The following is a 115,343-nucleotide window of genomic DNA, read 5'->3' as shown; positions in this document are numbered from 1 at the left end:
TAGCTATCATCGTATTGTGATTTAATTGTGTGAAATTTCATTCTGAAAAAAGACAAGTTGAGACATTTGTGTCAAAAGTCATTTTAAGACAGATTATGTGTATCAAAACTCCCTCATCAAGAAGGTGAGGGAGCTTTGAATGGTTTAACAAGAAAATTTATTATGAAATAGCTGCTGTTCGTGCCATTTCATGTTTGACTATCATTATTCAACAATTAATTTTTGACTGGCTGAATAATCTGGTCCATCTACTCTAAGTATATAAATGCCTTTTGTTAGGTTAGTGTTGATCTCTCCTTTACCTCCAGCGATGTCTTTTTCCATCACTTTTTGTCCATCACTATTGAATATAGTAACGTTATATTGTCCGGTCTCAGGATAATCAAAAGATAATTTTAAAACACCATCTTTAGAGGGGTTCGGGTACATTACTAACTGATGAGTATCTTCCGGTACTTCAGCTAAGGTGCTTGCTTCTCTGGCATTAGAGCTGCTGATATAATTGAATTTGAATAATTGACAAGAAGTACCATAATAGTCCCATAGCTGCAGAGGGGCAGAACCATCCATAACACAATTGCCCACATCCCAGCTGCGGCTAGAGTTTAGGCTAGATGTAATTTTATAATATCCGTTACCCACGGCTTCAACCTTCCAGGCCTGAGCGCTGTTGGTTAAATTTTCCCACAAACGAATAGAGGTCCCCGTGTTAGTACTTCCATTGGCAAGATCAATTACCCTTCCTGAAGCACTGGCTCTGGAAGCAAACCTCCAATTACCATTCCCTGCGTCTATAGCGATCCACTGTTGTGCTGATTCTCCATTACGATCCCAAGGTCTTAGTACACCTCCATTGGCATCTTGCCCGTTTCTTAAGTCTAATACTTTTCCTGAGTTAGTCTGAAATTCGATTTCATAGATACCGTTATTAACAAGGCCAGGGCTACTGCCTCCACAATTAGTGGCTCCTGAACCTGCTCCATTAGGAGTTTGTCCAGTATTGGTAATGTATAATTTGTCTAATAGAGCACCATCTTCACGGTAACCTATAGTTAGTGTATGATTACCTGATGATAAATTATAGCTTGATACATCATCCCATGTCCAGCTATTAGAGCCTGGGGCTATGCCATTCCAGTTTAACCATGAGCCGCCATCTACCTGTACCCAGAATGAATCGTCATCAGGAGAAGGAGCGGTTACTCTACCCCACAAGGTGTAAGCACCTGATTCTGCAACGTTAAAAGAATACGTGATACGGCCATTAGCATCAGGAGCAGATGAAAGACTGTTGTTTCCTTGAGCTACTGACACATAACCGTTGTTAGATGAAGAGTTACCTGTTTGTTTTTGGATTAATGAACCTACTTCACCACATTCGGCTTCTAACCAAACGTTGGTGCTACCATCACCGCCGTCTCCACCGCCATCATTACCATCAAGAGAATAGTTCTTTACAAAATCCCATATCTCCTGGCTGGTGCTAACGCCTGTGTTTGTATCCATAGACCACCAATGTCCTTTCCCCTCAAGGGTGATAAGCACTATTTTAGTGTTTTCTGAGCAAGTGCCCCAAGTAGTTTTTGAAGCTACAGAATTAGGTTTGTTAGAAGGATATGGATCAATTACCTGACCGTTATTAGGGCAGCCGTTTCTGGTCTTCCATGCATTTAATGTACCTTGTACACCACTATAGGAAACTACGTCATCAGAGGTGCCGTGAGTATGAATAATGGGTACTGGCCTAGAGCTGTTTGCACTGGCACCACCGATAGGATAGCCACTTACAGGGGCAAATGCCGCAATTTTATCAGCTATCCGGTTTGCTGCGTGGTAGGTCATCATTCCGCCCATAGAAAAACCAGATAAATAAACTCGGTTACGGTCTATACCAAAACGGCTAGACATGTTATCGATAATAGCCAATATAAAATCGATGTCTCTTGATCCTGAGATATCCCAGGCTTTGTTGAGTCCATTAGGATATACTACTACAAACTTTTCTGAATTAGCTATTGACTCCCATTTTGCCTGTGCCTGCTGATAGGGTGCATCTTGATTATAGCCGTGCATGTTAATCATCAATGGCCTGTTTTGGCCAAGACCCGAAGGAGCATAAGTAATCATACTTCTGGTAGTACCGCCTACCTGTATGTAATCGTAATTTTGTGCCAGCAGATCTGGGACTAGCAGTAGCCAGCTGGCGATGAGTAATAAAAGAGGTCTAAAATTCTTCATAAGGGTTTGGATTTAGGTTGTTTAAAGATTTAAATTAAAAGTGTAGCCATACTATAGATATTTTTAATGATTAATTTCTTTATTGAAAAATAGAGGTTACAAACTGATGCAAAGACCTTCTCCAAGTGAGCCATTCGTGAGAAGTGCCGGGAGATTCATAGTACTTATGGTCTATTCCTGCGTTTTTCAGTTTTTCATGAAAACTATAAACAGATTGATACATTCTTTCAGGCTCATCCGTGCCTATGCTTAAATACATGAGTTTCACCTTTGTATTAAAGTCTTTGGGGTTGGCAAATACGCCGTGATAGACAGAGTTAATATCTTCACCCTCAGGAATGAAGCCACCTCCACTAAAGCCCCCTATGTAGGCGAATTTGTCCAGGTTATCAGTGGTAATTAAAAATGTTTGAAAGCCTCCCATTGAAAGGCCTGCCATGGCTCTGTGGTCTCTGTCTGATATGGTTCTAAATTTTTTGTCTACCATAGGTATCACTTCTTCTACCAATACTTGAGGAAATTCATTGGCCAGCATACCTGAAAAAGAGGCCTGGCTTTCTGGTTTAGCCTCTGGGTTTATTGCATAGCCGTTTTCCATGACCACCAGCATAGGCTGAGCTTCTCCGCTTGAGATCATATTATCTAGGATAAAATCGACCTTGCCTTGGTTAGGCCATCCTGTTTCATCCTCTCCCCCTCCGTGTTGTAAATATAACACTGGGTAGCTTCTATCAGTCTGTGAGCCATATTCTGGAGGGGTATAAACGAAAGCCCGTCTCCAGCTTTTGGTCTTTTGAGAATAATAGCGCATTTGTACTATTTGCCCGTGGGGAACTTCCTTAGGCTGATAGTAATCCACCTGAACATTTTCAGGTATTTCTATTCCACTCGCCATTCTGCCCATACCATAAAAGGTTTGGCTGGCCGGGTCTACTAAAGGAACGCCATCAATAATGATAGAATAATAATGAAATCCTTCCACTACAGGCTCAGTAACCGCTTCCCAAACACCCTCTTCATTCTTTATCATATCATACTTTTTCATGAGATCTACCTGCACACTTTTGGCTTCAGGGGCCTTGAGTCTAAAGACTACCCTGTTATCCTCCAATATTAGAGGATATTTTCTTCCTGAGATATTGGTGGAAGCAGGTGTTCCTTCATATTCATTGTGTTCGATCTGTGCAATATCATAGCTTCCGAAAAACGCCGGATTTACAGGTTTAAACAACAGCTGAGAAAGCATATATAAGTCATTCTTCCAGACCTTAAAATCATGCCCTCCTGGCTCTTTATAAAATATGTGAGGGATATCGTGTTTTTTCAGGTAATCATGAGTTCTTTGGCTGAAATTGATGAGATTATCAGACTTACCGCAAGATATCCAGAGGAGCTTGAGCTTCTTTTTAGCCATATCAGGCTTAGGAAGTAATGCTTTGGGTTCTTTGGTATTTGGTGCTGACGAAAAGCCACCTACCCAGCTAAACGTGTCTAAATTTCCCAAACCAAAATTCAAGGATTGCCCTCCTCCCATAGAAAGACCGGCTATTGCCCTATGGTCTTTGTCTTTATATACCGGATATTTCTTCTCTATAAAAGGTATTAGGTCTTTTAGTAGATCTTGTTCAAAGGTAGCAAAGGCCTGTACTTTTACACTATCAAAAATATTGCCCGTAGCCCTATCATCTTTCATAGCTCTGCCATTGGGTAAAACTACAATCATAGGCTCTAACTTCTGCTGAGCATAGAGGTTATCTAAAATCACCTCAGGGTGACCGTGTTTCAGCCATTCAAACTGATCTCCACCTATACCATGTAAAAGATACAATACAGGATATTTCTCGCTCTCCTTATAATTCGGCGGCGTATAAATTAAGGTTTCCCTTTCTACTCCTACTGTTTTTGATTTGTAGGTGACAGTATCAATATTTCCATGTGCGATTTCTGGCTGATATTGGTCAAAACCTACAGGAGCTGTCTCATTCAAGGCTTGAGACTTCGCAATGTTGATAGAGAAAAGAAAAGGAATAAAAATTAATAATAGGCTTATTTTAGGTTTCAAGGCTTAGGCTTATTTAAATTTTATTTTATACTTATTAAATTATAAAATTAGACAATATTAAATTGAAATTATGGTTAAATTAAGTATATATGCATAAGTGCTAGAATGTTGGTTAAAATCAATAGAGTTATGTCTGATCAAAGAGCATTTAAAATATAGATGAAATTAAAATGACTAACATATTCATCACTTCAAATTTATAGTTTAACAGATTACCAACTACTCCAGTCTGTAACATATGCTTTTCGCTATGATACATGGAGTGAATCTCTCAAAATAAAGATTCCCTTTATTCATTTTCATTTGAAGTCAAAAATCAATTTCCGATATGTAACCAAAAGGTAAGTATTTGGAACGTTGAAACAATTTCAAATACTCTTTTAGCTATACATTTACAGCCAGCTAGGCTACTGCTATGTTTATTATTTTTATTGAGATGTAGATCCACATTCTCTTTAAAAAAAATTAAGCACAGCAAAGTCTATTTTAAACATATTTAAACAACCAAACCCTTTTTTTATGATGAAAATTCTAAAAAGAATAGTTTTTATCTTATTCTTCGGCCTTCAGGTATTGGCTGCAGAAGCATGGCCTGGTATGCCATTGCCCCCACTCCATGTAGATGGTAGATATTTGGTAGATGACTGTGGAAATAATGTAGTATTACACGGTGTAGCTATCACCCCAAGTCCATGGTTTAATGGATGTCAATATGGGTTCAACTCTCAATATTGTACTTGGGATAATTACAATGTTCAAGGTGCTCTTAATTACAATAAGGCAGTAATGAACAAATTAACTGATACCTCGTCAGGATGGTATCTTAACTACATTAGGTTGCATATCGATCCTTACTGGACCAATAATCCTGGATCACCTATTCCTGAAGATGACATTTCAAGGTTTAACTTTGATAGATTAGTTACTTATACTAATCAGGTTATAGTTCCTCTTATTGAGCATGCTAGAGCTAGAGGAATGTATGTGATCTTAAGACCTCCAGGGGTGTGTCCTCAAAGAATAGCGGTAAATGACAATTACCATAACTATTTAAAAAGAATCTGGAATTACCTTTCTAACCACCCGTCATTAAAAAATGCAGACCATGTAATGTTTGAATTGGCCAATGAGCCTGTACAAATATTAGGAACTAATGGCCAATGGGGAAGCACTGGTTCAGCACATTTTGCTGCACTTAAAAACTTCTTTCAGCCTATAGTTAACAATATCAGAAGCAATGGAGCAAACAACGTTTTATGGATACCTGGAACGGGATGGCAATCACATTATCAAGGATATGTTAACTATCCTATTACAGGTGGAAGCATAGGATATGCGGTTCATCTTTACCCAGGGTATTGGGGAGGAATAAGAAATTATAATGCCTTCCAAAATGCATGGAATATTAATGTAAAACCTATAGCTGATATAGCACCTATAGTGGTTACTGAAACTGACTGGGCACCTGAGGGGTATGGTACATTTGGAGTAGCTACTACAGGAACAGCAGGAGGAAATGGTTTTGGAGCCAATCTTAATCGCATTTTATTTAATTCAGGAAATGCTTCTTGGAATGTTTTAGCTCCAGATAATTTATTAGACCATGGAGATCCTAACGGAGGTATAGCCTATGGTGGCGACTGGCAGGCATGTGCAGCGCCAGTGAAACATTGGTTCTCTGAATATGCTAATAACGACTTGCCTGGTGGCTCATGCTCTGATAATTCAGGTTTAGTTCATAATGGGATATATGAAATAGAGTTTAAAACCACTCCTGTTAAGGTATTAGATCTTCAAAATGGATCTGACGAAGCTGGAGCTGTAATTAGACCTTGGGAAAGAAATGGAGCTACTGCTCAAAGATGGGTAGCTAAGGATGCTGGAAATGGATATTGGCGTTTTGTTTCACTGGCTAGCGCTAATGGAAAATGTATAGATTTAGCTAATGGAGATACAGAGTCAGGTACTGCTATCAGGTTATGGGATAGTAATGGATATGATGCTCAGGCCTGGAGAGTAGTAGATTTAGATGGTGACTATAAGAAGATTGTGTCTAAATTAACTACAAGCAAAGGCTTTGATGTTTTAGACTGTAATATGGACGGATCAGTTGGCCTGCGCCTTTTTGATTACTTTGGTACTGCTTGTCAAAAGTTCAAGTTTAACTACATAGGGTTAAGTTCAAATAGCACTACTCAAAGAACGGCGAATGTTACTGAGAATAGCTTGAACACTTCAGTATCAATATATCCTAATCCTTCTTCTAACGGAGATATTAATGTTACTTACAATGCACAAGATGTAGAGGAATATAGCATTAATATATTTAGTATAGATGGTAAGAAAGTATATGAGAAATCATGTTTAAGTGAAAAAACAGAAAGCATAAGCACTGGACTGGAAAAGGGTACTTATATCTTGAGAATTTACGGAGCTGATTTCACTGAATCAAAGCAAATTATTATTGAGTAAAGACCAATATTCAGGATAATTTAATTCAAGTGAGAGTGGAAGAATGTATAGCTTCTGCTCTCACTTTTTTTTGATTTATTTTTAATAAAATCTACCAGCGGTTGTAATCCACTTTTGTGAAATAACTTAATTAATGATGCTATCGAAAATTTCAGAAAGCAGTTTACCAATATGATGTGGGTTGCAATTACTTAAAATGTAACTACTCTATATTGAAATAGAATAATTTGCAATGTTTTGACAAACGAATATGCAGACCTTTCAAAATTAAAAGGTCTGATTTTTTCGTTTCAATAAATGTGTGAGAAAGGGAAGCGGTAGTATAAAAAAAATCAGCTTTATTTTAGAGCGGTCACTAAAAGTATAGTCGTGTAATGATAACAGCTACATGACATCTCGCTTCTGGCAGAATTGACTAGGAAAACGCTTTATGAAACTTTGAACCTGGCTCCTCTTGAGTCTTCAATATGATAATATTCCAGTCCTTTTCTGGTAATCCAATATTCGTTGGATCGGCCAAGCTGCTTCACTTCTACAAAGCCATGCCTTAGGCAGTGTTCGATGGTGTCATTAGTGCTTTGTGGTAATTGCGAGAGAAGACTTTTGGTTACCAACACATAGGATTTACCCGCTAAATCTTTAGGAGTGCTTACTATAAGTTGCAGAAAATTAAATACATCTATGCCTTCTAATAAATGGGCTTCTAGGTTTAGGGTCATGATTGATAATTATTATTAATATAATCTAAGCCCAAATATAGCCTTTATATTCTATTTTGAGTTGTTAATAATTAATTTTAAACAAATTATTTTATTAGAGATGGTAAATTATAACCTTTTATTTGTTGGTAAATTTTATTGAATTCTTGACATGATGCAATTGTAATTAATTGATTTTGTGGTGTTTATTTCCCCTTTCTATTCAGGTCTGTAATCAGCAATGGGTTCTGTTTTTTTAAGTGGCTAAGTAACTTTTTAGTCTCTGTAGTTTCAGGCTTTTTTGAGAGTAATTCATACTCTTGAGAGGTAATACCTACCATCTGCAAAAATTGCAATTTACCATTTGGCGTGTTTATGCTACCCAATTCGGGGTCTTCTATAAAAGCTATTGCAGTAATATCCGTATTAGTATCTAAGCGTATGGGCCCATTGGCTGTAATAAAGTGAAACTCTTCAAACCAGTTTTTACTATCAAAAACATATTTAGCTAAATTTTGCATAAGGGCGGCCACCCATAAGGGATCTTCTTTATCTCCCTCAAAAGGTGCCAGTCGGAAAGTAAATTCAAAACCCCAGCCACTAAATTCACTTTTAACACTTTCTGGATCATAGTAAAGGTTGGACATACCATAAGAAACTATGTGATAATGATCTTGCTGCTTTTGGGAATCATATATACTCACTCCATCTAATGGGTCTTCACCACCAAGTATATACCTCGTATTGGGTCCGTAGTTTCTTGGCTCTTGGCCTGGATATATTCTTTCTGTTACAGCGTCCATACTGAGCCAGCCTACCGCATCATCTTCATCAAACTTTTTCTTGTACTCTTCTTTAGTCATCACTTAATTCTTAATAATAAATATTGGCCCGTTATCCGGATTGCTGATTTTGGTTTTGCAAAGCTAATATTTTGCAGCTATAATACATTCAAAAATTACAATAGGACTTATGAGAATTAATGTAGCCTCATGTCTCAAGATACATAATGAAAATACAGGTAAAATTATCTTATTCTTTTGCCAGAGAATAGACAGAAATTGCTTGCTTTGTCTCACTTAAATGATTTGGCGGAAGCCAGTGCCAAATTACTCGTGGTATTTTCAGTAGAGTGAGATTGGCTGCAGCCGTTTACTTAAAAGATTATATTATAATGGATTACCAAGATTATAAGAGATTATTTGAGGAGATCTTGAACAGTGATAACCCTGCTCCTCCTTATGACAATCCTAATTATTTAAATTATACCAAACTCAATTTTTCACGATTGAAGCGCTGGTACAAAACATTGCAGCTTGATGAAGAGCTAGTGAGGGAAGTTAAAAACGTTAAGGCTCAGAAATGGATCATTATCACCGAGCCGTGGTGTGGAGATGCAGGAGCTTCATTGGCTTTTCTGGTAAAGCTGGCAGAACAGAACCCTAATATCACTTATGACATTCAACTTAGGGATCAAGAGCCTTTTTTAATTGATTCCTATTTAACCAATGGCGGTAAAAGTATACCAAAATTAGTAGTGAGAGATGCTAACGACAATGACTTATTTACCTGGGGGCCCAGACCTAAAGGAGCTCAAGAGTTAGTAGCAGAATTAAAAGCAGCAGAAGTATCCCATGAAGTTCTCACAGAGCAAGTGCAGAATTGGTACAATAAAGATAAAGGTGTTGAGCTGCAAGCAGAAATTTTACAGTTGCTTAGGGCAGTGCCAAGCTTATAAATATACATGATTAAGCTATGCAGCAGCGTTGAAAGCTGCTGCATAGTATTATCTGTTTTGTGCGTGATGGCGATTTTCAAGCAAAAACGGCTTATTATTTAACTACAGTAGCTTCAAGCTCTACTTTTAAGGTTTCAAATAAGCTACTTACCTCCATTAATGTGGAAGCTTGTTTCATATTATGCTTTTTAACCCAATCTTGAAATACATCAAAATGAGGCCATAATTCTTCGGAAGAAGTAGTGTAAATATTAAGTCTTACTATGTTTTCGCAGCTAAAGCCTGCTTCTGTTATTACCTGTTCCAGGTTTTGTATAGCCTCCATTAACTGTGTTCTCATATCTGCTTGGCTTGCTATACCATCAGTACTTATGGCTGTTTGACCAGATACATACAAAGTACTTTCTACGTGCTTTACTTCTACCGCTTGTACGTAGCTTCTTTCATCTTGCCAATTCCAAGGGTTTACAATTCTCTTTTCCATATTCATAAAAATTTTACCGTGCTTCATAGCACTTGAATGATTAATATGATGCAAAGTTGTAAACCCACAGCCTTTGATACCTGTGACTTATGTCACTATTCCCGTAGAAATGAGCACAAGACTATAAGTAGTTATTTTAAGTCGTTCTGTCTAGGTATGATTTGGAAGAGTATAACCGACTTAGTGTTTCGCGCGATACGCCAAGGTATGAGGCTAGCTGCGTTTTAGGAACACGTTGTAATAATGCAGGGTAACGATCTATCAAATGCTCGTATCTATCCTTGGCACTTAACGTAAGAAATGAGATGATCCTCTGCTGTGATCCTATATGACCTCTTTGTGCTTTTTGCAGAAAGAAACGTAGCATCTTCTGGGACTTGTCGCATAGGTTTTGGTAATCCTCCAAGCTAATTCTGTATAGCACTGAATCTTCAAGACATTGTAATGAAAGATGTGCCTTAGATCCGGAATAAAAGGCCATATAATCACTTTCCCACCAGTCTTCCATAGCGAAAGAAACAATGGATTCTTCTCCTGATTCATTAGTATAAATTAATTTTAGTAGTCCTGAGATCACAAAGTAGACGTATTTAACAGGTTCTCCTTCCTTGATGAGGTATGTACTCCTTTTGGCCGTTTGTGAAGAGAAATGACTGTGAACGAAGTTAAATTCATCATCAGTCAAGGGAACCAATGCCTCAAAATGAGTTCTTAGTTTTGTTTTCATGAAAGTAGTTTAGTGCCAAACTATCAGAAAAAGCATATGGTTAAAAATTTAATGACAAAAAGATAGGATGAATGTTGTGGTTAAAACAATTAAATTAGTTTTTTGTCCTTGATACCAAAGAAAACTATCTGAGTAAAGAGAAATATATTTGTATGCATATTTTTATAACCCGTCCATTACCAAATATCGCTTATCATTTGCTAGATGAGGAGGGCATTACCTATACCATTTGGGATAAGGATGTACCCCAAACCAGAGAAGAGCTGATAGAGCTAAGTCTGAAGGCTGATGGTATAATTAATGCAGATGCCTCTAAGTTTGATCATGATTTACTAGAAAAGCTGGCTCACCTGAAGGTGATTTCTCTGACCTCTGTAGGTTTTAATAACATCGATATTGCTGCGGCTAAAAAATTTGACATCAAAATTGGTCATACTCCTAATGTACTAAGTCAGGCTACTGCTGATATTGCTTTTTTACTACTACTGGCTACAAGTAGAAAGGCCTTTTTTCATCATAAGCGAATAATTAATGGAACCTGGGGTATGTTTCAGCCTACGGGGGGCCTGGGGATTGAATTGTATGGTAAGACGTTAGGAATATTTGGTTTAGGTAAGATAGGTCTGGAAATGGCTCGAAAATGTCATCATGCCTACGGTATGAATATTATCTATCATAACCGAACTTCGAATGAAGATGCTGAAAAGGAGCTGAACGCCAAATATGTGACTATGGATGAGTTGCTAAAAGAGAGTGATGTCATCTCCGCTCACAGTCCACTAACGGAGCAAACGAAAGGCACTTTTAATAAAGATGCTTTTGGAAAAATGAAATCAAAGGCCATTTTTATCAATACAGGTCGCGGGGCACTGCATGTAGAACAAGACCTGATAGATGCGTTAAATAATAAGCAAATCTGGGGTGCCGGATTAGATGTTTTTGAGCAGGAACCTACCTCTACTGTCAACCCTTTGCTTTACATGGAGAATGTATGCACGCTACCGCATATAGGCTCGGCTACAGAAGAGACAAGGGCAAGAATGGCTGAACTGGCGGCTAAGAATCTTATAGCGGCTCTGAAGGGCTACAAGATGCCTGCAGAGGTCAAGAAAGTGATGTAGGAGATTTTTCCAATCAACTATGTAGCAGGTCTTGTAATCGATCCATAAAAAGGCCAACGTGATAACCATCTACCAGGCCATGATGAACATGAACAGACACAGGCATAGATCTTATGCCTGATTTTTCTGTCATTTTACCTACAGATATTTTTGGGCAACTATCAGGAAAGGAGAAACTTCGGGCATGCGATACGCTTGTAAAATTAATCCAAGGTAAGGCAGAAAAGTGAATTACATCTTCGCGAGCTGCGGCTTCCAGGCGATTGGAATTTTTAACCCTTTCTATTTCTTTTGATGCTTTTGCATAAAAAATATCAGTAGCTTCATGATATTCAATGTATCCAAAGCCAAAAGTATTATCATCACGCATAATTGTAGGGGAAGCATGAACCTTATCATATTCAAAGACTTGATCTCCAATTATTCTATATCTAAAATTTTCGGTTTCGTTAACAGCTTTTAAGGTTTGATATAGATAGTAGAGAAAGAAAGATACACCTTGCTTTTTAGCTTTATTATAAGCATAAGTACAATCCATTTGCACATTAATTCCGTAAAATGGCTCTTCAAATTGCGAGAAGAATTGAAAATGCTCTTTACGGTTCCAGTGCTCTAGGTTTACAAGGGTTTTCATCGTTTATACTAAGTTTTAAAGATCTATTCTTTAATTCTGATCAGGATCCAATCTAAATTTAAGCATAATATTACCTTTTTTTCTTTTATTAACCTCTATAAAAAATTCATATTCGCTTAGTTGTATCACTTTAAAAGGGCTTACTCTAGTTACCTTCATATTAGCCACATCTTTAGAGTTGAACACGTTTATACGTTTCATATCGCCTGAAGCATCATCTATGTAATAATCAGTAAGTAGCCCTGCCCCCATATTGCTAACAGGTGAAGGTACTTCATCTTCTGTCAGGTCGGCATTAGCAGGGTTATCCAGATAAATGAAATGATGCTTGTCTCCCTGATAGAAGTACTGATAAGACATGCTGCCTCGCCCTCTCCTACCTGCTTGCCTTTTAGGTACTTTATTAATCCAGGCGATACTTCCATCTGTGCTCACTTTAGCTGCCAAAATAGAATTGTATAGGTAATAAGGGTAAAGCAGTTCACTTCCGTTCATAGCGCTGGCTATGGCTCTCTCCTCGTACTGTTCTGCTACGAGCAATACGCTGCCATCATTCATCACCCTCACTATATCAAAAAACATATCACTCAAAACCTCTTCTTCCTCGGATTTCTTGCGGTTTTTTCGAGCAATACTTGATTTCACATGAGCATTAATTACCTCTGAAGGAATGTCGTAAGCAAAGGTTTCTAAGGTTTCTCCATCCTTTTTTATTTTAAATACAAAAATACCATCTGCATCATGTCTGTCGGTTCCGTTATGATATAGCCCGGCTCCCGTCATGAAGCTATCCGAGGTCTCGAAAATGGCTACACTATTAATGAATCGACTTTCTAAAGCAATAGGCTTAGCGGTAACCTGGCCAGCACCAATCTTCAATATCTCTATATGGTAATTTGGTAATTCTTTATTTGAGTTGCTCCTGTCTGTAGTTTCATCATTATAAACCTTAGCTATTACATATGGGGTTCCATTGCGATCCACCGTATAGTCTAGGTTATCCATCATTTTCTTGGTGTAAGGCATTGCTACTTCGGCATGAAATAATTGATTAAAATATCTATCAAACACCTCAAAACCGATAACATCATGATTATTAGTATCGCCTTTTTGCTTAAGTATTCTTCGGTATTGGATTAATAATCTGGAATGATCTTTAGAATATTGAAAATCGAAATGATTACGAACTAGTAGTCTGGATGATGATAAGGTGAAATTATCGGCTACTTTGCCAATAACGGTAAGTATTTTTCTGCTTTCCCTTTCCAATACTCCTGTGGCAAAATTGATTTCTCTATAAAATAAATCTAATTGCTTTTTAGAGCTGTTCCAAACTGAGTAGAATACATAATATGAACCATTATGTTCTCCTATTCTCTCTATAGAGGCTGTTTTAGGTAAATCCTTATATTCACGCTGTTGTTTAAAATTACCTTGTTTATCAAATTTTTGTATAACAATGGCCTTATCTCCGATTTTAACACTTATTACCTGATCATTGTAATAGAAATATAGATTTTTTAAAGCATTTATCGCCCTGTATGGTTTGCTGGCAGTTACTTCTACATTCTGAGAGAATAGTAGTCTGTAGGCCAAACTAAACAAAAGGATAAATAAAAATCGTGAGATCATAAGTTTAAAAAAATAGACTCTTATTGAATGTAGTTTAAATTTTGTTATTCACGATGGAATAGAGTTCTTTAAGCTTTTACTATTTTGAATTTCTGAATGATGCTTGCGGTAACCGTAGAAGCAGCCATCCATAAGATTATTTATAGTTTTAGGCGCAGTTAGCATCTAATAATACTGCTGCTTGGTATTTGTTGATGCAATAGTAAGTTGTAATAGTAGCTATACTAATGTAAGTGGTTGTAGGACTTATAAAGTTAAGTAGATATTGAGTTTTATTTTGGAGCTATACAATTGGTTGAGATATGAGTACGTTTGATAAAATCAACCCAATAAACATCTTAATTTATTTATTTGACTATCAATTAGTTGAGTTATTTTTTAAAAAATAATCAAGAAATTTTGAGTGCAAGTATTGTATATAAGGAACGATAACCTATATTTGCAACCCTATTAGAAACACGGTCTGGTAGTTCAGCTGGTTAGAATGCCTGCCTGTCACGCAGGAGGTCGCGGGTTCGAGTCCCGTCCAGACCGCAAGACGAGAGTCTAATAACACTAAAGCCGCTTAAATTTTATGATTTAAGCGGCTTTTTGCTTTTTAAGCTACCATCGAAACACATTCCTTTTCATCTGATTCGGTTAACAATTCGGTTAACAGTTTTTTTATTTATTTTTGTTAACCGAATTAGCTATAATTAACTGTTTATCAATTAATTATATCCGTTAAAATATGCGATGTAAATGGACGTATTTGATTGTTCACTACAACATTTTAAACGCGATGAAAAGACCTCAAACATTCTTATTCGGCTAATAAATTAGGACTACAATATTTTATTTGATTACAAGTTCAACTTAATTTGGCTGTTAACTCAATTATCAATTGACTGTCAATTTTGAACAATACCTGCGCAATAACGATAAACTGAGCTCAAACACAGCTCAAACACAGCCATGAAATATATTAGAATGCTTAAGAAAGTGCTCAATGATGCTATACGTAGAGACTGGATTAAGAGCAACCCCCTCTCCTCTTTTAAATGGCATTTTAAATGGCCTAAGAGAGAAGTTCTTTCAATGAAAGAGTTCAGACTCTACATCAACATATATTCACTATAGAGAGTTGAAGTAGTTAAGGACTATTTTCTATTCAGCTGCTATACAGGCTTATCGTACATTGACTTTGTTAACTTATCACAGGATAATGTTCATTACATCAACCATAAGCCTTGGCTAAAAATTAAAAGGCAGAAAACTAAAACTACAGCTGAAATACCGCTATTAGATCAGGCCATGAGCTTAATTCAGAAATATAGAAATCACCCTCTTGCTCAGGAAAATGAAAGGTTGTTTCCTCGCATTTCTAATCAGCGGCTCAACGCCTATCTCAAAGAAATTGCTGATATATGTGGCATAAAAAGGAACCTCACCTTCCATCTGGCCAGATATACTTTTGCTACCACTATCACCCTGTCACAGGGTGTGCCTATAGAATCTATTAGCCAAATGCTGGGACATACTAAGATTACGACCACTCAAATCTACGCCTCCGTGTTAGAAGATAAGCTCGGAAGAGATATGGAGCAGGTACAAGGTAGAATTGGGGCAACTTTTGGGAAAGCTTCCTAAAACCACATAGTTAAAAGAAACATTTATTAATGATACTACAACCCGGGATTCGATGAATCTAAAGGTACGAGAACTATTCGCCAGATACTGTGGCGCACCGTGAGCTTATAGCTCACGGCCATCTGCACGATTAGCAGTAGATTTTATTTGTTTTTCATTTTTTCAGTCAATCCGTTTCCGGTTTTATTGCCGAACAAATTCCAAATTTGAGACCAAGTATAAGTCTTGCCACCTGAAAGATGCCAGTCATGCTGAAAGTAAACAGATAACTTCTGTATTCAATGTTAGAAAAAACACTGATTTTCACTCCGTAACTTTTGACTGGGGGTAACCACTTCTCGGCCCCTCATCGGCAGTTCACTTACGTTCAACTCTCATACAAATACCTATTACCCTCACGGGATAACTTTTCCTCTACGCTCAGCACCAAAGCTCTTTACTTCAGCACCTCTAGATGGTTTGACGCTATCTCCTTCAAAACAACGTCGGTGGGTTGACTCTATTAAAGTCTCCACCATCTCAAATACAGCATGCAGAACTATTAATACCGATGTCCTGATTCTGGGCAAACTACGCCGGGAGGTGTGAGGCGCACGATGAGCTTATTGCTCAGGGCCGTCTACACGAGTGACGGTAGTTTATTCAATCCATAAATTCCCTACAGAATACGTCTTTGCTTTCCCACTAATTATAACTCTATCTTTTTTGTTTTCACATTCCAAAATTCCTACTCTATCAGAAATTTGGAGAGCATTTAATTTTTCTTTTTTTAATCTTGATGACCAAAAAGGGATTAGAGAACAATGTGAAGAACCTGTTACTGGGTCTTCTAAAATTGTAGATTGCGGAGTGAAATACCTTGACACAAAATCACAATTTTGGCCTTTAGCTGTAACAACGACTCCACCAGGGTCAAGGTTGATTTGATCAAAGATTTGTCGGTTAATTTTAATATTCCGTATTTCCTCTTCAGTGTCGTAAACCAGTACATAGTCTCTTGATTTTAAAGTTTCTTTTGGTTGTAAGTTCAATGATTTTTGAATGATTTTCGGCAACTCAGTAAGTACTGGCATTCTAGAAGGGAAGTCTAATGAATATAAGTCATTTTTAACCGAAACAATTAGTTCTCCGCTCAAAGTTTCAAAAATAATCTTGTCATTAGGATATTCTAAAATGGATTTTAACGAATGAGCAGTTGCTAATGTGGCGTGTCCACACAGATCCATTTCAATTTCTGGGGTAAACCATCTTAAATGTATTCGGTCTCCTTTATTAACAAAAAAGGCAGTTTCAGCTACTGCATTTTCTTTTGCAATTTTCAAAAGTACCTCGTCTGGTAGCCAATTTTTCAAAGGCACTACACAGGCTGGATTGCCGCCAAATATTTTATCGGTAAAAGCATCGATTTGATATAAAGGTAGTTTCATTAGATGAAGTTTTTATCAAGTTTTATCAGAATAATATGCAATGGCTTCTTGATCTTCTTGAACGCCTGTATCATTACTTGTTGTACCAATAACATTCAACAATAAGTCCATAGCTTCTTTATGGTTGTCTAAATTATATAAAGCCATAGCTTTAAAACTTTATATTCATTAACGATAGGAAATTCTTTTATTGCCCTATCAAAAAGAGCTATGGATTTTTCGTACTCGCCAATGCATCTATAAGTACAGTCTAAGCCAAGGTAACAGCCGCTAAATTGAAAGGTCGGAACGGGGACAGTCTTTGGGATAATTAAAATATTGTATACGGGGTAGCTTATAGCTCCGCCAAATGGTCTTTCACAATGTCCCTATCTCCAGAATTCTGAAGGGTTAAACGCCATTTAATTAATCGAGCTTTGATCCGACTTTATAAATTGAGTATTTTAACTAAATTCTTATGTTATCACTCTGCCCTTTTTTTTAGGCTAAGAATATGGAATTCTATATGAGTAAATCAAAGAAATGCAATATAATATCGAAATGAAGTAATGAACTAAATTAGCCTCCACATGTTAGCTTGTTTGTAGCCACGTATCAACCCACGTTTTACCCCCGTTTTTCCTTGTGTTTACTGCAAATATTTTAGCAAAAAATCACAAGCCCCTTTTAATCATGAGAATCTATATCAAATATATGGTGAGTCTACGCTGCAAAATGCTGGTGAAAGAGGAGCTGAAAAACCTAGGACTGAATGCTGTAGTAGTAGAATTAGGTATGGTAGAGCTTTTGGGAAATATATCTTCGGACCAGCTACAAAAACTAACCCAAGCTTTAAGCAAAGCTGGGCTGGAAGTAATGGATGATAAAAAAAGTATCATTATTGAAAGTATCAAGAATGTAATAACTGAAATGATCCACTATTCAGATATTCTTCCTAAGGTCAATTATTCGGATTTTATAGCTGAAAAATTAAATTATGATTATACTTATCTATCCAATATATTTTCGGAGGTAAAGGGCATTACTATTCAGCAATATATCATCATGCACAAGATTGAAAAAGTCAAAGAACTATTACTTTATGATGAACTTAATCTAACTGAAATTTCATATCGTCTTCACTATAGCAGTGTGGCACATTTATCTAATCAATTTAAAAAAATTACGGGCCTTACCCCTACATTTTATAAAAGTCTGAAATTAAAGCGAAAAGGCAACCTGGAAGATCTGTGATATATGCAACTCCATTATAAAACATTGTAATTATTTAATATTAATTGCTGGTATCTTCATTTACTTGTTTTGACTCATTTTTAAAATTTAAGTAATGAAGAAAATTATTTTATTGGCCATGTTTATCCCTTTATTAGGAGCCGCTGGCAATGCCCAGGGAAATACAGACTATTCATGGGGGAAATTTAAAGTAGGTTTTAAGGTAGGTGCAAACTATTCAAATGTATATAATGCTCATGGTGAGTTATTTACCTCAAGGGCCAATAGCGGATTGGCACTGGGTATCTTTATAGAGGCACCTTTAAGTGAAACTGTTGGCTTACAGCCGGAAATATTATACTCCAGAAAGGGCTTTGAAGCTGAAGGTATTTTAATGAATGCTGTCTATCTCCTTTCCAGAAACACCAGCTACATTGATTTCCCCATATTTCTTTCTATAAAAGTTACTGATGCCTTAACTCTACTTATAGGTCCTCAATTTTCATATCTTTTAAAACAACAAAATAACTTTAATGATGCCGAAATGACCGATTTACAAATCCAGGCTTTTAATAATGAAAAAATCAAGACAAGTAATTTAGGTTTTTCCACTGGTATTGATTTTAGGTTAAAGCACATTCTTTTGGCTCCCAGAGCCTCCATTGACGTTTCTAATAATAATGGAAATCATACCGAAACACCCACCTACAAGAATTTTTATTTTCAATTAACTGCCGGCTATTTCATAGCAACTAATTAAATATTAAATACATCAAACTAACCATATATGAGCATATCTGTAGAAAAAAGGAAAGAACAAAAACCTCACCTAAGTAGTATTGAAAAAAAACACCAGGATGAAATCCGTGAAATAATGAATGACAACGCAAAGTTCATTTCTATTTTAGCGCATGATTTAAGAGAACCATTTAGCACCACTATCAGCCTATTGTCTATGCTAAAAGAGAATAGGCATGATTATGATAAAGAAGAAATAAAAAAAATCATAACCATGGCGTCTTCTTCGGCTGAAGGTGCCTTAATTCTTCTAGACAATCTTTTACACTGGGTTGTTTCCCAACAAGGTGGAAAAAGATTTAATCCTATTGACATTAACTTGCAGCAGTTAATATCAGTAGAAATTGCTAACCTTGGTTTTCTGATAGGACAAAAAAAAATAACTATTACTCAATCCGTCCCTAAAGACATACCCCTTCTTGCAGACCTGAATATGCTCAAAGCCATCATAAGAAACTTGACTGGCAATGCCATTAAGTTTACTCCTAAAGGGGGGACTATAGATATTAGTGCTTTGATGTGCCGCTCCTATGTTCAGGTAATCATAAAAGATAACGGTGTAGGCATATCATAAAAGGGCAACGAAAACTATTTAAAAAGGAAAGCTTTTATTTTACTGATGGAACTAATAATGAGAAGGGTACTGGGTTAGGCCTTTTGATCTGTAAAGACTATGTGAAATTACATTATGGAGATATCTGGGTAAAAAGCCGCATTGGAAAGGGAGCTGAATTTATATTCACATTGAAGTTAAATCAGGAATGAGGTTTTTCATAATCTGTGAATTATGTAAAACTACCACCTATTCTTGTAACGAACTAGACAGTGCTTGTAGGTATATTTGTCAAACAAGACAATTACTAACAAAGATAATATCACGACTTCATGGAAAAAGCTAACACCGATACCGGCAATTGGATTAACCAAAGTAAACTTTTAAAAGAAAAGCATCCACAGCTAAAAATAAAGAATAGGAAGTTGAACCAGATAAGAAGGAAGTCATCTTTTTAAAAAAATAAATCTAAATAATAAGCAACTAATTAACCTGCCGTAATGAAGAAAGAGATGGATTTTCTGTCTTTTTCTTCTTTTTCTAACGGACAATATTACCATCATTTCTAATACCAACAATAGTCTATGAAAATTGAAAATAAGTTCGATGAAGGAGCAGTGGTTTATCAAAAAATTAACCCGTCTGTAAAATTGATAGTCAGACGTTATTTACACCGGATTTACTATTGCAAATTCCAAGATGATCCAGAAAGGAAAGAGCTGGCGCTTTTTGAAAGAGAATTGACCGATAAGCCTAATTTCAAGTGATTAATCCTTTATGTCAACAACCTAAGCCTGAAACATCACCTCACCAATTTCAACATGGATTTAAGCCAAAACACATGAAAATTGCCTATATAAGCACTTATTTGCCACGGGAATGTGGTATAGGCACTTTCACCCACGATCTCATGCGTTCCATGCTACAACATGCCAATGAAAAAAATGATAATGAAGGTTTTATTGTAGCTTTAAATGATCATAATCAGGAGTACACCTACCCTTCTGAAGTTAAACTGGTTATTCATCAGGAACAGCAGGCAGATTATCTTGAAGCGGCTAATTTCATCAACCTCAGCGGAGCTGACATATGCATATTAGAGCATGAATTTGGAATTTTTGGAGGAGAAAGTGGGGTGCACATATTGCCTCTTATTCATCGCTTAAAAATTCCGCTCATTGTCACCTTGCATACTATCCTGGAAGCACCTTCTTATAATGAAAAGGCAGTATTGAAGGAAGTCTGTAAAATGGCTAATCATATAGTAGTAATGAGTCATAAGGCTATTACTTTTCTTACCAAAATATATCAAGTTCCAAAAGAGAAAATATCATTAATAGAACATGGGGTACCTGATATCCATTATGACAAGGTTCAGGCCAGAAGAGAATTCAAACTGGTAGAAAAGAAGGTTTTATTGACTTTTGGCTTCATCAGCCGCAATAAAGGTATTGAAACCGTTATAAGAGCTTTACCAAAAATAATAGCTCACTACCCTAACACACAATATATTGTTCTGGGTAAGACCCATCCGAATATTATCAGACAATCCGGTGAAGAATATCGAAATTTTCTGCAGCTGTTAGTAAAAAATCTAAATCTTACTAATCACGTAATCTTTTTAAACGAATTTATAGATCAGAAAGAGCTCTTTAAATACCTGGAAGCCTGTGATATTTATATCACCCCCTATCTTAATGAAGCGCAGATCACCAGCGGAACCCTTTCTTATGCTATGGGCGCTGGCTGTGCTGTTATCTCAACTCCTTATTGGCACGCATCTGAATTATTGGACAATGGAAGAGGCAGACTTTTCAATTTTAATAATTCCGACATGCTTGCAGATATCCTCCAGGAATTGATGGATAACCCCGAGCAATTAAAGGAAATTCAAAAAAGATCTTCGGAATATGGCGAAAAGATAACCTGGCCCAAAATTGGTGCTAGGTATATTCAACTTGCGGAAAGGATAATATCAGAACCTCTGGAATTAACCCCTAAAAAGGAAACAATTGTAGATCCTTTGCTGCTTCCGCCATTTTCTCTGTCACATATCAAACGGCTGACTGATGATACAGGAATAATACAGCACGCAAAATTCGGTATTCCTAACCTGAAAGAAGGCTACTGTCTTGACGATAATTCAAGGGCATTACTTATGGTATTAATGGCTTACAAACAAAAAAAGGACTCGCTTGCTCTGGAGTTATCGCCTATATATCTTAGTTATATACATTATATGCAAAACAGTGATGGAACCTTCAGGAACTTCCTAAGCTTTAATCGCAATTTTATGGATGAAGTTGGGTCAGAAGATTCCTTTGGAAGAACCATCTGGGCGTTGGGCTTTTTATTGGGCAATGCCCCCAATGACGCTTATTATCAAACCGGCAGGCTCATTTTTTTTGATGCCGCCCCTAACTTTGAGAAGTTAAAATCAATCAGAAGCATTGCCAATACTATGATCGGCATTTGTTATTATCTAAAAACCAACATGTCCGATGATAGCATGACAGAAAGATTAAGGAAAATGTCCTTTATTTTAATAAATCATTTTGATGATAACAGTACTTCTGATTGGAAATGGTTTGAATCTTTATTGGCCTATGATAACGGTATATTGCCACTTGCCCTGCTTCATGCTGCAGAAATTCTCAATGATGATAAAGTAACTGCTACGGCATTAGCATCCATGAACTTTCTCACAGAGGTGACATTGAAAGATGGTTATTTATCCATTGTGGGAAACAAGAATTGGTATGAAAAAAATGGCCCAAGGTCTACCTATGCTCAACAACCTATTGATGCCCTGGCCATGATTTTAATGTATCACCAAGCCTTTCTATTGACCAGAGATAAAGACTATCTTAACAAAATGTTCACCTGCTATATGTGGTTTCTGGGAGAAAATGATTTACGGATGAGTCTTTATGATTTTGAGACCAAAGGGTGCTGTGATGGTTTTGAAAACTATGGAGTAAATAGAAACCAAGGGGCGGAGAGTTCGCTAGCTTACCTGATATCACACCTTACCATATTACAAGCTTATGAGGAATTTTATAAACTTGATGAATGAGGGTAGCAATTCTTTCACCCATAGCCTGGAGAACACCACCAAAAAACTATGGCCCTTGGGAACAGGTGGCCTCAAATATTGCAGAAGGCTTAAACGCCAGGGGAGTTGATGTAACTTTATTTGCCACCGCAGATGCTATTACCACAGGCAAATTACAATTTGCCTGTGAGAGACCCTATGCCGAAGACCCCCATCTAGACCCAAAGGTAGGGGAATGCCTACACATCAGCCATCTGATGGAAATGGCTGAACAATTCGATATTATTCATAATCATTTTGACTTTCTTCCGCTTACGTATTCCAGCCTCATAAATACTCCGATGGTTACTACCATACATGGTTTTTCTTCCCAGAAGATCATGCCTGTTTATAAGAAATATAATTCCTCTACCTCCTATATTTCCATTTCTAATGCAGACCGGCATCCTGAGCTTAGCTACTTAAGAACCATATATCATGGCCTCAACCCTAAAGATTTTACGTTTAAACAAAAGAAAGAGAATTTTCTACTCTACTTCGGAAGAATACACTCGGATAAGGGCACACATATGGCAATAGAAATAGCCAAACAAGTGGGAATACCTTTAAAAATCGCTGGCCTCATTCAGGATAATGACTACTTTAATCAATATATAAAACCACATATAGATGAACATCGGGTGATGTTTTACGGTAATGCTGATTCTACTCTCAGAAATGAATTATTATCTAACACCCTTGCACTCTTGCACCCTATTCAATTCGATGAACCTTTCGGGCTCAGTGTGGTCGAGGCTATGATGTCCGGTACGCCGGTTATTGCCTTCAACAGGGGAAGCATGCAAGAGCTCATCATTAACGGTGTAACTGGCTTTTTGGTAAACAATGTCTCAGAGGCTGTTAAGGCTGTACATCAACTACATACCATTGCTTCTCAGGATTGCTACAAGCATGCCTGCTCAGTGTTTGGTCTGGAACATATGATTGATGAGTACATGGACGTCTATAAGATGATTGTAAATAAATAGGGCAAGGAGTAATTTTAACTTTTTAATACTGTCAGTAATTCCTCCATGTCCACTACGCCATAAGTAGAAGAATAATCGGATACTGCATAAGGTAAGATAAGGTTGTTATTATGTATCAGTGAGCCACAGGAATATACCACATTAGGGACATATCCCTCCCTTTCATCCTCGTTAGGTGAAAGTAAAGGTTCTTTTAACCTACCTATTTCTTTGGAGGGATCATCCAGGTCAAAGAGTGAGGCTCCAATACAATAGCGCCGCATTGGCCCAACCCCATGAGAAATCACTAACCAGCCCTCCTTCGTATATATCGGAGAACCACAATTACCCATTTGTGTAAACTCCCACGGGAATTTGGGGCTCTGAATAATTATTGGATCATTCCAAACAGTGCTCCTATCGGAGTACATGAGGTAATTATTAACTCCATCTATACGGGCCAGCATAACAAATTTCCCCTTTATTTTTCTTGGAAACATTGCTAGATTTTTATTTTGAGCACCATCACCATGTAACGGCATGACTCGGAAGGTATAAAAATCTTCAGTGGAAAGGAGCTTGGGAAGAATAGTATGTCCATTATACGCGGTATAGGTAGCATAGACCTTTTCAGAATTATCGTCATCCGTGAATTTCACAAAACGCGCATCTTCTATACCTTTACTTTCAGCCATTGATAGTGGAAAAATAACCCTTTCAGTTATATCTGAGTCATGCGTAAACTGAACATCATAAAAAGAATCAGCTAACCACGTAACTTCTTGTAATGCCAATCTTCTATCAGTACTGAGCTCATGGTCCTTCAATAATTTACTAACCGCCTCATGAAGAGCGAAATATTCAAATCTATCAGGCAAATCTTGCATAATACTTTTGGAATATCTATAGGGAATCTGCATTTCCTCTAGCTTCCTGATAAATCGCTTTTTATTATATAGCTTTTTATGAATGATCTCAGCCTTGTCTATATGGCTTCCGGTTTTCATAATTTGCAGATCATTATTCTTGTCAAGTATTCCCCTTCTGAAAACAATTGAAGAAAGGTGGCCTTCACCCGTAGCTCTAAAAGATATTATTACCCTCTTTTCCCCATCATTAAGGTACGATTGATCAAAGTCCTCTACCATAGAAGGATTGAAGAAAGCTGCCGATTCAATAGAATATTCCATGGTAGTGTAAGAGCCAATGAGCATCTTTCTTTCATCAGACAACTCATTAAAGGAAATCCCCATATGTTCAATAAGGCCTTTTAAATTATGGCAATGTTTAAAAAAAACCTTACTTATGTTTCTGTGTCGGCTGGCAAATTCCCTTAAAGTTTGCTCCAGTATAAAATACACTTCTGTATCACTCATTATCATGATATTGTTAATGAGTTTTATAGTGCGCTCATCACCATTCATAAAATAACGAGCCACCACCCTGCTCGGATCTGGCATGAATTTAATGTTTTTACGAATTACTGATACTCTCATAAGTTGATAACCAATGTTAATTAGTAATGACTCAGTATAATGTAGTATTTCACTACATTTTCATAGCCGTTGATTCACCTTTTTTTAATAGACATAATGCCTCTATCTAAAGCTCTATGACAGCAGAGCCTCTCTCTGGTTATTGATTATTTGTATTGCAACAGTATAGTAGGCGATAAGCAGCAGCACAATTGGTCGATAGGTTGTGATGAATGATATCACCTTGACCTCATTCACCTCCAAAGGCCCTTCTGTTGCAGAGCCATCCGAAGCACTCCCTGACTCGCTTGTCAATAACTTGGGTTTTAAAAATTTAGAGGTTCTGGAGATGAAATGTTTAAGGCAAATGCTAATGATAAAATAATATCATTAGGAAAAGTATAGTTTATCAAAGCTAAAGAACTGGTTTATCCAAATCATCAACATTGATAACTACACCCCCTAAGAGTAATAAATGCTTCAAGCTTCACATAAGGCATAGATAACATTGACAGGGCTCAATAAAATAGTTTTGATATTATAAAATAATGGTAATTATTCATTATCCTTCTTTTCTTTTCTCTTTGCTACTTTTGCCGCTCTTTTTTCCTTAAGGCTCTTAGTGGGGGCTGTCTTATCTGATTTCGATTTACCTTCTTTTTCTTTTGACATTTTTAATTTGATTTAATCGTTATTCATTTTACTTACTGTAAAGATGGCCCTAATATCTTTCGGCCTATTTGCATATTTGTTTTGACTTATTACATAATTCACAGATGGTAGATTATGCGAGAATGATTACAAGAAGGGTGTTATGTTAAAAACACTTCTCTCACCTAGTTTGCTACAGTCTGAAAAGCCCCTGTAAATGCAGTACAGATACGCATGCATCTGTTGACTATGCCAATTTTGCGTGGTTTCATAAGTCTTCTCTTAGGGCTGATGCTAGACCTTAATCCAGAGTTAAATTTTCATAACCACTTTTAATTATGGTGGAGATCATTTTAAATCTTACATTAGCTTTAATAATATTAGGAGTATGCGCGGGGATAATGATAGATTCACCGGTATTTAAAAGATTTGATTTTCCATCAATCACTACTTCAGCCTCACCGTCAATGACCTGTATAAAATTATCGAATGGAGTGGTCTTTTCGCTTAACGTCTCACCAGAGTCAAACGATACTGCACTCACATTACCGGTAGTCTTTTTAATAATTGTTTTAATCAACACTGAATTGGGTATATATTCTATTATTTCAACAATAATGAAGACTTTAGCCTTTTCCAATTCTGGATTTTTCATGATAATTATTTTTAAAGGAGAAATTTGAATACTGATAAATTGCTATCAGTATTCAAATATTTTAAGTTTTGTTTAAAATGCTTATTCGACATTCCTCTCGAACAGGTTTTTAAAACTCGTTCCCATTTCATCCATATCGTGGTTGAATTCGGATTTAAAAGTTTGCCAATCATCACTTTCCCCATCAGTTTCGTAATCATTCAGGCGGTCTTTCAGTTCATTGTTTTTGGTTTCAAGGTGATTTATCTCCACTTTGTATTCCATTTTATTAAACCTTGGACCAGTATCCACACTGTCTTTATATGCAGATATAACCCGCTCATTTTCATCGATTTTTGATGACATCTCAGCTTTATACTGCTCAATTTCGGTGAGATAATCATCCTTAGCCTGAATCATATCTTCTTCAGGGTTTTGGTCTATGAGCTCTATATCTTTTGAGGGTTCGTCTGTTGCAGGTGTACATCCTGATAGCACCGTGCACAAGAGCCCGGATAAAATAAATACAGACATTAATGATCTTTTCATGATAAGTTATTTAAAGGGTAGAATAGAAGGGTTTTGCTAAATTGTATTTCAGAAACCACTGTTGCAAAGTTGTCAATCATTAACACGCTATACCTTACAGAGTAAATCAGGAGTATTATATAGATCACAGGTTTTAGTCAATTAACTGTATGGAATTCGTATAGGTAATTGTAAACCTTACCAATATGAATAAAATGATAATCATGTCTATGGGGTTGCCGCTCCATATTCAAAACAAGAGGGGAAAGAAGGCCACCATAGAGTTTAATAAAAGTGAATTCGTAGTTTGTAAATACCATCCCGATAACCCCATTTACATCAATGACGCCTCATTATTGGGGTGGTATCCTCGTAACCCTTTTAAACGAGTTGTTTATTTTCTAAAACAAAAAATGAATCCATATGCCGTTTAACCTTAGATGGACTCTTGGAGATAAAAAAGAAGAATTTCGTTGATTAAGAGTGATATATAGACAGGTGTGTGATATATGTAATATACAAGAATGATTGTATAACATACTCCTCACATAAATGAGTGAACTTTATCATAGCTAAAAAGAAATAAAAATTCTTTTCGGTATATAAACCAACTATTTAGAAGTTAAAGTCGATTAAAATCGATAAAAATCATATGAGAAAAATAATAAAATTATTAACCACCATAACGGTCATGTTTATTTCTGGCGCCTATATTTATGGCCAAGGAATGCAAACATCGCTTTTTAATGATGTGGACAAGATCATGTTAGCTGCCACGGAATCACAAGCCGATGTATTATCTCCCAAAGCATACGAAGAAGGTATGGAGGCCTATAAAAAGGCTAAGGATGCTTACAAAGACGACGGAGAAATCTCTGAAATTAAACAAAATATAACCCAGGCAGGTGGAAAATTTACAGAGGCCATCGATAATTCTAAAGTAAGCGCGGTTATGTTTGCTAACTCATTATCTGCCAGAAAAGATGCTATTAATGCAGAAGCAGGATCCTTTAGCAAAGACAGCTGGATGGAGGCTGAAGAAACCATGAAAGATGCGGCCGAAGAACTTGAAAAAGGAGATGCTGATGACGCCAAGGAAAAAGCAAGTACAGCCTCTGAATTATATAGAAAAGCGGAGCTTGAATCTATAAAAGCTAATTACCTTACCAATGCAAAAAAATTATTAGAACACGCTGATGATAACAAAGTAGATAAACGTGCCCCTAAAACTTTTAATGAAGCTAAAGGACTAATTAATCAGGCAGAGAAAGAGCTGGTAGAAAATCGTTACGATACAGATGAAGCAAGATATTTAGCTAAGCAAGCTGAATATAAAGCATCATTAGCCATGAACATTGCCCAGCAAGAGGAGATTTTGGCTGACCGGGATTTCGAAGCAGAAGATTATATTCTTATGGTATATGAGCCCTTAAACACAATAGGTGAAAACCTCAATCTCGATTTAAAATTTGACAAAGGTATACAGGGTCCTGTGTCTGAAATATTGACCAAAACAAACAAGGATGCATTCAGAATTTCAAGCCTGGAAGCCGAGCTTTATAACAGCAAAATGGCCAACCAAAATATGACAGAAATGCTAGCTGAACAACAAAAAATACAGGAAAATATGGAAGGTCAGCTTTCTGAAGATGCCGTGCAAGCCCAGAAAAGACAGCAGGTATTACAAGCCAGAATTGATCGTATCGCTGATATAGACAGTAAATTCGACAAGATTCAACAAATATTTAATGCTGAAGAAGCGCTTGTTTTCCGTCAAAAGGATAATATTATCATCAGAATGGTGGGAGTCAATTTTGACATAGGCAAAGCAGAAATAAAACAAGAAGACTATGCTCTGTTGGCTAAGCTTGAAAAGGCCATTGGTACCTTTGATAATGCCAGCGTAGTCATTGAAGGGCATACTGATTCTCAGGGAGCGGATGACAATAACCTTGAGCTCTCTGAACAAAGAGCTGCCGCCGTTCTTAGCTACTTAAGTGCTAATATAAATATTGATAAATCGAGGTTTAGCACTACTGGATATGGAGAGAGTAAACCGGTAGCTAACAATGAAACCAAGCAGGGAAGAACACAAAATCGTAGGATAGACGTCATTATTGTACCCACGATTGGAGATACAACTCTTAGTTTAGGGAGTAATGAATAATACTTTATATTAATGAATAATATTTTAAGGGCCAAGGCGGTGAAATGTTTTGGCCTTTCATTTTTTAAACACACTCGTTTATCATTTCTAAGAATATTATGAATCTTATTACCGTAAAAATTCAGATAGGCCTACTGTAAGACTAACCGAAGGAGTTACAATTAACAATAGATAAATATTTTACGTTATTAATGCTATGAGGTACACTGAGCACCCGAGTATGTCTTACACTTTTAATTCACTGATTTATGGAGTGTTAGTTCATCTCTGTTAACTGTATTTTTCTTGCAAGAAAAAAGCTGCATTTAGAATGCAGGGTCCCTTTATAAATATTGCTATAGATACCCATATCACTTCTATTGCGGAAGCAATTGAAAGTAATATTATAGAATTGCTTAATAAAGAAGTAACTTCAACCGCTAATCATCAAAATTACAAATTTTGGGTTTTGTGAAATTTTATTCCAATAAGACTTAATAATCATCTGATTTTTTAGCTCTTATTAAAAATTAACAGGTGCCTGAAAAAGATAAAGCCATCATTTTTTTTCTTTATTAAACATTGAATTTAGAAGAGACATTTAAAAAATTAATTAGACAATATAAATGGTAATGCAATGATGAAAATAACTAGAAGTTGGAGAGAACAGAAGATCATGCTGAAGAGAAGATTCTCAAATTTATGTGATGAAGATTTCGAATTTGAAGAATCCCAGAAGGAGTCTATGCTCGACAATCTGGCTCTTAAACTTAACAAAACCAGATTAGAGCTTCAGAAGTTGTTTGCGGAACTTCAGACTTATTAATATGACCAATATAGCATTGGCTCTTCATGGTGGAGCAGGAACTATTCTAAAAAAATCCATAACCCCAGAGCAAGAACATTCTTACTTGGAGGCGATGCAAGGTGCGTTAGATATAGGTTATAAAATACTGGAAAAAGGCAAATCTTCTCTGGATGCAGTGGAAGCAGTAGTTACCTTTCTTGAAGACTGCCCACTTTTTAATGCAGGTAAAGGTGCTGTATTTACCGCTGCAGGCACTCATGAAATGGATGCTTCTATTATGGAAGGAAAGAACCTTCAGGCCGGTGCTGTATCGGCTATCTCGGGGATAAAAAACCCTATAAAGCTAACAAGGTTAGTCATGGAAAAATCAGGACATGTATTTTTGTCAGGTAAGGGTGCTGAAGAATTTGCTCGTGAAATGGGCTGCAATTTTGAAGACGCCTCTTATTTTTATGATGAATTTCGATATAAACAGTGGCAGAGATTAAAAAATACCGACCAGTTTCAATTGGACCATTCGTCTAATATAGATGAAAAATTCGGCACCGTAGGGGCTGTAGCCTTAGATCAATATGGCAACCTGGCTGCAGCCACCTCTACCGGTGGCATGACTAATAAGAGATTTGGTCGCATTGGTGATAGTCCAATGATTGGTGCTGGCAACTACGCGAACAATCTCACCTGCGCTGTGTCATGCACCGGTAGTGGAGAGTTCTTTATTCGTGGTGTTGTGGCCTATGATGTAAGCTGCCTGATGGAGTATAAAAACTTAAGCCTAGCTGCGGCCTGCAAGGAAGTCATTCAACATCGTTTACCTAAAATTGGTGGCGATGGCGGCTTAGTCGCAGTTGATTCTCAAGGAAACACTTCTTTATCTTTTAATACCGAAGGCATGTATCGAGGACATAGAAATTCTCAAGGTAAGAACCAAGTATATATATATGCTTGATAGTTAGAAGATCGAACCATGGATGGAGATAACTGATATTTTTTCGTCTTCTACCCTAAACTGATCTCCATTAGCCAAAATATGGGTTTTGAGATTTGAGAGCGAAATAGGCGTTCCATTCTCTAAATGTCCATGCGCATTATGTGTTAACCCACTGGCATCTAGCACCACCACCATACCGGAACCAATTACTTTGAAGTGGTCATTTTTAATGACAAGGCCTGTATCTTCAGCCAGCCCAATCCCTATTAATTTGGGGTGTATAGCAATAGCTTCTGCCAATCGCCCAAACCTCCCTCTTCTTATAAAATGTGTATCAATAACAAGTTCAGGCATAAATCCTAGCCCTTTACTCATTAAAACGGCACCTTTAATAATGGCTTCCTTAATGCTACCTCCAGCAATCATTTGATGAGACATAGCCATAGCGCCTGCACTTGTACCTGCTATCACAAATTTCTCCTTTTGCACTTTCTTCATTAGCAATGCGTGTAACTCAGTACCCCCAATAATATCAGCAATTCTTGACTGATCACCGCCAGAAAACATGACACAATGTGAGCTCTGGAAGTGCTTTAACGTTTCTTCATCATTACACTGTTCTCTGTCGTTAATATGAGAAACAGAAACATTAGTACATCCTAATTCTTTAAAAGCTTTCAGGTAATTGCCTCCCACCTTTCGAGGAATGCTGGATGCCGTGGGTATGACTATAATTTTACAGTCCGGCCCCCCACACTCTTTTACTACATTAGCAAGAATACCTTCCTCAATAAAATCAAGTCCGTACTTCTCCCTCTTTCCCTTTGCTTCACTCCCACCTACTGGTATTAACGTTCCTTTTATCACTTACTTTGTAATTTTTTAATATATTATATATACTATCACAAAAATGGTTATTAATTCTATTAAATAACCTACATTTATATAAAATAATAGCCCGCCTGTAAACTAATCCCATTTTAATGATTATTAGAGATATACACGCCCTTCGTGGCCCAAATTATTGGTCTGTAAACAGGCATAAATTGATAGTAATGGTGCTGGACATCGGTGATATGGAGCAGAGACCTACCAATACTATTGATGGTTTTCATGAAAGAATAAAAGAAAAATTGCCCACCCTCTATGAGCATTCATGCTCAGAAGGATGCCCCGGTGGATTTTTTATGAGGGTTGAAGCCGGAACATGGATCGGTCATGTGATAGAACACATAGCACTGGAAATCCAAACCTTGGCGGGAATGGATACCGGCTTTGGCAGAACACGTGGTTATGGAGAGGAAGGGGTTTACAATGTGGTATTCTCATATATGGAAGAAGAAGTTGGTCTATATTCGGCTAAAGCTGCTGTAAGGTTGGCCATGGCACTGGTAGAGAATAAGCCTTACGATCTTGAAGCAGATATTCAGATAATGAGGCAAATAAGAGAAAAGGTAAGGCTAGGGCCTAGTACCGGATCTATTATAGAAGAAGCTGAAGCCAGAAATATTCCATGGATGCGCTTAAACCAGAACTCACTCTGTCAATTGGGATATGGAGTAAATCAAAAAAGAATTCAGGCCACTGTAACCAGTCAAACCAGCAATATTGGGGTAGAAATAGCGTGTGATAAAGAGGATACGAAATTTCTATTAGAAAAGTCAGAAGTACCCGTTCCTAGAGGAGAAATCATAAGAACGGAAGAGGAATTAAAAGCTTCCGTGAACTATATCGGGTATCCTCTGGTAATTAAACCAGTCAGTGGCAACCACGGCAGAGGAATTACCACCAATATTCAAACCTGGAATGAGGCACTACATGGCTTTGCCTCTGCAAAGTTAATTTCCAATGCTATCATTATAGAAAGATATTTAGAAGGTGAAGATTATCGCTTATTAGTCATTAATTATAAACTGGTAGCAGCATCGATACGTACTGCCGCACATATTGTTGGTGATGGAAAAACTACTATTCAAGGGCTTATAGACCTGACAAATCAGGACCCCAAGCGCGGCTATGGGCATGAAAAGGTACTTACCCTTATAGAGGTTAATGATATGACCTTAAATATTTTAGAAGAAAAAGGACTTACACCTCTTTCTGTATTAAATGATGGCGAGGTACTCAAGCTCAAGGACACTGCTAATTTAAGTACAGGCGGCACGGCTGAGGATGTAACTGACCTTGTACATCCATATAATATTTTTATGGCAGAGCGCATAGCCAAAATCATAGACTTGGATATATGTGGCATAGATATTATTACCACGGATATTGGTCAGCCTCTTCCTGAAACCGGTGGCGCAGTATTAGAGGTTAATGCAGGGCCGGGATTTAGAATGCACCTGTCTCCTACTAAAGGGTTACCTAGAAATGTAGCCGGACATGTCTTGGATATGCTTTATCCTCTTGGCTCCTCTTCCAGAATTCCTATAATAGCTGTAGCAGGCACAAACGGAAAAACTACTACCACCCGTCTCATTGCTCATATGGCAAGAATGAAAGGCTACAAGGTGGGCTATACTACCACAGACGGTGTTTACATTCAAAATAGGCTTATGATGGCCGGTGATTGTACAGGACCTGCCAGTGCTGAATTTGTACTTAAAGATCCGACAGTAGATTTTGCTGTATTAGAATCGGCTAGAGGTGGTTTGTTAAGAGCTGGATTAGCATTTAAAAATTGTGATATCGGCATTGTAACTAATGTTGCTGCTGACCATCTGGGCTTAAAAGGCATTGAAACTATAGAGCAACTAGCTAGGGTAAAGAGTGTTATACCTGATACTGTATTTCCTCATGGTTATGCTATACTCAATGCAGATGATGATTTAGTATATGAAATGCGAGAAAGTGTAAAATCCAATGTCGCGCTCTTTTCTTTGGATGAAAATAATGAGAGAATTATCAAACATGGAAAATCAGGTGGTTTGTACGCTATCTATGAAAACGGATATATCACCATTTGCAAAGGAGAATGGAAAATGCGAGTTTCTAAGGCTATAAATGTACCCCTAACCTTTGAAGGAAAAGCCATTTTCATGATCCAAAATCTACTACCTGCGGTACTAGCGGGCTATATTGAAAATTTTTCTATCGAGGATATGAAGCTGGCGTTAGAATCATTTGTTCCTTCTCCTGCTCTGACTCCCGGAAGGCTTAATATGTTTAGATTCAGGCATTTCGATGTTTTGGTAGATTATGCTCACAATCCTGCCGGTCTCAGTGCCCTAAAGCAAATGATAGATAAAATGGACGGTTATCCTAAAGTGGGCATTATAGCAGGAATTGGAGACAGAAGAGTGGAAGATAATATAGAAATAGGAGCTGTAGCTGCCAGTATGTTTGATAAAGTCATTATAAGACAAGATAAAAACCTGAGAGGTAAAACTGAAGATGAAATTATTGAAATGGTTTATAGTGGTATAAAAAGTGTAGATCCTAATAAGCCAGTATCTATTATTACTCAAGAGAATGAAGCTGTAGCCATTGCTATAAACACAGCAGAGGAAGGTTCACTTCTGGTATTATGTACTGATGCCGTTCAAGAATCACTGCAATTAATCATGAAATTCAAAGAAGATGAGGCCAAAAGACTCTATGACTTCGAGTAAACTTCAAGATTGTTAATGATATTCTCATTTAATTTTAGTATTAATCCACAAAAAATCTCAATCTATTACTTTCTAAGTGTTGGAATTGATTTCCAGTATATTCAACTCTGCGAGAAAAGAGATGAAAACCACTAAAGTTGTCGCCACAAACGAGCTGAAGGGGAAGTTGCAGTCAAAGCGTTCAGAAATAGAAAAAATACAGCACACTGAAGTCTATAGAGTGTTAGTTAGTGTATTAGTGCTAACGATCGGGTGTGTTATTGAATCGTTCGTTAATGACAAATACACAAAATCATTTAGTGGCTTCGATTTTCAAGTTCATTAATCTTTTCAAGGTATTCTTTTTCTTTGCGTTGCATTTCTTCCTGTGTAGCTGTTAATTCCTCCATGTTTTGGCGCATTTCTTCTTCTTGAGCCCTCATTTCTTCTGTTTGTTGTTGAGTTTGTTCAAGAAGTCTTCGCGTCCTTTCATTTACTCTCAAGGTTGATATTGTTGAAGCCACATTTTCGGCCAATTTTTCTACAAATTCAATTTGGTAACTTTCATATACATTTAATGAAGCAATCTCGATAATACCATATATCTCTTCGTTCAATTTAAGAGGAACTACTAATATACTTTTCGGATTAGTATCGCCCAGACCAGAAGTAATTTTTACATAATCATTAGGCACCTCTTTTAAGTAAACAGTATTTTGCTCTATCCATGCACGTCCTGCTAGTCCTTCACCTTTTTCAACGCGACCTTTTAAGAATTTTTTATTTCCCCAAGCATAATACGACACCATTTCCAAATAAGGATTATCCTTTTCATCATCATTTACAATAAACATCACCCCTTGGTTAGCCTCTAAATATTTTACCACATAAGCTAAAATTTTATCTGTCATACCTTCTAGATGTCCTTGATTATTTCTAAGGATGTCACCAAATTTTGCTAACCCCTCAGAAACCCAATTCCTTTTTTGATCTTCTTTTGAAATATCAAAAAGTCGATCTCTCATTTCTAGTAATGCAAGACCCAATTGATCTTTGTCTCCCTCGACTACAAAATCTGATTCAAATTGCCCGTTTCCAATTTCCATAGCAAATTTTGAGGCACTTCTAAGGTTTACTTCCAGTTTACCAAGATTTTGAATAGCTGTACCAATTTCGTCATTACTACTATGATTGATTTGATAAGTCAGATCTCCCTTGCTCAAATGCTTTATATAATTAATAATTTCCCAAATAGGTTTTTTTATAAACTTATTTGTTATGTAAAAACCTACACCCACCATTAAAATATTTAAAGACAATAGGGATAATAATAATTTTCCTAGACCTGACTGCTTTTCATTACTTTCTTCAACATAACGTTTCACCATATTATTAAACCTTACAAGCATCTCACCAGCATTTTGTTCAATAAATGTAATGGCAGTCAAGGTCTTTGGGTTAAGAATACTTTTCTTTTCAGTGTGATTTATTACACCCGCTGTATCCATGGACGTAACTTCTATTAAAGTATCTAAGTAAAGCTTCTGCTCTATTAAAATGTTTGCGTTTTTTCTATATTCATTCCACAGATCTTCAGCTTTTAACACAGTGGGCAAAATGTTCTTACTTGTAGGCGGTAACACTTTTTCATTGGCAATTCCTGGAGCAACGCCACCTTCTTTAAGGGCTATTAAAGATGTATTACAGAGTCTCAATGCACTTTTTAAATCACCCTTAACCTCATCCTGACCTCTCATTATTTGTTCACTATAGAAAGCTATCCTTTGTGATAGCATTCGTTGCCTGCCAGCCGCATCTACAACACCAGTATCTGTTTCCTGAATCTGTTTAAAAAAATTAACACTTAAATAATTTAGGATCCCAAGTAATAGAAATGATAATAGCACAGACCCTAACTTAAATTGCAAAGATCTATTAGCAAATGATTTAAAAAGATTGTTAAACATAAAAATAAATTTAATGTTATATAATTTATGGGTTTACTGTAATCATAAGCAATGCCCAGTTTGAGGCGGATTTCCTACCGTCTGACTTTATAATTTCCATACTTGAAGTTGCCAACATACTGTGAATAAACAGTTTTAAAGTTGATGTCTGCTGAGTACTTATAATTAAATACTAAATCTAAGTCAGTTCCCAAATGTGGATTTAGGTTTTCAGTAATTAGAGTTTGATTTATAATAGAAACTGATGAACTAAAACCATGAACTGTTAGAAGCAACTTAAATGCTTCCCTTAATGTAAGTTCTCCACCTAAATAATAATCCCATAACCCGATAGTCTTACCAGATTGATTATGAGGACTTCCCACATAGAAGTAATCCATTAATCCATAAAATTTATGGTGGGTTCCAAAAAGCGGGTCAAAAGAACTTGATTGATTCGCACCTTCCCAAGCTTCACTTCCAGAAACATAATTAAATCCAAGTTTGTAGCGGAAGGAGCTTCTAGTTTTGAATCCTAAGTTCAATGCTGCCAAATATGCCTCGGTTTTTCGGTCTGCTATATCCTCACCGATCTGATAGTATAGAGATCCATTTATATCTATTTTGGTGTTGACAACTATTTTACTATTGAATCCAGTTGTTAATAAATAGCTTACAGTAGAATCAGGCATTTGCCATCCAATATTATCTAAAATTAGTCTAAAGTTTGATTTTTTTATTTGTCTCTTAAACCATAAAAGTTGCAGGTTTTTATAATTTGGAAGATCTCCCCCTAAAGTACTAAAACCACCTGGCGAATTATAGATGTTATTAAATAGCTTGACTGGCTCAGGGATTTCACCGCTTAGATTAAAGGCCAAAACACCATCAACTTGCATTAATGAATCCTGATAAGCAAATTTCAATGCATCATACGACCTAGCTTGTGCAGCCCAGTCGAGATTGTCTAATATTCGAGCATCATCATAATTTAGCTCTTGCCTACCCACTTTCATTGAAAATTTTGAATTAAATTGAACTCCCGCCATGCCTCGTGAATAGAGGAAAGTCCATCAGATTTATTGATTTGGGCAGTTTCACCCCAAATTTTAACATCTTGTAGGGCTAAGCCAACTGATAATTTAGATTGTTTGTAGATTATATTTAATAGACTTCTTTGTTCAATAAAAAAAGCGTAATACGCATTATTTCCGGATAAGCTCTTAAATCTATTTCTAAACTCTCCATGTGGTCGAATTTGAACTATTACATTTAGCAGGGAATAAGATGCCTGTACAAGACATAGAAAAAAAATAAATGCTAGAACTTCATTCAACTTTTCATCCATAAAGGTTCAGTTTACACTATGCCTTGAGCAGTTGACATTAATTAGTACTTAATAAAAATATATTGACAATATCAATATATAATGTAACTATTCAATTGTCAATCAAAACAAAATGTTTTTATGGTTAAACCATAATTAAGTTTACTGTTAAAGACCCATCATGTGAGACAATGTCTGCTTTATAAAGTGATTAGAATCTATTTAATAATTGATATAAGACTAGAAACATACAATTCGAAGTGCTTTAAAATTTACTTAGACCTACATTTTTCAGACCTTAAATAGATTATTTTTTAGTGTTGTAAAAGTCTTTATAAAAAATTGCTCATAGCAAGTTCATTTAAACAAATTTGCTATCTCAAATACCCGATGAAAATATTATTTAAATTTTCATAATTATATAAGTGAAACCATTTTACTAAATGCATTTGTGATAAGTCTCATAAAACGCACCTATTTTTCCATAAGACTTGTGAGCAAATAACCCGAACCTGTAAATAAATCCATTATCCAAATCTCCAAACTAGGTGAATCAAAAAATTTGGCTTTCCAATTCAAATTTCATAGGGCTTATAGTTACTTAAGAACCTTCCTCCTTTTACTTCCCAAATAATAGTTTAAATACCTAATAATAGACATGGCACAACCGATGACATTTTCTCGCGGGTTATCACACCCCTCCTATTGCAGCATCTTCAGCGTCGGCATTGCCGTTTACCTGATTAATAATGCTGATGATTTTTGTGGCTTGGCCGTCATCAAATACACCGATTAGGCCCTGATCATTCACATTGGTAAACGGAGGTTCAAAAAGCATCTTTTTGTCTATGGTGCCGTTTACGGTAAGGTATTTAATGATCTGATTGATGAAGGTCATTTGGTCAGCCCGTAGCGTACCGGCTTGCAAAAAGTCAGCAAAGGCTGCTCGGGCTGCCGCCTCATCTAAGCCTATAATGCTCCTAATGAAATTACCCAAAGGCTGCTCTCCGTATACATTTTGAAAATCTTCTTTGTTCCCACGCTCTGATCCGTCAAATAAAATGTGCTCCAATTCCTGAAGTTCTGCCTGCGTTATGGTTTTATTATTGGCTAATTTAGAGATGGTTAGGTTGGTTTTATTCTCACGAATAAACCGCTCAACTCGCATTTTATACATGGTAGAGCCCTCACGGTAAATGTTAGAAGGATCTATATCAGCCACGCGCAGGTCACTGTCTTGATAGTTGGCATACACTGGTTTTACGTCTTCGTTTTCCAGCAGACTTACCAGCTCTCTGATTTCCTTCCTCAGTTTCTCCATTCGCTTTTGCGTAAGGCCTTTGTAGAATTCAGGGTGTTTCATTTTTTCAATGACAGGCTTGGCTCTTAGTACCTGTGGCACACCATATAGTTGGCTCAGCTTTTGGGCTATTTTCATTAAGCGTTCGTGGTAAAAGGCCTCGGCTGTGGGCTTGTTGATGTTGGCAATTTGCATCTTCAGTATGAGCAAATCAAAACGCTTGGTGGCTTCTTTGGCTTCATCAGACACGGGCAAGGCAGACAAATGCTCCTCTATGATGTGCAAATCATTGTCGGAGAGGTTATTCCAGCGGTCTCTGATTTGAAACTCCGTTACATAGCGCAGTTTCATGTCTACCTGAAAGCGTTTACGGTTGAGACTGAAAATAGTACCATGCAAAATATCTAATAGCACTTTTGAGAGCTCCATGTGCTCATCACTAGGGTTATATAGCAGGGCCTGACTTAGCTGTAGGCGGCTCTCAAATATTTGTTGGGTGATGGGCTTCACCGTGCCGCTTTCAATGCCATCAGGGTTTTCACCAAAGAATTCAAAATTATCACAGATATCAAAAATCAGAAACTCGGTTTTGTCTTCACCAGGACCGAATATATTTGGACATTTCCTGGTGCCGCGGCCTATCATTTGCCAAAACTTGGCGTAGGATTTTACCGGCTTAAAGAAAACCAGGTTCAGTATGCGAGGGGCATCTATTCCGGTGTCCATCATATCTACTGAAACAGCAATCTGTGGTAAGTTTTCTTTGTGTGGATCGCAAAAACTATCTATGAGCGTTTGCACGTGAGAGATGCCATTGTAAATAGTGCTGATGAACCCGGCAGGCTTTTCAGAGTAACGCTCTTCAAAACATTTCACAATAAAATCTGCATGGTTTTGATTGAGTGCAAAAATAATGGTTCTACCAATTCTATCTCCCCCTTCAATTTTAAGGCCCTGGGTCATGAGCACATCCAGCACTTCATTGACGGTATGTTTATTAAAAAGCCATTTCTTTTGCTCTTCGGTAATAGAGGCTGTAGCCCTGTCTAAGTACGCCTCACTGGGCATTTGGCCCGTTACCGGATGGGCAAAGGTCTCTTCATAATGTTTCTGCTCTTCTCCTGACAGGTTTTCGTATTTTACTCCTTCCTTCAGAAATCTGGTACCTACATCTTTCACTTTGAATGGACAAAGATAGGTAGGCGTGGCTTCCTCCAGACTGAATTCAAAAGTAGGATCTTCATCTTCACAGCCAAACATTTCATAGGTGTTGGTATCTACATGCTTTTTAGGCGTAGCAGTTAGACCGACAATCAAGGCATCGAAATAATCGAAAATGGCCTGATAACGATTATATATCGAGCGGTGGGCTTCATCCAAAATAATAAGATCGAAATGGCCGACGCCATAAAAGCGCTCCTCTCCTTCTACCGCATTGTCTATCCTCACAATCATGCTTTGGTAGGTACTGAAAACCAAACGGGTGGTATCGTTTTCCTTTTCTTTGGTGAGGTCAATGGCCGAAACATTAGGCAAATGTTCATTAAAACTCTTTTTGGCTTGCGTGACCAACGCATTTCTATCAGCCAGAAACAAAATTCGCTTAGCCCAATTATTTTTCATGAGTAACTCTACCAGGGCGGCTGCCGTACGGGTTTTGCCACTACCGGTGGCCATTACCAGCAAAGCCCTGCGCCTGGCACCTCGGATGCCATGTTTGCCGTCAGTAACTAAATTCTCTGCCACGCGCTGCAGTGCCTCAGTTTGGTAAGGGCGCCCCGCTATGGTGATATTTATGTTGGCCTGGCGAATGTCTTTTCTTGTGTTGCGCTGCTGAATGAGCCATTGCAGCTCTTCCTTATCATACAAGCCGTAAATCCTGCGTTGGGCACTGTAAAAGGTGTCATCCCACAGGTAGGTTTCATAACCGTTGGTGTAGAAAATTATGGGCCGCTGTCCGTACATATTTTCCAGGCAATTGGCATAAAAAAATGCCTGATGCCTTCCGGCGTCGGCTTGCTTGGCTGTGCGCTTGGCTTCTATAACAGCCAGTGGCTTGCCGTTATCATCCCACAGCACATAATCTACAAAACCATTGCCTTTAGGATTTTGTGAATTAATAGGCATGCCAGTGACAGGAAATTCAAGGTCTCTACCTTCTTTCAGGTTATCCCACCCTGCTTCTTTTAAATCGGCATCTATTAAATGTTTACGGGTACGAGCTTCATTAAATGGAGGCTCTACCGTTACTTGTCTTTCTTGCTTTTGGGCCTTGAGTTGGGCCAGGGCCTTTTCATTTTGTGCTTTCAAAAGCTCATAAGCTGCTTCACTTTCCTCGGCTTCTTCACGAGCCGCTTCTTCACTGGCTTCTAATTCCTGCAGCCTTTTTTTCATTTCTGCCATTTCAGCTGCAGCTTCACGTAGCACTTGATCTTTGAGCTCCTTTAAACGACGGTCTTCAGCCCCCACTTTAGGCACGTAGCTCCAATTAAAATTATCAGGGGTGTCAGGTTCCAGATAACTATAATTACGAGCAAACCATTTCAGGAAGGCAAACATATACTGAATGGTGTTTTTAGCCTCATCTTTACTCACTAACCGGGCATGAGCAGCGGCATTGCCTATTTTTTTAACGTAAAATAGGCCATCGAGCATTAAACGATCAGAAATCTCTGCTTTGAAATCGGGCTCGGTAAGCAGGTTATGAATGGTGGGCTCGTAAGGCAAGCGAATCCGCTCCAACTGAAAAATGGTGAGCAGACAATGCTCCAACACGGCGCGACACTTGATGCCGGTAGAATCTGGCTCACTGTAAACTCGCTCTTCAGCCAGCTTCATTTTGCTGAAAACCGAGGGCCATTCCTCCTTTAAAAAATGAAAATTACTCATATAATCCTAAAAAGTGCTTTAAACTAGCTTTTTTGGAAGTGTTATGCAAGTTTATAAGTCTGGATTATGATTTTTGGAATATGCAGGATAGCTAGGATTCTGGGTATGATCATAGTTTAAGAATATTTTTTTATATTACTGTCTTTAACTGTGATGTATATGATTTGTGTGATCGATGTGATTGTTTTTTAGCACCTATCATGGCCATCATAATCATCACGAGAATCATAGTTTAAGATATGCTGTACGTTATTGTCTTTAACTGTGATGTATGTGATTGGTGTGATTGATGTGATTATTTTAGTTTCTATCATGCCCATCATAATCATCACGAGAATCATAGTTTAAGATATGCTGTACGTTATTGTCTTCAACTGTGATGTATATGATTGATGTGATTTTTTTCTTTATCAGTGTCATCTGTGCAATCTTTCAAATCCGTGGTTCAGTCTTTTACCAACTCCCCCTTAAAAGCCCGCTGTAGTAAGCTATTGAATAAATCCTCTGCTTTGGCTAATTCTTGCTGTGCTTGTGCTTTTTGCGCTTCTATGGCCTGCAAGCGTTCTGCGAATTGATTTTGGAGGTTGATTGGAGGTAGAAGAATTAACAATTCTTGAATTCGGAATAATGCCAATTTAGGAACTCCGACAGCCATTGTTTTTTTGTGTATTTGTTTTTGAATGTAATCGGATTGTAAAGCTAATGTTAAATAAATCCCATTTAATCGACATTTATCTTTAATTAATAATTTATTTGCATTCTCTGTTAAATTAGCTTTGTCCAATTCTGCTGGTACAATTCCAATATCTCCAATATTTATTCCTACAACGGTAATGCAAACATCTCCCTTTTCCACCGTATATCTTTTAATTTTTTCTCTGGTTTCATAATTTAAGTATTCAAGATTCTTTAAGGTGACCTTACCATTTTTAATATTACCTGCTTTGATATACGGGTATCCGGTATCCTCTTTAATTAACTTTTCACCTTTAGGAACTCTCTTTCCTCCTTTTACATTACATTGCTCTCCTACGCTAGATATAGGATAACCTTTTGGATTTGTCACAGGATCCCCAAACATATCCAGGAATAGGGATTGGGTAAGCTGGTTGTAGTTTTCTATGAGTTGTTTGCTTTGCTGGCGCAGTTTATCGGCTTCATCTAAAATGGCCGCTATTTTCTTTTGGGTGGGGAGCGGTGGTAGGGGGATTTTGATTTTTTTTATTTCAATCAAATGTAAATTTGAAATTGTTGCCTTTTTTGAATTTTGTGTAGCTTGTCTTAAGGCGAAATTAGTATTCAAATAATGAACTAAATATCTATTAAAAACGAAATTAGGGTTTGCTTTAAGCAAGCATAAGCTAACAAAAATACTAAATTCAAAATCCCAGTCAATTTCTTTAGCAACACCAATAGTTCCATTTTTAGTATAGAGAATATCTCCTTTTTCCGGATTACATCGCTTGATTAATTGCCTATGTTCATTTTCTGAGATAAATTTTTTACTCTCATTACTTCCCGTAATATCCGTTACTCTTAAAAACGGAATTCCTTTCTCTGTATATGTAGGTGTATGGTGAGTCCCATCTGTTATTTGACTGCAAATTTCACCCAGAGTAACTATTTTCATGATAAATGCTGTGTTTTAACTGTGATTTTTATAATTTTTTTTGATGGACGTGATGGCTGAAATTTGGGTATCATGTTCATCAAAATCATCATGGTAATCATAGTTTAAGATATTCTGTACGTTACTGTCTTTAACTGTGATGTATATGATTGGTGTGATTCATGTGATTCTTTTTTATTTACTATCATGTTCATCTCAATAATCATGGTAATCATAGTTTAAGATATTCTGTACGTTACTGTTTTTAACTATGATGTATATGATCTCTGTGATTCATGTGATTGTTTTTTAGTTACTATCATGTTCATCACAATCATCATGGTAATTATAGTTTAAGACAACAATTTCTTCAATGTTTCCAGTGCCTCTGATCGCTGTTTATTCAGGCTTTCTATTTCAGCAATAATTTCGGCCGGAGGTGCGTATTGCACTTCTTCATACACTATTTCTTTATATCTGTTAATGCTCAGGTCATAGTCATTGCTACGAATTTCTTCTGCCGGCACCATAAATGATTGCTCGGTACGGTTGCGGTTATATTCATCAGATGTTTTGCCGTTTTGGGGATTTAAGGATTTCCAGCGGGCAATAATATCTGGTATATTGTTATTTTCATGGATGATATCGCTGTATTGCGTAGTAATATCTCGCTCTATTTCCACATGCGTTTCATCAGTTTCTTTTTTGGCCTCTTTGGTGCCTTCAGCAGCAGCTTTTTCTGACTGTCTGGTTTTTAGCGGAGTACGTTTGTCATCCAGACTAAAACCATCGGCCTGCATATCATAAAACCATACGTTTTCTGTACCGCCCGAATTGGTTTTGGTAAAGAAAATCACAGCAGTGCTTACTCCAGCATAAGGCTTAAATACCCCGGAAGGCATGGAAATAACAGCCTCCAGCTTATGTCCGTCTATAATTTCTTTGCGGATTTCCTTATGTGCTTTCGAACTACCAAAGAGCACACCATCGGGTATAATTACGGCCGCCCGCCCTCCTGTTTTTAGCATGCGTAGCATAAGGCCTAAAAAGAGCAGCTCTGTCTTTTTGGTTTTTACGGTTTGCAGTAATGATTTTTCCACTCCATCATAATCCAGACTGCCTTTAAAAGGTGGATTAGCCAAAATTAGGGTAAAGCGATCTTTAATATCATTACTTTCACTAAGGGCATCTTTGCCAATCAGCTCCGGGTTTTCAATGCCATGCAGCTGTAAGTTCATAGCCCCAATTCGCAACATGGTAGAGTCAAATTCAATACCCGTAAACATGGTTGAATTGTAATGATCCCTGAAAGTTTTATCGTGAAAATAATCTGCATGATGCTGATGAAAATATTCGCCTGAAGCCACCAGAAAACCAGCAGAACCACAAGAAGGGTCACAGATAAGGTCTTCACCAGTAGGTTCGGTCATTTCTACCATCATTTGGATGATATGCCTAGGCGTACGGAATTGCCCATTGGTACCAGCAGAAGCAATTTTAGAAAGCAGATATTCATACAAATCGCCTTTGGTATCACGGTCGTCCATTTTAATTTTGGCAATCATCTGCACTACCTGATCCAGAAGTTTAGGAGTAGAAATCATGAAAGTAGCGCCTTTCATATATTGGGCAAAAACCCCAGCCTGGCTGCCTAACTCCTTCATATGATCAAAAACCGTTTTATTATTGACCAAGGGTTTCGTAAACAGGTCGAACATGGTTTCTGGCTCTTTATTAATGAATGAGCTCCAGCGTAGTTCTTGTTCTTCTGCGGTGTAAAAAGGATTTTGTACAGACTCACCGATTAGGTTAGCCTTTTTCTCTTCCAGCTGTTGTCTTTCATCTACCCTGCGTAAAAACAGCAGGTAAGTAAATTGCTCAATAACGGTTAGTGGATTAGATGTACCTCCCGTCCAGAAAGCTTCCCAAATTTTATCTACCTGTGATTTTAATTCTCCTGTAATCATAAATGAATGGCCTGAATAATATAAAAAGAGGACTTAAAGTCTGGGTTCAAAATTAGTATTAAATGTTGAGAGTGGAATGAATTTTCAGAACAGAAGTTGGCTGAATTAATGTTTTTGACTCCTATCATGGCCATCACAATCATCATGGGAGTCACAGTTTATGATATTCTGCGAGCTACTGTCTTTAACTGTGATGTATATGATTTGTGTGATTGATGTGATGATTTGCAGTTCCTATCATGGTCATCATATTAATCACAGTAATCATAGTTAAAGAATATTTTTTACAGGTGGGATTTTTTCGAATTTATCATGTTCATCACGGCAATCACAGTGTAAAATTGTCATGGTTTATATTTCTTATTTTCCAATCGGTGAAATTTTAATCTTTTCTCACCAAAGTTGATCAGTAGCCCTACTTGCAGGTTGTAGGCTTCTAAATAATTGATGGCTTGGGCTAGATGCACATCTTCTAGTTTGGTAAGAGCCTTTATTTCAACACTGATTTTTTCATTAACCAAAAAATCTACTCGTCGGGCACCCACTTGCAATCCTTTGTAAACAACGTTCATTTCTACTTCGCGGGCATGCAGTATTTTGCGTAATTCCATCTCATAAGAAAGTGCCCGTTGATAAATCACTTCCTGAAAGCCATTTCCCAAGGCACTGTGCACCTCCATGGCTGCTCCAATAATTTGTCCGGTAAGTTCAGAATACTTGTATTGATCATCAATCATATAAAAAGTCCTTTGAAGTCATGTTTATCATACTCATCAAAAACATCACAGTCTAAGACAATAGTTTCTTCAATGTTTCAAGTGCTTCGGCATGTTCTTGGTTTTGGCTGTCTATTTCCATTTATGACATCTCAACAATAGTTTAGCACTAATACATTCTTTGAAGCAAGAGGCTTAGCGTTATAAATTAACTTTATTCCTTTATCAGCTTACCCTTGATAGATTCACTACCACAAGAAACATGGTAGAAATACATACCAGGAATTAAGTGGTTGATATCTATCTGCTCCTTTTTAATTTCCTGTCTTAGCACTTGGTTGCCATGGTTATCCAATAATCTTAAAAAAGCTTTATGATTTGTAGGTAGGTTAAAATGTAGATAGTCTGATGCAGGATTAGGAAATAGCTCAATGGCGTCTACTGAATCTGAAAGACCAGTGACTGGCTTTGGGTTGGTGGGATCAGTGGGGCCCTCTACCGTTAAATTGGAATAAAAATATTTCACCACAGAGATTTTCACTTCTTCCTTAGAACCCAGATCTCGTTTGTACACATGTTTATCCGTTACCATGTGATGGAAGGCCATAAGTTCAATAGGATCAAGATCAGGAATAATCAACTGATCACCAGCCACTTCTTTGTTGAAGTGATACCTTGATCTATCTATATCTTGCACCTTACCTCCATCGTAGGTAACAATAGAATAGCTGACAAAGTCATCATCATCGTCATATGAATAGCCTTTTACAGAAGAAGGAATCCAGCTGTCAGAGGTTTCGTCATAATACTTCTCTCTAACCATGAATAGCTTGTTAAAATAGTCGTAATTATAAGTCTGCCGCATTAGAGGAATAGAATTTTTACCAATATACTTGTATGCCAAGACTTGCTCCAGATACCCCCCTCTATAAGCATATTGATAAGCTGAATGTGCCACCATTTCTTCAGGCTGCTGCCCTTGAACATATTTAACTACACTTCCTAAATGACCATTATAATAGTTATAAAGCTCTTTTTTAACTAGCATCCACCCCTTAGTGATATCATAGTTCTTTTGTAGGGATTCTTTTAAGGTACCATCTTCTTTATAGTAATAGCTTTCTTGCTGTGATGGTATCCAGTTACCTGCTTCAATAGCGGGTTTAGAATAGATAATGTCTGATACTGAGCCGTCGTCATTATAAGAATACTCTGATTTGCTAACCGGATATTCCTCTCTCCTATTATTATCCCAACTCCATAGTTCCTCGGAGATTATGTGATGATCCTCATTATATTCAAATATCCGTCTGGTTAACGGAATAGTCCATTCTCCCTCAGACTCATCTAAACCATAAGTTATCAAACTGTCTAGCTGATGGATTTCAGTTTGTTCAGATGTTAAATGGCCTTGTTGCGAAGTTCTTGAAGACAGCGGCAATATACCTGATCTTTGTAAATTCAAGAGGAAAGGACTCACCTCTGTAGCTTGACCAAACACTGTAAATGAACTTATGATAAGGGTGAAATATAGAATAGTTGGTTTCATCGTTTTTCGTAAAAGCTTCGATTCGCTAACAAAAAAACGAACTATATAAAATAAAAAAGTTGCCTCCAGATAACAAAGTAAGTATTGTTAGACGTTTCCTTTTTCTCTATCATTACTGCTTAATCACAGGTAGACTATAGTATTTTTTTACTTTCTTAATCATTATCCAAGTGCCTGTAATATTTCTTTTTTTCCTTGCTGTATTGTTGAGGAGTCATATTAAGGTAACTTGCCACGTATTTATCAGGTGTATCTGCCAGAATATAATTAGCCCTTTCCACATTTTGCATAAACAAGAAAAGCCTTTTGCCTGGCTGCCTATGCTGCAGCAGAAACATACGATTTTCCCGGTCTAATAAAATAACTTCATGTAGCTTGAACAAAAAATAGCAAAACTCATGATGTTCCTTTGCTAGCATTTCAAGATCAGACTTCAGAATATAGAGCACCTCCACAGGTGTTATAGCCTCATGAGTTTCCTCGGAAGGAACATTTTCCAGATAGCTTTTTAAGCTGTTAAAGGCGAGCCCAGCCGACGTAATATTTAGAGTAATGGGTATTCCTTCATCAAAAACACTTTGAATCACCACCCCTTTAAGCACAAAATTTGATCTTGTTTCTATCTGACCTGTACTGAGAATAGCTTCACCCTTTTCATAAGCTTTCTTCTTCACATATTTGATCACCTCAGCGAAAACGTTATCAGAAAGAGGTGCTACAGAATTAAAAAAAGCCTTTAATTGCTCTAAATCAGAAGAAGAATTATTCATGTGCCTTGGGTAAAGCGTTAGGTACACAAATTTATATACTTCTTAAATAATTCAAATTGGGAATAAGACTTTTTATTAAGTGTTATGATGTGAATAAATCGTCACTTCTCAGTCATGGAGTGGTAGCGTATTGAGATCCCGGCTCTTCACATCATTAGGGCCGGGATAAAAGTAGTGCTAGTTCGGGGAGCCCTTTACTTGGTGCGTTCAATTTCCTTTAAGTTCTCCATCTTTTTATTTCTCAGGAAGCCATTGATATCTTCAAAATGCTCACGTATGCGCTTATTGCCAAATTCAAATACTTTTTCTGCCAAACCATCAAGGAAGTCACGGTCGTGTGATACCAGGATAATAGTACCTTCAAAGTCTTTCAGGGCATCTTTAAGGATATCCTTGGTTTTAATATCTAAGTGGTTAGTAGGCTCATCGAGAATCAATAAGTTAACAGGCTGTAACAATAATTTGATCATGGCCAGCCTGGTTCGTTCGCCACCAGAGAGTACTTTCACCTTTTTATCAATAGTATCTCCGCTGAACATAAATGCCCCTAGTAAATCTTTAATTTTCGTTCTAATATCTCCCTGAGCAATTTCGTCCACCGTTTGGAAGACAGTGAGGTTTTCATCCAGCATGGCTGCTTGGTTTTGAGCGAAATAGCCAATCTTGCTGTTATGGCCTACCTGCAGTGTACCATCATAATCAATCTCACCCATAATGGCCTTCACCATGGTAGATTTACCCTCTCCATTTTTACCTACAAAGGCAACCTTGTCACCCTGCGCAATGGTGAAAGTGGCATCCTTGAATACCAGATGATCGCCATAAGACTTGCTGAGTTCTTCCACTATAACAGGGTATTTACCTGACCTTGGCGCAGGTGGAAACTTCAGATTGAGAGCCGAAGTGTCTACTTCATCCACTTCCACAATCTCCATTTTCTCCAGCATTTTTACACGCGACTGTACCTGCAAGGTCTTAGAGTAAGTGCCTTTAAAACGATCTATAAATTGTTGAATTTCAGCTATTTGCTTAGCTTGATCGTCAAATTGCTTCTGCTGTTGCTCACGCCTTTCTTTACGCAGCTCCAGATAGTGAGAGTAGTTGGTGCGGTAGTCGTATATACGGCCTCTGGTAATCTCAATCGTGCGGTTGGTCAGGTTATCAACAAACGCCTTGTCGTGACTGATGACCATTACCCCTTTGGCGCTATTCTTTAAAAAGTTTTCCAGCCACTGCACCGATTCTATATCCAAATGGTTGGTAGGCTCATCAAGCAGTATCAAGTCAGGTTTCTTTAACAGTATTTTGGCCAGTTCAATACGCATGCGCCATCCCCCGCTAAACTCATTGGTAGGCTTGGTAAAATCTTCACGTACAAAGCCAAGACCGAGCAAAGTTTTTTCTACTTCAGCATCAAAGTTTACCTCTTCAATACTATAAAACTTTTCGCTTAGTTCTGACACTTCTTCAATGATCTTACTGTAGGCTTCAGACTCGTAATCTGTGCGCGTTTCCAGCTGGTGGTTAAGCTCATCAATACGCACTTTCATGTTATTTATTTTGGCAAACGCCTTTGATGCCTCCTCAAATACGGAGCAGTCGTCGTCAGTAAGCAGATGTTGGGGAAGGTAGGCAATCACTGACTCTGAAGGAAAGGATACTTTACCCTGAGTAGGCTTGTTAACTCCGGCAATGATTTTCAGCAGGGTTGATTTGCCTGCCCCATTTTTACCCATGAGGGCAATACGGTCATTATTGTTGATATTAAACGTGATATTACTAAATAAGGTGGTGCCGCTAAACTCGACACCTACGGCATCTACTGAAATCATACTTTTAAAATTTACCACAAATCTAAGAGATCACCGTTTGGAAGTAATCATTAGTATAAATTTTGTTTTCAAAAACTAATTGATGTGTGGAAAAGCAGGATTATACATCATCCCCTGCCCTTCTTTATCTAAGATAAGGAAGTTCTAGTAACTGCTAAGCTTCTGTTTGGTTGAGCAATGGCTTTAAAGGTTTTTCTGTTGAGCAGGATAGTTTAATGCAGGGGGATGAAACTAGCTCTAGCGGCAAATCCTTTTACTGATGATTCAATGAACCGCTTATTTCAGCTATATGCTTGGCATGTAGTACTTGCATAAAATCCAGCATATCCATAGCTTTATCAGAATTAACCTACTATCCATGAAAAAGATCTTAACCTGTGCTGTACTCGTAATCTTATTTGCAGCCTGCCAAAACCCTAAGCAAAAGCAGTCAGAAACTACAGCGAAAAATGTCTCAGAACAAAATCTGGTAATAGATGATGCCGCCAAAGAGCGGTTAGATGCTGTTCTCAAATCATTCATCAATGATAGCATAGTGGCGGGAGCCTCTGCCCTTATTTATGAAGATGGCAAGGAAGTATATTTCAACGCGGTAGGCTATGCTGATCGTGAAGCGCAAAAGCCTATGAACAGAAATACTATTGCCACCATCTATTCTATGACCAAGCCTATTAAAGGCACCACTTTAATGACGCTTTACGAAGAGGGTAAATTTAAATTAGATGATAGCTTAGCCTCTTATCTGCCAGAATACGGTGATATGCAGGTGATTTCAAAGGTGGACGCATCGGGTAAAAGAACATTAGAGCCTCTGAAAAGGCCTATAACTATAGCAGATATAACAAGACATACAGCGGGCTTTTCTACCAGAGCAGACTTTGGGTTAGATCAAACGTATCAAGAGGCGGATTTACGAAATTTGAATAATCCTCTGCCAGAAATGTCAAATAGGTTGAGCCAAATTCCGCTAGGCTTTCAGCCAGGTGAGCGATGGGAATATGGTATTTCTGTAGATGTCCAAGCTTATTTGGTGGAGAAAATTAGCGGAAAGCCCTTTGCTCAATATATGAAAGAGACCGTATTAGACCCGCTAGGTATGACTGACACTCGCTATTTTGTGCCTAAAATGGATAGAGAAAGAGTTGCTGCCATTTATTATAAAACTGATAGCAGCCTTACTCGAGTTTCTGATGAAGATGTTCACACTGTTAATTATGACCAATGGGCCCTTACTCCTGGAGGCTGGGGTCTCACCTCTACCATAGATGATTACATGAAATTTGCTCAAATGCTAGTAAACGGTGGGTCATATAAAGGATCTACTATACTAAAACCTGAAACTGTGAAGCTAATGGCTACTAACCATCTTCCTGCTGTGCAAGACAGCTTGTGGCTACCCAGCAAAGGGCAAGTGGGTTTCGGAATAGACTTTGCTGTAAGAACAGAACCACCTCACAGTGTAGAAGAGAACAACGGCACGGTAGGAGAATTTTTCTGGGATGGCGCTGCTAGCACACTCTTTTGGGTAGACCCTAAAAACAAACTAACAGTGGTATTATTTGTACAGGTATTTCCATTCCAGGGAAAAGTGCATAAAATGTTTAGAGATGCGGTGTATGGTTCTTACAGTAAGTCGTAATAGGTTTTTGATTAAAACAAGTCTTATAATTTCTTTAGTGAAGCATTTTTTCAACAAAACCAAGAGCATGGCTTTTAGGTAAAAAAACTAATCTAATTTGTGGTGTATTATTAATCTAATGGCAATAGCTTAAGAAATCTTATTACCCTTTTGTTGCTATATTATTCTATTTTTCCGGGTTCTGTAATCATATCCAAAAGAGGAAAACAGCGTTGAATAAACCATTTACTGCTGGACATGTTAAGTATACTTATAAATTGAAAAATGAATACTACTATTTTGAAATAAGATATGTCTCAAAATAACATGATAAAAGAAGCCATAAAAAATTGTGAAGATGAAAAGATTCACTTAATAGGATCTATTCAGTCTCACGGATATTTATTGGCTGTAAGCAAAGAAGATTATTGCATTAGATATGTAAGTGAAAACGTTAAGCTATTATTTAGTGGTGTTTTACTTGGTAAAAGAATAGATGTAATAGATCAGCAAATAGACACTTCCGTAACGGGTAGCACCTTAATAGAGCTTTTAAATACTCAGTTAAGAACCGAAAATTTTGATGGTTATAACCCCTATCACATTACCTTAAATGGTGTACCCTATAATCTCATAACCCACATTAGTTCCGATTTTATTGTTTTAGAATTTGAGCCGGACTCATCTGAAACTAAGGGCTTAGAAATTAACTCCTTTTTAGGGGATGTGCTTATTCACCTTAACATAGCGAATAAAAGCCTAAGGGATATACTTGCTACTACTACTATTAAGTTGAAGGAGCTATTAGGAATGGATAGAGTCATGATCTATCAATTTGATGATGACTGGAGTGGCGAAGTAGTGGCTGAAGCAAAAGAAAGTCATTTGGAAACCTTTTTGGGACTGCATTTTCCGGCTACCGACATTCCTCGCCAAGCTAGGGTTTTATACGTAAAAAATAAGACTCGTCATATAGCAAATGTTTTCTCTGAACCAGTAAATATACTTTCAGATCAAAATATTACTCTTGATCAAAGTTTTTGCCAACTAAGGTCTGTTTCTCCTGTACACATCCAGTATTTAAAAAATATGGGTGTTTCAGCTTCCTTTTCCATTTCACTGATATGCCATGGAAAATTGTGGGGACTAGTTTCTTGCCATAATTACTCCTCAAAGTTCATTGATTATAAAACCAGAAAAGCCAGTGAAATAATATCCAGCTACCTTTCTAACATGATAGAGCTGAAAACAGAAAAAAAATTATCATCAAAAAGAGCTGAAAATGAACAAATAGTAGATACACTGGATAAGCAGATAAGGGAAGACTGGAACCTGAGAACAGGCCTAAGCGGTCATCAGGTCAATTTACTATCTATCGGCAAAGCTCAGGGTGCTGCCTTGTGCATGCAGGAGGAAATAACAACAGTAGGTGATACCCCTCAGCCGAAGGATATATTAAGAATCGTTGAAGCTTTTTATGAAAGTGATATCAATGAAGATATTTTTCATACGTCATCACTGGCTAAGATTTTTCCTTTTGCTGAAGAACTAAAAGAGCTGGCCAGTGGTATGATGATCATTGTTATTTCCAGAGAGCTCAAAGAGTGTATAATCTGGTTCAAACCAGAACAGCTCGAAAGCGTATCATGGGCTGGTAAACCCGATAAAGTAATCTCTCAAGGTGATGAAGGTCACTATTCATTATCTCCCAGAACTTCTTTTGAAAAATGGGAAAATACTGTTACTAGTACCTCTCAGAATTGGAGACCCTATGAAATAGAAGCGGCTACTCTACTGAAAGATAAAATCAGTGCATACTTAAAATTAAAGGCCAATGAAATGCGCAGGCTGAACTATAAGCTTACGCAGGCCTATGAAGAACTGAATACTTTTAGCTATACGCTTTCTCATGATTTAAAAACACCTTTGAATAATATACATAGCTATCTAGAGCTATACGTAGAAGAAGAGGAAATTGACCTTGAAGACAGTTTTTACCTTAACAAAGCATTAGCTAACACTAAGCTAATGCAGAATATGATCAAAGAGGTGATGAACTATGCTCAGACTACTCAGGGAGAAGTGGAATTTAAAAAAGTTAATATTTATGATATTATTGAAAATATAATTTCTCAGTTAACTAAAGATAGTAATGATTGCTTTATAGACAACCAATTAGCGAAGGATACCTACGTTAGCGGTAATTCAGTGATGTTATTTCAAATATTTCTTAACTTGATAGAAAATGCCGTTAAATACCAAAACAAAAACGCTGATTGTTTTGTTAAAATCTACAATAAACAATACGAAGATAAAATTGAATTTTACATCGAAGACAACGGTGTAGGCATAGAATCACAAAGTATAGAACATATTTTCAAATTATTTAAAAGGGCAAACAAAGACTCCAGCATAAAGGGTTCAGGAGTGGGACTAAGTATAGTTAAGAAACTAGTTTCAAAGCACAATGGCACCCTGGAGGTTACCAGTGAAGTAGGAAATGGATCAATTTTTAAAGTTACATTTAATAAATAAAAGAGATGGATATAGTTTGTGTTGAAGATAACGAAGACTTTACTTTCTTTTTATCAAAAGCCCTCAAAAACCAAGAAAATATAGAATATGGTATATATGGGCTGGCAGCAGATGCCTTAATGGCACTAAGTAATATGGAAGTTTCTTTGCCTAAAATGATTCTGTTAGACATTGATTTACCCGATAAAGATGGATTTTCATTTCTTAGAGAGTTAAGAGACTCTAATGTTCTTAAGCATATCCCGGTAGTTATGCTTTCTTCTTCTGAGAACCCTAGAGATATTCAAAAGGCTTGCCAATTAGGGGCAAATGCCTATGTAACTAAACCTGGTGGCTTCAGTCAAATAAAAGTATTAGTACAAGATATTTGCGATTTTTGGTTAAGGCATCATAGAAATCCGGCCGCATAATGTAGCTGATTATTTTATTAATCATTTTGTCTTATGAAGTATATAAACGAAAAAGATTTATAAGAGAAGTTAAATAAATAACTTTTAAAAATTGTATCAGCAAGAAATTCGCAATGGAATTATTAGTTAAATAAATATGGCCGCAATATAGTTGCGGCCTTTCTTTTTTACGCTTCCCTACTCTTTCGCGTTTACGCGCTTATTTCATTCAGGCAGCTTGAATGGTTCGAATCAAAAATAAATATCTATACTATTTTATTTTTGTTATTGTAATATGAACGATTCTATTTTCACTAGCGAGCACTATCTCGATTTTCATACTCACAGTATGCGCCATGTAGATGAAGAAGATGTGATGGAGATTGTGTCTATTCACCCAGGTAAAGACCGCGAAAAGAAGTATTACACCGTAGGTATGCACCCTTGGTGGACAGAAAGGCCTATTGATGAGCTACAAAAGCAGGAGCTTAAACAATGGCTGCGAGATGAGCGCTGTCTGGCCATGGGAGAAATGGGATTAGACAATTTAAAAGGTCCTGACATGACCAAGCAAATGGATATATTACGTAGCCAGCTGGCGCTAGCTCAAGAGCTAAATAAAGCGGTAATTATACATTGTGTAAGAGCTTATGACCAGCTCATCCATATAAAAAAAGAATTCCCTAAAATAAAAAAATGGTGTGTACATGGTTATGGAAGGCATGCTATTTTAGCGCAACAGCTTATAGATCAAGGGTTTTACCTTTCTATTATGCCTACTGTTAAACCAGAGCGCTACGAAAGCCTTTTTCATGAATTGCCACACGGTAAGTTGTTTTTAGAGACGGATAGCATGCCTAATGTAAGCATAAAGAATGTATATTCGCAGTTATCAAAAATTACAGGTATAGATGAAATTGATCTATGCCGGCAAATGAATAGTAACGCAAAGGAATTTTTTAGTAAATGAGTCATTGGTTAGAGCGCACCGAATTACTAATAGGTGCCGAATCATTAGAAAAATTAAAGAGAGCCAACCTCTTAGTGGTCGGTTTAGGAGGTGTAGGTAGCTATGCCGCAGAAACACTGGTAAGATCCGGGGTAGGTAAAATCACCATTATTGATGGTGATGAAGTAGATCCCACCAACAAAAACAGGCAGTTACAAGCGCTGAACTCTACTGTAGGAAGGCAAAAAGCCCATGTACTGAAGGAGCGTTTTTTAGATATCAATCCTGATTTACAAGTCCAGGTAATTGATAATTTTATGGAGCCTGACGTAATGGCTTCCTTTCTTCAAGAAAATCAGTTTGACTTTGCGCTTGACTGCATTGATAGCTTTGTGCCTAAGTTATCTATGATATTGACTTTAAGAAAGATGAAGTGCAAGTTCATTTCTTCTATGGGGGCTGGTGGTAAGCTAGACCCTTCCAAAATAAAGGTATCTGACATCAGTAAAACCAAGGAGTGTAAATTTGCTCAGCAGCTTAGAAAAATACTAAAGAGCAAAGGAGTGACTAAAAGGGTATTATGTGTATACTCTGAAGAGATTCAGATAAAGGATTCTTTAAAACTCACGGATGGCTCCAATTATAAAAAATCATTCTACGGCACTATTTCGTATATGCCGGCTATGTTTGGTATGACCATGGCCGCAGAGGTAATTAAGAGGTTGATGAAATAGTTAGCAGATAATATTTAGCGTATTTTGAAATGAAGGTTTTAGCACTTGTATTTCTTTCCAATTGGACTAATTTTGCTTTACAATTTTAATATTAATATGACAGACAGCTCAGAATCTCTTAATTTTATAGAACAAATTGTTGCAGAAGACTTGGCCAACGGACTGCCAAAAGAAAACCTTCGCTTTCGTTTCCCTCCAGAGCCCAATGGCTACTTACACATAGGCCATGCCGCCTCTATATGCCTTAATTTTGGACTAGGAAATAAGTTTAATGCACCAGTAAACCTTCGTTTTGATGACACTAACCCTACTAAAGAAGAACAGGAGTATGTGGACGCCATCAAAAATGATATTCAATGGTTGGGTTTTCAATGGGCACAGGAATGCTACTCTTCTGACTATTTTCAGCAGTTATATGACTGGGCTATCGAGCTAATAAAAAAAGGGAAAGCCTATGTAGATCCTCAATCAGCAGAAAAAATGGCTGAGCAGAAAGGTACACCTACTACACCAGGTACTCCAAGCCCTTATCGTGATTCTAGCGTAGAGGAAAATCTGGAGATCTTCGATAAAATGAAAAATGGAGAATATCCGGCAGGTGCTTACGTGCTAAGAGCTAAAATAGATATGGCCTCTCCTAACATGCTTATGCGAGATCCCCTACTCTATCGTATTGTAAATAAACCTCACCACCGCACAGGTAGCGAATGGTGCATTTACCCTATGTATGATTGGGCTCATGGAGAATCTGACTATATAGAGCAAATATCTCATTCTATCTGTACTCTGGAGTTTAAACCTCACCGTGAGCTTTATGATTGGTTTCTGGATCAGATTTATGATGATAATAAACAAAGACCTAAGCAGCGTGAGTTTGCCAGACGTAACCTGAGCTACACGGTAATGAGCAAGCGTAAATTACTGCAATTGGTAGAGAGCAAAACCGTTTCTGGCTGGGATGATCCTCGCATGCCTACTATCTCAGGCCTAAGACGAAGAGGATATACACCTGAATCTATAAAAAAATTTAGCGAAGTATCTGGTATCACCAAACGTGATAGTGTTACCGATGTGTCTTTATTGGAATTTTGCATTCGCGAAGACTTAAACAAAACGGCTACACGTGTAATGGCCGTGTTAGATCCGGTGAAGCTGGTGATTACTAATTATCCTCAAGATAAAGTAGAAATGCTCGAAGCTGAGAACAACCCTGAGGATCCTAAAGCAGGAACTCATGAGGTGCCCTTCTCAAGGGAGCTCTACATAGAACGTGAAGATTTTAAAGAAGAGGCCAATAGCAAATACTTCAGGTTATCTTTAGGGAAAGAAGTACGATTAAAAAGTGCTTATATCATCAAAGGTGAGTCTGTAGTGAAGGATGAAAATGGAAATATCACAGAGATCCATTGTACTTGCGACCTTGATTCACGCTCAGGAAGTGGTACTGAAGCGAGTATGAGAAAAGTAAAAGGTACGCTGCATTGGGTATCTATAGCTCATGCGGTGAAGGCAGAAGTTCGTGAGTACGACCGTCTGTTTTTAGATGAGGCTCCGGATAGCCATGAGGGCAAAGATTTTATGGAATTTGTAAACCCTGATTCTCTTAATATAATCAAAGAAGCCTATTTAGAGCCATTTTTGAAAGAAGCACAATTAGAAGATAAATTTCAGTTTCAGAGATTGGGCTATTTTACCTTAGATAAAAATGCCTCTGCAGAACATCTTATTTTCAATAAAACAGTTGGTTTAAGAGACTCATGGGCTAAGCAACAGTCAGAGAAAAAAGCTCAAAACCAACCTCAGCCCAAAGCGAATAAGAATCAGCCTCAGGCTCAAAGAAGTGCTTTAAATGAGATGCAAAAGATAAGTAAAAAATACACTAACTTATCTGGTGCGAAGCTGGAAGCTGCCCGAGCAGATATTGAAAAGCTGGCAGAAGAAATTACTTATGATGAGCTGGAGCCACTATTTAACACTGCTGCTAAGAAAGTAGGAACAAGAATAGGTGTAATGATAAGCTTAGGCGTTTTACTTAAAAATGGCCAGGAACGTAATGACAGCATTAATGAATTCATCAGCAAAGGAGCGGAAGATAACAACGAGCTATTAGCTGAAGAGGCTAATAAGCTGGGGTAAAGAATGGAGATATTTGATTAATCGAATTTCACCATTATTATAAATTAGGAAAAAAGCATCTAGAATATTCTAGATGCTTTTTTTTTAAGAAAAATTTACCCGAATAATTCCATAAGAAATTTAATTCCAATCTGTTACTCCGAGGAAATATCTTTTGAACTAATTAACAAACTCTTTGCTATTTGATAAGATATAATATCCTGTTATGGGATTCCTACACTCAAAACGGATTCTTTAGAAGAATTATCATAATTTAAAAGGGGGTGCTAAATGCTTCCTGATAACATAAGATAGACCGTTTGCTTCAGCTAAATATACATGCTTTGAATAGGCTCCATTTCAAAAAGGATATTAAGCTCTTTTTCTAATTCTTAGTTAGTATCATCTATTTTAATACATGATTTTTTATGTCATTAATTAAATTAGGATCTTCCCATGTATACTTCGCTAGTCTGTCATCTATCAATTTCCAAGTAATATTTTATGGTACAGAAAAATCAATATCTAAATGATATTAAGAAATAAAAAAATCAAAAGGTAAGCGTAGTTGACACTTAATAACTCTCCTGTAATGCTTTCAACTAAATAGTGCTACCATTCACCTTTCTTAGGTGTTTAATAATATAAAACCTATACCATTCTTAAGTGTTAGCCTCTTAGAATCAAGCAAATAAAAATCTATCTGAACCATATATGACAAAAATAGTAGTATACGACTTAAACGAGACTCTATATCATAAATCTTCGAAAGACGAATTTTTCAAATTTATCTGTTACAAGAAGGGATATAAGCTGCCACACCTATTTCAGCTTACTGCCTTAAAATTTCTGAATAACATAGATGTGATAGGCAAAACCTTTTTCAAGGAGAATTTCTATAATTATCTCGACAATATGCCTCCTGAAAAAATAGAAAAATATGCAGAGCAGTTTTGGGGCATGGAATATCCTGATTATTTCCATAAGTCTATGGTGGCAGATATTAAAAAACACCATAAAGAAGGAACATTGGTCTATATTATTACCGGAGGCTTTGAAGTTTACACTAAATATTTAGAAAAGATTCTACCAGTAGAAGTGCACGGCACCCGTACTTCTTATAAGAATGGTACTTATAAAGTGATAGGTGAAGCATGTAATGGTAAGGCTAAAGTTAAACGATTAAACGAAGTTGCTCCCGCAGATTATAGATTAATAAAAGCTTATTCTGATGATAAAGAGCCCATTCTGTATGAAGCTGAAAAGGCTTATTATGTTGATGATGGTGAAGTTATGCCATTAGAATCTGCTTCAGATTAAGTATATTATTGCTGAGCTATTAAAGCTGCTCAATATTACTTGACGATCATTATTAGGCTTAAACCGGTTGTAGTATCCGCTACTACCCATATATAACTTGAGCTTGAGCTCAAATTCTTGCTTTATGCACAAACTTGCATTCATGAAATACTGCCCTTGCATTGTCGCGACGAACAATCCACTTATCTTATTCCGAGCGGAAGCTCTATGTTATAACTACCTATAAACTACAATTCTTACTAGTATTAAATAAATCGCTTCACCAAATCAACTATCAAAGCTATAGCAAAGAGCCAACCGGTGTACAATAAGGTATATCCCAAACTATTTAATACTGAGGCTGATAAGTCTCCTTTAGTAGCAACAGACTTTTTCACAGCCAATTTAAGAGCCCGAATAAATATCCAGTATAGGGAAGCAAATATGAGAAATAGAGATATCCAAAATATGGCTTCAAAAACAATGAGAAGTACTACCATTACTATAGACATTACAATCCAACTCAGGATGGAAAGTAAACATCCACCAATTCCTTCAGTTGTATCAATATCCCCTACTTCCGGAATATTTGAATCACTAAACCACATGCCTGGTTGAAAATTCTTAAACTTCGGGTAATCATTAACGAGTTGGATGCCTTTATACAGTGCTATACTCAGAAAGATAAATATGACTACCGAAATCACACTCAAAGAAATATACAGATTAGCCGAAAGTGATCTATTATAGTTAATACCAGAAGTGTAAACCGTTAAGATGGTAAGCCCTATTGTAACAAGGGTAGTTATAAAAACTGTTTTTCCTTTAAGTACTAACATGTCTTTATTCATTGATTTCTATATAAAAGCCTCACTTTTTCTAAGTCAGTGGACGCGGTGATCTCATAAAAGTAATTCAGCTGCCATTTTTGACTGCGTTCTGCTTGTTTATTCAATACCGTATCCCACACCGGATACACCCGAAAAGCTCTCTTACCCTCTTTAGACTCTGTAGAAATAATGCCTTTGTTCATTAACACTGAGCCAGGAAAAACGAACTGTCCCCGTTGTTTTCTATAAGTTATATTGATCACAAAAAAGTCAATATCATCAGATTGGTTCAATGGCTCTATAATACTCTCACTATTTCGCTTCCAAAAAGTAACGAACTGTCCTGCCTTTTTGGGAGTAATTTTGGCTGCTCTACTAACTATATTATCACCGTTTAACTTAAACCGACAGGCTTCATAATCTTTACTCTCTAATTCTTCATTATAGTGGCTAATCTTATAATCAAGTACATCATAAACTGCTGATTTTACAAAAGAAATGGTCGGATACATCTAACGCTTACTAATAATTTTCACAATTCTATTGTACACTATCTCTGATAAATTCCAGGTGTAGCCATCAAAATTGGTGGTATTGACAAACTGAATCATCACCATATCCAGGTCTTTATGATATTCGGCTATACTCTGATAACCAGGAATCAGCCCGGTATGATTATATTTATATAATGATGAGTAAATTTCCTGCTCTCCATTCCGAAATACAGAACCATCATTTAAAGCTCTTAAGAACGTTCCTACATCCTCTGCAGTAGCCAGCATAGATCCATAATCCGTGGCCTTAATATCTTCTTCTACCCCTACGTAGTAGCCACTCATTACTGCATTCATATCCACGTCATGGATGGAGCCATAAGTATTTTCCAGACCAAGTGGAGATAAAATGGATTCCTTAATGTAATGAAATTTGCTATGGCCCGTCACCTTTTCAATAAGCATGGTAAGCAGCAAATAGTTAGTATTTGAATATTCGTAATCAGTATCTGGTTCGAAATTAGAGGGTAAATCCAGTATTCTGGCTAGTGTTTGTACTTTATTTTTAGGTGGATCAATCCAAAAATTAGCGGTATTGGTATAATTAGGAATTCCACTTCTGTGCTGCACTAACATGCTCAAAGTGATTCTATCTGCATATTCAATTCTATCAGTCAATTCCGGAAAGTAATGTGCCACCGATTTACTCAAATCCAGACGCCTATCATGCACTAATTTGGTGATAGCCACAGCATCATAGAGCTTTCCTATGCTAGCAATTTTAAATAAGGCATCAGTACGAGCTGGGATTTTTTCGGCTCGGTTATGCCAACCTGCCGCATAAAATTCAGACTCTTTTCCTGCTTGGTCTACATAAACTATAATGCCGTCAAAACCATGATCAATTGCCTCGTTTAACTGATCGGGAATTGTAGAAGGCAATGGTAAGATCCACGCCCAAACCAATGGCCAGGGTACAAAAAATAAAGATATGACTGTTCCGATGGGTAAAATGATCCTTAGTAAGCGCTGTAATTGCTTTTTATCCATGAGAATTTAGGGTTGCTTTCTGTCTCCTAAAATCTATATAAAAAACTAATAATCAAACTGTTTACTTTAAAGGGATAGCTCATTATTCTTCATAAAGAAGAACTACCTACATGGAAGGTGATCCAATTATTACCGCTCATTTGCTCGTAGAGTTCAATAATGAAGACAGTTTGATTTTAGTTGGAGCAAAGAATTAGGATCTCACTGTTCATACATTTCTAATTGAACGGTGAGATCTCAGGTAGAATATCGATATGGCTTCCAATTCTGGAGATTTAGGTACTAAATCATTCCCCTACTCTTGAGCTCCAGGTATTTATTAATAGCATTGATAGATAGGTTTTCGGGTCTGGTAAAGATGTGCTGAATACCATAATGTCTTAATTCACTCACTATAATTTCACGCTCATTGGCTATTTTATGAGCTATGGTCTTATAATATACATCTTTCAGGTTCTCCTTATCCTGCTGATAGTAGTCTCTCAGCTCTTTATTCTCAAACACAATAACCACCAAAAGATGTGATTTATTGAGTTTTCTAAGCACCGGCAAAACACGCTGCAGAGAATTTAAACTCTCAAAATTGGTAAACAAAAAGATCAGGCTTCTACCCCGGATAGTCTTTTTCACAGAGCTATATAGGTACTCATAGTTAGAGTCCAGCCTGCTCTCCTTTTCTTTATAGAGGGTTTCTAAAATCAATTTGAGCTGATTCCGGCTTCGGTCTGCCCTGATCACACTCTCCACTTTATCAGAAAAAGTAATCAAGCCGGCCTTATCCTGCTTTTGTAAAGAGGTATTGGCTATGATAAGACTTGAATTAATGGAATAATCCAGCAAACTCAAGCCATTAAAAGGCATTTTCATATACCGCCCTTTATCAATCAGGCAATACACCTGCTGTGATTTTTCATCGGTGTAATTATTAACCATAAGCTTATTACTTCTGGAAGTAGCCTTCCAATTCATACTCTTATAATCATCACCTATGGTGTATTCCTTTATTTGCTCAAACTCATAGCTATGCCCTATTCGCCTAATTTTCTTTATCCCGAAGTTAATAGTAGTACTCATAGCTGATTTCAGCTCATACTTCTTCATATCCATTACTGACGGGTACACAGCCACCTCTTCCTGCACCGGAATGCTAATCCTTCTCTGAACCAGTCCTATTTTAGAAGTAATATATAGATGGATCTCTCCAAAATCATATTTCCCCCTCACCAAAGGTCTGATCTGATAGACAAGCCTTTTCTTCTCCATTCCTTTCAGATGGAGGCTCTTGCCGAAATCTCTTATTTGTAGTTGATAAGGCAGCTCATCTATCAGAAAAAGGTCGAAGGACCTTGAAGACAGATTGGCTACAGTGATTTTAACATCATTATCATTCCCTAATGAAAGCAGTCGGGAGGTGCTTCTTTCCGCATTAAAACTTACTCCTTTGTTAAACAGCAGGATAATATCCAATATAACTAATACCAGAAAAGCCACCAGTACTGTATGAGCCAGGGGAAAGAAAAAATAAAACGGAAACCCGAGGATAAAAAGGACAAAAATAACCCCTAGGCCTCCGAAAAATCGGAAAGGTAGATATAAGTTTTTAATTTTCAACGAGGTACTTCTGTTTTCTTGATTATTTCTTCTATCACGTCTTCAGGCTCCATTCCTTCCAGCTCTCTATCAGGATTAAGTATAATTCTATGATTAAGCACTGGTTTAGCCACAAACTTCACATCGTCAGGAATAACAAAGTCTCTTCCGTTGATTACTGCCACTGCCTTAGCTGCTCTCATAAGAGCCAAAGACGCCCTTGGAGAAGCTCCTAAGAACAGATCTCCATTGTTTCTGGTATCATAAATAATGTTGGCGATATAATCCAGGATCTCATCTTTGATATGCACATTCTCTACATAATTGGCTCCTTCTTTGATATCACTGGCCGTGAGTACTGCGTTTACCGTTTTCATCAGCTCTTGAGAAAAATCAGACCTGAACCTTCTCAGGATAATCTTTTCCTCTTCCAGGTTAGGGTAGTCGAGCTTAATTTTAAACAAAAATCTGTCTAGCTGAGCCTCAGGCAATTTATAAGTTCCCTCCTGCTCTATGGGGTTTTGAGTAGCTATGATCATAAATGGGTATTCCATAGGGTAGGTCTTTCCATCTACGGTTACCTGCCTCTCTTCCATTACCTCAAATAAAGCAGCTTGTGTTTTTGCAGGAGCACGGTTAATCTCATCTATGAGCACAATATTAGAAAAGACCGGCCCTGAGCTAAACCTAAATTCTGATTCCTTCATGTTAAATACCGAAGTACCCACCACATCAGAAGGCATAAGGTCAGGAGTGAATTGTATACGACTATAATTAACAGAAAGTGATTTAGCAAACAGCTTTGCTCCCATGGTTTTAGCTAACCCCGGCACACCTTCCAATAATATATGCCCTTGAGTAAACAATGATACCATCATGAGGTCAATTAACTCATTCTGACCTATCAACAGCTTCTTAATTTCCTGCCTCACAGCAGAAAGGTTGTTCTTGAATTTCAATAAATTATCATCAGGCTGCGGCTGATCCTGAAAAACGTTTTCTTCCATCATTTACTGTTTTTATAAAATAATTCTATCTGATTATGAAAGGCCATAAGGTCTTCTGCACTTATCTCGACCTTGAAATCCAGCCTGTCATAGTGTTTGGCTATCGCTTCAATATCCTGTGGTGGTACTTGAGATTTTAAGCTTATCTTCTTTATGGTCTCTTGGTCGATCTTTTGTAATTGTATATAATACCTATTTCTTATGTAAGAAAGAAACAGTTGCCATGCATGATCTGCTACTCGCTTATGGTTTTGTTCTTCAAAATAAAGGTATCCCATAGTCTCAGCGAATTGTATGGTTGTATTTTTATTTTCTTCTAGCACAGGTATAATCCTTTGCCTTCTCTTGGCATAGAAAATAAAATAAATAATCACTGAAGCCAATAATAGATACCAGGCCCATTGCAAGGGAGGTTGTGACAGTATGTATTTTAGAGGGCTATCCTTACTTTCATTATTGGCAAAAGGAATCTTGCTATATTCATCCCAATACAAGTACTTACCCTCAGTCTGTTCAAACACCTCTTCTACATAGGTTAATAGTTCTTCTCTTTTAAGATACAGGTTAGTAAATACCAAAGGAGATGTATAAAAATAGACCTTTCCTAAGCCATGATTTATCTCTAAAAAATTGGGCTTATCACCTGCTAAATAGCCTAAAACTTTTCCTCCTGAGCAATCTATACTATCCATGTACATCCAGTAATAATCAAAGAGCTCACGATCTCTTATGTACTCATACGCAAATTGACTTTCGTTATCACTTAGGCTCATGTTAATTTTAGAGTCTGTATAATACCTTATGGAGCCACAGTCTTCATCGATTAACATGTTAGCCAGGTCAAAAGGGAAAGTGGTAGTAGATATAAACACCTCATTTCCTGCATTTGCAAAGGCCAATAAGCTATCTACATCTTCTTCTGTATAGTAAGAGCCCTGGCCTATGAGTATATATAGGGCATCTTTGGTATTAGAGTTAATGCTGTCCCTTATTGGGTTATTAATTATTCTAAAATTATCACCATAGTGCCTTTTTAATAGTTCATGATAAATATATGTACCATAGGGCTGCTGGCTTTCTATTTTATAGTTTTCTGACCAGTTAAAGTGCTTTTTTCGGTCATTAGTAAAGTAGAAAAAAACAAATACTACAATTAAAACTACGCCTATAATAATCAGGGAAATATTTCTAGTCATGAGCCTCCCTGTTATTTAAATATTGAAAGTAAGCCTTAAACTTATGACTCATTTCAATCAGATACTTATCTCCTACTTCTTTATCTCCGTACCAAACTAACTGATAAATACCTGTCAATTCCTCAAACTGACCATGAGTACTATGGTCTCTCATTTCCATAAGATACTCCAAGTTGGTTTTTTCCTTTTTCCATTTGATAAGGCCACGCTGAGCAAGTTCCTTTATAATCATCAGGTAGTAAATACGGAGAGCCAGCTTGTAGTTCTTTTCACTAACTGCCTTTTTCAACCATCTCATCAGGTCAGATTCCATCAGTTTTTCTTCGAGGTCTTCTATAGTAACCGCCTCTCCTCTATCCTTTTTATTTTTTGGATTACTCATACCCAGCTGACCGCCCAATATTTTATATATAAGAAAAGCCAATAGCGCTACGAAGACTATAATCATTATAAACTGAAATATTTGACCTCCAAATGAAGGCAGGCTAAAACTGCCAGAAGAGGGAGTTGATTCTTCGAATTCAATAGCTTTTTCTCGTTCCAATCCTTCATTACCTCTACCTTCTTTGGTACGAGTATTCTCACTATCGGCACCATTATAGTCTATATCTTTGGTAATATCAGCCCAGGTTTCACGGTCAAAGGTGGTAGACTCTTGAGCATAAGTGCATGGCGCAAAAAATATGATCGCTAAAAAAATATATAAATACTTTAAGTTCATTGCTTATTTGGCAAACGCCCTTATTTGCTCTAGTAAATAATCTGCTGTACTAATTTCTCTCAGTGTAAAGTATTGAAGATATACACCTATAGCAAACAGAGGAAATATCAGTCCTATGCCTATAATTAACATAGAGAAATTCAAGGCTAAAATAACATAATAAGTAAGATCACCTTCAAAACTAAAATTAGATTCTACAAAATCAAGATAAAAACTCATAAAAGGAGAATCTATCAGAAACAAAAATACTATGGTAATAAAAGATAACAACGTAAGCAGCCCCAAGATGCGTCCTGAACTAATATTAAAAGACTTACGGAAAGATGACATAGCGGCCGTGAAACTAATATTTTCTTGAATGTATATAATCATAGAATGCAGGACTACCGGCAGTAGAATTATAAAAAAGAGGAAAGATAAGAAGCCGTTTATGAAGAAGGGTAGATTAACCAAAATGGCCCCTGTAATACTGGCTATCACTAATCGTTTTCGGTTAACGTGGTATTCAAAATACCTGCATACATGAAATAGAATGAGGAAAGTAATGCCTGCAAAGAATATTGCATTGATAAAAAACAATAAGGGAGAATCTTGATAGGCCAGCAATTGCTTTATTTTAGTAAGCACAAAGGAATTTACCTGTACAAAGCCGGCATTGATCACATTTTTCAAAGTGTAGGCATAGGCACCCACTATTACAACGGTTATACCTAGTAATGGTAAAAAGTAGCTTTTAAATAATTTAAGATAAACTACCACGGCATGCCTAAAGATCTCATTAACCTTATAAATCTCCCCTTGGATATTTTGAGGCGAGTAGTCATCTATCTTTGAGCTAGTATCCTTGATAGGCTTAATAGTTCCGTTTTTGTACTTCTTATACGGGAGCCATACAAAGTAAAACAGCATAAATGCCAGCGAAGCTATTATTAAAGTTAATTTTATGATGGCCGGAGCATCAGTATATCTGGTAAGAAATGATTCTATTACGGCCGCAGAAACTATGATAGGCACTACTCCTATCAGAAGCTTGAGCCCCAGCCTGGCGGACTGTTGGAAAGCTCTTAGTCTGGAATGTGTGCCAGGAAAAACAAAGCCTTTGCCCAGTACTATGCCGGCCCCACCAGCTATTACAATAGAGGAAATCTCCAAGGTGCCATGTAGCCAAATGGTAAGCATAGATTCTGCCACCAGTCCTCGTTCTAAAAAGAAATACTGGAAAGAGCCAACCATTATACCATTAAACATAAGGATAATAATAGAACCTAAAGAAAAGAATATACCGGTAACAAATGTTCTGAAAGCTACTAAGACATTATTAAAAGAAATACCCAGAAACATATCTACCTCATTGGCGCTTTTATAGATGGCCATAGGGTCATCATTTTCTATATTACTTAAAGTGGTTTCCACATAAGAATCTCCCAGTATTGTTCTTACAAACTCAGCATCGTTAGCCGCTGATACTACGCCTATAGCCAAGGCCAGGAAAAAGACCATAAAGGCCAGTAACAACTCTCTTCTGCAATGGTAGGTGATGCTCGGCAGTTCTTCTGCCCAAAAACGCACCAGTCGGTTTTTGCCTTCTTTCTTATTTTTATAAATATTGTAAAACAGCTGCTGAGCCAGATTATTCAAATAAACCCTGATAGATCGGTTAGGATAATTAGTTCTGGCATATGACAAATCATCGGTAATTTGGATAAATAAATCACCTAATTGGTCAGGGTCTCTTTTTTTCAAGCGAAGTAATTGCTCAAACTTCAACCATTTTTCCTTATTTTGCTCAATAAATTTTGTTTCCTTCATTACGAAAGGTAAAATAATACATTTGAGCTGGCAATATGCAAAAAATTGAAATTAACACCACACAAAATGTAAGCATTGAATTTGAAATTGCTTCGCTTAGAGAGAGGATTATTGGTTTTGTTATAGACTTTCTGGTAATCGTAGTCAGTGGTTTCGTTATTACGCTTGGTGTAATTATTTTCTCCCGGGGTCTGGGCATGCAGTATGTTTACTATGTGGTATTGGCCCCTATCTTTTTATTTTATACCATATTAATGGAGGTTTTGAATAATGGTCAATCCTTAGGGAAGAAGGCCATGGATTTGAAAGTGGTAAAAATCAATGGAGACGAACCAAGATCCAGTGACTACATGCTCAGGTGGGTTTTTAGAATGATTGATATCTATTTCTCACTAGGAGCGTTAGCTTCCATATTTGTAAGTAGCTCTAATAAGGGCCAGCGCTTAGGCGATATGGCGGCAGAGACCACCGTGATTAAGATAAAGCCATCTCAAAAATTACAGTTTAGTGATATCATAAAAATCAATTCTATAGATAACTATGAGCCTAAGTTTCCTGAGGTGAGGAAGTTTTCTGAAGAGCATATGTTATTAATTAAGAACGTCATCGATAGGTATAAGAAATTTCCGAATCCTGCTCACAGAAAAGCTTTGCAAGAAATGGCTAAAAGTGCAAAAGAAAGGCTCTACGTTGATCAGGTGATGATGAATGATGTTGACTTTTTGAAAACACTCATTAATGACTACGTAGTGCTTACCAGATAAGCGTCAAATTGTTATTTTCACTGGCTTTTGAATATAGAAAGTAAAAAAGGCCGCCAAATTGATTTTGACGGCCTTTTTTCATCATCTATTCTACTGAAGATTTCACCTCAGAGGTGTTAAAATCTCCTTTTAAGTTCATATTTAGATAATCTACGTACTGAGCATATAAAAGTATATAGCTCATGGTATTATAAGCTACTCCGTGTGCTCCTGGAGGGTAGATTCTCAAATCAGCATCTTTTCCGTTATCAATAAGCGCTTTTACAAGCTGCATAGTATTTTGGAAGTGCACATTCTCATCCATAGTAGAGTGTGCGATAAACATCTTACCTTCTAGCCCCGCAGCTGCAGCGGAAGAAGCACTTGCAATATACCCATCCTTGTTTTCATTAAGTAAATCCATATAGCGCTCCGTATAAATGCTATCATATAATCTCCAGTCAGTAACAGGAGCTCCTACTAATGATACTTTAAATACACCAGGATGATTAAGCATGGTATAGCTAGACATATATCCACCATAGCTGTGTCCTCTAATGGCCATTTTATCGCCATCTACCCAAGGGTTAGTTGCTAAATGCTTTACCGTAGCCACAAAGTCAGCACTCTCCTGCTCTCCTAAATTACGATACACTACCTTTTCAAAATCACTTCCATAACCACCAGAACCTCTATTGTTTACACTAGCTATAATGTAACCTTCCTGAGATAGATACTGCTCCCAAGCATTGGTAGCATATTCATTATAAACCGACTGTGCGCCTGGCCCTCCGTAAATATTTAAAAGTAAAGGGTATTTCTTGTTAGGATCAAAGTCTTTGGGTTTGATTAAGTATCCATCTAACTTCTGCCCATCTTCTGTGGTGAAGTTAAACAGTTCTTTCGGAGCATAATAGTGTTCATCAGCATAGGTCGATACGTTTTTATTATTCTCAAAAGTCTCTATTAGTTTGCCTTTGGCGGACCATAATTCCACCTGCTTTGGTGTAGAAATATTGCTGTAATTATCAATATAATACTTGCCGTTAGGAGCTACATTCAAATGATGATGGCCTTCTGTGCGTGTCAGTTTCTTCTTGCTCTTACCGTTAAATTTAATAGTATACAGGTGTCTTTCTAAAGGAGAAACTTCTGTACTGGTATAATATATAGTGCTGTTTTTAGAGTCTACTGCTTCTACTCTACTAACTTCCCAGTCGCCTTTCGTTACCTGATTTATGAGTTTGCCTGAATAGTCATACCTGTAAATATGGCTCCATCCATCTCTATCAGAAATCCAGAAGAATTCCTTTTTATCTTGAGGAAAGAAAAATAAATGATTGATGCCTGCAAAGAAGTCAAAAACATCAATCCATTGCTCAGATTTCTCTTCCATAATGATTTTTCCCTTACCAGAGTTAACATCATTTAGGTACAGTTTCAAATGATTTTGTTTTCTATTCATTTGCACTACCGCTAGTTGGGCAGCTTCAGCTGTCCAGTAGATTCTAGGGATGTAACCGCCTTCCAGCGGCACATCCATCCATACCTTCTTTTTAGCGTTAACATCCAGCACTCCTATTTTAACTTCAGGGTTAGGATCTCCCACTTTAGGGTATGGCACATCTACATATTCTGAGTGCTGACCGGCATAATCCGTCATTTGAAAAATAGGCACTTCCCTTTCGTCTGACTGCCAGAAAGCAATGAATTTACTATCTGGAGACCAAGACCAAGCCTGAGCCAGGCCAAATTCTTCTTCGTATACCCATCCAAAACGTCCGTTATAAAAATACTCCTCAGCATCAAAAGTAAGTTGAGTTTCTTTTTGAGAGTTGAAATCAAATACAAACAGATTTCCTCCTCTTTCGAAGCCTACTTTAGACCCATCTGGAGATATTTCTGCCGTCTGGGCGTCTTTAGCTACTAACTTTAATGACTTGTCTGCTACCGAATAGAAGTAAAAATCTGAGATGCCTGATCTTCTCCATACAGGTCGAAAATTTGTTTGAAAAAGGATGTATTTAGAATCTTCAGACCATTGGAAAGATTCATAAGCAAAAGCCTCATCACTGCCAGGAAACTTAATACCTTCAGCCTTGAAAATCATTTCTTTTTTTCCACTTTTAGGATCAAAAGACTTTATTTCCGGTTGGCCATCGTCTCCGGTATCAATGAAAGAAAAGAGGTCTCCTCCTTCAATCCAATTGATACTTTGAGGGCCACTGCCTCCCGCTAATTTGCCATTAGAAAATAAGGCGTCTCTAAGGTTGGAATACTCCTGTTGCGCCTCTGAGATAGAAGCTGCTATTAGCATGAAAAACATGCATAAAGAGTACTTATACTTTCTCATATAATACTATTTTATTTATAATTAGTTGAAAATTAAATTCTTACATAAAAAAAGTGGTTGTGCCAAGTTACCCGTATTTCTGCAACTTTAATAGCAGCAGGGTAAAATGATACAACCACTTTTATAATTCTTGATTGGTGCTTATCCTATGTCTGAAATAAGATCAGTTAGTATAATCACTCCTTCTTTAAGATACTGATCATCTAATTCTATCTCATCTTCAGGTGTCTTGTTAGCTTCTTTGTCAATTTTTGCTCCGTTGATAGATACTCTGCTCGCTTTACGATTTTCCGCCTCTTCCATTTCCTGTTTACGCTTTTCTTCGTTAAGTGAAATTCTTGTACGTTCAAGGTTTTCTTTGAGCTCTCTTGTATCTTCTACCAGCTCTTTTAGATCTACATCGGTTTTCATTCGCTTATTGTAGTCATTATTAAGCTTGCTTACCATTTGAGTAGATACTTTGTCAGTCATATTGAACTTGGCGCTGCTGATCTGATCCCATGGAAGAGCACTTTTATTCGCACTTTCACCAAACTCTTTAGCATCAAACGCGGAAGGAAGATTAACATCAGGGCTAACTCCCATATGCTGAGTACTACTGCCAGTTACTCTATAAAACTTTTGTAGCGTAAGCTTAAGCTGTCCTACTTTCTCTCCTTCAGGAACATTCATATACCTGGCCAAGTCTATCATGCTTTGTACGGTTCCTTTACCAAAAGTCTGTTCTCCCACTACCACACCTCTATGGTAATCTTGGATAGCCGCAGCAAATATTTCAGAAGCTGAAGCACTAAACCTGTTGATCATAACTGCCATAGGGCCATCATATATAATATCTGGATCTTCATCCTCTCCCACCTCTATTTTATTGGCAGAACTTCTTACCTGTACTACAGGTCCATCTTTTATAAACAATCCCGTAAGGTCAATCGCTTCCGCTAAAGAGCCTCCTCCATTGTTTCTTAGGTCCATCATTAATCCGTCTATGCCCTTACCTTCTAATTCTTTAACCAGTTTTTTCACATCTCTGGTGGTGCTGGTATAGTCCGGGTCACCTTTTTGGTAGGCATCGAAGTCCATATAAAAGCTAGGTAAGGTTATCACACCTATGTTGTATTCTTTTCCATCTTTATTAAACGGAACAACCTTAGCCTTAGCCTTCATGTCCTCGAGTTTAATTTTTTCTCTCACCAGTGTAATTTCCTTGGAAGGACCGTTTACACCTGTTTCTGCAGGCAATATCTCTAATTTAACGGTCGTCCCTTTTGGTCCTTTTATTAGCTCTACTACATCATCTATTCTCCAACCTACTACGTCTACTATTTCTCCGTCTTCTCCCTGTCCTACACCAATAATACGGTCATTTTCATGTACTAAGTTACTCTTATCTGCAGGTCCGCCAGGAATTACCTGAATAACTTTAGTGTAGTCTGTTTCTGTTTGTAAACGTGCTCCTATTCCTTCTAAAGACAAGCTCATATTTTGCTTAAACCTATCAGAAGTACGTGGTGAGAAATAATTGGTATGAGGGTCAAAAGCTTCAGCCAACGTATTCATATATAGCTCAAACACGTCTTCGCTTTTATATTGCTGAATAGCCTTATCAAAACGATCATACCTTTTCTTTATCACATCCTTAATTTCATCTGGCTCTTTATCAGTAAGCTTGAGAGATAGAGTCTGGCTTTTAACCATTTTTCTCCATAGGTCATTTAGCTCTTCAGTATTATTAGCCCAGCCTTCTTTAGATCGATCCGTATTATAGTACTCATCTTTAGTATAATCATAATCGTAGTTAAGCAGATGATCACTCACAAAAGCCATTCTATTGTCAAACCGCTCTTTGAAAACTTCATAGATTTCATAAGCAGCGCTTAAATCTCCTGCTTTAGTAAGGTCATCAAGCTGGTTTCTGTACTTTTCAAAACTGTCTATGTCTGATTTCAGAAAATAGGAATGATTGTTATCAAGTGTTTCTATATAATCATCTAATACTACAGAAGAGAGTGAATCATTGAGTCGGATTTTCTTATAATGATAAGTATCCAGTATTTGAGTTATTAATTTGGCTTCATCTCCGTAAAAAGGCTTTGGCCGTAAAGTAGTGCTGTCATTTGGGTCATAGCTAAGGTGGCTTAAAGTACCTGAACTATAGGTTATAAAACTTAGCAAAACCAAAACCGGTGCTAATACAAATGTTATCTTCTTCATACGTCTTCTTCTTACTCTAAATATGTCTTCTATAGGTATTATAACGAACTGGTTGTTAGATGTTTTATAAAAGAGTTAAAATATTGTTTTTCATTAGCTCACTTCTTCAGCATTATATTCTCTCAGGAACTTTTGCGCCTGTATCACCGACTGGAAATTATAGGTTCTTTTATGTCCTTCAGCGTTTATAATTTCCACATTCACTAGTTCCACCTCGGCATTACTGCCAGTTTTGGTTAACGTCCGTTGTAAGTCTTCTGCTCCTGAAGTAATCTTTGCTATATTGAACTGAGTAGCTCTAACAGAACCACAATACTGACATTCATAATGCTTAATTAGTTCCCCCTCAGTGGTTTCTGTAGGCGGAATAACTATCTGCTCACGGATCACTTTCATGGTATAAAACCCGCAATTGTTACACTGTAAAGCTACTAGATGTCCAGGATATTTCTCTATTTTTATCTCTTTTGTCTGATCGTCTACCCACACATCATAATCCACAGAGAACACTTTTTCCTCAGCTTGCATGCCTTCATCCAGGTGTACATCTTCTTCATCCTCAGAGAGTAATCTCATTTTATTGCCAGTAACATGATTTATGCGCGGCATATACCTCCACTTTCTAAGTTTTTTGTTCAATCTAGTGGGATAATAGTATTTCAACACAAGGGCTATAACATAACCAACTAACGTGCCACCGGCTATTCCCATAAAAAGCCTAACCGAAAACCATATCCAATCAAAAGAAATAGTGCCTCTTCCATAGGTGTTAATTAGGCAACCAAGAGCTATTCCTAAGCTGATAAAACATATCTGATAAGTTCTTATTTCATGTTTACGTAAGTAGTCATATTTATCTTTAAAGCCCTTAATGCCTGATACTCTTACCTTGTGATAAATATAGATTATTATAGCAATAATGGAGAAGAGGATAGTGCCAATAAACATGACCTGATGCCATGTACTTAAAAAGGCTTCTCCGGTAGATGATTCTTGCATTTTGATTTGTTAGGTTTAGTGGTTCAATCGTTAAATATAACCAAATTGTGTGTGAATTAATTGGTAATAAATAAAATTAATGCCCATAGAAACCTATTAGGATCGATTGTTTTACCAATAGGAACAATAATAATACCCAACCAATAACAAATTGATAATAAAGGAAAAGCGATGCACCGCAAATAATTAGTCGTTTTATGAGTAGTGTAAAATTACACGATATTTATTGCAGCATTATTTTTAATTACCACCTTATTGTTTATTATTGTGCTAATTCTTGTGAAGAATTACACAGACATGAATCTTTACCAAAAAAGAAAAATTGATCAAGAGTTTATAGTTTTTACGAAAAGGCATTTTGTTAAACCCTCTCAATGTAAAAATATGAGAGAAATACAATTTTACATCCATGAACTTAAATGTAAGATAGAAGAGCTAAAAAGAAGCTTTAATTATGTTCCTGAGCAGGCTACTTATCTTTTGTCTCAATACAAAGAGGTATTAGAGGATCTTTTGATATTGGATTACAAGAATTCTTACTAAATCAGAACATTATATGGCTTTAATGCATGGTATGCGTTTTGTTCCCTCTCCTATCCCGCTAAGATATAGCATGATTTATACAGCTACCGCTAATTCATCGGGAAGGATGCAATACCATAAAATTAAACCTGATGAGTACAAAGAAAGAATCAGCAGGACAGAATTCATTGAAGTATTCAATACTGCTGATATATTAGCCATACGTCCGATTCCCCAAAAATCATCACCTGTGTTTCAATTAGAATTTTATATTTAAAACAACTACGCGTAAAATATATTTTACCTATATTCTACTTCATAATTCAATTTCCAATATTAAGAAATAGATATGAAGTTAAAAGTCGGTTTAATAGGTTTCGTGATGCTTTTATCTATCAATCTATTAGCACAAAAGCTTGTAGTAGAAGGTGATTTTGATACCGACTATAGTCTTAATTAGCTTATGCTTGCTTGACAAAGAATTGGCCAAATATCTACGTAAAAAAGTTTATAAGTAAAAAGCGACTGTCTCAAAAACAGTTATATGATTAACATATTTCATATTGAAAGTCTCGCAATGTACTGTTATTTAAAATCAGAAAGATTTCGAGGACCTCATTTAATTTAAAACTTCTTTTGAGACGGCCCTATTTTTATATTGTCAAGAGACATCTTATTTATCGATAATACCCTTTAAACTGGCTGGCGAATAATTAATGGATTTGAGTGTTTTATCATCTTCAGTTCTGAAAACTAAGAACTTTCCATCTATTTCTTTATAGTAGCATTCCGTATTGCGTTCTGTGGTGTAATATGCCACAGTGGCCTTAGCCTCTTCTTCTGTTTTACAGGCTTTACTCATATTAGAGCGTTGTACCTCATCAAAAAGTTCTTTGAATTTATCTCCGAGACCAAATTCCAGTATAGCACCCGATAATACATATTGAATATCACATAGAGCATCTGCCACTTCTACCAAATCATTATCTTTAATAGCCTCTTCTAGTTCCTTCACCTCTTCTGCCAATAAAGATACCCTTAGTGCACATCTCTTCTCATCAGGAATAGTGGGTTCTGAAAGTACAGGGTGTTTAAATGTTTTATGGAATTCTGCTACTTGGTTAAGCGAATCTGGTTGTTTCATAATCTATCTTCCGCATTAAATTGAACCACAATTTTAATCAATATGACGTCCGTATAAAAGTAATAAATCGATTAATGGTTTTAGAGCCGGTGACCACTAAAAGATCTAAGCGGTTTTTCTATATTTGTAGCTTATTGAAAACATCTTCAAACAAGACATAAACGTTCATGATAGATTTTGTAGCTGAATTACAATGGAGAGGGATGATCCACGATATTATGCCCGGCACCGAAGAGCAGCTAAAAAAAGAAATGACTACAGGGTACATTGGTTTTGACCCTACGGCTGACTCTCTGCACATAGGGCACCTTACTCAGATAATGACTTTAGTTCACTTTCAGAAAGCAGGGCACAGACCTTTGGCTTTAGTAGGTGGAGCTACAGGTATGGTGGGTGATCCTTCAGGGAAATCTGCCGAAAGAAATTTATTATCAGAAGAAATACTTAACCATAACCTCAATTGTGTAAAAGGGCAACTAGAAAAGTTTCTTGATTTCAATTGTGGCGAGAACTCTGCTGAAATGGTCAATAATTATGACTGGTTCAAGGAATTCAGCTTTCTTGAATTCATCAGAGATGTAGGTAAACATATTACCGTTAATTATATGATGGCCAAAGACTCTGTAAAGAAAAGGCTTGAAAGCGGAATGTCATTTACAGAATTTAGTTATCAGCTGGTGCAAGGCTATGATTTCTATTGGTTAAACCAAAATAAAAACTGTAAGCTACAGCTTGGCGGTTCAGATCAGTGGGGTAATATTGTTACTGGTACAGAGTTGATAAGAAGAAAGGCTCAAGGCGAAGCATTTGCTATGACCACTCCTCTTATTAAAAAGGCCGATGGTACTAAGTTTGGTAAAACAGAGGCTGGCGCTATATGGTTAGATAGAAAGAAGACCTCTCCTTATAAGTTTTATCAATACTGGTTAAATGCTTCTGATGAAGATGCTGCTAATTATATCAGAATATTCACACTGCTGAGCAAAGAGGAAATTGAAAGCGTTGAAAAAGAGCACCAGGAAGCGCCTCATTTAAGGAAGCTACAGCAGGTATTAGCTAAAGATATCACTATAAGAGTACACTCTGAAGAAGATTATGAAATGTCAGTAAAAGCCTCTCAGATTCTTTTCGGAAAATCTACTACAGAAGATTTAGTAACTCTGGATGAAGATACATTGCTTTCTGTTTTTGAAGGCGTACCTCAAACTCAAATAAGCAAGGCTATGCTAGAGGAAACAGCGAATGTAACTGATTTACTCTCTGAAGTAACTGATGGCCTAGTGTTTCCTTCAAAAGGTGAAGCGAGAAAAATGATTAAAGGTGGCGGAGTGAGCATTAATAAAACCAAAGTTGAAGATGCTAACCAGCCATGTGATTTTAAACTACTTCAAGATAAATACATTTTAGCCCAAAAAGGAAAGAAAAACTACTACTTAATAATAGTAGAATAGAAATGCAAAAGGCCTCAAGTGAGGCCTTTTTTAGTTATTTCTTATTCTTATGGAAGTTAGATTAGAATAATTTCCAACCTACATATATCTGCATTACTCGGTTTTTGATATCCACATTGTATCCGTCATCAATGTCAGAAACTCCAAGGTTATATCTTACACCACCGACAAGGCCAAGAGGAAGATCTACTCCTGCTCCTAGAGCTAAACTCACATCGGCAGATTTCAATCGATCCTTTACATCCTCACCATCATCTTCTGCATTGGTTAAAATACCAAATTGAGGACCAGCATGAACGTTAAGAACTTTGAGGAATTTTAATTTTAAAAGTACAGGTATGGTTAAATAATCTAAATCAAAGTCATCTGCACCTTGAGCCGAATACAGTACTTCTGGTTGAATACTGATATTATCATTCAATCCTAAATCTAAAAAAGCTCCAAAATGATAGCCTGTTTTATTATCAGTATCTACGCTACCAACATCAACGTTAGCAAAGTTGGCTCCGCCCTTAATACCCAAGCCTATACCTTGAGCATGCAAACCAACAACTGACATTAAGCAAAATAAGCCTAGTAAAGTAATTTTTTTCATGGTTTTAAAAAATTTTAATTCAAATCAATTTTTGATATTTCACTGTTTTAACAGCCTAAAATTTCAAATTGTTATTAATCATATGATTTATTTTTATTTGAATATAAAAAGGCCACTTCATTAGAAATGGCCTTTAGGTAAGCTCAAAGAGGTAAGAGTTTTATTATTCTACTGTAACGTTAAACACAAAGGTGGCCTGCACACTTTCGCTACCAGAGTAATTATATACTAAAGCTTGTCTAATAGTATATTGATCTCCTGAGTTATTATGTCCAGGATATTGGCCTATAGTGAATGAAAAGTTAGACTGATCAAACTCAGAATATACTTTTGCATTATTCCCCCAGCCTATTACATTACCGTTAGCACTAAACCAATGCCCATAACCATTAGCTGTATTTTGAGGGTTAAGGTAGCCATTGCTTTCTACACCATAAAACTTAACACTTTGACCTAATGCTGCTGTAATATCATTGGGTTTTAGCACGAAAGCATAAGCCAAATCAACAAGATCACTACCAAGACCTATGGTAGTAGAAGTATAGTTAGAGGCACTGTTTGGTACTGTTACATTATAAGTAATGGTGATATCTTCTTGAGTTTCAGTACCATCAAATACTATATCGCCGTACTCATCTGTATTAGTAAATTTCACCTTATAAGGCCATTGGTCATCATTAGATACGTCCTCATCCCAAGGATGGGGAGCGTAGGTGTTAGGCGCACCTGTAACTACAAACCATAGGTTCCTGCAATTTTGCGGAACAGTGAATGATGCTGAGTTATTAGTGCCTTGGTACATGTCTCCATACTGACGAGTACCATCTGCTAACAAGGCCACAAAACCATATCTCCAGCCCGCTCTGGCAGGATTAGCTACTTGGTTATAGCCAGGTGCATTAACCATCCCTGTAAAATCAGCCGTTATTTGTGTGCCTGACTTAGGCACATTTAAAGGAATAACGTTATAACCCGTAGTTCCAGGGCAGCGATCATAAGTTACTTGATAGCTTCCATCATCAAGCCTTGTATATTCATAAGTCTGCCTACCAATATAGTTTCGGCCTCTTTCGCGTAAAGCATCTAAATCCCAAGTAACAAATTTGCTAGCAGCATCATAGATCTCGTTATTAAGCTGTTCGGTAGAGATGCCTGTTATTCTCATATAAGCCTGCAAAGGATCTTCAGGTCTTTGGGCTTCTCTCCATAGCCTACCTATAAAATCTATCCCATGCTTGTCTGTCCAGTAATAATGAATGAAATAGCTAGCATACCTATAGAGCTCATGACATATGTGTCTGTGATAATTCTCGGTGTATACCGGAAAATGATATGATGTGAATGCTTCATTAGGGTAGCTCTGGAAAGACTGCCACTGAGCGGTCTGCTCCCAAAAACCATTACCACCGTTACCACCAAAACCATAGCGGAAACCTGATCCACCCTTTAAGTCAGAGTAGACTTGATATTGAAAACTATGTCCAATTTCATGAGCTATGGTAGATCCTACTGGCTGACAAGTGGAAGGGCTAACCCATAACGCACCAATGGTATCGTCATAGCCAGAGCCTGTGGCCAGCCATTCATCTTGATAATAAATAAATATCATCATTTTGTACTGGTCTAGGTTAGACTCCCCTACCCCTCTTCTGGCAAACTTTAATGTATTAATATTTAATGCATAAAATTCTTCTGCCTTTTCTAATAGATCGTCAATATCTACACGATAGGTAGAGGGAATGGCTCTGGAATTAGGATCATTATTTCCATATTCTGTATCCCAAAATACGATGAAATGTTCTGATTCTCTACTTCTACCATAATACCATTGGCTAGAATTTGAATTAAAATTATTATTTCTAAGCTCATAAGGTATATAAATACCTAATGCACTCTGTTCTAATAATTCAGCAGACTCAGCTTGAGTAGACATTTTGGCTTCTACGTCCTGAGTTAAATCATCATCGGTTTGGCAACCGACAGAAAACAGTGAGAAAAAAGAAAAGATCAGCACTATCATTTTGATAGTCAGCCGATCTGACTGATAATTTTTGAAATCTTTAAATTTCATAACATGAGTTTAGGGTTGAAAAAAAATGAGGATGTATCAAAAGTAACATTTCAGGCCAATTAAGCTTCTTGTAATTACCACTAGCAGTAGTGATAACCTAGGTCAGAATGTTAATTTGACGTTAAAGTGTGAAGTAGCTACTTCTGATACATCCTTAGCAAATATATTAATTATACCCTGGATTTTGTACTAAATTGGGATTAGCATTTCTTTGAGGTTCGGGTATAGGAAATATAATACGATACGGATCGCTGGGCTTCTTTTGCAACCAAGATTTAGTGGTGTATACTCCAAAACGGATTAAATCTTGCTTTCTATGGTGCTCTCCAACAAATTCCCAAGCGAGTTCGTCAAGAAACCTTCCATACTGAATATCTGCCCCCCCCTCAGGATTAATTACTTTGCCTTCTAAGTATTCTCCATACTGGTAGGTGCTGCCACCTTGTAGTTGAGCTCCTGTAACAACTGCTTTGTCAGGGTTGGTTTTAAAATTTCTTTCCCTGACTCGGGTCACTAATTGAGCGGCCTCATCGGAAAGGCCTTTTCTTAATAAACATTCAGCTTTTATCATTAACGCATCAGCATAGCGAAACATGGGAATGTCATTTCCAGGAGCTAAAGACCACCCTACAGGAATTTCATATTTCACGAATCTATACCCTTCCCAATAGTAGGCTGAGTCTACACTTGTTAAATAATTAGTGTACTCAAACTGCTTTGCTCCATCCATGAGAGGCTCATCGGAGGCGGTGTATTGAAGACCTCCTAACCAAGAATCTGTCAGTCTACTATCCTCTTCGTCGTAAGTGTCTATAAATTGAGGTATAGCACAACTTCCCCCCCAAGGCTCAGGCATATTAAAAGTCTGAGAACTTAGTTTATAGAGCGTCTTTTGCGGATAGTGAGTATTTATACTAGAATATTTACTATCAAAAGGAATAGAAAATATCTCCTCTGCATTATTTTCATTTTCTACAGCAAAATTATCAGCATAGCTTGGTAAAAGATCGAATTTTCCACTGGCAATAATATCATCTATTTGCTTTATAGCATCATCCCACCTTGCTTGCTGTATATAAACGCTGGAATTGAGATATAATTTAGCCAATGTCATTTTAGCTGCCCAGGTTGTAAATCTTCCATAGGTCTCTACGTTATTCTCCTCACTTAAGTAGGGCATCGCCTCCAACAACTCAGATTCTACAAATTTATAAACATCAGCACTCTCTTCCTGCTCAGGTATAAAGCCATCAGGAACATCATATCGTTTTACAATGGGAATGTTTCTGAAGTTGTCATATAACAAGTAATAATAAAATGCTCTTAAAGCTCTCAATTCATATATTTCGGCATCCGTATTACCGGCATCCTCTAAGTTTTCTATGATGTAAATCGCCTTATTACATTCAGTTATTCCATTGTAAGCTCTCACCCACATGTTATTAGCATGATTAATGGTGGGTCCCCAGCTGTGCTTGTGCATATCTAAATACAAATCTCCCCAGCCAATGCTCACCCTGTAAGGGGTTACTATTAAATCTGATGATTCTTCGTAGATATCTAACATACCTTCCCACCCCCAGTACAATTCTCTCATACTGATATAAGCAGGGCCAATTATAGTTGGCAGATCATCTACGGTAAACTCTGTATCATCGGCAGAAACCTCATCATATAAGTTTTCATCCATATCAGTACATGATGAAAAAACAGTGGTAAGTAAGAGGCCTGCCACCCAACATTTTATATTCAATAATTTCATAATTTTCGGTTTAGAAGTTTACATTAACACCTAAAGTGTAGGTCCTGACAGAAGGGAACTTATCTCTATTGTCGATACCTTGTGTTCTTAAGTCATTTCTAGGCACCTCAGGGTCTGACCCTTTGTAATTCGTGATAATAGCCAAATTGGATCCTGACACATAAAACCGTAAGGAATTCACAAATTTAACATTTGACATATCCACTGAATAGCCTAAAGTGGCGTTCTCTAATTTTACGTAGTCAGCATCTTCTATGTAGTAGCTTACAAAAGTTTGGCTTTTATAGCCTAATCTTCTCTTGCCATATACGTCGTCCATAGCAGACTTTAACACATTATAATTGATATTAGGGTTTTCATAAAACATTCTTTGCTGGTTCATTAGCTGAAATCCAAATGCTCCATTTAGCACCACACTTAAATCAAAATTTTTGTATTTAAATGTGTTAGTCCATCCTGCTCGGTATTTTGGTATGCCATTTCCTAAATATTGCTTATTGTCATTAATTGAAAAGGCATTACTCTGCATTACTTCTGTTTCTCCATTAGGCAATTCTATTACCCACAAACCATCTTCGTTGATATCTACTGACTTAAGCCCCCAGAAATTCCCGATAGGCTGGCCCGGCTCCAATCTATGTGAAACCGTAGAAATAGGATCTCCTACCCCATACTCATCAATAAAGTCTCCTTCTTGCTCGTATAAATCGTTAGACAATGAAAGCAACTCATTTTTATTGTGAGAAAATGTAAGAGTGGTGTTCCATTGAAAATTGTTAGATCTAACAGGAGAAGCTTCTAGTAATATTTCAATACCTTTATTTTGCATCTCTCCCACATTTGCTAAGGTAGAAGGGTATACGTTTGGAGGCTGTGGCACGGCGTACTCCCACAATAAGTCCTTGGTTTTCTTGTTATAGAAATCAATGCTACCACTGATTCTGCCCTCTAACAGACCAAAATCTACTCCTATATTTATTTCTCCTGATCGCTCCCATTTAAGGTCAGCATTGGGGTTTCTAACAGCCTCTAAGGCATTAATCCACGCACCATTGTAATAGAAATAGTCTCCGTAATACGAAAGCAGAGGTTTGGATAAATAGGACTGAGTAGGGATTACGCCCGTAACACCATAACCCGCCCTTAGCTTTAAGAAACTTACTAATGATAAGTTATCCATAAAAGCCTCATTACTGATAGTCCAGCCAGCAGATACTGATGGAAAGGTACCCCATTTATAATTATCTCCGAATTTAGAAGAAGCCTCTCTTCTTACACTGGCTAATATATCAAACCTATTATCGAAACCATATTTGAGCCTTCCGAAGAAACCCACTAAAGTGTTATCGTTTTTATAACTATCCATTCCTGCCTCTCCACGCAAAAGAGCTCTTCCTGCTTCTAAATTATGATAGCTATAGGCATCTGTAGGAAAGTCATAGTTATTAGCCCAACCTCCTTCATTTACATTGTACTGATAGCTGTATCCTGCCATTAGGCTGATATTGTGCGCGCCAAAGCTTTTAGAATATTTTGAAGTTAACTCTAAATAATCTGTACGTAGCTGATCATCTGCCCTGGAACCAAAACCGGCTCTATTAGATTTTGACACGGAATAGTAATGCTTGCTGGTTTCATAATATCCTCTAAAGTTATTGCTTCTATCGGTTGCTAACATTAGGTTAGTCTCCCAATTGTCTAGCAAATACAAAGAGATGTTAGAAGTAAACCTAGTCCAGTTATTGGTGAGCTCACCTTCTGTTTCTTCTAACATACCTACCGGATTAATATATTGTAAGCGAGAAGTTTCTATCCAGTTGTCGTTATCATCTTTAATATTGAGTAATGGGTTCCTGATAAGCGCATTTCTATAAATTAGCGCATTGAATGACTTGCCGTCTCCCAATGAACCAATCTTTTGAGTGCCTCTTAAAAAATTGAAACCTATTTTTAGCTTATCATCAAAAAAGTACTGGTCTAAGTTTAAGTTAACTCTTAACTCCTCATTATCAGATCCTTTAAATACTCCTTCCTGATTCATATAGTTTACACTAGCAGAATATGTTGTAGTCTCAGTACCTCCTTGGATCATAAGGTTATGATTTTGAATGTACCCAGTTCTGCTTATTTCATCAAGCCAATCGGTATCAGAAACTCCTCCATTATTCTCAGCTTCTTCTATAAACTTGTTTTCAAAATCAAAATCTTTAGCATACTCCAGGTATTCGCTTGCTGTTAAAAATTCTGGTTGATTAAATTGCTTAGAAATGGCTGAATAATGTGAGTAAGTAATGGTGGCAGGTGTATACCTTCTGCCGCCTTTGGTTGTAATCAAAATCACACCATTAGCTCCTCTGGTTCCATATATGGCCGCAGCAGATGCATCTTTTAAAACATCTATCGAGGCAATATCAGCCGGAGATACTGTGTTAAAGCTACCAGGCACACCGTCTATCAATATCAATGGCGACGTAGAACCCTGAAGGGTAGACACGCCACGCAGAAATATATTAGCGCTGGCAGAAGGATCTCCCGAACCATTGGTAATGTCAAGTCCGGCCACTTTACCTTTAATGAGCTCTGAGGCATCTCTCATGGCTCCAGCAGTAAATTCTTCAGCCTTTACACTAGCAACGGCACTGGTTACTTCAGACTTTTTCTGAGTACCATAGCCCACTACCACTATTTCATCCAGCTGGCTAATATCATCTTCCAAACTGATGTCTATAGTGCTTCTACCGCTTACCGATACTTCTTGAGATTTATACCCAATAAAGGAGAATATCAAAACAGAATTCTCATTGGGCACACTTACAGAGTAACTACCATCTCCATCTGTAGTTACACCAGTGCTTGTACCCTTTATCAATACCGAAACGCCAGGCATGCCCACTTGCTCAGCACCTGATATTACTGTACCAGATACCACATGCTGCGCCTGAGAAACATGCGTAAAAAATACCATCATAAAAATGATAAGTAAAGGCTTGGTGAAGGCGTGCACCTTACCTGCATGGTAAGATGATCCTCCCGTAGCCCTTACCGGTTTAAGTAAGTTTTGTTTCATTCTTAATAAAAATTAAATGGTTTAATGTTATATGTATAGTCCTAACAAAGGTTGGATATCTGGTCGAGTAGCAAGCGCACAAATGTTCAATCTCTCATCACTATTGTTTCAAAAAGTGGTATTTATTTGTTCTTTTAGGGAGAATTAAGCAATAATTAGTAGAGAGATGATGAGACCTCATGCGGCTGTAGTGTTAGCTGGAGCTGATTAAGATGAGGTAAGAAAAATGCTCAATTTGAAAGAAAATACTGAGGGTGTAAATAGTGATAGGAAGCCAAACTTTCTTGAGATGATCTGTAGTTAAGGTGAATTGGTCAATGGTTATAAGTGCGTAATTTTTGGAGTGGGAATGCTCTATTTTTAAGAGGATCGGAGGCCTTACCGCCCAAAGCAATAAAGTATAGCAACGGATATTGATGCTATACTTTATGCTTAATTAATAGAAAAGCACTTAATTAGTAATGCATGACTAATCTTAGGCCTGATCTGATAGCCCTATGTAGATATCCACCTTGGCATTCTCTCTGTTCATGGCTTTATTTCCAAATACTTCAAAATCTGCAATAAAATCCCTATCTAGATCTATGTCCCATATTTCAAGCCATTTATCATAAATTACTCCTTCATCCAGATTTCCTTCAGCTACAAATTTGACATATATGCCCCCCTCAAAAGCCTGCGACACCATACCATCAGGCACTTCATCTATGCTTTGAACTCTGCAGCCAATAATGGTATCATAAGGCTTAGTGTGGTCACCTTCGTAATTAGTGTAAATAGAAAGCACTTCATTGTCTACACGACCTGGAATTTTTTCCGCCACGTTTTCTGATATGAATTTTTGCCATAGCCCACCAATATCCTCAGCCGAATTACCAGTTACATTGGAGGTTCTTACCTTGATCCCCATTACCTTGAAAGGTTCAATTTTAATCTTGTTCATTGTTTTTATATTAGTTTATGGCAAAGCTAAATCGTGGTGGTGTCACAGGTATGTCAGGGGTTGGTCCATTTTTTAGAGAGTTCTTCAAAATATTTTTCCAAACTGATATCATGAGGATCAAATGTTTCGTCATGAACCTTTAATTCTTTAATACAATCTAGACGAAATGACCTGAAATCTTCTCTCAACCTGCAGTGAGCTATTAATACCCAGTTTTCTTGTGTTTGTACTAGAGCAAAAGGTTCTATCTGCCTTTCCGTACTTTTATTTTGAAGAGAATGATATTTAATGCTCACCAAACGATACTCAATGATGGCTGTTTGAATTTTTATGAGATGGTCACTGCCTGGATTATCCAGATTATAATTCCTTACTTGTAATCTCCGGCTTAACAGATCTACTTTTTCCTTTTGCGTATAGCGCATGGTGGAGCGTATCTTTTCCGTAGCACTTTTATAGGCCTTTATCAAGGATTGATCCGGGTTGTTCCTAATAATTTGTTCTGCCGTGATCAGAGCATTCGCTTCTTCCTCCGAAAACATGATTGGAGGAAGGTTATACCCTTTCATAATAGTATAGCCTCTGCCCTCTTCGGTGATCACCGGTATACCAGACTGCTCTAATGTTCTGATATCTCGGTATACCGTTCTAATGCTAATATTGTGCTTATCGGCAATGTCACGAGCTGTTACCAGTCTTTTTGATTGTAGCTGAGTAATAATGGCCGTGAGTCGTGCCAAACGGGGTTTATCTTTAGCCATATGGGGTGATTTTGAATAGCTGCTCCATGTACGATCCAATGTTAGGAATAAATGATAAAAAAGACAGTGATAAGCAGATTTCTTGCTCTGCATTCTTTGAAAACAGTAAAATTGGAGGAAGTTGCTGGTATTCTGATACTGCTTACTAAGCAGCTAGATTGATTATGTTATCTTGCTGTATTTTAGTGACTTAGGATTGATAAGGAGGTTTTTCTCAAGTCCTTAGTGGCAGCTCATGGCTATGAAATGCTTCAGTGAGCAGAAGACCTTACAGTAAAATAGTAAGGGAATAAGGTGATGATATATAGGCAGTGGATTAACGAATGTATCTGTGGTTTGAACCTGTTTTTCTATTTGAATACATAGATCTCTCCTTTGGTCGAGATGACGGTATAAGCAAATGGTACCTAGTATGTAAAGGTCCCCATAATTGAGATCTATTTAAATCATGAATCCGTACCGGTCGTCTACATTTCGACACGGCTCAATGTGACTCGGCAGTGGTTTGATCTTGCTGTACCGTCGTGAGGTGAAATAGGATTGATAAGGAGGTTTTTCTCAAGTCCTTAGTGGCAGTTCATGGCCATGAAATGCTTCATTGAGCGGAAGACCTCACAGCAAGAAAGAGTTTTTTGTTACTTTTTTGATCTATTGCAAAAAAGTAAGGAACCTCAGCTATGGAAGGTAAAGACTAGATAATCCAAGTTGGCTGGTATTTGAAATGTCTAACTTAAAAGTATAGATTAATGCATCCTTTTAATCCAATGATATATCATTCTTCTTGGTGCGGTTGAAACAAATGTTAGGTCTAGAGATGACCAGTGATTTTAATCATCGCTTATAACTTTCACAAAAAATGTATGAAAATCTACACTGTCATACGAGTGGTAATGAAGCGGGGTGCCAGAGTCTCGTTATTCTGTCACTGCTTACTGAGCAGTGAGATTCCTGATATCATGGCGCTAACGCTCCATCATTCAGGAATGACGGTTTTATATCAAGTGCTTAAGAACGCCACGATAACATTATATTCATTATGCCATAAACAATAAAAAAGAATAAAAATAGCACAATATTGTATATGAGATATTCCTTGTAAATGGCAAGTTCATTTTTTAGCTCTTTTTCTAGTTGATTAATATCTTCTAGGTCATTAATCTTTTTGATGTTAGATACAGTTCTACTGTGATCGACCTCATATTTCTCACTGACCTTAATATTAAAAACTGATATCGCAAAGTAAATAAGTGATAGAAAAAAGACGATTGTTAATACAGAACTTATTTGCTTAAAGAGTAACAAACCACTCATCTTTGAAGCCATATTCCTTTTTTTAACTTACTATAGCTACCAACCAGCAACTTCTATCTCTCATTTAATAAATCAAATGGTTTAAAAGCTGTATACAAGAGAGTTTTCACTATGAGCTAATTGGAGTATTATTTTGCCAGAGTCGGTCTGATAATTGTCTTTATACAGCTCCGTTAGGGTGGACATGTTAAAGCATAGTTGTTTTTCAATTAATGCTTCACATTGATCTTCCTCAGAAAAGACTAAATCAACATCTAACTGTACGGGGATCGATTCTCTAAAAACTCCGTTGGTAATTAGATTATAGGAAATATCCTTACATCCTCCTGAATGTCTGATGTTTAACAAGAGCTTAGCTTGATCTATGGTAGCAGAAAGTACTTCATAATTGGCGACTCCATTGGTGTCATCATTAATAGTAATATCACTGCACGCACTAATGGTATTGCTATCATTCTCCTTATTAGTAGCTCTATTTGCTTCACATGCAGAAAATAATAATAAGCTAATAATCAGATAAATATATGTTTTCATTTTAATAAATTGATTAGACTTGTTTACAGGATATGAGTAACTAATGAAGCGCTAAATTATTAGATTTATTTGGTTTATTATAAGATGTAATCTTTTAATAAAGAGGAACGCAGACACAAGGAATGTAGGTGTTTAAAGCTTAGCCAAATGCCTAATCTGTACTTTCCCAAATACTGATAAACTAACAACGAACATAAAGAGGTAAGTTTGTTTAGGGTGCTTTCCTAAGCTAGCCATTATCCTACTTTTAGTTTGAATTCTTATTGGTTTCTGGCCGATATTGCGCTTACAGTTCACCATATGAAACTAAATGGAATGTGCAGAGTCTGACTTAACCTAATTGTTAGTCTTTAGTATGCAAATGCATCTCTACCTAACAGGCCAGAGGACTCAGAAATAGTCGTCAAGCGGCTGAGGAGAGCGACTGTTTGCAAAGCTTCTACTAAATGAATACATAGATGTCTCCTTTCGTCGACATGACTCTGGATTTTTTGAGTTAGTTTCTGATAGAAAAAAAGGTATTTATTGTTAAAGAAGTGATTAATCATAACTCTATAACGTCATCCCGGCCGCAACGAAGTGAAGAGCCGGGATCTCGCTGTTCAGATAACACTAACCGAACAGTGAGATTCCTGATATCATTGCGCTATGTTCCATGATTCAGGAATGACGCTTCTATTTGCTAATTCCTGTGTGTGAACGCCTGCTTTTCAAAACTGGTCGTAGCGTCCGCTCAAATTCCTTTCTTTAAGCACAAACCTTTATTCATGAAATACTGCCTGTGTATTGTAGCCTCAGCCATTAACTTATCCTATTCCAAAACCCTACCATACAAAGCATGGCGGCAACGAGGGAATTTATTCATTCCTGATTATTTGGACATATATTAATCTTAAAATAGTGCTTCCGAAAAATGCTACTATCAAATATTTATCAACGCTATTTCCATCACTATTTATAACAAAAAAAATTATAATTAAACACACAACTAAACTTATAAAAAAGATAATCAATGACAACTTCCAAGCCTTTGACAAAAAAACATTATTTACGAAACAAGCACAGAATAACAGTCTATTTAACCAACTAATTTCTGCAACTTCCGTAAAATAATTTCCTATAAAAAACAACATATATATATATAAACATTGCTTTCTCTAACACTTGCTTCATTCTAATTTGTTCTTCTGAGATAATAAGGTGCAATTAATAATGAATCCATGGGATCATGTAATATTTGCTTGGGTTTTTATCCCAACCCCACTGGTAGTAGCATCCGCTACGATCCATATATTGCTTGAGCCTCCGCTCAAATTCCTTTCTTTAAACACGAACTTGTATTATGAAATACTGACTAAGCAGTGTAGCTTCAGAAATCTGCTTATCTTATTCCGAGCATATGCTCTTGATCATGGTAGGTCGTAGGACCGCTGCGCTTAACCTACGACCAGTGGGAGCAACCAAACCAGTTAACAAGTGTGCAATAACGTTTATCAATGAATAGGTACTTAAATTGATTATATATCACATCCATATAAACGAATAAATTAATATATGTACAAGCATTACTTTTAAATAACCAATAAGTTGCCAATCTCTATTTAATAATTGATCTCAAAAGGTTTTGTAAACCTGAATAGTAAAGGCAATGGTAAGTGATTGAAAAAAATAGACAGAGTGGTCTGTATGTTTATAATTCTCTATTTTTGCCAAAAATGAATAACCATGAACTCACCAAGAGAACGAATTTTAGAAGTTACATCAGAATTATTCCATCAACAGGGGTATAATAGCACAGGCATAAATCAAATAATAAAAGAGGCCAAAGTCGCTAAAGCTAGCTTTTACCAACATTTTGAATCGAAAGAAAATCTTTGTGTAGAATATTTAAATAACAGACACACCTATTGGCTTTCAGAGTTCTCCAAATTCATTTCAACTGAAAAAGAACCTAAGAGTAAAACATTACGCGCTTTCGACTTCATCATATTTATGAATGAAAATGAGCACTTTAGAGGCTGCGCCTTCTTAAATATTCTTTCAGAAATATCAAAAGAACAGCATAACATCCTCTCCATTATCCAGTCTCACAAATCGGCTTTGAGAAATTCATTTATGGAGTTAATTGATAATGAACTCATTGCGTTGAATGTCTACTTGCTTTTTGAAAGCGCTATCATAGAGTCTCAGCTTTTTCAAGCAAATGAAATTGTGCATAAAACAAAAATAATCGTTAACCATATTATATAAACCATTGGAAAAGAAACATCCACTACCACCATTTACAGCAGATACTGCCAGACAAAAAATTCAAATGGCAGAAGATGCTTGGAATTCTCAGAATCCTGAAAAAGTAGTTCTAGCTTATACAGTAGACAGTGAATGGCGAAATAGAAACCTATTCATTAACGGTCGGGAAGAAATTACAGCCTTCCTGTCCAAAAAATGGCAGAATGAATTAGACTATAAACTCAAGAAAGAATATTGGAGCCATTCTGACAATAGAATAGCTGTACGCTTTGAATATGAATACAGAAATCTGAATGGTCAATGGTTTAGAGCCTACGGGAACGAAAATTGGGAATTTGATGAAAACGGTCTGATGGCAAAAAGATTTGCCAGTATAAATGATCTGGAAATAGCAGAAAATGAAAGGTATTTATAATATCTCTATCGGTCGTAGTGAAGGCTACGACCTACTTATTTTGCCTAGACGTAAGTATATTTTAGCTTTTTATGTATGTAGAAATTGAAATTCTACCAGAAATTATAGAAGTGGCTTTTATGAAAGTGAGGGGTGCCTCTAATGTAAAACAGTTATGGTATAACCAATATTTCTCAAGGAGACACCTCATATGCCCCACTGGTCGTAGCATCCGTTACGATCCATATATTGCTTGAGCGTCCGCTCAAATTCCTTTCTTTACGAACAAATTCATATTAATGAAATACTCCCTGTGCATTGTGGCCTCAGACATCCGCTTATCTCATTCCGAGCATATGCTCTTGCTAATTATAGGTCGTAGGACCGCTGCGCTTAACCTACGACCAGTGGGGTGTTTCATAAGTAATGATTAATATCGTAATCGGAAAATCTATTAATAATCTCTATTTCCTTATTTTTGAGAAGCTCTGCAAAGATTTTAAGTTTTTTTCTATCATAATCAACGAAATGAAGATTTTGACTAACTAAACCTGTTTTTGTAACTACCTTCATGACTGCAGGGGGTGACCCTCTTACACTTATATTCCCCGTATACAAAACATACTTAATGTCATTAAAAGAGCAAACCCATGGTTTTTTCCATGGAGCAAAGGTATAATCTTTATATATAAATGATTCTGTTATATAATACCTGTAAAACGCTAAACTAGCAAGTAGTAACTCTAGTGATGTAGCTACTATAACAGAAATAAAATACCCTGGTACTCCAAAACCATATTTGGAACTAACAATACATCCCATTAACAAAGAAATACCAAAAAGAAAACCTGCTCCAAATAAAGCACAACGCCCTTTAATTTTTGCTTTCTTTTTAAAACTTTTAACGTTCTCCATACTTTGCTTGAGCGTCCGCTCAAATTCCTTTCTTTACGTACAAATTCATATTAATGAAATACTGACTAAGCATTGTAGCTACAGACATACGCTTATCTCATTCCGAGCATATGCTCTTGATCATGGTAGGTCGTAGGACCGCTACGCTTAATCTACGACCAGTGGGAGCATGGCGGGAAAGAGGGGTTTTGCTATTTAGGATAAATCGCTTTCACCTTTGAGCTATTTTTTAAATTTGCATCTTTCTCTTCATCTATAACATCAGATATCCAAACTTTGCTACCGTAGGTACCTTGAATGCTATCAAGCCTTTTGTTCAATCGGTAATTGTCATCATATTGGTTCAAATACAAAGAAGATGTATCCCCAATTTCGTTAAAATAACCATACATCCGAAGTATCTCCACTTTCTTATTAGGATGAAAAATTAAATATCCACCCATGTTTTCATCAAATCCTGCATATTGTACCCTAACAAACGAATCTGGGCAAGGCACATCATGATTGGTGCAGCTATCATAATAAAGGTAGGTTTCTGCATTTTGTCTATCCCAGTGACACCAACCCCGTCATATATGTAATAAGTAATCTTTTCTTTTGCGCAGGAAATACAAGCAAAAGCCATTAAAAAAATATACTGCTATTCATTATTCTTTGTTTTGAATATCGTCTTTACCGGCTTACATTCCTTCTTTAGAAAGTTTGTCTTAACCATTTAAAGCTCTGTTATTCATTGACTCGATTCCATGTTCTGGAAAGAATATTCTTATAGTTATGTCTGTTGCAATTATCAGCAAAGATTTACCAATGCTATTTTCAGATTGATTATAAGTACCAAAACCATAGCCCCACTGGTCGTAGCGTCCGCTCAAATTCCTTTCTTTACGTACAAACTCATATTCATAAAATACTGACTAAAGTATTGTGGCTTCAGACATTCGCTTATCTCATTCCGAGCATATGCTCTTGCTCATGGTAGGTCGTAGGACCGCTGCGCTTAACCTACGACCAGTGGGAGTGTAGATAGCAGGTTCTAAATAGCTTAAACTCTCTTTTCGATAATTACTGCAATATTATTAAGTTCGTCATTAAAGTTATCCTGTTCAATATCCTCAAAAGATACAATTATGCAATTATTCTTTTTTACCATCTCTTTGGAATCTAATCCGTATACTCTCATCATTGAGCTAAAACATTCTGCGCGAATATTCAAATCTTCAGTTGAATCATTATATAGAGTACTTAAAATGGATAATATTAATGGTTCTCTAGTATTGCGATAGGCTTGACCAATCCCAGATATACATGTTAACCTCAAATCGTAATCATTCTCTGTATCTTGTAAATTATCTAATGCAAAATTTTTGTACCTATCCTTCTGGATTTTCAAACCGAACAGCAAAGCATATATTGCTATCCTTTTTATCTCTGACCTATCATCCAATAAAAATGATGAATACAGTTTTTCCAAAAAAGAAACATCGTTTGACTCCTCATTGTAAATCAAGTCATATAAAAACGAATATAATTTTACTTCATTTGATTCAATCGACTTTATGTGGTCATATATAGTAGTTCTATCCATATCATTAAATCTATTACTTTTTCTTTACATTAATGTCCCCTTCATATTTATTGGCTGCCCTCTGAAGTGCATCACATCTGGTCGTAGCGTCCGCTACGATCCATATATTGCTTGAGCGTCCGCTAAAATTCCTTTCTTTATCCACAAATTCATATTAATGAAATACTGACAGTGCATTATATCTACAGACATACGGTTATCTCATTGCGAGCATATGCTAATTATAGGTCGTAGGACCGCTCCGCTTAACCTACGACCAGTGGGTTAGGTAACCTACCACCAGTTGGGGGCATGGCGGTAATTAGGGCTTATTCATACCAACATACTCCATCGCCCATGGTAAAATAGTATACTGAATATCTGGATCATATTCAAAATTTAAAATTCCACGACATATAGAAATAGTAAAAACAGCCCTAGAAGCATATTTTAAATGCTTTTCATAGGTAATATTGACTCCTTCAACTGGCAGTACCATTAATTGAACATAGTATAAACTATCTCTAATTGAAGTCTCAGATTCATAGGAAATGAATAAATCAGAAGTATTATTTATTAAGCATGCTTTAGGTTTGGAATTCATTTCATACGTTATTTTTTTTTGATATATAGAAAATATTGGATATGAACAATTTTCCTGGCCTAATGGTATAAAGTATCCTATACCAGTTTCCTTTAATAATCCCCAATACCCAGTCAACGAACGTCCATCTTTTCCTTTTAAATAGAAAAGTTGATATTTAACTGAATCTGTATCGATAAAATTTGAAGATATTTTAGCAAAATAAAAAGTATTATCTATTTCATCATCATCTATTTCATTAATGCATAAAGCTTGTTCAAAGAGGTTAGAGTTACTTTTGGCTATACCTAAGTTAGGCAAATTACAATCTCCTGAAATTGATTTTAAATTGGATACATTATCATGCTGAACATTCTTATTCGTACAAGAAATCGCTATCAAAATCCAGAGTAAAGGATATATGTTATTTTTTTTCATTCTTATGTTCTTTCCAATTTTCTTTAAACCTCCTCCACATCTTCCCCATTTTACTATTTGGCACGTCTTCTAAGTTAGGAGAATAAGAAGGGCTTTCGCCACTTTTCTCATAATACTCCGCTCCATGACCATCTATATGATCAGCCTTATTATTTGAATTTTCAAATTTTGTTAAATGAAGATAAACTTCATGAAGAATAGACTCATATAAATCTTCTTCGCCTTTTCCCTTTTCTTCAACAGCAACTATAAAAACATTAATTCCAGCATCAATTTTCTTCTTCAATGTCTCGATATCCAAGCCAGCATCTTCATAAAATTTTTTATTTGATCGTATTTCATCTGAATAATATTTACCCTTATTTCCATTATCATAATCCACGATTGCATTGATCTGTTTTTCCACTACAGATCCTTTGATATTTCTTCCATCAGGAGCTCCTCCTAATCCATATCCAAAGTGTTCTACTTGCACAAAGTAAATATGAATTTTATCTCTTAATTCTGATTTATGAATAGGATCCCAAACTGCTTTTTTCAGTACTTCATCGCTACGAGCTATTTTAAAAAATTGATTGTAAATTTGTGAGGACTCTTTAGTAACTATCAATTTCTCTAACCCCTCCAAATCAATACTTCTAATAACATCATTTTCAGCGAAAGCATATGTTGAATTCCATGGAAATTCACTACTCAACGGATCCACAGATAGAAAACGTGCTATCCCTGGATTATAAATCCTCGCCCCATAATCATACTGCGTAAGGGCCAGTAGCTTTTTGGTGTTTTCCTCCTCTATTTCATCCAGAGTTTTACCCTGGTAGGTTTGCCATATCTGGTTAGAGGTTAGTTATAGATATTTATGTCATCAAAAATGGCGGCGGTGTTGTAGCCGTCTACTCCCACTCGGCCTATGTAGGTAGGCATTATAATTAAATCAACATAGCCCCTTATGCTCGAAAGCAATCCTAATTATCCACTTCTTCAATTTCTCTAGCTAAAATATTCATTGCTGTGTATTTGCTTCCGCCTTTTCTTACTTGCTCCCACCCCCGCTTTCTCAGGTATTTGGCTACGTACTTATTATGCCAGCCATGGGCAACCAAGATTACCAATCGCTGTTCTTCGGCTTTCTTCTCAAGGTATACTGCATTTTCTTTAGCTCTGTGTTTGGCTTCTTTAAAGTTTTCAATTCCTTTATCATTAAAACCCAGTAGCCATAAAATACGAGAGGTAGTGAGCCATACGCTCAAAGGCATTTTGACATTAAAAAAGCACATAATTTTTCTCTCAAACTCTCGGAAGCGAGCATCTTCTATCATGTCATACCGGTCTTCAAATATGCGCTCTGCGGTGTTTCTGGCTCTGGGGATATTGCTATAATATACACTGTCGGTACGCAAGTTTTCAGGACATAGCGGCATTGGTTTAAATGACAAAACACCCACGCTATCATACACTTCTGTAAAAATGATGGCTTCTTCTCTGTTCTTCCACCCTTTTCGTGATACATCTGGTTGTCCGTGTCTGATGAGTATTATCTGCTCTACATTACGGGTAGAATCATAAAAAGGTACCACACATGAATCTAGAGATTGATTTTTATAATATTCTTCTATATAATCAAGACCCACCTTTTTCTGTGCCATACCATTAAAGCATGATATTATTAAGATAAAACCTATAGTAAGAATCGTAGATATTTTATTCATCAAAAATCATCGGTTTTATAGAGTCAAAATTATCTTACCTATATGTTTACTGCTTTCCATCAGCTTATGGGCATCAGCCGCCTGCTCTAGTGGAAATTCATCGTAAATGATAGGGGAAATAGTTTTGTTGTCTAATAAAGGCCATACCTTTTCTTCTAAATGAGCCCTAATTTTCCCTTTAAATTGACTGTCTCGTGGTCTTAATGTAGAGCCTGTAATCGTCAACCTTCTGCTCATAACTTTTAAAAGATCTACCTCTCCCATTCTTCCATTCATGGCATTGATAATGATCAGTTTACCATCTGTAGATAAAATGTTTATGTTTTTGGAAGTGTACTCGCCACCAATCATATCCAGAATAATATTTACTCCCTGCTTGCTAGTTAGAGTTTTAATCTCCTCTTCGAAATCATGGGTCTTATAGTTGATCGCTTTTTCTGCCCCCAGCTTTTCAGCCATGGCTTGTTTGTCTTCATTTCCTACGGTGGTAAAAACTGTTCCCCCTAAGGCTGTCACCATTTGAATAGCAGCCACACCTATACCACTGGTTCCTCCATGTATAAGCACCTTGTCACCGGCTTTGAATTGGCCAAGGTCAAAAATATTAGTCCATACCGTAAAGAAAGTCTCTGGCAGAGCCGCTGCTTCTATATAACTGAGCCCTTCCGGAATAGGAAGACATTGATCTCCTGATACGGCCACGTATTCGGCATATCCTCCGCCAGCCAACAAAGCACATACTTTATCTCCTATCTTCCAGCGATCATGATTACTTTCTTCTACTACACCTGCTACTTCTAAACCAGGAATATCTTCAGGAGCTCCGTCGGGTGCCGGATATTTTCCTTGTCTTTGCATCACATCAGGTCGGTTAACGCCTGCGGCCTTTACATTTATCAATACTTCCGATGCTGCAATTCCAGGCGTTGGTCTCTCATTCACTTTCAACACCTCTGCTTCACCGGGTTGGGTAATTGCTATAACTTTCATCTTTCAAAAATATACCAGATCATCTCCTTAGACAATGACATTAGGATTTACTTTGCACTATCATCATTACTTCTTCTGGTGCCATGTAAAACTTTCTTATCTTGTTCTTATATTTCTCAGGAAGATCTGCGTGATTTAATATATAATTTTTTGTAGCTATTATCTTGTCAGCCAATCCGTGCTCTATGGCAAATGTATCAGCTACCCTCTCAGCGCCAATTACATATGATTTTGATATCAAATAGCCAATCCCAAATTTAATCATTCTTAAAAGGCCCCGATTTTTATAATCCATAACATGCCCTAGCTCATGGCCTATCCAGCCCACTACTACATCAAAAGGTATGTTATGAATGAAGATTTTTTCATTTCCAATTTTAAAAAAACGGCTTATAAAAATCACATATTCTCTATTGACTTTTCCAGAGAACATAGACTTGATTATAGGCTGGGCCTGCATAAAAGACTTCTTGATGTTTTCTTTAAAAACAAATCTAATTCTTGTATCCTTCAGCTCAGGATAATATGAAAGAGCTGTGAGCACTTCCCTATTTAAGGCTTCAGGAATAATTTTCTGGCTGGCAAACTCCTCCAGGTTCAAGCTCGTTTCTTCTGATTGATCTGACATAACTTTCATAACACTTAATAGGTCAAGAAGCGTGCCTGATTCTATTTTATTGCCTTTCTAGGAATAGCAGAAGGCAGTCTGCTGAGCATTTCATTATTGAGTAGCTGCGTAAAATCTGTAAAAGAACTAATATTTATTACATTATTGTTTTGTCTACCTATCAAAACCACTTCATCACCTACTTTAACATCATTAATATGAGACACATCTACCATAAATAGGTTCATGTTGATTAACCCCACAATTGGGGCCTTTTTTCCACCAATTAAAACATGGCCTCTATTAGATAAAGCCCTTGGGTAACCGTTAGAGTATCCTAAAGGCAATACGGCTATATCCATATCATGGGTGGCCTGATAGGCTGTGCCGTATCCTATAAACTCACCAGCTTTCACAGACCTAAGATCCATGATATCCGTTTTCCAATTAAAAATCCGCTTTAAGGTATTTTCTTTTTTCTTTCCTGTCTCCTGCAAATGCATGTAGTAAATATCAGGGCTAGGCCAAAAACCATATTGCGCCACTCCTATTCTTACCATATCATAAAGTGTATCTTTGTAAGCCAAAGCTGCTGCTGAGCAAGCTATATGCCTGTATTTAGGCATTACACTTTTAGCGCTACATTGCTTTAAAAATTCTTTGTACCTTTTATGCTGAGAATCGATTTTAAATTGATTTGAAAGACTTTCCGCTCCTCCAAAATGGGTACAAAGTCCTTCAAAAATGAGATGCTCCTGATGCTTTTTCAAAAAAGACAGTGCCTTACCAAATTCATCGGCTTGTAAACCTGTTCTATTGGCCCCTGTTTCTACCTCCAAATGAATTTTGGCAGGTTTGCCAACTTCTAATGCTGCATCTAAAGCACTTTGAAGCTTATCTAAGTTAAAGGTGTAAAACTCAATATTATTTTTAACAGCCCACTTCATATCCTCATTATAGAGCAGGCCCATGATCATTATACTGCTACTTTGCGAGCAAGCATCTAGCACCTCTTCTGCCTCAAAAGCACTGGCTGTGGCGAAATGATTAATGCCACACTTCTCTGCCATGGGCACAAAAGTACCAATGCCGTGTCCATAGGCATTGGCTTTTACTACCGAAGATATTCTTACGTTATCTCCTACTTTTTTTCTTATAAAATTAAAATTTCCTTTTAATGCTGTTTGGTTTAAAAATATCCTAGACGAATGTTTTACCATTTTTTATTAATTTCTATCCAATTATATGATTTTCCCCAGCTTTCCTGGGCTAATTCTCTTACTTCTTTAACTGCCTCATCTGGCACATCATTCACCCTGTTTTCAGCCTCCAGTACATTGTAATGAAAAGCATACATTCTAGCAGCAAATTGATTTACAGGGAGCGATGATTCACCGTGTAGTTCTCCATTTCCAAATACAGAAGGTTTAATTCCCTGTCCCCAATCCTGTCTACCTTCGTTATTCGGATTAAGAAAATATGCTCGCATTTCACCTGAAGGATCAGCGTCAACCCTAAGTAATGATATGGCATGAAAACCTAACATTTTTCCGGTAGAGGTAGTTACAAAAATACCCACAGGATTAGGATACATCACCTGATGATTGCCATTATACAAAGGATGAGAGGTAGCATAAAATATTTTAACGAAGCCATCAAAATCCACAATGGCATTATACTTATAATCATATGCTGAAGCAAAACCAATCTGTATCCATTGACCATAAAGCGCTGGGTTTACCCACTTATGAGGATCTTCCAGACGACCAGAGGCTCTGAGCATCATCTCATTATATATTTTATCTAGCATACCTACCAGCACCACTGAGACTGAATCAAGATTGTAATCTAACTTTTGCACTAATCCTTTACCCACTAAGGAAGCGGTAATTTCCTGCCCCTCAAAACGAAAAGTAAGATCATTATGGGTAGCTGCTGTCATTACCAGGTTAATCAGCTTTCCAGGAGCATATTGACTCCACATACTAATTCCTCGTGCTGACTGACAGGTAGGGTTATTACCCTGCCCTACTCCTAACGGCTGCCCCAAAATTCTTATAAGTGCTCCAACCAAATATTGTAAAGCCGTGATTTTTTCTTCGGGGTCTCTTTCAATATTAGACTTCGATATCCTGTTTTCCACTTTGGGGTGAAGCGTGATTGTTCTAATATTTGAAAGTCCGGATCGTACCGCTGATCGAGAAATTATTCCATTCTCGAGCATATTAGATAATCCGTAAATACATTGGCAATTATATGGTCTTACAGTCTCTAATATTAACTTAGTTAAATATTCCTGATATTGAAACCACTTGGCTTCACCTACAGCGCTTACGCCCAAGCTGATGTAAGCGGCCTTATCATAACCGTTTTTCACCAGATACAGTAGCAGCTGGCCATGGTAAGGACTTACCAAACCATATTTAAGCATTGTGCTACTGGCTTCACCAGCTTCTCGCAAGAGCTCTTGCTCTTCCAGTTGAGATAAATAGGCTTTATACTCTTTCAGGCTCTTATCTTTAGAACCTGTAGTAGGACAATAAATACTATTCTGAAAACCTAAAAGCTCAGCGTCAACCGGGCTTTCAGGATCAAGATCCATTTTCTCTTTAATGAGCGCTATAATCCTCCTTTGCTTCTCAGTAACTACTGGCCTTTGCTCGCAAATAAGTGTTAACTCTTCTACTAATTTAGTCTTAATGCCATCCAGATGAATGCGTTCTGAAATATAGTTAAAAAGGCTGTGTACCTTCTTAAGCTCATGTTCACTCATCATAAGCCTGGTCTCCTCCAGCGGCTCATTAAAAACAAATTCCAGGTTAGCTACTAATACCTCTTCCAGGAAATCAGAGGCCTCTTCTGGCCCCATGTTTTCATCTTTCAATTCCTTTTGAACTATAGCCAGGATGCGTAACTCACTCAGCACCTCTATTGTAGACCCAGGGTGACCACTCTTGTAGGTTCCATTCACTAAGGCAGGGACTAGCTTATCAGTATCATTCCAGACAGAGCCTTCAAAAATCCCCGCTTCGGTAATTTCACCTATTTTATGATAAACAAAATCGATACCCTCTTGAGTATCGATTAGTAAATCCAGCTGACCCATAAACTTATTAGCTTTCTCAGCTTTAGTAAGTTTGGTGGCCTCTTTAAGCTCATTCAACACTTCTTCCAACCGACTATTATTCTGTTGGATAATTCCATTTTCCACCATCAATATTTTCTTTATAAGTAAAAGTCTACATTTTCGTAATGCAGTAGTAATTCTCGCATTCTATCAGGATCTTCTCCTTTGAAATTAACTGTGCCAAAGTGGTTTCCAAAACCAGCCCTATCACTTATCTTTTGAGTAGTCATAGGAGGCACTAGATTATGATCTAAGAAATACGGCTCCTCTTTGAGTTCCTCAGGTATTTCCAGTTTAGAAATGCTATTTTTATGAGGGTATATCATCACATTACCATAAAAGGTCTGTGGTCGAGCATCCATTGGTGGTAATATTTGTTGCAGCTCGTCTTCGGTAAGACTAGGGTCATGACAAAGAACAAATGCTGCCAATGCATCAAAATCATAAGCTTTAGCTGCCAATTCTAAGATATGCCCTCCAGGTATTCTACAGGCTGTTTCACCAAAGCTTATTTCATCTTTATCTGTGAGGAACCACTCTGGGTGTACCATGCCGTATTCGATTCCGAATATATCCACCAGCTTCTGAACTTCACCTAAAATTCTATCTCTCTTAGAGTTAAGATAGTTTCCTTCGGGAATAAAATTAGAATAGCCTAATCGTACATATTCAGTAATGTTTAAGAATCGCACTTTACCTCCATGTACAAAGGCTTCACAAGAAAACTCCTGTCCGGAAAGGTGACTTTCTGCAAGGCAAGGAAAATCATCGTCTTCTACTTTTTCATCGATATCACTCATAGACCTTAATAGCCTATGCCCCACAGTTCCTGCAGAAGCAAATGGTTTAATATGAACCCAGCTATCTTCTTCACCGTTCAGTTGAAGGTTAGCCTCATTCAGCCTGGTCATGAAGCTCTTTACTCCTTCTCTGTTAAATACTTCTTCAAACAGTCCTACTCTTAAACCTCCGATCAAAGCTTTACGCTTCATCATGGCTTTGTTTCTAAATAGAAAGGCTCTATTTAAGACTCTTGGATCATTTCTATAAAGTGAATTAAGAGCTCCTGCCCACTCCACCGTTTCTTCAAAAAGGGGAACAGCCACATCAACATTAAAAGGCTTTAATTTTTCGGCGAGATCTAAAGAATTTGAGCTGTCGCTCCATTCGTTAAGCTGATACGGAACGAAGGGAATGTTATTTTCTTTAGCATAGTTTTCAAAATCGGGGAAAGAAACAACAACGAAAGGTTTGTTGATCTTCTGCATACTTTCTATTACGGGTAAGCTCCAACCCATAAGTGCAAAACACTGAGCCATAGTAGGTTTTATTTAAGGTTATAGAATAATTCTTTATTATACTAAGGCTCTCAGTGGCAAAATTGTTTTTAAAAATTTAAATTTTCCAATATTTCAAATAACAAAAAGGCCACAAGAAGTGGCCTTTAATAAATAAGTTAACTAAAAATTAGGGACATTGCTCTCCTCTTCTTAAAGGTCTCGAAGTTTGTCTTACAGTAATGGTTCTGGTAATAGAACCTCCGCGAACTGTAATAGTAGCCGTTCTTGCTGGTTCGCATGGTTGATTATAGGAAAATGTAGATACTGTAAAGCTTCCGTTATTAGAACCACTAGTAGGACTTACTGATAACCAACTGGCATTGTCACTAACTGTCCAGGATAAATTAGAGCTCACATTAACCGTGGTAGAAGGTGAATTATAAGCACGATAAAGAGAAGATGTAGACACAGTAAGCTGAGGATCAGAAGGTACTGAATTTCCTGGGTAAAGTGTATTAAGAGCAGTTTTATCATAAGCGCTAAACTCGCCAGATTGATTTGCATTAAAGCAGGCCAACATGATTGAATTCAAATCAACATTAGTAGTACCAGGTGTGCCTGGTATGTTAATAGCTCCTACTCCAGCAGATCCTTCATTACCACCGCTACCACAAGAAATAGCTCTGTTAAAATAGTCTGTATGTCTGAAACCTACGCAGTGTCCTAATTCATGCGTGAGTACATGCTCCACTACATTCAAGCCATAATTGCTGGTACCTGACTGAATAATTACACTACCATACGGATTACCTCCTGTTGGAAATCCAGCTTGGCCACCACCGTTACCAGAAACACGTTTCACTACTATATCATAAGCGCTTGAGTTAGTACCGAAACCTAGCGTAAATTGAATACCCAGATTAAGCTCATTATAATTCTCTATAGCTAATTCCAAGCCCGATCTCATAGTAGCATCAAGGTAAGAAGATGAGCTTCCTGAAGTAGAATAATAACCTAATACACTTATAGTTCTGGGGGCTGATACCAGGTTAGTCGTTCTATATTGCTCGGTAATCGGCTTGCCCTTAGAATAGTCTTCCAGCATTATTTTTAATTCTGAAGGAGAAATTCTAATGTCATTTTCTACGATATAAACAGGAGAAGATTCGCCTGTAATTACATCTTCAGTAAATTCAGATCGCATATCGCTAGGATCAAATCCCAGTTCTTTAAACTGCTGCATTACCTCATCAGTAATAGCCAATGGATCACCCTCCTGAATTATAGATTCAGCGTCGTCATTACAAGAAAATAAAAGGATTGTAAGGCTAACAAATAGCCCTAACAAAGAAACTCGAAAGTTTTTCATTGTGATTTTAAGATTTAGGTTTATTATTAAATGTTTATAACACAATATAATAACACCTATTAATATCACAAACACCCCAAACCCGAAAGAACACTACTCATGTAACATTAATATGAGGCAAAAAATATAATTAATTGAAAATCTGATTTTTACAATAATAAATAATCAAATATATCATTATTTGTATGTGACAAAATTCGAATAATTCAATATTCTACTAAACTTATAGCAAATAAAAAAGCCGGAGTTACCCGGCTACTAAAATTATAAATAATGAGCAAAGCTCTATACTTATCTTCTTCTGTTACGGCCACCTCTGCCGCCGCCACCGCTTTTCCTTTGGCGTGACTTTCCGCCGCCGCCACCACCGCGTCGATCTCCTCCTTTTCCTTTTTTGCCAGAGCGCCCTTCAGCTGTATTTACACGGATCTCTCTATCATCAAGCATAAGATCTTTAAAGGCTGCTTCTAGTCCATTAGCCTCTTCTTTTTCCACTTCGAAGTAAGAACGTCTGTCTTCCATGGTAATATTACCAATAGCCTTCTTATTCAAACCAGAGTATTCCATAATAAAGTCTATCAGATCAGGTGCTCCAAAGCCGTCGATCTTACCGATATTAACGAAAAAGCGCTTATATCTGCCTCCAGAACTACCTTTGCCATCCAGGCTCACTGAATCAAGATCAGCTACATCAAACGCAGGTTCTCTGATACCAAAGCTATCCAGCTCTATAGTAAGAAGTTTATCTATTAGCTCCTCTTTTGTTAAATGTTCAAACGAGCCATATATTTCAGCCTGATGACTATTGATAGCCTCATAATCAGTCTTCACATCAGTTATTCTTTTGGCCCAAGCTACTAGTTTTTGATTCTCTACAGCTACCGGACTAGGAAGTGTATATTCTGAAAAACTAATATTGAGTTTCTTTTGCAAAAACTTAAGCTTTCTCTGATCAGAGCTGCTTACTAAGCTTAAAGAAATACCTTTTTTCCCTGCTCTACCCGTTCTACCACTACGGTGTGTATAGTATTCGGCATCATCAGGCAAAGCGTAATGAATAACATGAGTAATATCGTTGACATCAATACCTCTGGCAGCCACATCTGTAGCTAGCAAAAATTCTAATGTATGATTTTTAAACCTCTTCATTACCTGGTCTCTTTGCGCCTGAGACATATCGCCGTGGAGCGCGTCTACAGGTAAACCACGTTTTTGAAGCTGCTCACTTAAGCTTTGTGTATCTCTTTTGGTTCTACAGAAGATAATGCCTCTCATATCAGGCTCTAACTGTATTATATATTGTAATAAAGAGGGCTTATCTTTCGCTTTAACAGCAAAATATTGGTGATCAATATTCTTATTAACCACATTGCCTGTATCTATCTTAACCTCATTAGGATCATGCATGTATTTCTTTACAATGTCTCTGATCTCTTTGGCCATAGTAGCAGAAAAAAGCCAGGTGGCCTTCTCTCCTTCTGTGTAAGAAAGTATATGATCAAGGTCTTCTCTAAAGCCCATATTGAGCATCTCGTCTGCTTCATCCAGCACCACGTAGCGTACTCCGGTAAGCTGCACAGCCTTTCTGTTCAATAAATCTAGTAATCGGCCAGGAGTAGCTATGAGTATTTGTGGAGATTGTTTCAATGCACGTATTTGTCCTTGAATAGATGCACCACCATATACTGTAGCTATCTTCACCCCCTTCATGTACTTAGAAAAAGACTCTAACTGCTGACCTATTTGCTGCCCCAGCTCACGCGTAGGAGCTAATACTACAGCCTGAGTACCTTTATAAGTAGGATCTATAGACTCTAATAAGGGCAAGCCAAAAGCTGCCGTTTTACCTGTACCTGTTTGGGCCAAACCAATAAAGTCTCTATGAGATTCATTGATTAACATAGGGATCGCCTGCTGCTGAATTTCGGTGGGTTTATCAAAATTCAATTCTGTAAGCACTTTCAATAAAGGATCTGAAAGTCCCAGATTAGAAAAATTCGTCAATGGATATTATTTTTTAATAAAGAGCAAAGGTACTGCTATTTAATGGATTTACTACAGATAAACCCTTTATTTCCAAGTATTATTAAAAACTAGCCTAAAAATCGCAATTCAGGCCTCTATTCTCTTTCGGCTTTTAATTTTCCTTTAATGTAATTCTAATGAATCCATTTTAAGCTTTTGACTAGCTTTGCGCAAATATTGCAGGTCAAAGGCGAATGCTTTATAATGGAAGTAACATATGGCTCAAGAAAATCAAGACGCTCTCAGTTCAGGTGCTCATATACAAATACAGTTATTCATTTCTTTCTTAAAAGTAGGATTCTTCATGTTTGGAGGTGGTTATGCCATGATACCATTATTGGAGCAAGAGCTGATTCAGAAAAGAAAGTGGATTTCTAATGACGATTTATTGGAAATCATATCATTCTCGCAAATGACACCGGGTACCATAGCCATCAATGCAGCTACATACATTGGTAATGAGCAAGGGAAGACCTGGGGAGGTCTTGTAGCCTCTTTAGGTATAATTTTCCCGTCATTGCTGATCATCAGCCTTGTATATCACTTAGCAGGTAGCCACTTTGACCTGCCATGGCTTCAAAATGCATTTTTAGGTATAAGAGCCTGCCTCGTGGCTATGATTGGAAAGTCAGTTTTCAAACTTTTTAAATCAGGTATAAAAGGAAATGTTTCTATAGCCATTTTCCTGTTGGCCCTAATCGCTCTACTCATCGGCGCACACCCCATACTCATCATTATTCTTGGTGGCATCGTTGGCTTTATCACTTTTAAAATAACGCTAAAATAAAATATCATGTTGCATGATTACCTCACATTGGTATGGGTCTTTTTTAAAATAGGGCTTTTCAGCTTTGGTGGCGGTTTAGCCATGATTCCTCTTTTTATAATTGAGTTTGAGAAACAAGGATGGATGACCAGCCACGAATTCCTAAATGTACTCTCTCTGGCACAGGTTACCCCTGGTGCTATTGCTATGAATTCGGCCACTTACGTGGGTAACAAAGTGCAAGGCATTGGCGGAGGTATAGTAGCCACTTTATCATTGGCCTCTCCTTCTATTATTGTTATGCTGGTGCTTTCTAAGGTGCTGGCTAAAGTGAAAAACCACCCAATAAAAGAAGCTATTTTTAATGGATTAAAGCCTGTGACGGTAGCTTTAATCCTCTATGCGGGCTTTCAAATTGCACAGACTACCTTCTTTAAAGGGCAAACCTATGATTTAGAATGGAAACCTATAGTGATATGTATAACCATAGCTGTAATTCAACACTTTTACAATAAACTAAACCCTATTTTCCTTATCATGCTATCTGCCATTTTAGGAATGGTATTACTATAATTATTTGAGCTAATAAAATTACAGAAAACTAAATATATTAGTAATTTAGTGTCATGCGAAGATCAGGAACAGCAGATTTACCCTTGCATGGCGGCAAAGTACCCTATTGGCTAGCCAAACGAATGGCAGAACTTGGCCAGGCAATAGTAGAATCCATAGTGACGGAATATGGAAAGACCGAATTTTTGTCTAAAATAAGCGATCCGCTCTGGTTTCAGTCTTTCGGATGTGTGTTGGGCATGGACTGGCATTCATCAGGCATCACCACCTCTGTTATGGGTGCATTAAAAAAGAGCCTTAACCCTATAGCTAGCGATTTGGGTATTTATGTCTGTGGTGGTAGAGGTAAACATTCACGTCAAACACCAGCGGAATTATTAGCTTTAGCAGACAAAACGGGCATTAATGGTGATGACATGGTACATCATAGTAAGCTCAGTGCCAAGGTTGATAATACGGCCATTCAAGATGGCTTTCAGCTCTACCTCCATTCCTTTATAGTTACGGATGAAGGGGAATGGGCTGTAGTGCAGCAAGGTATGAATAATACTAATGGCATGGCCAGGCGCTATCATTGGCACTCGAAAAACGTAAGATCATTTATAGAAGAACCTCATACAGGAGTATGCGGCATTAACAAAGGCCTTATTTTAAATCTAACCTCCAAAAGTGCAGATAAAACAAGAGAAGGCATTATGGAAATAGGCAAAGAGGATTCTTTTAAAATGATGCAAGAGGCCAGAAAAATAATCATGCCTCGTCGTCATCATGTAAAAAAGGAAGACGTGAACCTGAAAAGGTTAGGAAGCGTGCTGGCTCTAGCCAATGATCCCGATATTAAAACCTTTGATGATCTACTACTTATTAACGGCTTGGGGCCACGAACTTTACAATCTCTTACGCTGGTTAGTGAAGTAATACATGGCACTCCTTCCAGATTTCAGGATCCTGCCCGTTTCTCTTTTGCACACGGAGGAAAAGACGGCCACCCATTTCCTGTTCCTACTCGTATTTATGACGAAACCATCAGTACCTTAAAACATGCTGTAGAAAAATCTAAAATCGGCAACTCAGACAAACAAAATGCTATCAAAAAACTTCATTTTCTAGCTCAAAAAGCAGAAAAAGATTTCAAGCCTGACGAATCAAGATTTGATAAGATAATTGAAAAAGAACGTCAAGATTCATACAAGTACGGTGGTAGATCGGTGTTTGGAAAATCATTACCGCCTAAAGGTCAATTGGATTTATTTCAATAGATACCGTTATATGAGTTAATTTTGCATCATACCATCAAGCATTAGGCAAAGAAAAGTAAAAGGTAGATCCTTTCCCTCGTTCTGACTTCACCCAAATTTTACCTCCATGTAATTCCATTATTTTATGCACTATAGCCAACCCTATTCCGCTACCCTCATACTCCCCTTTGTTCTCTAAGCGATGAAAAGGCTGAAATACCTGATTGATCTTTTCTCCGTCAATACCAATTCCATTATCTGAAATTTCATAAATAGTATGATTATCACACTCTTCTGCTTGTATCAGTATTTGAATATTCTCCTTATCAGATGAATATTTAAGTGCATTGGAAATAATATTACTAAATACCTGACCTATAAGAATAGTATCGCCATAGACATTCAAAAGTGTGTTAATGGTGATTTTGGGATTAAATTTTTTATAGGGAAAGCTTACCTCATCAATTATATCATAAATCATACTATCTACAGAAATCCTTTCTTTGGTAATGCTCTTATAGGAAAGTTGAGATATCTTTAGAATAGATGTTATTAGACCTTCCATTTTAGAGGTGCTATGCCTAATCACCTCCAGGTATTTTTGCTTTATTGTATCAGGCAGCTAAGTATTTGGCTGTAGCCTCGAATTACCCCCAAAGGCGAACGCAAATCATGAGCTATTGAATATGAGAACTTTTCCAGTTCGGCATTACTCTGTGCAAGACTGTGCTGTACCTGCATAAGTTCCGTAACATCATTAAACGCAATGGCTACTCCTATTATGTCGCTATCAGTATGAATTGACCTACAACTTACATTATAAAAATGATGATTTAGTTCACTTTGAATATTAAAATCAAATTTCCCCTCCTTTTCAAGGCACTGCTCTACACAGGTTATAATTTTATCTCCAAAAGAGATGTTTTTGAATGCTTCTTTTATAAGAGCTCCACTTTCAATTCTATCGGGTATAAAATCAAGTATATTACGATTCATCTCAGTAATCATCATGTTTTCATCAACATTGATTATATATAGATTTTCAAAACTGTTGATACTAGCAGCCATTCGACGGGACAGCCTGTTAATTTGATCCTCATATTGTTTGTTTAAGTAATCCTTCCCATTGAGTTTAGCGCCAGTTGTAAACAAAAAAACAATACTTAATACTATAAATACGGTAGAAAATAAAGCTACAGAAATTTCAACAGACCAATGTTCTGCTTCTGATAGATCAGTAATCACATAGCTGAGTATGAATACTATAACTATAAAAACAGGCAATATTCTACGAATAGAAACACCTCCCATATAAGGAGCTGAAATGACGGTCATAAAACCTGAATCATAAGTATAGGCCAGAAATGAGAGTGAAAACAAAAAGAAGCATATAGTAGTATTGATGGCCATGGGAAAAAACTCCAGTATACTTAGAAATTCTGGAGCCTTATGAAGATATCCAAAAATAAAGAAAAAAGTTTGACTCAGAACTGCAAAAGCAATTATCTGAGACACATAGGTTTTAGGCTTTTTATTGTAATGTAATAAAAGTAAAGCACCACTAAGTAAGAATGACAATGCCGTGTTGAGAGCCATCCTCTTAAGACCTAAAGAACCAGCACTTATTAATTCATCATGAAACAACAATAGGTCAACTTGAAAAGTTAAAACTTTAAATGCCCCTAAAAAATACACCAGTAACTCTATGCCAAGGAGGCCAACAAGTATATTAAAAAGCAATTTCTTTCTATAAACTACTAAGAGCATGCATAAGCTCAATAAGATGAAATTGATAGCAGTGAGTGGGTTCATGGCAGGACTCAGGGGCATCCTTAAGGCTTCCAACTCAAAGTGCCAACCTAATAACACCATTAGTGAATAGACTAAAACCGATAATTGAATTATTAAAATAGAGCGTTTAAACTCTTTAGTACAATTTTTCATGAAAGGATGATATGAAACTTCAAAAGAACAAGTTTTAAGCAAAAAAAGATAGCTAATTATTAGTTTTGTTTTATGAGCATAACACCATTTAAGATTGAATAATTTGAACTTAAAGTCATTATATAGCATCTCATTTTTTTTGCACTATGCCCGTTAAGAGTTTTACACGCCTTAGATTTGAATTTTATAAGCCAGATTTATATCATTTGAACTGTCTAGATCAGTGATTACGCTCTTAGTCAATCACCAAAAACAAGGACTGCTAACACCACCGGCAGCTATGGGCTCGAAATACATAAAATAACATTTTATGTACAGCATGGACCTATACCTTTCACGAACCGTTCAGAAGGTCTTTTGGAGTCTACGCCGTATTAGAATTTTCATAATTTCACTTTCTTCAGTTAACTTGTAAACTGAAACAAATTTCATCTTAATTCCAAGTTCAATTCAACCTCAGACACGAGCAAAAACATGCCCCTCTCCTTTCCTTATTTACCCGTATTTTCTGATCATGACATCAGCAATGTGAAACATATCTTATAAAAATCAGAAATTCATTGGTCGAATAAACCATATATCAAAAAAACTTCGCGCATTGTCTCTAAAGGCCGAAAACGATTTCCTACCCACTGAAGGCGGTTTTGATATAATAATCATAAACCAACGTAAGTATTTCTTCAAATATGAGCAGAAAGCACAGCCGGAAATTCTCTTCTAATTAAAGGTCAACTGAATTTGTTTCAGTAAATTTGCGCCTCCGCCGGAGGAAACAATTTTTTAAATTAAATATAGAAGAGCATTCTTGTTTTAATTCAACAATAAACAAAAATGCTCATAAGCAGAAGAGGCTATGGTGGTATATCTTATCTCAGTTTTTATTTTCGGTTATTTACTTATTACTTTAGAAGAGGTCGTAAAAATAAACAAGACGGCTATTGCCCTGTATATGGGGGTAGTTACTTGGGTTGTGTTTGTTTTGGGCAGTGACCATATAGATGGTATAAGTGAAAGCCTCACGCTACAATTAGGTAGTGTTTCAGAAATTTTATTTTTCCTTATGGGTGCAATGACTATCATAGAGTTGATAGATATTCACCAAGGTTTTAATGTAATCACAAACAGAATTAAAACCTCTAATCGAAGAACTTTATTATGGATGATTGTAGGTATTGCATTCTTTTTATCAGCATTGCTTGATAACCTAACATGTTCTATTGTAATGATCTCTTTACTTAGAAAGCTCATTAAAAATAAGGATGATATGAATATTTATGCAGGGGCGCTTATTATAGCTGCCAATGCAGGTGGTGCATGGTCCCCTATTGGTGATGTAACCACTACTATGTTATGGATAGGCGGTCAGATCAGTTCTGTGGCCATCATGAAATCACTTTTTATTCCTAGTGTTATTTGTACTGTAATACCCACCTACATCTTAAGCAGGTCATTAAAGGGTGAGCTAGACAGAAAACATACCGATGAAGAGAAAGCCTTGAGAAAGGAAAAAATTAAGGGTAGCTGGCGCATGCTCATAGGTGGTTTACTGGCCTTAATTTTTGTGCCTATTTTTAAAGGAGTAACACATTTACCTCCTTATATGGGAATGCTACTAGGCTTGTCTTTAGTTTGGATTCTCTCCGAACTTATTCACTTTAAGAAAGATGAACATGAGAAAAAGCCTTATTCAGCAGTGTACGCACTTAGCAAAATAGATGCCTCCAGTGTACTGTTTTTTCTAGGTATACTTATGGCCGTAGGAGCATTAGAGCATGCCGGTATTTTGGAAGATCTTGCACTGTGGATGAACCATACCATCGGTAATATAGATGCAATAGTGTTCATAATGGGTATTTTATCTTCCATTGTAGATAATGTACCCTTGGTTGCCGCTACCATGGGCATGTATCCTATTTCTCAGTTCCCTATGGATCATCAGCTCTGGGAGTTCACAGCTTTCTGTGCGGGTACTGGCGGTAGTCTATTGATAGTGGGGTCTGCAGCTGGCGTAGCCGTTATGGGTATGGCTAAAATTAAATTTTTCTGGTATTTGAAAAAAATAACACTTCCTGCCTTCATTGGTTATTTGGCGGGTGCAGCTTATTATTTGATAGAGGTTTTATATTTCTAGATACTTAAGATAGATCCCTTTTAAAATCAATTGATATGATTTTGAAAGGGATCTTTTCTAAGCCCCCTTCATTAAATAGCTCCTTTCAATGAATTTAAGCTATTCTGAAAGTCACCTTAAACCTTCCTGGTAGGTATGCTCTACGTCCTCAAGCTCTCTGACTGACAAAGAGATTTTTAAAATAAATTACATAATCCTTTTTATACTCGGTTTTATTTCCAAACTTTCGGATTATTATAGATAGAGAATTTATTATAATTATTATACATATCTAAATTTTATTATTATGTCTTTTAAAGCGAAACTTAAAGTTGCTGGCACTCAGTACAATGTACTTAGTTGTAATTATGGCTTAAGCCAGGAAACTGACGCTACCGGTCGTCCTTCTGCTGTTACCAGAGGTGGTATGATCACTATCACAGTAGAATCTACGGCTGACACCAGCCTTTCTGACTGGATGTTCAACAATTTCGAAATGAGAAATGGCTCTATCGTATTCTTGAAAAGGGATACCGATGCTACTTCTAAAGAATTAATTTTTGAAGATGCTTATGCTGTAAAGTATAAGGAAAACTTTGATGCTACAGGCAGAAATGCCATGACTGAAACCCTTACCATCTCAGCCAGAGTTATTAAAATTGGCGATGGTCAGCATGAAAATGCTTGGGTATAAATATTGAAAATCCTTAGATTAAGAGGCTGCATCAAACTAGTTTGATGCAGCCTCTTTTTTTTATAGAGAGGATTTAATATAGAGGTACTTACTGACATAGGTATCAAACAGCTTCCAAAGCTTGATTAACATTACCCCTACCTCAACGGCGTGAAGGGCTGTGATCTCATGGTTCAGCCACTACTTATTAATCAGTGATTTGAAGAGCTTTGCTACTTACATGCATAGATCTCTCCTTGCGCCGAGATGACAATTCCCTTTTTAAACTATAGGAAATAAGAGATGGTCTCACAACATAAAAGCGTCATCCCGGCCGCTATAAAGTGGAGAGCAAGAGCCCATTCATCTTGCTGTACCGTCGTGGGGTAAAAGGAGATTGAAAAACTGTCTATTCTCAAGTCCTTAGTGGCAGGTCATGGCTATGTAATGCTCCTTTGAGCGGAAGACCTCACAGCAAGAGAGAGTTTTTTGTTACTTTTTTGATCGACTGCAAAAAAGTAAGGGAACTACGGCTATGAAATGGAAGCTGTGATGTCTCAAGGGAGATATAGATTTGAAAAGCCTATACTAACTCAATACATAGATCTCTCCTTTCGCTGAGATTACGAATGGAAAACTAGAGGCTTACAGAGACTCTGCGCTAACTTTCAATACCACCTTCCAATAATACTATTAAGAAATCCTTCAAACCCGCATTCTTCGTTATAAATGGTGTTTAGATGAGTAAACGTACATGGTGCACTTCTTTAAGTCCATTTTTTCATGAAAAACTCCTGAAACTTGGATTATTCTAATTTTATAAAAAATTTTACATAAATTTATTTTTTTTATTTGGCCAGAATAAAATTTATTACCCTATCTACCAGTGAGTTGAAAAATATATCGCTCCCGAAGGGTTACCTTTTTCAAAACTCCAAATTTTTTGATAATTATTTTTTTTTTATAGTTTCGAACCGTGCAAGTCACACTGATTATCGTAACTATTTTATTATTATTATAAATTTTAAATTTTTATTACTATGTCTTTTAAAGCAAAATTGAAAGTTGGTGGAAATGAGTACAACGTATTAAGCTGTAACTATGGCTTAAACCAGGAAACTGATGCCACTGGCCGTCCTTCTTCTGTTACCAGAGGAGGTATGATCACTATAGAAGTAGAGTCTACTGCAGACACTAGCCTTTCTGATTGGATGTTCAATAACTTTGAGATGAGAGATGGATCTGTTGTATTTCTTAAGAGAGATACTGATGCTACCTCTAAGCAGTTAGATTTTGAAAATGCATACGCGGTTAAGTATAGAGAAAACTTCAATTCTTCTGGTGACAACCCTATGACTGAAACTATTACACTTTCTGCAAGAGTGATCAAAGTAGGTAACGGTGAGCATGTGAATGAGTGGGTGTAATTTTTTTCACCTTAATTAAAGCTTAATTAAGGGGAGTGCGTAATGCACTCCCTTTGTTGTCTAAATAGGCCTTTGTATTGCCAATTTATAATTGGGCCATTTTTTTAATTAAACTTATTTACTATCATGTCTTTCTTAGCAAAGTTGACTTTAGATGATGAGGAGTTCAATATTTTAGAATGTGACTTTGGTTTAAAACAAAGCACTGACGAAACCGGAAGACCCAGCGCCAAACCCCGGGGTGGACTCGTACAACTTGTCATCGAATCTAATGTGAAAATCGATTTTTTCGAATGGATCTCGTCTGGCACCGCCACTAAATCGGGCGAAATTACCTTTTTTAGAAGAGACAATGTCTCTAGCCTCAAGAAGCTAGCCTTCAAAGAAGCTTACTGTG

95 protein-coding genes, 1 tRNA gene and 2 pseudogenes (1 of these 98 running past the window's edge) are annotated in these 115,343 nt (G+C 37.1%); 37 read left to right on the top strand and 61 right to left on the bottom strand.

Features of this window, described 5'->3' with window-relative positions; translation table 11 throughout:
* The 3 genes from JL102_RS13680 to JL102_RS13670 all read right to left on the bottom strand — a co-directional run.
* Window positions 1-10, bottom strand: the start of a protein-coding gene (locus JL102_RS13680) for an RICIN domain-containing protein (protein WP_202244982.1). It extends 2,408 nt beyond the left edge of the window; only the first 10 of its 2,418 coding nucleotides appear in the window; it begins with the start codon at window positions 8-10; the stop codon falls past the left edge of the window.
* Window positions 11-204: 194 nt separating this feature from the next.
* Window positions 205-2,238, bottom strand: coding sequence for an extracellular catalytic domain type 1 short-chain-length polyhydroxyalkanoate depolymerase (locus tag JL102_RS13675; RefSeq protein ID WP_202244981.1), 2,034 nt, complete (start codon window positions 2,236-2,238; stop codon window positions 205-207).
* Window positions 2,239-2,317: 79 nt separating this feature from the next.
* Entirely contained in the window at window positions 2,318-4,300 is a 1,983-nt protein-coding gene (locus JL102_RS13670; protein ID WP_237390588.1) for an alpha/beta hydrolase-fold protein, read from the bottom strand.
* 519 nt (window positions 4,301-4,819) lie between these two features.
* Between JL102_RS13670 and JL102_RS13665 the strand changes: the two genes are divergently transcribed.
* The gene (locus tag JL102_RS13665; protein WP_202244980.1) at window positions 4,820-6,772 is read left to right on the top strand and encodes an RICIN domain-containing protein; all 1,953 of its coding nucleotides are present in this window, start codon (window positions 4,820-4,822) and stop codon (window positions 6,770-6,772) included.
* 428 nt (window positions 6,773-7,200) lie between these two features.
* Here the strand turns inward: JL102_RS13665 and JL102_RS13660 are convergent, their stop codons facing one another.
* Together JL102_RS13660 and JL102_RS13655 are read right to left on the bottom strand one after the other, a co-directional pair.
* Complete coding sequence (locus JL102_RS13660) at window positions 7,201-7,491, bottom strand: hypothetical protein (protein ID WP_202244979.1); 291 nt, start codon at window positions 7,489-7,491, stop codon at window positions 7,201-7,203.
* Window positions 7,492-7,676: 185 nt separating this feature from the next.
* Window positions 7,677-8,333 carry a suppressor of fused domain protein gene (locus JL102_RS13655; RefSeq protein ID WP_202244978.1) on the bottom strand — a complete coding sequence of 219 codons (657 nt, stop codon included), beginning with the start codon at window positions 8,331-8,333 and terminating at the stop codon, window positions 7,677-7,679.
* A 311-nt stretch (window positions 8,334-8,644) separates the two neighbouring features.
* Here JL102_RS13655 and JL102_RS13650 point away from each other — a divergent pair, with 311 nt between their 5' ends.
* Window positions 8,645-9,208 carry a thioredoxin family protein gene (locus tag JL102_RS13650; RefSeq protein WP_202244977.1) on the top strand — a complete coding sequence of 188 codons (564 nt, stop codon included), beginning with the start codon at window positions 8,645-8,647 and terminating at the stop codon, window positions 9,206-9,208.
* 94 nt (window positions 9,209-9,302) lie between these two features.
* Here the strand turns inward: JL102_RS13650 and JL102_RS13645 are convergent, their stop codons facing one another.
* A complete protein-coding gene (locus JL102_RS13645; protein ID WP_202244976.1) occupies window positions 9,303-9,692 on the bottom strand; it encodes a RidA family protein in 390 nt (129 codons plus the stop codon).
* Window positions 9,693-9,828: 136 nt separating this feature from the next.
* Window positions 9,829-10,419 (bottom strand): Crp/Fnr family transcriptional regulator, encoded by a 591-nt coding sequence (locus JL102_RS13640; RefSeq protein ID WP_202244975.1) that lies wholly within the window; start codon window positions 10,417-10,419, stop codon window positions 9,829-9,831.
* A gap of 152 nt (window positions 10,420-10,571) precedes the next feature.
* On the opposite strand from JL102_RS13640, the gene JL102_RS13635 reads away from it, so the two are divergent.
* Window positions 10,572-11,540, top strand: coding sequence for a 2-hydroxyacid dehydrogenase (locus JL102_RS13635; RefSeq protein WP_202244974.1), 969 nt, complete (start codon window positions 10,572-10,574; stop codon window positions 11,538-11,540).
* Window positions 11,541-11,553: 13 nt separating this feature from the next.
* Here JL102_RS13635 and JL102_RS13630 read toward each other — a convergent pair whose 3' ends face one another.
* Both JL102_RS13630 and JL102_RS13625 read right to left on the bottom strand, forming a co-directional pair.
* Complete coding sequence (locus tag JL102_RS13630; protein WP_202244973.1) at window positions 11,554-12,174, bottom strand: chloramphenicol acetyltransferase; 621 nt, start codon at window positions 12,172-12,174, stop codon at window positions 11,554-11,556.
* Window positions 12,175-12,204: 30 nt separating this feature from the next.
* Entirely contained in the window at window positions 12,205-13,806 is a 1,602-nt protein-coding gene (locus tag JL102_RS13625) for a hypothetical protein (RefSeq protein ID WP_202244972.1), read from the bottom strand.
* 460 nt (window positions 13,807-14,266) lie between these two features.
* Between JL102_RS13625 and JL102_RS13620 the strand changes: the two genes are divergently transcribed.
* From JL102_RS13620 to JL102_RS13610, 3 genes and pseudogenes are all read left to right on the top strand, one after another.
* Window positions 14,267-14,340: transfer RNA gene (locus JL102_RS13620), tRNA-Asp, on the top strand.
* A 411-nt stretch (window positions 14,341-14,751) separates the two neighbouring features.
* Window positions 14,752-14,925, top strand: a pseudogene (locus JL102_RS24115) (phage integrase SAM-like domain-containing protein); the annotation flags it as partial.
* A gap of 36 nt (window positions 14,926-14,961) precedes the next feature.
* Window positions 14,962-15,435, top strand: a pseudogene (locus JL102_RS13610) (site-specific integrase); the annotation flags it as partial.
* Window positions 15,436-16,073: 638 nt separating this feature from the next.
* Here the strand turns inward: JL102_RS13610 and JL102_RS13605 are convergent.
* Together JL102_RS13605 and JL102_RS23830 are read right to left on the bottom strand one after the other, a co-directional pair.
* Window positions 16,074-16,862, bottom strand: a complete 789-nt coding sequence (locus JL102_RS13605) for a PhzF family phenazine biosynthesis protein (RefSeq protein ID WP_202244970.1) — start codon at window positions 16,860-16,862, stop codon at window positions 16,074-16,076.
* A gap of 15 nt (window positions 16,863-16,877) precedes the next feature.
* A complete protein-coding gene (locus JL102_RS23830; RefSeq protein ID WP_262896864.1) occupies window positions 16,878-17,009 on the bottom strand; it encodes a hypothetical protein in 132 nt (43 codons plus the stop codon).
* A gap of 525 nt (window positions 17,010-17,534) precedes the next feature.
* On the opposite strand from JL102_RS23830, the gene JL102_RS13600 reads away from it, so the two are divergent.
* From JL102_RS13600 to JL102_RS13575, 6 genes are all read left to right on the top strand, one after another.
* On the top strand, window positions 17,535-18,095 hold the full coding sequence (locus JL102_RS13600) for a helix-turn-helix domain-containing protein (protein ID WP_202244969.1): 561 nt from the start codon (window positions 17,535-17,537) through the stop codon (window positions 18,093-18,095).
* Between the two features lie 94 nt (window positions 18,096-18,189).
* Window positions 18,190-18,834, top strand: a complete 645-nt coding sequence (locus tag JL102_RS13595; RefSeq protein WP_202244968.1) for a porin family protein — start codon at window positions 18,190-18,192, stop codon at window positions 18,832-18,834.
* 27 nt (window positions 18,835-18,861) lie between these two features.
* On the top strand, window positions 18,862-19,446 hold the full coding sequence (locus tag JL102_RS23825; protein ID WP_202244967.1) for a sensor histidine kinase: 585 nt from the start codon (window positions 18,862-18,864) through the stop codon (window positions 19,444-19,446).
* Window positions 19,440-19,637, top strand: coding sequence for a sensor histidine kinase (locus JL102_RS24110; RefSeq protein ID WP_202245185.1), 198 nt, complete (start codon window positions 19,440-19,442; stop codon window positions 19,635-19,637). The genes JL102_RS23825 and JL102_RS24110 overlap by 7 nt, the downstream gene beginning before the upstream one ends.
* A gap of 629 nt (window positions 19,638-20,266) precedes the next feature.
* Complete coding sequence (locus JL102_RS13580; protein WP_202244966.1) at window positions 20,267-22,501, top strand: glycosyltransferase family 4 protein; 2,235 nt, start codon at window positions 20,267-20,269, stop codon at window positions 22,499-22,501.
* Window positions 22,498-23,508, top strand: coding sequence for a glycosyltransferase family 4 protein (locus tag JL102_RS13575; RefSeq protein ID WP_202244965.1), 1,011 nt, complete (start codon window positions 22,498-22,500; stop codon window positions 23,506-23,508). Before JL102_RS13580 ends, JL102_RS13575 begins: the two co-directional genes overlap by 4 nt.
* Window positions 23,509-23,522: 14 nt before the next feature.
* Here JL102_RS13575 and JL102_RS13570 read toward each other — a convergent pair whose 3' ends face one another.
* The 4 genes from JL102_RS13570 to JL102_RS13555 form a co-directional block, all read right to left on the bottom strand.
* A complete protein-coding gene (locus JL102_RS13570; RefSeq protein WP_202244964.1) occupies window positions 23,523-24,983 on the bottom strand; it encodes a glycoside hydrolase family 130 protein in 1,461 nt (486 codons plus the stop codon).
* A 114-nt stretch (window positions 24,984-25,097) separates the two neighbouring features.
* Window positions 25,098-25,277, bottom strand: a complete 180-nt coding sequence (locus tag JL102_RS13565) for a hypothetical protein (RefSeq protein WP_202244963.1) — start codon at window positions 25,275-25,277, stop codon at window positions 25,098-25,100.
* Between the two features lie 637 nt (window positions 25,278-25,914).
* Window positions 25,915-26,268 (bottom strand): cupin domain-containing protein, encoded by a 354-nt coding sequence (locus tag JL102_RS13560; protein ID WP_202244962.1) that lies wholly within the window; start codon window positions 26,266-26,268, stop codon window positions 25,915-25,917.
* Between the two features lie 81 nt (window positions 26,269-26,349).
* A complete protein-coding gene (locus JL102_RS13555; RefSeq protein WP_202244961.1) occupies window positions 26,350-26,796 on the bottom strand; it encodes a sll1863 family stress response protein in 447 nt (148 codons plus the stop codon).
* 185 nt (window positions 26,797-26,981) lie between these two features.
* On the opposite strand from JL102_RS13555, the gene JL102_RS13550 reads away from it, so the two are divergent.
* The 4 genes from JL102_RS13550 to JL102_RS13535 all read left to right on the top strand — a co-directional run bounded on the left by JL102_RS13550 (window position 26,982) and on the right by JL102_RS13535 (window position 30,678).
* The gene (locus tag JL102_RS13550; protein ID WP_202244960.1) at window positions 26,982-27,209 is read left to right on the top strand and encodes a hypothetical protein; all 228 of its coding nucleotides are present in this window, start codon (window positions 26,982-26,984) and stop codon (window positions 27,207-27,209) included.
* 218 nt (window positions 27,210-27,427) lie between these two features.
* Window positions 27,428-28,942: an OmpA family protein gene (locus tag JL102_RS13545; RefSeq protein ID WP_202244959.1), complete on the top strand. Its 1,515-nt coding sequence runs from the start codon at window positions 27,428-27,430 to the stop codon at window positions 28,940-28,942.
* 616 nt (window positions 28,943-29,558) lie between these two features.
* Complete coding sequence (locus tag JL102_RS13540; RefSeq protein ID WP_202244958.1) at window positions 29,559-29,747, top strand: hypothetical protein; 189 nt, start codon at window positions 29,559-29,561, stop codon at window positions 29,745-29,747.
* Window position 29,748: 1 nt separating this feature from the next.
* A complete protein-coding gene (locus JL102_RS13535; protein ID WP_202244957.1) occupies window positions 29,749-30,678 on the top strand; it encodes an isoaspartyl peptidase/L-asparaginase family protein in 930 nt (309 codons plus the stop codon).
* 3 nt (window positions 30,679-30,681) lie between these two features.
* On the opposite strand, the gene JL102_RS13530 is transcribed toward JL102_RS13535, so the two are convergent.
* Window positions 30,682-31,527, bottom strand: coding sequence for a cyanophycinase (locus JL102_RS13530; RefSeq protein WP_202244956.1), 846 nt, complete (start codon window positions 31,525-31,527; stop codon window positions 30,682-30,684).
* 116 nt (window positions 31,528-31,643) lie between these two features.
* Between JL102_RS13530 and cphA the strand changes: the two genes are divergently transcribed.
* Window positions 31,644-34,274: a cyanophycin synthetase gene (gene cphA, locus JL102_RS13525; protein WP_202244955.1), complete on the top strand. Its 2,631-nt coding sequence runs from the start codon at window positions 31,644-31,646 to the stop codon at window positions 34,272-34,274.
* A gap of 296 nt (window positions 34,275-34,570) precedes the next feature.
* On the opposite strand, the gene JL102_RS13520 is transcribed toward cphA, so the two are convergent.
* The 10 genes from JL102_RS13520 to JL102_RS13475 form a co-directional block, all read right to left on the bottom strand.
* Window positions 34,571-36,220 carry a type IV pili methyl-accepting chemotaxis transducer N-terminal domain-containing protein gene (locus JL102_RS13520; RefSeq protein WP_202244954.1) on the bottom strand — a complete coding sequence of 550 codons (1,650 nt, stop codon included), beginning with the start codon at window positions 36,218-36,220 and terminating at the stop codon, window positions 34,571-34,573.
* A 74-nt stretch (window positions 36,221-36,294) separates the two neighbouring features.
* Complete coding sequence (locus JL102_RS13515; RefSeq protein WP_202244953.1) at window positions 36,295-37,248, bottom strand: alginate export family protein; 954 nt, start codon at window positions 37,246-37,248, stop codon at window positions 36,295-36,297.
* The gene (locus JL102_RS13510; protein WP_202244952.1) at window positions 37,212-37,547 is read right to left on the bottom strand and encodes a hypothetical protein; all 336 of its coding nucleotides are present in this window, start codon (window positions 37,545-37,547) and stop codon (window positions 37,212-37,214) included. The genes JL102_RS13515 and JL102_RS13510 overlap by 37 nt, the downstream gene beginning before the upstream one ends.
* A gap of 670 nt (window positions 37,548-38,217) precedes the next feature.
* Window positions 38,218-41,715: a type I restriction endonuclease subunit R gene (locus tag JL102_RS13505; protein ID WP_202244951.1), complete on the bottom strand. Its 3,498-nt coding sequence runs from the start codon at window positions 41,713-41,715 to the stop codon at window positions 38,218-38,220.
* A gap of 445 nt (window positions 41,716-42,160) precedes the next feature.
* Window positions 42,161-43,345: a restriction endonuclease subunit S gene (locus JL102_RS13500; RefSeq protein ID WP_202244950.1), complete on the bottom strand. Its 1,185-nt coding sequence runs from the start codon at window positions 43,343-43,345 to the stop codon at window positions 42,161-42,163.
* 332 nt (window positions 43,346-43,677) lie between these two features.
* Window positions 43,678-45,291, bottom strand: coding sequence for a type I restriction-modification system subunit M (locus JL102_RS13495; RefSeq protein WP_202244949.1), 1,614 nt, complete (start codon window positions 45,289-45,291; stop codon window positions 43,678-43,680).
* Window positions 45,292-45,635: 344 nt separating this feature from the next.
* On the bottom strand, window positions 45,636-46,028 hold the full coding sequence (locus tag JL102_RS13490; protein ID WP_202244948.1) for a GxxExxY protein: 393 nt from the start codon (window positions 46,026-46,028) through the stop codon (window positions 45,636-45,638).
* A 193-nt stretch (window positions 46,029-46,221) separates the two neighbouring features.
* Window positions 46,222-47,556 (bottom strand): T9SS type A sorting domain-containing protein, encoded by a 1,335-nt coding sequence (locus JL102_RS13485; RefSeq protein WP_202244947.1) that lies wholly within the window; start codon window positions 47,554-47,556, stop codon window positions 46,222-46,224.
* A 155-nt stretch (window positions 47,557-47,711) separates the two neighbouring features.
* Window positions 47,712-48,326 (bottom strand): Crp/Fnr family transcriptional regulator, encoded by a 615-nt coding sequence (locus tag JL102_RS13480; RefSeq protein ID WP_202244946.1) that lies wholly within the window; start codon window positions 48,324-48,326, stop codon window positions 47,712-47,714.
* A 194-nt stretch (window positions 48,327-48,520) separates the two neighbouring features.
* A complete protein-coding gene (locus JL102_RS13475) occupies window positions 48,521-50,158 on the bottom strand; it encodes an ABC-F family ATP-binding cassette domain-containing protein (protein WP_202244945.1) in 1,638 nt (545 codons plus the stop codon).
* Window positions 50,159-50,516: 358 nt separating this feature from the next.
* Here JL102_RS13475 and JL102_RS13470 point away from each other — a divergent pair, with 358 nt between their 5' ends.
* From JL102_RS13470 to JL102_RS13440, 7 genes are all read left to right on the top strand, one after another.
* Window positions 50,517-51,797, top strand: coding sequence for a serine hydrolase domain-containing protein (locus JL102_RS13470; protein ID WP_202244944.1), 1,281 nt, complete (start codon window positions 50,517-50,519; stop codon window positions 51,795-51,797).
* A gap of 291 nt (window positions 51,798-52,088) precedes the next feature.
* Window positions 52,089-54,311 carry an ATP-binding protein gene (locus JL102_RS13465; RefSeq protein ID WP_202244943.1) on the top strand — a complete coding sequence of 741 codons (2,223 nt, stop codon included), beginning with the start codon at window positions 52,089-52,091 and terminating at the stop codon, window positions 54,309-54,311.
* Between the two features lie 5 nt (window positions 54,312-54,316).
* Window positions 54,317-54,721 carry a response regulator gene (locus JL102_RS13460; RefSeq protein ID WP_202244942.1) on the top strand — a complete coding sequence of 135 codons (405 nt, stop codon included), beginning with the start codon at window positions 54,317-54,319 and terminating at the stop codon, window positions 54,719-54,721.
* A gap of 274 nt (window positions 54,722-54,995) precedes the next feature.
* Entirely contained in the window at window positions 54,996-55,670 is a 675-nt protein-coding gene (locus JL102_RS13455; RefSeq protein ID WP_202244941.1) for a TatD family hydrolase, read from the top strand.
* The gene (locus JL102_RS13450; RefSeq protein WP_202244940.1) at window positions 55,667-56,383 is read left to right on the top strand and encodes a tRNA threonylcarbamoyladenosine dehydratase; all 717 of its coding nucleotides are present in this window, start codon (window positions 55,667-55,669) and stop codon (window positions 56,381-56,383) included. The genes JL102_RS13455 and JL102_RS13450 overlap by 4 nt, the downstream gene beginning before the upstream one ends.
* Before the next feature lie 96 nt (window positions 56,384-56,479).
* A complete protein-coding gene (locus JL102_RS13445) occupies window positions 56,480-58,519 on the top strand; it encodes a glutamine--tRNA ligase/YqeY domain fusion protein (RefSeq protein WP_202244939.1) in 2,040 nt (679 codons plus the stop codon).
* 693 nt (window positions 58,520-59,212) lie between these two features.
* Window positions 59,213-59,818, top strand: a complete 606-nt coding sequence (locus tag JL102_RS13440; protein WP_202244938.1) for an HAD family hydrolase — start codon at window positions 59,213-59,215, stop codon at window positions 59,816-59,818.
* Window positions 59,819-60,063: 245 nt separating this feature from the next.
* On the opposite strand, the gene JL102_RS13435 is transcribed toward JL102_RS13440, so the two are convergent.
* The 8 genes from JL102_RS13435 to JL102_RS13400 form a co-directional block, all read right to left on the bottom strand.
* Entirely contained in the window at window positions 60,064-60,648 is a 585-nt protein-coding gene (locus JL102_RS13435) for a hypothetical protein (protein WP_202244937.1), read from the bottom strand.
* Window positions 60,645-61,139 (bottom strand): MepB family protein, encoded by a 495-nt coding sequence (locus tag JL102_RS13430; RefSeq protein WP_202244936.1) that lies wholly within the window; start codon window positions 61,137-61,139, stop codon window positions 60,645-60,647. Before JL102_RS13430 ends, JL102_RS13435 begins: the two co-directional genes overlap by 4 nt.
* On the bottom strand, window positions 61,140-62,171 hold the full coding sequence (locus JL102_RS13425; protein WP_202244935.1) for a serine hydrolase domain-containing protein: 1,032 nt from the start codon (window positions 62,169-62,171) through the stop codon (window positions 61,140-61,142).
* A 282-nt stretch (window positions 62,172-62,453) separates the two neighbouring features.
* Window positions 62,454-63,782 carry a DUF58 domain-containing protein gene (locus tag JL102_RS13420; RefSeq protein ID WP_237390587.1) on the bottom strand — a complete coding sequence of 443 codons (1,329 nt, stop codon included), beginning with the start codon at window positions 63,780-63,782 and terminating at the stop codon, window positions 62,454-62,456.
* Window positions 63,779-64,771 (bottom strand): AAA family ATPase, encoded by a 993-nt coding sequence (locus JL102_RS13415; RefSeq protein ID WP_202244934.1) that lies wholly within the window; start codon window positions 64,769-64,771, stop codon window positions 63,779-63,781. The genes JL102_RS13420 and JL102_RS13415 overlap by 4 nt, the downstream gene beginning before the upstream one ends.
* On the bottom strand, window positions 64,768-65,964 hold the full coding sequence (locus JL102_RS13410; protein ID WP_202244933.1) for a DUF4350 domain-containing protein: 1,197 nt from the start codon (window positions 65,962-65,964) through the stop codon (window positions 64,768-64,770). Before JL102_RS13410 ends, JL102_RS13415 begins: the two co-directional genes overlap by 4 nt.
* Complete coding sequence (locus JL102_RS13405; RefSeq protein ID WP_202244932.1) at window positions 65,957-66,685, bottom strand: DUF4129 domain-containing protein; 729 nt, start codon at window positions 66,683-66,685, stop codon at window positions 65,957-65,959. Before JL102_RS13405 ends, JL102_RS13410 begins: the two co-directional genes overlap by 8 nt.
* A gap of 3 nt (window positions 66,686-66,688) precedes the next feature.
* Window positions 66,689-68,494: a stage II sporulation protein M gene (locus JL102_RS13400; protein WP_202244931.1), complete on the bottom strand. Its 1,806-nt coding sequence runs from the start codon at window positions 68,492-68,494 to the stop codon at window positions 66,689-66,691.
* Between the two features lie 35 nt (window positions 68,495-68,529).
* On the opposite strand from JL102_RS13400, the gene JL102_RS13395 reads away from it, so the two are divergent.
* A complete protein-coding gene (locus JL102_RS13395) occupies window positions 68,530-69,258 on the top strand; it encodes an RDD family protein (RefSeq protein ID WP_202244930.1) in 729 nt (242 codons plus the stop codon).
* Between the two features lie 85 nt (window positions 69,259-69,343).
* Here the strand turns inward: JL102_RS13395 and JL102_RS13390 are convergent, their stop codons facing one another.
* The 3 genes from JL102_RS13390 to JL102_RS13380 all read right to left on the bottom strand — a co-directional run bounded on the left by JL102_RS13390 (window position 69,344) and on the right by JL102_RS13380 (window position 74,800).
* Window positions 69,344-71,590: a S9 family peptidase gene (locus JL102_RS13390; RefSeq protein WP_202244929.1), complete on the bottom strand. Its 2,247-nt coding sequence runs from the start codon at window positions 71,588-71,590 to the stop codon at window positions 69,344-69,346.
* A 141-nt stretch (window positions 71,591-71,731) separates the two neighbouring features.
* Window positions 71,732-73,801, bottom strand: coding sequence for a carboxy terminal-processing peptidase (locus JL102_RS13385; RefSeq protein WP_202244928.1), 2,070 nt, complete (start codon window positions 73,799-73,801; stop codon window positions 71,732-71,734).
* Between the two features lie 93 nt (window positions 73,802-73,894).
* Window positions 73,895-74,800 (bottom strand): hypothetical protein, encoded by a 906-nt coding sequence (locus tag JL102_RS13380; RefSeq protein ID WP_237390586.1) that lies wholly within the window; start codon window positions 74,798-74,800, stop codon window positions 73,895-73,897.
* Window positions 74,801-75,184: 384 nt separating this feature from the next.
* On the opposite strand from JL102_RS13380, the gene JL102_RS13375 reads away from it, so the two are divergent.
* The gene (locus JL102_RS13375) at window positions 75,185-75,343 is read left to right on the top strand and encodes a hypothetical protein (RefSeq protein ID WP_202244927.1); all 159 of its coding nucleotides are present in this window, start codon (window positions 75,185-75,187) and stop codon (window positions 75,341-75,343) included.
* 13 nt (window positions 75,344-75,356) lie between these two features.
* On the top strand, window positions 75,357-75,599 hold the full coding sequence (locus tag JL102_RS13370) for a hypothetical protein (protein WP_202244926.1): 243 nt from the start codon (window positions 75,357-75,359) through the stop codon (window positions 75,597-75,599).
* A gap of 396 nt (window positions 75,600-75,995) precedes the next feature.
* Here JL102_RS13370 and JL102_RS13365 read toward each other — a convergent pair whose 3' ends face one another.
* Window positions 75,996-76,466 carry a pyrophosphohydrolase domain-containing protein gene (locus JL102_RS13365; protein WP_202244925.1) on the bottom strand — a complete coding sequence of 157 codons (471 nt, stop codon included), beginning with the start codon at window positions 76,464-76,466 and terminating at the stop codon, window positions 75,996-75,998.
* A 167-nt stretch (window positions 76,467-76,633) separates the two neighbouring features.
* Here JL102_RS13365 and tyrS point away from each other — a divergent pair, with 167 nt between their 5' ends.
* Window positions 76,634-77,917, top strand: coding sequence for a tyrosine--tRNA ligase (tyrS, locus tag JL102_RS13360; RefSeq protein WP_202244924.1), 1,284 nt, complete (start codon window positions 76,634-76,636; stop codon window positions 77,915-77,917).
* Window positions 77,918-77,978: 61 nt separating this feature from the next.
* On the opposite strand, the gene JL102_RS13355 is transcribed toward tyrS, so the two are convergent.
* From JL102_RS13355 to JL102_RS13325, 7 genes are all read right to left on the bottom strand, one after another.
* Window positions 77,979-78,512, bottom strand: coding sequence for a porin family protein (locus tag JL102_RS13355; protein ID WP_202244923.1), 534 nt, complete (start codon window positions 78,510-78,512; stop codon window positions 77,979-77,981).
* 163 nt (window positions 78,513-78,675) lie between these two features.
* A complete protein-coding gene (locus JL102_RS13350; RefSeq protein WP_202244922.1) occupies window positions 78,676-80,583 on the bottom strand; it encodes a DUF4859 domain-containing protein in 1,908 nt (635 codons plus the stop codon).
* Window positions 80,584-80,749: 166 nt separating this feature from the next.
* A complete protein-coding gene (locus tag JL102_RS13345) occupies window positions 80,750-82,345 on the bottom strand; it encodes a RagB/SusD family nutrient uptake outer membrane protein (RefSeq protein WP_202244921.1) in 1,596 nt (531 codons plus the stop codon).
* A gap of 10 nt (window positions 82,346-82,355) precedes the next feature.
* Window positions 82,356-85,412: a SusC/RagA family TonB-linked outer membrane protein gene (locus JL102_RS13340; RefSeq protein ID WP_202244920.1), complete on the bottom strand. Its 3,057-nt coding sequence runs from the start codon at window positions 85,410-85,412 to the stop codon at window positions 82,356-82,358.
* 475 nt (window positions 85,413-85,887) lie between these two features.
* Entirely contained in the window at window positions 85,888-86,355 is a 468-nt protein-coding gene (locus JL102_RS13335) for a GyrI-like domain-containing protein (RefSeq protein WP_202244919.1), read from the bottom strand.
* 53 nt (window positions 86,356-86,408) lie between these two features.
* On the bottom strand, window positions 86,409-87,116 hold the full coding sequence (locus JL102_RS13330) for a helix-turn-helix transcriptional regulator (RefSeq protein WP_202244918.1): 708 nt from the start codon (window positions 87,114-87,116) through the stop codon (window positions 86,409-86,411).
* A gap of 1,392 nt (window positions 87,117-88,508) precedes the next feature.
* Window positions 88,509-88,961, bottom strand: a complete 453-nt coding sequence (locus JL102_RS13325; protein ID WP_202244917.1) for a hypothetical protein — start codon at window positions 88,959-88,961, stop codon at window positions 88,509-88,511.
* A 1,725-nt stretch (window positions 88,962-90,686) separates the two neighbouring features.
* Between JL102_RS13325 and JL102_RS13320 the strand changes: the two genes are divergently transcribed.
* Both JL102_RS13320 and JL102_RS13315 read left to right on the top strand, forming a co-directional pair.
* On the top strand, window positions 90,687-91,211 hold the full coding sequence (locus tag JL102_RS13320; protein ID WP_202244916.1) for a TetR/AcrR family transcriptional regulator: 525 nt from the start codon (window positions 90,687-90,689) through the stop codon (window positions 91,209-91,211).
* Between the two features lie 4 nt (window positions 91,212-91,215).
* Entirely contained in the window at window positions 91,216-91,626 is a 411-nt protein-coding gene (locus JL102_RS13315) for a nuclear transport factor 2 family protein (protein ID WP_202244915.1), read from the top strand.
* A 396-nt stretch (window positions 91,627-92,022) separates the two neighbouring features.
* Here JL102_RS13315 and JL102_RS13310 read toward each other — a convergent pair whose 3' ends face one another.
* The 14 genes from JL102_RS13310 to JL102_RS13245 all read right to left on the bottom strand — a co-directional run bounded on the left by JL102_RS13310 (window position 92,023) and on the right by JL102_RS13245 (window position 106,194).
* On the bottom strand, window positions 92,023-92,520 hold the full coding sequence (locus JL102_RS13310; RefSeq protein WP_202244914.1) for a hypothetical protein: 498 nt from the start codon (window positions 92,518-92,520) through the stop codon (window positions 92,023-92,025).
* 191 nt (window positions 92,521-92,711) lie between these two features.
* On the bottom strand, window positions 92,712-92,963 hold the full coding sequence (locus JL102_RS13305; protein ID WP_202244913.1) for a hypothetical protein: 252 nt from the start codon (window positions 92,961-92,963) through the stop codon (window positions 92,712-92,714).
* A 264-nt stretch (window positions 92,964-93,227) separates the two neighbouring features.
* On the bottom strand, window positions 93,228-93,392 hold the full coding sequence (locus JL102_RS13300) for a hypothetical protein (protein WP_202244912.1): 165 nt from the start codon (window positions 93,390-93,392) through the stop codon (window positions 93,228-93,230).
* A 170-nt stretch (window positions 93,393-93,562) separates the two neighbouring features.
* The gene (locus JL102_RS13295; protein ID WP_202244911.1) at window positions 93,563-94,105 is read right to left on the bottom strand and encodes a hypothetical protein; all 543 of its coding nucleotides are present in this window, start codon (window positions 94,103-94,105) and stop codon (window positions 93,563-93,565) included.
* Window positions 94,106-94,406: 301 nt separating this feature from the next.
* Window positions 94,407-95,105 (bottom strand): hypothetical protein, encoded by a 699-nt coding sequence (locus tag JL102_RS13290; RefSeq protein ID WP_202244910.1) that lies wholly within the window; start codon window positions 95,103-95,105, stop codon window positions 94,407-94,409.
* Complete coding sequence (locus tag JL102_RS13285) at window positions 95,092-95,877, bottom strand: RHS repeat domain-containing protein (RefSeq protein ID WP_237390600.1); 786 nt, start codon at window positions 95,875-95,877, stop codon at window positions 95,092-95,094. The genes JL102_RS13290 and JL102_RS13285 overlap by 14 nt, the downstream gene beginning before the upstream one ends.
* Window positions 95,878-96,073: 196 nt before the next feature.
* Window positions 96,074-96,754 carry a histidine phosphatase family protein gene (locus JL102_RS13280; RefSeq protein WP_202244909.1) on the bottom strand — a complete coding sequence of 227 codons (681 nt, stop codon included), beginning with the start codon at window positions 96,752-96,754 and terminating at the stop codon, window positions 96,074-96,076.
* Between the two features lie 78 nt (window positions 96,755-96,832).
* The gene (locus JL102_RS13275) at window positions 96,833-97,807 is read right to left on the bottom strand and encodes an NAD(P)H-quinone oxidoreductase (protein WP_202244908.1); all 975 of its coding nucleotides are present in this window, start codon (window positions 97,805-97,807) and stop codon (window positions 96,833-96,835) included.
* A gap of 40 nt (window positions 97,808-97,847) precedes the next feature.
* Window positions 97,848-98,444, bottom strand: coding sequence for a hypothetical protein (locus JL102_RS13270; protein ID WP_202244907.1), 597 nt, complete (start codon window positions 98,442-98,444; stop codon window positions 97,848-97,850).
* Window positions 98,445-98,476: 32 nt separating this feature from the next.
* On the bottom strand, window positions 98,477-99,634 hold the full coding sequence (alr, locus tag JL102_RS13265) for an alanine racemase (RefSeq protein WP_202244906.1): 1,158 nt from the start codon (window positions 99,632-99,634) through the stop codon (window positions 98,477-98,479).
* Window positions 99,628-101,628: a hypothetical protein gene (locus tag JL102_RS13260; protein ID WP_202244905.1), complete on the bottom strand. Its 2,001-nt coding sequence runs from the start codon at window positions 101,626-101,628 to the stop codon at window positions 99,628-99,630. The genes alr and JL102_RS13260 overlap by 7 nt, the downstream gene beginning before the upstream one ends.
* An 11-nt stretch (window positions 101,629-101,639) precedes the next feature.
* Window positions 101,640-102,860: an ATP-grasp domain-containing protein gene (locus JL102_RS13255; RefSeq protein WP_202244904.1), complete on the bottom strand. Its 1,221-nt coding sequence runs from the start codon at window positions 102,858-102,860 to the stop codon at window positions 101,640-101,642.
* Between the two features lie 148 nt (window positions 102,861-103,008).
* Window positions 103,009-104,190 (bottom strand): M57 family metalloprotease, encoded by a 1,182-nt coding sequence (locus tag JL102_RS13250; RefSeq protein WP_202244903.1) that lies wholly within the window; start codon window positions 104,188-104,190, stop codon window positions 103,009-103,011.
* A gap of 291 nt (window positions 104,191-104,481) precedes the next feature.
* Window positions 104,482-106,194 (bottom strand): DEAD/DEAH box helicase, encoded by a 1,713-nt coding sequence (locus JL102_RS13245; protein WP_237390585.1) that lies wholly within the window; start codon window positions 106,192-106,194, stop codon window positions 104,482-104,484.
* 238 nt (window positions 106,195-106,432) lie between these two features.
* Between JL102_RS13245 and JL102_RS13240 the strand changes: the two genes are divergently transcribed.
* The 3 genes from JL102_RS13240 to JL102_RS13230 are packed head-to-tail and all read left to right on the top strand — an operon-like array spanning window position 106,433 to window position 108,813.
* Window positions 106,433-107,002 (top strand): chromate transporter, encoded by a 570-nt coding sequence (locus tag JL102_RS13240; RefSeq protein WP_202244902.1) that lies wholly within the window; start codon window positions 106,433-106,435, stop codon window positions 107,000-107,002.
* Between the two features lie 6 nt (window positions 107,003-107,008).
* Entirely contained in the window at window positions 107,009-107,554 is a 546-nt protein-coding gene (locus tag JL102_RS13235; RefSeq protein WP_202244901.1) for a chromate transporter, read from the top strand.
* A 53-nt stretch (window positions 107,555-107,607) separates the two neighbouring features.
* Entirely contained in the window at window positions 107,608-108,813 is a 1,206-nt protein-coding gene (locus JL102_RS13230; protein WP_202244900.1) for a DUF763 domain-containing protein, read from the top strand.
* Between the two features lie 34 nt (window positions 108,814-108,847).
* Here JL102_RS13230 and JL102_RS13225 read toward each other — a convergent pair whose 3' ends face one another.
* The gene (locus JL102_RS13225) at window positions 108,848-109,357 is read right to left on the bottom strand and encodes a sensor histidine kinase (protein WP_202244899.1); all 510 of its coding nucleotides are present in this window, start codon (window positions 109,355-109,357) and stop codon (window positions 108,848-108,850) included.
* Between the two features lie 41 nt (window positions 109,358-109,398).
* Window positions 109,399-110,736 carry a nitrogen regulation protein NR(II) gene (locus tag JL102_RS13220; RefSeq protein WP_202244898.1) on the bottom strand — a complete coding sequence of 446 codons (1,338 nt, stop codon included), beginning with the start codon at window positions 110,734-110,736 and terminating at the stop codon, window positions 109,399-109,401.
* A gap of 853 nt (window positions 110,737-111,589) precedes the next feature.
* Between JL102_RS13220 and nhaD the strand changes: the two genes are divergently transcribed.
* From nhaD to tssD (JL102_RS13200), 4 genes are all read left to right on the top strand, one after another.
* A complete protein-coding gene (gene nhaD / locus JL102_RS13215) occupies window positions 111,590-112,867 on the top strand; it encodes a sodium:proton antiporter NhaD (protein WP_202244897.1) in 1,278 nt (425 codons plus the stop codon).
* 286 nt (window positions 112,868-113,153) lie between these two features.
* Complete coding sequence (gene tssD / locus JL102_RS13210) at window positions 113,154-113,540, top strand: type VI secretion system tube protein TssD (protein ID WP_202244896.1); 387 nt, start codon at window positions 113,154-113,156, stop codon at window positions 113,538-113,540.
* Window positions 113,541-114,559: 1,019 nt separating this feature from the next.
* Entirely contained in the window at window positions 114,560-114,946 is a 387-nt protein-coding gene (tssD, locus tag JL102_RS13205) for a type VI secretion system tube protein TssD (protein WP_202244895.1), read from the top strand.
* A gap of 126 nt (window positions 114,947-115,072) precedes the next feature.
* Window positions 115,073-115,343: type VI secretion system tube protein TssD (gene tssD / locus JL102_RS13200; RefSeq protein WP_317191636.1), on the top strand; the 271-nt coding region annotated here is incomplete at its 3' end.

This window comes from Fulvivirga sediminis, assembly GCF_016757215.1.
GTDB classification, from domain to species: Bacteria; Bacteroidota; Bacteroidia; order Cytophagales; family Cyclobacteriaceae; genus Fulvivirga; species Fulvivirga sediminis.
This window is presented reverse-complemented; position numbering and strand designations above follow the sequence as displayed.

Coding starts and splice junctions, on each gene's coding strand:
- JL102_RS13675 (WP_202244981.1), bottom strand. CDS start 2,238: ATGAAGAATTTTAGACCTCTTTTATTACTCATCGCCAGCTGGCTACTG.
- JL102_RS13665 (WP_202244980.1), top strand. CDS start 4,820: ATGATGAAAATTCTAAAAAGAATAGTTTTTATCTTATTCTTCGGCCTT.
- JL102_RS13660 (WP_202244979.1), bottom strand. CDS start 7,491: ATGACCCTAAACCTAGAAGCCCATTTATTAGAAGGCATAGATGTATTT.
- JL102_RS13655 (WP_202244978.1), bottom strand. CDS start 8,333: ATGACTAAAGAAGAGTACAAGAAAAAGTTTGATGAAGATGATGCGGTA.
- JL102_RS13650 (WP_202244977.1), top strand. CDS start 8,645: ATGGATTACCAAGATTATAAGAGATTATTTGAGGAGATCTTGAACAGT.
- JL102_RS13645 (WP_202244976.1), bottom strand. CDS start 9,692: ATGGAAAAGAGAATTGTAAACCCTTGGAATTGGCAAGATGAAAGAAGC.
- JL102_RS13640 (WP_202244975.1), bottom strand. CDS start 10,419: ATGAAAACAAAACTAAGAACTCATTTTGAGGCATTGGTTCCCTTGACT.
- JL102_RS13635 (WP_202244974.1), top strand. CDS start 10,572: ATGCATATTTTTATAACCCGTCCATTACCAAATATCGCTTATCATTTG.
- JL102_RS13630 (WP_202244973.1), bottom strand. CDS start 12,174: ATGAAAACCCTTGTAAACCTAGAGCACTGGAACCGTAAAGAGCATTTT.
- JL102_RS13625 (WP_202244972.1), bottom strand. CDS start 13,806: ATGATCTCACGATTTTTATTTATCCTTTTGTTTAGTTTGGCCTACAGA.
- JL102_RS13605 (WP_202244970.1), bottom strand. CDS start 16,862: ATGAAACTACCTTTATATCAAATCGATGCTTTTACCGATAAAATATTT.
- JL102_RS23830 (WP_262896864.1), bottom strand. CDS start 17,009: ATGGCTTTATATAATTTAGACAACCATAAAGAAGCTATGGACTTATTG.
- JL102_RS13600 (WP_202244969.1), top strand. CDS start 17,535: ATGAGAATCTATATCAAATATATGGTGAGTCTACGCTGCAAAATGCTG.
- JL102_RS13595 (WP_202244968.1), top strand. CDS start 18,190: ATGAAGAAAATTATTTTATTGGCCATGTTTATCCCTTTATTAGGAGCC.
- JL102_RS23825 (WP_202244967.1), top strand. CDS start 18,862: ATGAGCATATCTGTAGAAAAAAGGAAAGAACAAAAACCTCACCTAAGT.
- JL102_RS13580 (WP_202244966.1), top strand. CDS start 20,267: ATGAAAATTGCCTATATAAGCACTTATTTGCCACGGGAATGTGGTATA.
- JL102_RS13575 (WP_202244965.1), top strand. CDS start 22,498: ATGAGGGTAGCAATTCTTTCACCCATAGCCTGGAGAACACCACCAAAA.
- JL102_RS13570 (WP_202244964.1), bottom strand. CDS start 24,983: ATGAGAGTATCAGTAATTCGTAAAAACATTAAATTCATGCCAGATCCG.
- JL102_RS13560 (WP_202244962.1), bottom strand. CDS start 26,268: ATGAAAAATCCAGAATTGGAAAAGGCTAAAGTCTTCATTATTGTTGAA.
- JL102_RS13555 (WP_202244961.1), bottom strand. CDS start 26,796: ATGAAAAGATCATTAATGTCTGTATTTATTTTATCCGGGCTCTTGTGC.
- JL102_RS13550 (WP_202244960.1), top strand. CDS start 26,982: ATGAATAAAATGATAATCATGTCTATGGGGTTGCCGCTCCATATTCAA.
- JL102_RS13545 (WP_202244959.1), top strand. CDS start 27,428: ATGAGAAAAATAATAAAATTATTAACCACCATAACGGTCATGTTTATT.
- JL102_RS13540 (WP_202244958.1), top strand. CDS start 29,559: ATGATGAAAATAACTAGAAGTTGGAGAGAACAGAAGATCATGCTGAAG.
- JL102_RS13535 (WP_202244957.1), top strand. CDS start 29,749: ATGACCAATATAGCATTGGCTCTTCATGGTGGAGCAGGAACTATTCTA.
- cphA (WP_202244955.1), top strand. CDS start 31,644: ATGATTATTAGAGATATACACGCCCTTCGTGGCCCAAATTATTGGTCT.
- JL102_RS13520 (WP_202244954.1), bottom strand. CDS start 36,220: ATGTTTAACAATCTTTTTAAATCATTTGCTAATAGATCTTTGCAATTT.
- JL102_RS13515 (WP_202244953.1), bottom strand. CDS start 37,248: ATGGCGGGAGTTCAATTTAATTCAAAATTTTCAATGAAAGTGGGTAGG.
- JL102_RS13510 (WP_202244952.1), bottom strand. CDS start 37,547: ATGGATGAAAAGTTGAATGAAGTTCTAGCATTTATTTTTTTTCTATGT.
- JL102_RS13505 (WP_202244951.1), bottom strand. CDS start 41,715: ATGAGTAATTTTCATTTTTTAAAGGAGGAATGGCCCTCGGTTTTCAGC.
- JL102_RS13500 (WP_202244950.1), bottom strand. CDS start 43,345: ATGAAAATAGTTACTCTGGGTGAAATTTGCAGTCAAATAACAGATGGG.
- JL102_RS13495 (WP_202244949.1), bottom strand. CDS start 45,291: ATGATTACAGGAGAATTAAAATCACAGGTAGATAAAATTTGGGAAGCT.
- JL102_RS13490 (WP_202244948.1), bottom strand. CDS start 46,028: ATGATTGATGATCAATACAAGTATTCTGAACTTACCGGACAAATTATT.
- JL102_RS13485 (WP_202244947.1), bottom strand. CDS start 47,556: ATGAAACCAACTATTCTATATTTCACCCTTATCATAAGTTCATTTACA.
- JL102_RS13480 (WP_202244946.1), bottom strand. CDS start 48,326: ATGAATAATTCTTCTTCTGATTTAGAGCAATTAAAGGCTTTTTTTAAT.
- JL102_RS13475 (WP_202244945.1), bottom strand. CDS start 50,158: ATGATTTCAGTAGATGCCGTAGGTGTCGAGTTTAGCGGCACCACCTTA.
- JL102_RS13470 (WP_202244944.1), top strand. CDS start 50,517: ATGAAAAAGATCTTAACCTGTGCTGTACTCGTAATCTTATTTGCAGCC.
- JL102_RS13465 (WP_202244943.1), top strand. CDS start 52,089: ATGTCTCAAAATAACATGATAAAAGAAGCCATAAAAAATTGTGAAGAT.
- JL102_RS13460 (WP_202244942.1), top strand. CDS start 54,317: ATGGATATAGTTTGTGTTGAAGATAACGAAGACTTTACTTTCTTTTTA.
- JL102_RS13455 (WP_202244941.1), top strand. CDS start 54,996: ATGAACGATTCTATTTTCACTAGCGAGCACTATCTCGATTTTCATACT.
- JL102_RS13450 (WP_202244940.1), top strand. CDS start 55,667: ATGAGTCATTGGTTAGAGCGCACCGAATTACTAATAGGTGCCGAATCA.
- JL102_RS13445 (WP_202244939.1), top strand. CDS start 56,480: ATGACAGACAGCTCAGAATCTCTTAATTTTATAGAACAAATTGTTGCA.
- JL102_RS13440 (WP_202244938.1), top strand. CDS start 59,213: ATGACAAAAATAGTAGTATACGACTTAAACGAGACTCTATATCATAAA.
- JL102_RS13435 (WP_202244937.1), bottom strand. CDS start 60,648: ATGAATAAAGACATGTTAGTACTTAAAGGAAAAACAGTTTTTATAACT.
- JL102_RS13430 (WP_202244936.1), bottom strand. CDS start 61,139: ATGTATCCGACCATTTCTTTTGTAAAATCAGCAGTTTATGATGTACTT.
- JL102_RS13425 (WP_202244935.1), bottom strand. CDS start 62,171: ATGGATAAAAAGCAATTACAGCGCTTACTAAGGATCATTTTACCCATC.
- JL102_RS13415 (WP_202244934.1), bottom strand. CDS start 64,771: ATGATGGAAGAAAACGTTTTTCAGGATCAGCCGCAGCCTGATGATAAT.
- JL102_RS13410 (WP_202244933.1), bottom strand. CDS start 65,964: ATGACTAGAAATATTTCCCTGATTATTATAGGCGTAGTTTTAATTGTA.
- JL102_RS13405 (WP_202244932.1), bottom strand. CDS start 66,685: ATGAACTTAAAGTATTTATATATTTTTTTAGCGATCATATTTTTTGCG.
- JL102_RS13400 (WP_202244931.1), bottom strand. CDS start 68,494: ATGAAGGAAACAAAATTTATTGAGCAAAATAAGGAAAAATGGTTGAAG.
- JL102_RS13395 (WP_202244930.1), top strand. CDS start 68,530: ATGCAAAAAATTGAAATTAACACCACACAAAATGTAAGCATTGAATTT.
- JL102_RS13390 (WP_202244929.1), bottom strand. CDS start 71,590: ATGAGAAAGTATAAGTACTCTTTATGCATGTTTTTCATGCTAATAGCA.
- JL102_RS13385 (WP_202244928.1), bottom strand. CDS start 73,801: ATGAAGAAGATAACATTTGTATTAGCACCGGTTTTGGTTTTGCTAAGT.
- JL102_RS13380 (WP_237390586.1), bottom strand. CDS start 74,800: ATGCAAGAATCATCTACCGGAGAAGCCTTTTTAAGTACATGGCATCAG.
- JL102_RS13375 (WP_202244927.1), top strand. CDS start 75,185: ATGAGAGAAATACAATTTTACATCCATGAACTTAAATGTAAGATAGAA.
- JL102_RS13370 (WP_202244926.1), top strand. CDS start 75,357: ATGGCTTTAATGCATGGTATGCGTTTTGTTCCCTCTCCTATCCCGCTA.
- JL102_RS13365 (WP_202244925.1), bottom strand. CDS start 76,466: ATGAAACAACCAGATTCGCTTAACCAAGTAGCAGAATTCCATAAAACA.
- tyrS (WP_202244924.1), top strand. CDS start 76,634: ATGATAGATTTTGTAGCTGAATTACAATGGAGAGGGATGATCCACGAT.
- JL102_RS13355 (WP_202244923.1), bottom strand. CDS start 78,512: ATGAAAAAAATTACTTTACTAGGCTTATTTTGCTTAATGTCAGTTGTT.
- JL102_RS13350 (WP_202244922.1), bottom strand. CDS start 80,583: ATGAAATTTAAAGATTTCAAAAATTATCAGTCAGATCGGCTGACTATC.
- JL102_RS13345 (WP_202244921.1), bottom strand. CDS start 82,345: ATGAAATTATTGAATATAAAATGTTGGGTGGCAGGCCTCTTACTTACC.
- JL102_RS13340 (WP_202244920.1), bottom strand. CDS start 85,412: ATGAAACAAAACTTACTTAAACCGGTAAGGGCTACGGGAGGATCATCT.
- JL102_RS13335 (WP_202244919.1), bottom strand. CDS start 86,355: ATGAACAAGATTAAAATTGAACCTTTCAAGGTAATGGGGATCAAGGTA.
- JL102_RS13330 (WP_202244918.1), bottom strand. CDS start 87,116: ATGGCTAAAGATAAACCCCGTTTGGCACGACTCACGGCCATTATTACT.
- JL102_RS13325 (WP_202244917.1), bottom strand. CDS start 88,961: ATGAAAACATATATTTATCTGATTATTAGCTTATTATTATTTTCTGCA.
- JL102_RS13320 (WP_202244916.1), top strand. CDS start 90,687: ATGAACTCACCAAGAGAACGAATTTTAGAAGTTACATCAGAATTATTC.
- JL102_RS13310 (WP_202244914.1), bottom strand. CDS start 92,520: ATGGAGAACGTTAAAAGTTTTAAAAAGAAAGCAAAAATTAAAGGGCGT.
- JL102_RS13305 (WP_202244913.1), bottom strand. CDS start 92,963: ATGGGTGGATATTTAATTTTTCATCCTAATAAGAAAGTGGAGATACTT.
- JL102_RS13295 (WP_202244911.1), bottom strand. CDS start 94,105: ATGGATAGAACTACTATATATGACCACATAAAGTCGATTGAATCAAAT.
- JL102_RS13290 (WP_202244910.1), bottom strand. CDS start 95,105: ATGAAAAAAAATAACATATATCCTTTACTCTGGATTTTGATAGCGATT.
- JL102_RS13280 (WP_202244909.1), bottom strand. CDS start 96,754: ATGGCACAGAAAAAGGTGGGTCTTGATTATATAGAAGAATATTATAAA.
- JL102_RS13275 (WP_202244908.1), bottom strand. CDS start 97,807: ATGAAAGTTATAGCAATTACCCAACCCGGTGAAGCAGAGGTGTTGAAA.
- JL102_RS13270 (WP_202244907.1), bottom strand. CDS start 98,444: ATGAAAGTTATGTCAGATCAATCAGAAGAAACGAGCTTGAACCTGGAG.
- alr (WP_202244906.1), bottom strand. CDS start 99,634: ATGGTAAAACATTCGTCTAGGATATTTTTAAACCAAACAGCATTAAAA.
- JL102_RS13260 (WP_202244905.1), bottom strand. CDS start 101,628: ATGGTGGAAAATGGAATTATCCAACAGAATAATAGTCGGTTGGAAGAA.
- JL102_RS13255 (WP_202244904.1), bottom strand. CDS start 102,860: ATGGCTCAGTGTTTTGCACTTATGGGTTGGAGCTTACCCGTAATAGAA.
- JL102_RS13250 (WP_202244903.1), bottom strand. CDS start 104,190: ATGAAAAACTTTCGAGTTTCTTTGTTAGGGCTATTTGTTAGCCTTACA.
- JL102_RS13240 (WP_202244902.1), top strand. CDS start 106,433: ATGGCTCAAGAAAATCAAGACGCTCTCAGTTCAGGTGCTCATATACAA.
- JL102_RS13235 (WP_202244901.1), top strand. CDS start 107,009: ATGTTGCATGATTACCTCACATTGGTATGGGTCTTTTTTAAAATAGGG.
- JL102_RS13230 (WP_202244900.1), top strand. CDS start 107,608: ATGCGAAGATCAGGAACAGCAGATTTACCCTTGCATGGCGGCAAAGTA.
- JL102_RS13225 (WP_202244899.1), bottom strand. CDS start 109,357: ATGGAAGGTCTAATAACATCTATTCTAAAGATATCTCAACTTTCCTAT.
- JL102_RS13220 (WP_202244898.1), bottom strand. CDS start 110,736: ATGAAAAATTGTACTAAAGAGTTTAAACGCTCTATTTTAATAATTCAA.
- nhaD (WP_202244897.1), top strand. CDS start 111,590: ATGGTGGTATATCTTATCTCAGTTTTTATTTTCGGTTATTTACTTATT.
- tssD (WP_202244896.1), top strand. CDS start 113,154: ATGTCTTTTAAAGCGAAACTTAAAGTTGCTGGCACTCAGTACAATGTA.
- tssD (WP_202244895.1), top strand. CDS start 114,560: ATGTCTTTTAAAGCAAAATTGAAAGTTGGTGGAAATGAGTACAACGTA.